This window comes from Chryseobacterium sp. BIGb0232 (assembly GCF_024810195.1).
GTDB lineage: Bacteria > Bacteroidota > Bacteroidia > Flavobacteriales > Weeksellaceae > Chryseobacterium > Chryseobacterium pennae.
In genome coordinates this window covers 1-115,343 of the sequence record NZ_JANUEH010000016.1, presented here as the reverse complement: position 1 = coordinate 115,343, position 115,343 = coordinate 1, and the positions used below count along the sequence as shown (strand labels likewise).

104 protein-coding genes and 1 riboswitch (1 of these 105 running past the window's edge) are annotated in these 115,343 nt (G+C 36.0%); of the genes, 55 read left to right on the top strand and 49 right to left on the bottom strand.

The features are described from left to right. The 6 genes from M2372_RS24475 to M2372_RS24450 form a co-directional block, all read left to right on the top strand. Nucleotides 1–471, top strand: the 3' portion of a protein-coding gene (locus M2372_RS24475) for a dihydrodipicolinate synthase family protein (protein ID WP_123321688.1). The gene continues 435 nt to the left of window position 1, outside the view; the window shows 471 of its 906 coding nt (coding positions 436–906); its start codon lies off the left edge, out of view; its stop codon occupies nucleotides 469–471. A 16-nt stretch (nucleotides 472–487) separates the two neighbouring features. Beyond that, entirely contained in the window at nucleotides 488–1,972 is a 1,485-nt protein-coding gene (locus tag M2372_RS24470; protein WP_123321687.1) for an aldehyde dehydrogenase (NADP(+)), read from the top strand. Next, complete coding sequence (locus M2372_RS24465; RefSeq protein WP_123321686.1) at nucleotides 1,969–2,967, top strand: 4-hydroxyproline epimerase; 999 nt, start codon at nucleotides 1,969–1,971, stop codon at nucleotides 2,965–2,967. Before M2372_RS24470 ends, M2372_RS24465 begins: the two co-directional genes overlap by 4 nt. Nucleotides 2,968–2,985: 18 nt before the next feature. Beyond that, nucleotides 2,986–4,251 carry an FAD-binding oxidoreductase gene (locus tag M2372_RS24460; protein ID WP_123321685.1) on the top strand — a complete coding sequence of 422 codons (1,266 nt, stop codon included), beginning with the start codon at nucleotides 2,986–2,988 and terminating at the stop codon, nucleotides 4,249–4,251. Nucleotides 4,252–4,333: 82 nt separating this feature from the next. Next, nucleotides 4,334–6,490 carry a M43 family zinc metalloprotease gene (locus tag M2372_RS24455; RefSeq protein WP_123321684.1) on the top strand — a complete coding sequence of 719 codons (2,157 nt, stop codon included), beginning with the start codon at nucleotides 4,334–4,336 and terminating at the stop codon, nucleotides 6,488–6,490. A gap of 182 nt (nucleotides 6,491–6,672) precedes the next feature. After that, nucleotides 6,673–7,173, top strand: coding sequence for a GNAT family N-acetyltransferase (locus M2372_RS24450; protein ID WP_123321683.1), 501 nt, complete (start codon nucleotides 6,673–6,675; stop codon nucleotides 7,171–7,173). A 65-nt stretch (nucleotides 7,174–7,238) separates the two neighbouring features. Here M2372_RS24450 and M2372_RS24445 read toward each other — a convergent pair whose 3' ends face one another. Together M2372_RS24445 and M2372_RS24440 are read right to left on the bottom strand one after the other, a co-directional pair. After that, nucleotides 7,239–7,625, bottom strand: a complete 387-nt coding sequence (locus M2372_RS24445; protein ID WP_123321682.1) for a DoxX family protein — start codon at nucleotides 7,623–7,625, stop codon at nucleotides 7,239–7,241. Between the two features lie 43 nt (nucleotides 7,626–7,668). Continuing rightward, a complete protein-coding gene (locus M2372_RS24440; protein ID WP_123321681.1) occupies nucleotides 7,669–8,646 on the bottom strand; it encodes a polysaccharide deacetylase family protein in 978 nt (325 codons plus the stop codon). Nucleotides 8,647–8,735: 89 nt separating this feature from the next. On the opposite strand from M2372_RS24440, the gene M2372_RS24435 reads away from it, so the two are divergent. The 12 genes from M2372_RS24435 (at nucleotide 8,736) to M2372_RS24380 (ending at nucleotide 23,975) form a co-directional block, all read left to right on the top strand. Then, entirely contained in the window at nucleotides 8,736–9,593 is an 858-nt protein-coding gene (locus tag M2372_RS24435; protein WP_123321680.1) for an AraC family transcriptional regulator, read from the top strand. A gap of 92 nt (nucleotides 9,594–9,685) precedes the next feature. Further along, complete coding sequence (locus tag M2372_RS24430; protein ID WP_115972914.1) at nucleotides 9,686–10,102, top strand: Rrf2 family transcriptional regulator; 417 nt, start codon at nucleotides 9,686–9,688, stop codon at nucleotides 10,100–10,102. 80 nt (nucleotides 10,103–10,182) lie between these two features. Further along, complete coding sequence (locus M2372_RS24425) at nucleotides 10,183–10,896, top strand: phosphoadenylyl-sulfate reductase (protein WP_123321705.1); 714 nt, start codon at nucleotides 10,183–10,185, stop codon at nucleotides 10,894–10,896. Between the two features lie 11 nt (nucleotides 10,897–10,907). After that, nucleotides 10,908–11,816 (top strand): sulfate adenylyltransferase subunit CysD, encoded by a 909-nt coding sequence (gene cysD, locus M2372_RS24420; protein ID WP_123321679.1) that lies wholly within the window; start codon nucleotides 10,908–10,910, stop codon nucleotides 11,814–11,816. Between the two features lie 86 nt (nucleotides 11,817–11,902). Beyond that, a complete protein-coding gene (locus M2372_RS24415) occupies nucleotides 11,903–13,141 on the top strand; it encodes a sulfate adenylyltransferase subunit 1 (protein ID WP_123321704.1) in 1,239 nt (412 codons plus the stop codon). Between the two features lie 4 nt (nucleotides 13,142–13,145). Beyond that, nucleotides 13,146–13,976, top strand: a complete 831-nt coding sequence (gene epsC / locus M2372_RS24410; protein WP_123321678.1) for a serine O-acetyltransferase EpsC — start codon at nucleotides 13,146–13,148, stop codon at nucleotides 13,974–13,976. A gap of 29 nt (nucleotides 13,977–14,005) precedes the next feature. Beyond that, nucleotides 14,006–14,917: a cysteine synthase A gene (gene cysK, locus M2372_RS24405; protein WP_123321677.1), complete on the top strand. Its 912-nt coding sequence runs from the start codon at nucleotides 14,006–14,008 to the stop codon at nucleotides 14,915–14,917. Between the two features lie 25 nt (nucleotides 14,918–14,942). Further along, the gene (cobA, locus tag M2372_RS24400) at nucleotides 14,943–15,788 is read left to right on the top strand and encodes a uroporphyrinogen-III C-methyltransferase (RefSeq protein ID WP_115972919.1); all 846 of its coding nucleotides are present in this window, start codon (nucleotides 14,943–14,945) and stop codon (nucleotides 15,786–15,788) included. Continuing rightward, entirely contained in the window at nucleotides 15,778–17,487 is a 1,710-nt protein-coding gene (locus M2372_RS24395) for a sulfite reductase flavoprotein subunit alpha (RefSeq protein ID WP_123321676.1), read from the top strand. Before cobA ends, M2372_RS24395 begins: the two co-directional genes overlap by 11 nt. Before the next feature lie 32 nt (nucleotides 17,488–17,519). Beyond that, nucleotides 17,520–19,193 (top strand): assimilatory sulfite reductase (NADPH) hemoprotein subunit, encoded by a 1,674-nt coding sequence (gene cysI / locus M2372_RS24390; RefSeq protein ID WP_123321675.1) that lies wholly within the window; start codon nucleotides 17,520–17,522, stop codon nucleotides 19,191–19,193. 385 nt (nucleotides 19,194–19,578) lie between these two features. Continuing rightward, a complete protein-coding gene (locus M2372_RS24385; RefSeq protein WP_123321674.1) occupies nucleotides 19,579–22,452 on the top strand; it encodes a TonB-dependent receptor domain-containing protein in 2,874 nt (957 codons plus the stop codon). A gap of 5 nt (nucleotides 22,453–22,457) precedes the next feature. Continuing rightward, nucleotides 22,458–23,975 carry a TSUP family transporter gene (locus tag M2372_RS24380; protein WP_123321673.1) on the top strand — a complete coding sequence of 506 codons (1,518 nt, stop codon included), beginning with the start codon at nucleotides 22,458–22,460 and terminating at the stop codon, nucleotides 23,973–23,975. 241 nt (nucleotides 23,976–24,216) lie between these two features. Here the strand turns inward: M2372_RS24380 and M2372_RS24375 are convergent, their stop codons facing one another. Continuing rightward, a complete protein-coding gene (locus M2372_RS24375; protein ID WP_123321672.1) occupies nucleotides 24,217–24,426 on the bottom strand; it encodes a hypothetical protein in 210 nt (69 codons plus the stop codon). 748 nt (nucleotides 24,427–25,174) lie between these two features. Between M2372_RS24375 and M2372_RS24370 the strand changes: the two genes are divergently transcribed. Further along, nucleotides 25,175–25,402 carry a hypothetical protein gene (locus M2372_RS24370; protein ID WP_123321671.1) on the top strand — a complete coding sequence of 76 codons (228 nt, stop codon included), beginning with the start codon at nucleotides 25,175–25,177 and terminating at the stop codon, nucleotides 25,400–25,402. Between the two features lie 194 nt (nucleotides 25,403–25,596). On the opposite strand, the gene M2372_RS24365 is transcribed toward M2372_RS24370, so the two are convergent. Beyond that, entirely contained in the window at nucleotides 25,597–26,100 is a 504-nt protein-coding gene (locus M2372_RS24365) for a hypothetical protein (RefSeq protein WP_123321670.1), read from the bottom strand. Between the two features lie 153 nt (nucleotides 26,101–26,253). Between M2372_RS24365 and M2372_RS24360 the strand changes: the two genes are divergently transcribed. Beyond that, nucleotides 26,254–26,757 carry a GNAT family N-acetyltransferase gene (locus M2372_RS24360; protein ID WP_123321669.1) on the top strand — a complete coding sequence of 168 codons (504 nt, stop codon included), beginning with the start codon at nucleotides 26,254–26,256 and terminating at the stop codon, nucleotides 26,755–26,757. An 8-nt stretch (nucleotides 26,758–26,765) separates the two neighbouring features. Here the strand turns inward: M2372_RS24360 and M2372_RS24355 are convergent, their stop codons facing one another. Further along, nucleotides 26,766–27,854, bottom strand: a complete 1,089-nt coding sequence (locus M2372_RS24355) for an alpha/beta fold hydrolase (protein WP_123321668.1) — start codon at nucleotides 27,852–27,854, stop codon at nucleotides 26,766–26,768. Between the two features lie 110 nt (nucleotides 27,855–27,964). Further along, nucleotides 27,965–28,963, bottom strand: coding sequence for a serine hydrolase (locus M2372_RS24350; protein WP_228455812.1), 999 nt, complete (start codon nucleotides 28,961–28,963; stop codon nucleotides 27,965–27,967). Between the two features lie 206 nt (nucleotides 28,964–29,169). On the opposite strand from M2372_RS24350, the gene M2372_RS24345 reads away from it, so the two are divergent. After that, on the top strand, nucleotides 29,170–29,652 hold the full coding sequence (locus M2372_RS24345) for a hypothetical protein (RefSeq protein ID WP_115972929.1): 483 nt from the start codon (nucleotides 29,170–29,172) through the stop codon (nucleotides 29,650–29,652). A 197-nt stretch (nucleotides 29,653–29,849) separates the two neighbouring features. On the opposite strand, the gene M2372_RS24340 is transcribed toward M2372_RS24345, so the two are convergent. Continuing rightward, entirely contained in the window at nucleotides 29,850–31,121 is a 1,272-nt protein-coding gene (locus M2372_RS24340) for a Xaa-Pro peptidase family protein (RefSeq protein WP_228455811.1), read from the bottom strand. A 146-nt stretch (nucleotides 31,122–31,267) separates the two neighbouring features. Between M2372_RS24340 and M2372_RS24335 the strand changes: the two genes are divergently transcribed. Then, on the top strand, nucleotides 31,268–32,143 hold the full coding sequence (locus tag M2372_RS24335) for an AraC family transcriptional regulator (RefSeq protein ID WP_123321666.1): 876 nt from the start codon (nucleotides 31,268–31,270) through the stop codon (nucleotides 32,141–32,143). Nucleotides 32,144–32,163: 20 nt separating this feature from the next. Here the strand turns inward: M2372_RS24335 and M2372_RS24330 are convergent, their stop codons facing one another. Then, the gene (locus M2372_RS24330) at nucleotides 32,164–32,556 is read right to left on the bottom strand and encodes a Fur family transcriptional regulator (protein WP_123321665.1); all 393 of its coding nucleotides are present in this window, start codon (nucleotides 32,554–32,556) and stop codon (nucleotides 32,164–32,166) included. A gap of 88 nt (nucleotides 32,557–32,644) precedes the next feature. Between M2372_RS24330 and M2372_RS24325 the strand changes: the two genes are divergently transcribed. The 3 genes from M2372_RS24325 (at nucleotide 32,645) to M2372_RS24315 (ending at nucleotide 35,661) form a co-directional block, all read left to right on the top strand. Beyond that, nucleotides 32,645–32,983, top strand: a complete 339-nt coding sequence (locus M2372_RS24325) for a MerC domain-containing protein (protein ID WP_115971541.1) — start codon at nucleotides 32,645–32,647, stop codon at nucleotides 32,981–32,983. A gap of 6 nt (nucleotides 32,984–32,989) precedes the next feature. Next, nucleotides 32,990–34,189: a GTP-binding protein gene (locus M2372_RS24320; protein ID WP_123321664.1), complete on the top strand. Its 1,200-nt coding sequence runs from the start codon at nucleotides 32,990–32,992 to the stop codon at nucleotides 34,187–34,189. Between the two features lie 77 nt (nucleotides 34,190–34,266). Further along, nucleotides 34,267–35,661, top strand: coding sequence for an alkaline phosphatase (locus M2372_RS24315; RefSeq protein ID WP_123321663.1), 1,395 nt, complete (start codon nucleotides 34,267–34,269; stop codon nucleotides 35,659–35,661). A gap of 104 nt (nucleotides 35,662–35,765) precedes the next feature. Here M2372_RS24315 and M2372_RS24310 read toward each other — a convergent pair whose 3' ends face one another. After that, nucleotides 35,766–36,557 (bottom strand): LexA family transcriptional regulator, encoded by a 792-nt coding sequence (locus M2372_RS24310; RefSeq protein WP_123321662.1) that lies wholly within the window; start codon nucleotides 36,555–36,557, stop codon nucleotides 35,766–35,768. Nucleotides 36,558–36,992: 435 nt separating this feature from the next. Between M2372_RS24310 and M2372_RS24305 the strand changes: the two genes are divergently transcribed. Continuing rightward, complete coding sequence (locus M2372_RS24305; protein ID WP_160137874.1) at nucleotides 36,993–37,277, top strand: bacteriocin-like protein; 285 nt, start codon at nucleotides 36,993–36,995, stop codon at nucleotides 37,275–37,277. A 149-nt stretch (nucleotides 37,278–37,426) separates the two neighbouring features. Here M2372_RS24305 and M2372_RS24300 read toward each other — a convergent pair whose 3' ends face one another. After that, the gene (locus M2372_RS24300) at nucleotides 37,427–37,888 is read right to left on the bottom strand and encodes an Lrp/AsnC family transcriptional regulator (RefSeq protein WP_123321661.1); all 462 of its coding nucleotides are present in this window, start codon (nucleotides 37,886–37,888) and stop codon (nucleotides 37,427–37,429) included. Nucleotides 37,889–38,077: 189 nt separating this feature from the next. After that, nucleotides 38,078–38,264: riboswitch (cobalamin riboswitch) on the top strand. 174 nt (nucleotides 38,265–38,438) lie between these two features. Here M2372_RS24300 and metE point away from each other — a divergent pair. After that, on the top strand, nucleotides 38,439–40,742 hold the full coding sequence (gene metE / locus M2372_RS24295; protein ID WP_123321660.1) for a 5-methyltetrahydropteroyltriglutamate--homocysteine S-methyltransferase: 2,304 nt from the start codon (nucleotides 38,439–38,441) through the stop codon (nucleotides 40,740–40,742). Between the two features lie 105 nt (nucleotides 40,743–40,847). Here the strand turns inward: metE and M2372_RS24290 are convergent, their stop codons facing one another. Next, the gene (locus tag M2372_RS24290) at nucleotides 40,848–41,672 is read right to left on the bottom strand and encodes an anti-sigma factor domain-containing protein (RefSeq protein WP_123321659.1); all 825 of its coding nucleotides are present in this window, start codon (nucleotides 41,670–41,672) and stop codon (nucleotides 40,848–40,850) included. 6 nt (nucleotides 41,673–41,678) lie between these two features. After that, complete coding sequence (locus tag M2372_RS24285; protein WP_228455810.1) at nucleotides 41,679–42,248, bottom strand: RNA polymerase sigma factor; 570 nt, start codon at nucleotides 42,246–42,248, stop codon at nucleotides 41,679–41,681. Nucleotides 42,249–42,338: 90 nt separating this feature from the next. On the opposite strand from M2372_RS24285, the gene msrB reads away from it, so the two are divergent. The 4 genes from msrB to M2372_RS24265 all read left to right on the top strand — a co-directional run bounded on the left by msrB (nucleotide 42,339) and on the right by M2372_RS24265 (nucleotide 45,176). After that, complete coding sequence (msrB, locus tag M2372_RS24280; RefSeq protein ID WP_123321658.1) at nucleotides 42,339–42,854, top strand: peptide-methionine (R)-S-oxide reductase MsrB; 516 nt, start codon at nucleotides 42,339–42,341, stop codon at nucleotides 42,852–42,854. Nucleotides 42,855–42,973: 119 nt separating this feature from the next. Beyond that, complete coding sequence (locus M2372_RS24275) at nucleotides 42,974–43,543, top strand: fasciclin domain-containing protein (protein WP_123321657.1); 570 nt, start codon at nucleotides 42,974–42,976, stop codon at nucleotides 43,541–43,543. 77 nt (nucleotides 43,544–43,620) lie between these two features. Then, entirely contained in the window at nucleotides 43,621–44,334 is a 714-nt protein-coding gene (locus M2372_RS24270; protein ID WP_123321656.1) for a ferritin-like domain-containing protein, read from the top strand. A gap of 26 nt (nucleotides 44,335–44,360) precedes the next feature. Continuing rightward, nucleotides 44,361–45,176: a ferritin-like domain-containing protein gene (locus M2372_RS24265; protein WP_123321655.1), complete on the top strand. Its 816-nt coding sequence runs from the start codon at nucleotides 44,361–44,363 to the stop codon at nucleotides 45,174–45,176. Nucleotides 45,177–45,246: 70 nt separating this feature from the next. Here M2372_RS24265 and M2372_RS24260 read toward each other — a convergent pair whose 3' ends face one another. Further along, entirely contained in the window at nucleotides 45,247–45,669 is a 423-nt protein-coding gene (locus M2372_RS24260; protein ID WP_123321654.1) for a GNAT family N-acetyltransferase, read from the bottom strand. Nucleotides 45,670–45,728: 59 nt separating this feature from the next. Then, on the bottom strand, nucleotides 45,729–46,307 hold the full coding sequence (locus M2372_RS24255) for a Crp/Fnr family transcriptional regulator (protein ID WP_123321653.1): 579 nt from the start codon (nucleotides 46,305–46,307) through the stop codon (nucleotides 45,729–45,731). Nucleotides 46,308–46,630: 323 nt separating this feature from the next. Between M2372_RS24255 and M2372_RS24250 the strand changes: the two genes are divergently transcribed. The 5 genes from M2372_RS24250 to M2372_RS24230 all read left to right on the top strand — a co-directional run bounded on the left by M2372_RS24250 (nucleotide 46,631) and on the right by M2372_RS24230 (nucleotide 53,344). Further along, complete coding sequence (locus M2372_RS24250; RefSeq protein WP_123321652.1) at nucleotides 46,631–48,124, top strand: BspA family leucine-rich repeat surface protein; 1,494 nt, start codon at nucleotides 46,631–46,633, stop codon at nucleotides 48,122–48,124. Between the two features lie 236 nt (nucleotides 48,125–48,360). After that, complete coding sequence (locus tag M2372_RS24245; protein ID WP_123321651.1) at nucleotides 48,361–50,418, top strand: leucine-rich repeat domain-containing protein; 2,058 nt, start codon at nucleotides 48,361–48,363, stop codon at nucleotides 50,416–50,418. A gap of 236 nt (nucleotides 50,419–50,654) precedes the next feature. Next, on the top strand, nucleotides 50,655–51,440 hold the full coding sequence (locus M2372_RS24240; RefSeq protein WP_228455809.1) for a hypothetical protein: 786 nt from the start codon (nucleotides 50,655–50,657) through the stop codon (nucleotides 51,438–51,440). 98 nt (nucleotides 51,441–51,538) lie between these two features. Beyond that, the gene (locus M2372_RS24235; RefSeq protein ID WP_123321650.1) at nucleotides 51,539–52,558 is read left to right on the top strand and encodes a phosphotransferase; all 1,020 of its coding nucleotides are present in this window, start codon (nucleotides 51,539–51,541) and stop codon (nucleotides 52,556–52,558) included. A 210-nt stretch (nucleotides 52,559–52,768) separates the two neighbouring features. Continuing rightward, nucleotides 52,769–53,344: a 3'-5' exonuclease gene (locus tag M2372_RS24230; RefSeq protein WP_123321649.1), complete on the top strand. Its 576-nt coding sequence runs from the start codon at nucleotides 52,769–52,771 to the stop codon at nucleotides 53,342–53,344. 888 nt (nucleotides 53,345–54,232) lie between these two features. On the opposite strand, the gene M2372_RS24225 is transcribed toward M2372_RS24230, so the two are convergent. Both M2372_RS24225 and M2372_RS24220 read right to left on the bottom strand, forming a co-directional pair. Continuing rightward, nucleotides 54,233–54,826 (bottom strand): hypothetical protein, encoded by a 594-nt coding sequence (locus M2372_RS24225; RefSeq protein WP_123321648.1) that lies wholly within the window; start codon nucleotides 54,824–54,826, stop codon nucleotides 54,233–54,235. Continuing rightward, the gene (locus tag M2372_RS24220) at nucleotides 54,823–55,368 is read right to left on the bottom strand and encodes a hypothetical protein (protein WP_123321647.1); all 546 of its coding nucleotides are present in this window, start codon (nucleotides 55,366–55,368) and stop codon (nucleotides 54,823–54,825) included. Before M2372_RS24220 ends, M2372_RS24225 begins: the two co-directional genes overlap by 4 nt. Before the next feature lie 155 nt (nucleotides 55,369–55,523). Here M2372_RS24220 and M2372_RS24215 point away from each other — a divergent pair, with 155 nt between their 5' ends. Then, nucleotides 55,524–55,919 (top strand): VOC family protein, encoded by a 396-nt coding sequence (locus M2372_RS24215; protein WP_123321646.1) that lies wholly within the window; start codon nucleotides 55,524–55,526, stop codon nucleotides 55,917–55,919. Nucleotides 55,920–56,348: 429 nt separating this feature from the next. Here M2372_RS24215 and M2372_RS24210 read toward each other — a convergent pair whose 3' ends face one another. Then, nucleotides 56,349–57,131 carry a YdcF family protein gene (locus M2372_RS24210; RefSeq protein WP_123321645.1) on the bottom strand — a complete coding sequence of 261 codons (783 nt, stop codon included), beginning with the start codon at nucleotides 57,129–57,131 and terminating at the stop codon, nucleotides 56,349–56,351. Nucleotides 57,132–57,280: 149 nt separating this feature from the next. On the opposite strand from M2372_RS24210, the gene M2372_RS24205 reads away from it, so the two are divergent. Both M2372_RS24205 and M2372_RS24200 read left to right on the top strand, forming a co-directional pair. Next, nucleotides 57,281–58,093 carry a helix-turn-helix domain-containing protein gene (locus M2372_RS24205; RefSeq protein ID WP_123321700.1) on the top strand — a complete coding sequence of 271 codons (813 nt, stop codon included), beginning with the start codon at nucleotides 57,281–57,283 and terminating at the stop codon, nucleotides 58,091–58,093. Nucleotides 58,094–58,159: 66 nt separating this feature from the next. Continuing rightward, entirely contained in the window at nucleotides 58,160–58,633 is a 474-nt protein-coding gene (locus tag M2372_RS24200) for a DUF6265 family protein (RefSeq protein WP_123321644.1), read from the top strand. A gap of 1,003 nt (nucleotides 58,634–59,636) precedes the next feature. On the opposite strand, the gene M2372_RS24195 is transcribed toward M2372_RS24200, so the two are convergent. Then, nucleotides 59,637–59,867, bottom strand: a complete 231-nt coding sequence (locus M2372_RS24195; RefSeq protein WP_164466519.1) for a SymE family type I addiction module toxin — start codon at nucleotides 59,865–59,867, stop codon at nucleotides 59,637–59,639. A gap of 148 nt (nucleotides 59,868–60,015) precedes the next feature. Here M2372_RS24195 and M2372_RS24190 point away from each other — a divergent pair, with 148 nt between their 5' ends. The 7 genes from M2372_RS24190 (at nucleotide 60,016) to M2372_RS24160 (ending at nucleotide 67,369) form a co-directional block, all read left to right on the top strand. Then, nucleotides 60,016–60,441 (top strand): helix-turn-helix transcriptional regulator, encoded by a 426-nt coding sequence (locus M2372_RS24190; protein ID WP_123321642.1) that lies wholly within the window; start codon nucleotides 60,016–60,018, stop codon nucleotides 60,439–60,441. A 93-nt stretch (nucleotides 60,442–60,534) separates the two neighbouring features. Next, nucleotides 60,535–64,191 (top strand): SIR2 family protein, encoded by a 3,657-nt coding sequence (locus M2372_RS24185; protein WP_123321641.1) that lies wholly within the window; start codon nucleotides 60,535–60,537, stop codon nucleotides 64,189–64,191. A gap of 141 nt (nucleotides 64,192–64,332) precedes the next feature. Beyond that, nucleotides 64,333–64,662: a helix-turn-helix transcriptional regulator gene (locus M2372_RS24180; RefSeq protein WP_123321640.1), complete on the top strand. Its 330-nt coding sequence runs from the start codon at nucleotides 64,333–64,335 to the stop codon at nucleotides 64,660–64,662. A gap of 226 nt (nucleotides 64,663–64,888) precedes the next feature. After that, nucleotides 64,889–65,353, top strand: a complete 465-nt coding sequence (locus M2372_RS24175) for an SRPBCC domain-containing protein (protein WP_123321639.1) — start codon at nucleotides 64,889–64,891, stop codon at nucleotides 65,351–65,353. 187 nt (nucleotides 65,354–65,540) lie between these two features. Beyond that, a complete protein-coding gene (locus M2372_RS24170) occupies nucleotides 65,541–66,119 on the top strand; it encodes a YdeI family protein (protein ID WP_123321638.1) in 579 nt (192 codons plus the stop codon). 18 nt (nucleotides 66,120–66,137) lie between these two features. Further along, nucleotides 66,138–66,539, top strand: a complete 402-nt coding sequence (locus tag M2372_RS24165) for a DoxX family protein (RefSeq protein ID WP_123321637.1) — start codon at nucleotides 66,138–66,140, stop codon at nucleotides 66,537–66,539. Nucleotides 66,540–66,811: 272 nt separating this feature from the next. Then, on the top strand, nucleotides 66,812–67,369 hold the full coding sequence (locus tag M2372_RS24160) for a DUF4256 domain-containing protein (RefSeq protein ID WP_123321636.1): 558 nt from the start codon (nucleotides 66,812–66,814) through the stop codon (nucleotides 67,367–67,369). A gap of 480 nt (nucleotides 67,370–67,849) precedes the next feature. Here the strand turns inward: M2372_RS24160 and M2372_RS24155 are convergent, their stop codons facing one another. Continuing rightward, a complete protein-coding gene (locus tag M2372_RS24155) occupies nucleotides 67,850–68,806 on the bottom strand; it encodes a hypothetical protein (protein WP_123321699.1) in 957 nt (318 codons plus the stop codon). Between the two features lie 145 nt (nucleotides 68,807–68,951). Here M2372_RS24155 and M2372_RS24150 point away from each other — a divergent pair, with 145 nt between their 5' ends. Further along, nucleotides 68,952–69,452 (top strand): hypothetical protein, encoded by a 501-nt coding sequence (locus tag M2372_RS24150; protein WP_123321635.1) that lies wholly within the window; start codon nucleotides 68,952–68,954, stop codon nucleotides 69,450–69,452. Nucleotides 69,453–69,602: 150 nt separating this feature from the next. On the opposite strand, the gene M2372_RS24145 is transcribed toward M2372_RS24150, so the two are convergent. The 8 genes from M2372_RS24145 to M2372_RS24110 all read right to left on the bottom strand — a co-directional run bounded on the left by M2372_RS24145 (nucleotide 69,603) and on the right by M2372_RS24110 (nucleotide 80,741). After that, nucleotides 69,603–70,754 carry an efflux RND transporter periplasmic adaptor subunit gene (locus tag M2372_RS24145; protein ID WP_123321634.1) on the bottom strand — a complete coding sequence of 384 codons (1,152 nt, stop codon included), beginning with the start codon at nucleotides 70,752–70,754 and terminating at the stop codon, nucleotides 69,603–69,605. A 7-nt stretch (nucleotides 70,755–70,761) separates the two neighbouring features. Further along, on the bottom strand, nucleotides 70,762–75,099 hold the full coding sequence (locus tag M2372_RS24140; RefSeq protein WP_123321633.1) for a CusA/CzcA family heavy metal efflux RND transporter: 4,338 nt from the start codon (nucleotides 75,097–75,099) through the stop codon (nucleotides 70,762–70,764). Between the two features lie 225 nt (nucleotides 75,100–75,324). Beyond that, nucleotides 75,325–75,687, bottom strand: coding sequence for a hypothetical protein (locus M2372_RS24135; RefSeq protein ID WP_123947355.1), 363 nt, complete (start codon nucleotides 75,685–75,687; stop codon nucleotides 75,325–75,327). 123 nt (nucleotides 75,688–75,810) lie between these two features. Further along, the gene (locus M2372_RS24130; RefSeq protein WP_115971551.1) at nucleotides 75,811–76,380 is read right to left on the bottom strand and encodes a Crp/Fnr family transcriptional regulator; all 570 of its coding nucleotides are present in this window, start codon (nucleotides 76,378–76,380) and stop codon (nucleotides 75,811–75,813) included. Nucleotides 76,381–76,424: 44 nt separating this feature from the next. After that, on the bottom strand, nucleotides 76,425–77,183 hold the full coding sequence (locus tag M2372_RS24125; RefSeq protein WP_123321632.1) for a siderophore-interacting protein: 759 nt from the start codon (nucleotides 77,181–77,183) through the stop codon (nucleotides 76,425–76,427). Between the two features lie 2 nt (nucleotides 77,184–77,185). Next, on the bottom strand, nucleotides 77,186–78,361 hold the full coding sequence (locus M2372_RS24120) for an MFS transporter (protein WP_123321631.1): 1,176 nt from the start codon (nucleotides 78,359–78,361) through the stop codon (nucleotides 77,186–77,188). Between the two features lie 83 nt (nucleotides 78,362–78,444). Continuing rightward, on the bottom strand, nucleotides 78,445–80,058 hold the full coding sequence (locus M2372_RS24115; protein ID WP_123321630.1) for a Na+/H+ antiporter: 1,614 nt from the start codon (nucleotides 80,056–80,058) through the stop codon (nucleotides 78,445–78,447). Nucleotides 80,059–80,135: 77 nt separating this feature from the next. Beyond that, nucleotides 80,136–80,741 carry a hypothetical protein gene (locus tag M2372_RS24110; RefSeq protein WP_123321629.1) on the bottom strand — a complete coding sequence of 202 codons (606 nt, stop codon included), beginning with the start codon at nucleotides 80,739–80,741 and terminating at the stop codon, nucleotides 80,136–80,138. 364 nt (nucleotides 80,742–81,105) lie between these two features. On the opposite strand from M2372_RS24110, the gene M2372_RS24105 reads away from it, so the two are divergent. Further along, nucleotides 81,106–82,455, top strand: a complete 1,350-nt coding sequence (locus M2372_RS24105) for an MATE family efflux transporter (protein WP_123321628.1) — start codon at nucleotides 81,106–81,108, stop codon at nucleotides 82,453–82,455. A 272-nt stretch (nucleotides 82,456–82,727) separates the two neighbouring features. Here M2372_RS24105 and M2372_RS24100 read toward each other — a convergent pair whose 3' ends face one another. After that, nucleotides 82,728–83,537, bottom strand: a complete 810-nt coding sequence (locus tag M2372_RS24100; RefSeq protein WP_123321627.1) for an AraC family transcriptional regulator — start codon at nucleotides 83,535–83,537, stop codon at nucleotides 82,728–82,730. A gap of 71 nt (nucleotides 83,538–83,608) precedes the next feature. Between M2372_RS24100 and M2372_RS24095 the strand changes: the two genes are divergently transcribed. Together M2372_RS24095 and M2372_RS24090 are read left to right on the top strand one after the other, a co-directional pair. After that, complete coding sequence (locus M2372_RS24095; protein ID WP_228455808.1) at nucleotides 83,609–84,814, top strand: MFS transporter; 1,206 nt, start codon at nucleotides 83,609–83,611, stop codon at nucleotides 84,812–84,814. Nucleotides 84,815–85,061: 247 nt separating this feature from the next. Further along, nucleotides 85,062–86,465 carry a T9SS type A sorting domain-containing protein gene (locus M2372_RS24090; RefSeq protein WP_123321625.1) on the top strand — a complete coding sequence of 468 codons (1,404 nt, stop codon included), beginning with the start codon at nucleotides 85,062–85,064 and terminating at the stop codon, nucleotides 86,463–86,465. A gap of 175 nt (nucleotides 86,466–86,640) precedes the next feature. Here M2372_RS24090 and bioA read toward each other — a convergent pair whose 3' ends face one another. The 5 genes from bioA to M2372_RS24065 all read right to left on the bottom strand — a co-directional run bounded on the left by bioA (nucleotide 86,641) and on the right by M2372_RS24065 (nucleotide 91,812). After that, entirely contained in the window at nucleotides 86,641–87,930 is a 1,290-nt protein-coding gene (bioA, locus tag M2372_RS24085) for an adenosylmethionine--8-amino-7-oxononanoate transaminase (RefSeq protein ID WP_123321624.1), read from the bottom strand. A 519-nt stretch (nucleotides 87,931–88,449) separates the two neighbouring features. Next, a complete protein-coding gene (gene bioB / locus M2372_RS24080) occupies nucleotides 88,450–89,436 on the bottom strand; it encodes a biotin synthase BioB (protein WP_123321623.1) in 987 nt (328 codons plus the stop codon). Next, the gene (bioD, locus tag M2372_RS24075) at nucleotides 89,433–90,068 is read right to left on the bottom strand and encodes a dethiobiotin synthase (RefSeq protein WP_228455807.1); all 636 of its coding nucleotides are present in this window, start codon (nucleotides 90,066–90,068) and stop codon (nucleotides 89,433–89,435) included. Before bioD ends, bioB begins: the two co-directional genes overlap by 4 nt. Before the next feature lie 18 nt (nucleotides 90,069–90,086). Then, the gene (locus tag M2372_RS24070; protein ID WP_123321622.1) at nucleotides 90,087–91,196 is read right to left on the bottom strand and encodes an aminotransferase class I/II-fold pyridoxal phosphate-dependent enzyme; all 1,110 of its coding nucleotides are present in this window, start codon (nucleotides 91,194–91,196) and stop codon (nucleotides 90,087–90,089) included. Further along, nucleotides 91,189–91,812, bottom strand: a complete 624-nt coding sequence (locus M2372_RS24065; RefSeq protein ID WP_123321621.1) for a hypothetical protein — start codon at nucleotides 91,810–91,812, stop codon at nucleotides 91,189–91,191. Before M2372_RS24065 ends, M2372_RS24070 begins: the two co-directional genes overlap by 8 nt. 66 nt (nucleotides 91,813–91,878) lie before the next feature. Here M2372_RS24065 and M2372_RS24060 point away from each other — a divergent pair, with 66 nt between their 5' ends. Beyond that, nucleotides 91,879–93,366 carry a PLP-dependent aminotransferase family protein gene (locus tag M2372_RS24060; RefSeq protein ID WP_123321620.1) on the top strand — a complete coding sequence of 496 codons (1,488 nt, stop codon included), beginning with the start codon at nucleotides 91,879–91,881 and terminating at the stop codon, nucleotides 93,364–93,366. 34 nt (nucleotides 93,367–93,400) lie between these two features. Here the strand turns inward: M2372_RS24060 and M2372_RS24055 are convergent, their stop codons facing one another. The 10 genes from M2372_RS24055 to M2372_RS24010 all read right to left on the bottom strand — a co-directional run bounded on the left by M2372_RS24055 (nucleotide 93,401) and on the right by M2372_RS24010 (nucleotide 104,419). Next, complete coding sequence (locus M2372_RS24055; RefSeq protein WP_123321619.1) at nucleotides 93,401–94,576, bottom strand: PepSY domain-containing protein; 1,176 nt, start codon at nucleotides 94,574–94,576, stop codon at nucleotides 93,401–93,403. A gap of 2 nt (nucleotides 94,577–94,578) precedes the next feature. Then, nucleotides 94,579–96,999 (bottom strand): TonB-dependent receptor, encoded by a 2,421-nt coding sequence (locus tag M2372_RS24050; protein ID WP_123321618.1) that lies wholly within the window; start codon nucleotides 96,997–96,999, stop codon nucleotides 94,579–94,581. Between the two features lie 494 nt (nucleotides 97,000–97,493). After that, entirely contained in the window at nucleotides 97,494–98,300 is an 807-nt protein-coding gene (locus M2372_RS24045) for an alpha/beta hydrolase family protein (protein ID WP_123321617.1), read from the bottom strand. Nucleotides 98,301–98,487: 187 nt separating this feature from the next. Further along, a complete protein-coding gene (locus M2372_RS24040) occupies nucleotides 98,488–99,462 on the bottom strand; it encodes a 3-oxoacyl-[acyl-carrier-protein] synthase III C-terminal domain-containing protein (RefSeq protein WP_123321616.1) in 975 nt (324 codons plus the stop codon). 154 nt (nucleotides 99,463–99,616) lie between these two features. Beyond that, nucleotides 99,617–100,195, bottom strand: coding sequence for a Crp/Fnr family transcriptional regulator (locus M2372_RS24035; RefSeq protein ID WP_123321615.1), 579 nt, complete (start codon nucleotides 100,193–100,195; stop codon nucleotides 99,617–99,619). Between the two features lie 82 nt (nucleotides 100,196–100,277). After that, nucleotides 100,278–100,799 carry a GNAT family N-acetyltransferase gene (locus M2372_RS24030; protein ID WP_123321614.1) on the bottom strand — a complete coding sequence of 174 codons (522 nt, stop codon included), beginning with the start codon at nucleotides 100,797–100,799 and terminating at the stop codon, nucleotides 100,278–100,280. A gap of 14 nt (nucleotides 100,800–100,813) precedes the next feature. After that, nucleotides 100,814–101,395: a nucleosidase gene (locus M2372_RS24025; protein WP_123321613.1), complete on the bottom strand. Its 582-nt coding sequence runs from the start codon at nucleotides 101,393–101,395 to the stop codon at nucleotides 100,814–100,816. 149 nt (nucleotides 101,396–101,544) lie between these two features. Further along, nucleotides 101,545–102,246, bottom strand: a complete 702-nt coding sequence (locus M2372_RS24020; RefSeq protein WP_123321612.1) for a DsbA family oxidoreductase — start codon at nucleotides 102,244–102,246, stop codon at nucleotides 101,545–101,547. Between the two features lie 61 nt (nucleotides 102,247–102,307). Then, complete coding sequence (locus M2372_RS24015; RefSeq protein WP_123321611.1) at nucleotides 102,308–103,480, bottom strand: MFS transporter; 1,173 nt, start codon at nucleotides 103,478–103,480, stop codon at nucleotides 102,308–102,310. 18 nt (nucleotides 103,481–103,498) lie between these two features. Continuing rightward, nucleotides 103,499–104,419: an alpha/beta hydrolase gene (locus M2372_RS24010; RefSeq protein WP_123321610.1), complete on the bottom strand. Its 921-nt coding sequence runs from the start codon at nucleotides 104,417–104,419 to the stop codon at nucleotides 103,499–103,501. A gap of 147 nt (nucleotides 104,420–104,566) precedes the next feature. Here M2372_RS24010 and M2372_RS24005 point away from each other — a divergent pair, with 147 nt between their 5' ends. Continuing rightward, nucleotides 104,567–104,944 carry a helix-turn-helix domain-containing protein gene (locus M2372_RS24005; RefSeq protein WP_115971476.1) on the top strand — a complete coding sequence of 126 codons (378 nt, stop codon included), beginning with the start codon at nucleotides 104,567–104,569 and terminating at the stop codon, nucleotides 104,942–104,944. 107 nt (nucleotides 104,945–105,051) lie between these two features. On the opposite strand, the gene M2372_RS24000 is transcribed toward M2372_RS24005, so the two are convergent. Continuing rightward, nucleotides 105,052–106,083 carry a low specificity L-threonine aldolase gene (locus tag M2372_RS24000; protein WP_123321609.1) on the bottom strand — a complete coding sequence of 344 codons (1,032 nt, stop codon included), beginning with the start codon at nucleotides 106,081–106,083 and terminating at the stop codon, nucleotides 105,052–105,054. Nucleotides 106,084–106,168: 85 nt separating this feature from the next. Between M2372_RS24000 and M2372_RS23995 the strand changes: the two genes are divergently transcribed. Next, the gene (locus M2372_RS23995) at nucleotides 106,169–106,822 is read left to right on the top strand and encodes a metal-dependent transcriptional regulator (protein ID WP_123321608.1); all 654 of its coding nucleotides are present in this window, start codon (nucleotides 106,169–106,171) and stop codon (nucleotides 106,820–106,822) included. Between the two features lie 398 nt (nucleotides 106,823–107,220). Further along, nucleotides 107,221–107,940, top strand: coding sequence for an IND family subclass B1 metallo-beta-lactamase (blaIND, locus tag M2372_RS23990; protein WP_123321607.1), 720 nt, complete (start codon nucleotides 107,221–107,223; stop codon nucleotides 107,938–107,940). 51 nt (nucleotides 107,941–107,991) lie between these two features. Here blaIND and M2372_RS23985 read toward each other — a convergent pair whose 3' ends face one another. The 5 genes from M2372_RS23985 to M2372_RS23965 all read right to left on the bottom strand — a co-directional run bounded on the left by M2372_RS23985 (nucleotide 107,992) and on the right by M2372_RS23965 (nucleotide 113,854). Then, nucleotides 107,992–109,674, bottom strand: coding sequence for a S41 family peptidase (locus M2372_RS23985; protein WP_123321606.1), 1,683 nt, complete (start codon nucleotides 109,672–109,674; stop codon nucleotides 107,992–107,994). A 32-nt stretch (nucleotides 109,675–109,706) separates the two neighbouring features. Continuing rightward, nucleotides 109,707–110,423 (bottom strand): outer membrane beta-barrel protein, encoded by a 717-nt coding sequence (locus M2372_RS23980; protein ID WP_123321605.1) that lies wholly within the window; start codon nucleotides 110,421–110,423, stop codon nucleotides 109,707–109,709. A gap of 391 nt (nucleotides 110,424–110,814) precedes the next feature. Continuing rightward, nucleotides 110,815–111,954 (bottom strand): hypothetical protein, encoded by a 1,140-nt coding sequence (locus M2372_RS23975; RefSeq protein ID WP_123321604.1) that lies wholly within the window; start codon nucleotides 111,952–111,954, stop codon nucleotides 110,815–110,817. A gap of 25 nt (nucleotides 111,955–111,979) precedes the next feature. Continuing rightward, nucleotides 111,980–112,882 (bottom strand): TssN family type VI secretion system protein, encoded by a 903-nt coding sequence (locus M2372_RS23970; protein ID WP_115971469.1) that lies wholly within the window; start codon nucleotides 112,880–112,882, stop codon nucleotides 111,980–111,982. Between the two features lie 54 nt (nucleotides 112,883–112,936). Next, entirely contained in the window at nucleotides 112,937–113,854 is a 918-nt protein-coding gene (locus M2372_RS23965; protein WP_228438717.1) for a type VI secretion system baseplate subunit TssG, read from the bottom strand. 464 nt (nucleotides 113,855–114,318) lie between these two features. Here M2372_RS23965 and M2372_RS23960 point away from each other — a divergent pair, with 464 nt between their 5' ends. Next, nucleotides 114,319–115,110 carry a S1/P1 nuclease gene (locus M2372_RS23960; RefSeq protein ID WP_123321603.1) on the top strand — a complete coding sequence of 264 codons (792 nt, stop codon included), beginning with the start codon at nucleotides 114,319–114,321 and terminating at the stop codon, nucleotides 115,108–115,110. Nucleotides 115,111–115,343: the final 233 nt, after the last annotated feature.

The following is a 115,343-nucleotide window of genomic DNA, read 5'->3' as shown; positions in this document are numbered from 1 at the left end:
ATTTATGTAACGCTTGAGATGTTTGATGAGCTTATAAAATATCCAACCATTCAAGCTGTTAAAGAATCCACAAGAGATCTGGCGAATGTAACCAGAATGATTAACCGTTTTGGAAACAGAATCAAAATTCTTGGCGGAGTAGATACCATTTGCCTTGAAACCTTACTACTTGGTGCCGATGGATTGGTAGCAGGACTTGTAGATGCTTTCCCTAATGAAACAATGGCCATGTATAACCATGTTAAAGCAGGTCAGTATGATAAAGCAGTAGCCATTTACAGATGGTTTATGCCATTATTGGAACTGGATATTCATCCTAAACTTATCCAATACATTAAACTGGCAGCCACCGCTGAAGGAATCAGTAATCCCTATGTAAGAGCTCCGCGTCTTGAAATTCAGGGCGAAGAAGCTGAAAGAATCCATAAGATTATTGAAGAGGGTAGAACCAACCGTCCAACATTAGACTAATTCCAAAACAAAAGCTATGATTGAAGAAACATCAAAAGAAAATATTGAGTTAAGAATTCAGATGGCTTCCGAAGCGTACCAATTCCTGAAGAATACAACGATAAAAGAAAGAGCTGCATTGATGAATGCTGTTGCTGATCGGATTGAGGCTTTAGGAGAAGAACTTTTAACCACCGCTCATACTGAGACTTCATTGCCTCTGGCAAGACTTACCGGTGAAAAAACCAGAACAGCAGGACAATGGAGAAGTTATGCAAAAGCAGTAGCTTCAGGAATATACACTGAACCAAGAATTGATCTCGCTCAGCCCGAGAAGCAGAAAGGAGACCTTAGAAAGTACAGTATAGGGTTAGGCCCCGTAGTTGTTTTCGGAGCCAGTAATTTCCCGTTTGCTTTTTCCACAGCAGGAGGTGATACGGCAAGTGCAATAGGAGCAGGCTGTCCCGTTATTGTAAAAGCTCATCCGGCTCATCCTCAAACCTCTAAAATAATGGCCGATGCAATCACAAATACCATAAAAGAATTTGGCTGGCCTGAAGGTATCTTTAGTCATATCACAGGAACTTCCTATGAAATCGGATCTTATTTAACTCAACATCAGGATATTCAGGCAGTAGCATTTACTGGTTCATTTACTGGCGGAAAAGCTTTGTTTGATATTGCCAATCGCCGTGAAAACCCTATTCCCGTATTTGCTGAAATGGGAAGCATCAACCCTGTATTTGCACTTAAAAACCTGATTGAAAATAAAGCAGAAACTTTAGCTAAAGAATATGTTAGTTCTTTAACATTAGGAGTAGGACAGTTTTGTACCAACCCGGGAGTATTTATCGCTGTTAAAGGAGAATCTCTGGACCGGTTTATCTCTGCTGTTAAAAATGAAATTCAGGAAATTATACCTGCGGATATGCTTCATAAGGGCATATATGAAAGCTTTGAAAAGCATAAATCAAACGCAATAGCCCAACCTGATATTGAAGTAATCGCTACCACAGCAATCGAAGAAGGAAAAGGAAATGCTGCTGTTATACAAACCAATGCTCAAAGTTTCATCAATAATCCTGTACTGAGTGAAGAAGTTTTCGGTCCATTTGGTATCATTGTCACTTGTGAAAACAAAGAAGAGCTTATACAAATCGCTAAAAAACTAAAAGGACAGCTAACCATTACTGTAGCAGCTACTTCAGATGATGTCCGTGAAAATGCGGAATTGATTCATCTTTTGAAAGATAAATGTGGAAGACTGTTATTCAACGGAATGCCTACCGGAGTAGAAGTTGTGTATGCTATGCAGCATGGAGGACCTTTCCCATCTACCACAGATGCGCGCTTTACTTCCGTAGGACCGGATGCTGTAAAACGATTTGTTCGCCCAATTTCTTTTCAGAACTGGCCGGATGAATTCTTACCGGATGAATTGAAAAATGAAAATCCATTGCAGATTAGCAGAATCGTAGATGGAGAAGTTCATTCAGAATCATTAAAATCAGAAGTACTATGAACAGAACATTTTTTTGCATAGACTCCCATACCTGTGGCTGTCCGGTACGTCTTGTTTCAGGCGGTGGACCGATCTTAAAAGGAAACTCCATGATGGAGCGCAGGCTTCACTTCATGAAAGAATATGACTGGATCCGAAAAGGTTTAATGTTTGAACCCCGTGGCCATGATATGATGAGTGGAAGCATTCTTTATCCACCTGTTGACGAAGAAAATGATATTGGCGTTTTATACATTGAAACCAGCGGCTGCCTTCCCATGTGTGGCCACGGAACCATTGGAACTGTTACCATTGCGATAGAAGAAGGTTTAATAGTCCCTAAAATCCCGGGAAAACTGCGCCTGGAAACACCAGCCGGACTTATTCTCATAGATTATGTACAGGAAGGGAAAAAAGTAAAATCGGTAAAGCTAACCAATGTAAAATCTTTTCTTTACGCTGAAGATCTTGAAGTGGAATGTCCAGATCTTGGATTGATAAAGGCTGATGTTGCTTATGGAGGAAACTTCTACGCCATCATTGACCCTCAGGAAAATTTCAGAGATATTTCCGATTTTACAGCAAGCCAGCTCATTCATTATGGGAAGATCATCAGAAGTTTGCTTAATGAAAAATATCAATTCATTCATCCTGAAAATGAACATATTTCCGGATTAAGCCATATTCAATGGACTGGAAATCCTACAGATCCAAAAGCCAGTGGACGAAATGCCGTATTAGTAGGTGAAAATGCTCTGGACCGTTCTCCTTGCGGAACAGGTACATCCGCAAGAATGGCTCAATGGTATGCAAAAGGAAAGTTAAAAGAAGGGGAAGAGTTTATCCATGAAAGCTATATTGGTTCCCAGTTTATCGGCAGAATTGAAGGAACTGCTACCGTTGATGGCAAACCTGCTATTGTTCCTTCAGTGGAAGGCTGGGCTAGAATTACCGGCTATAATCAGATTATTATTGATGATGAAGACCCGTATTGGTTGGGATTTCAGGTAATGTAAAGTTTGTAACGAATTTTTATGACACAGAATAAAGGCAAAGCACTTATCATAGGTGCAGGAATAGCAGGATTAAGCTCAGCCTATTATCTTTTACAGAAAGGCTGGCAGGTAGAGATCCTTGAACAGAATGATCTCAGCAACAATTGCTCTTACGGCAATGCAGGAATGATTGTACCCAGCCATTTTACCCCATTGGCTGCCCCCGGAGTTGTGGCACAGGGCATTCGTTGGATGTTTGACAGTAAAAGTCCGTTTTATGTAAAACCCTCACTCAGTACTCAATTATTATCCTGGGGTTTGAAATTTCTGAAATATTCCAATCAGAAACATGTAGACTATTCAGTTACAGCCATCAGGGATCTCAATTTGGCAAGCAGCAGTCTTTACAATGAAATTGCTCAAAATCCTGAATTTGATTTTGAACTGAATCAAAACGGAATTCTGATGCTGTATAAAACAGAAAAAGTAGCAGAAGAGGAGACCGAATTGGCTCATAAAGCCATTAGTTTAGGTTTAGCTGTTGATATCCTTGATAAAAAAGGGATTCAGGAGCTGGAGCCTAATGCTCAACTGGATGTCATCGGAGGAATCAATTACAAATGTGATGGTCACATGAATCCGGTAAAACTGATGAAGCAAATGATCTCTTATCTTAAAAATAAGGGGGTTATTTTCCACACACAACATAAAGTTACAGGATATGAAATTGCAGGGAACACCATAAATGCGATAATAGCAAATGGTAAAAAGTTTTCAGCAGACCGTTTTGTAATGACCGGAGGTTCATTTTTACCGGAACTTGCCCAAAAAGCAGGGATTAAAATTCAATTGATGCCCGGAAAGGGCTATTCTTTCATGCATACTCCTGAAAACCCAATCCATAGATTGGAGCATGCTGCTTTATTATTGGAAGCAAGAGTAGCTGTAACTCCTATGAACGGACAGATTCGTTTCGGAGGCACCATGGAGCTGGCTTCCCATCAGGATAAAATTAATATGAAAAGAGTAGAAGGAATTGTCCAATCTATCCCAAAATATTTGCCGGATTTTCAGGTTAAATTACCCAAAGAATCGGAAATCTGGTTTGGTTACAGACCCTGCGCACCAGATGGACTTCCTTATCTGGGACAATCTTCTAAACTAAAAAATCTAATTATTGCAGGTGGTGGTGGGATGATGGGATTAAGCTTAGGACCCATTTTTGGAAAAACAGTTTCTGAGCTTGCCAATGACCAAAAGCCAACGGTTGAGATAAAGATATTCAACCCTGAAAGATTTAATTAAAAAACATCACATAACACACAAAATTATGCCTAAAACAATTTGACTATTCAAATAATTTATTAACAAACAAATCCAAAAAATCATGAAAAAATTTAAATTACTACTACTTGTTTCCCTATTTCCAATAATAGGTTTTGCTCAAGAAAATAGACCTCATGAGTGTAAAGCAGATGAAATGATGAAAAAACATTTTGAACGGCACCCTGAATCTAAGGCTGAATATGAAAATTTTGAAAAATTCACCAAAGATTTTGTTAAAAAAATGGAATCAAACAAAACTCCATTGAATAAAAAGGTCAACGCTCCCACCTATATCATCCCTGTGGTTTTTCATGTGTATGGAGAATCTCAGAGTAATGTAAAAGTAAATTACCAAAAAGTAGTTGACTTACTGCAACAAATCAACTTAAATTTCAATGGAACTAATACCGATTCAAACACTATAGATCCATACTTCCAGCCTATTAGGAGCACATTAAGCATTGAATTCCGCTTAGCTAAAATTGACCCAACCGGAAAAGCAACAAGCGGAGTGGTATTTCACCCTTTCAAAAGTGGATATGGCAATGGAGGCGGATATGATGCACAAATTGGCGCAGATGCATGGGATAATACAAAGTATATGAATGTGTATATACAAAATGATCTGTATGCTAATAAAGATTTATATCAATCAGGAGTTGCCTGGTACCCGGATTCGTACATGTCTTCAGTAAATACAGCAAGAGTTGTTTATAATGGCCGTTATATATATGATGCTGCAGGAACTGTAGCTTCAAACGAGTTTTCTGATACATTCACTCACGAATTTGGGCATTGGCTAAATCTTCAACACACGTTCAATGTTCTTTGTTCGACTTCGAACCCTGGTAATGATGGTGACGGAGTTGCTGACACCCCTGTAGAAAATAATTCTTCCGGATTAGGATGTACAACTGGAAACAATTGTCTTGGACAAAAAGTGAACGTTGAAAATTATATGGGCTACAACGGTTCCGCTGGTTGTTATAAAATGTTTACCAATGGACAGGTTAACAGAATGTTAGCCGCATTAAACCACCCGTCAAGAATAAATTTATGGCAGCCTGCTAATTTAGCTGCAACCGGAGTTGCCAATACTCCGCCTAAATTAACGCTTAGCAACAGTACCTTTACAGAGAACTTAAATAATAATGGAGTTGTGTCATTAGATGGAACAGTAACATCTGCCCCTAAATCAACGATTACGCTAAACGGAGCAACATTTGCCGTACCAAATGGAACAACTCTTACTGTAGGAACACATTTCACCTCTTCATTACCAGCAGGACAAACAGCAACTATAGCAGTTACAAGCCCTACTACTGCTACACTTACCATAAATGGTGCGGCAACCAGCCATCTTAAAAGTCAGGTCCTGAATTCATCAATTACGTTTCTAAATCCGGCTATAACAGGAGGCGTAACTTCATTAGGATCAACTCCATCTTTGGCATTAACTTTTTCTTATAAAGATCCTTATAAAATAGTGACAGGAACTCCTCTGGAAAGTTATGCCAATCCAACACCAACAACAGTAACAACCAACTCCGGAGCACCTTGGAAATATTTTATCATTAACCCGGAGCTTAGTGATGATGCAGGGTATGGCGCTTGGTACTATGGAGCAAATCAATTAAAATTGGAAACCTATTGGAAAGGATTAGTATGTGGGGTAGGGACAAGAAATATTAGTTTAATTCCGTCTTGCACCACTATAAGTAATGCAAATAATATAGGTTATCCAACCGGTACTCCCGGACAGCTTGACGTGTACACCCCTACATACACTACCTGGTCTGGCCAAACAGCTTATGTTGGTTTTAGAAACCAATTCGAAGGCTACAATATTAACGGCTATTTCAAACTGAATGTTGGGGCCAATGGTTCAGGGTATTCTGTAACTGAGTTTGCATATAATACACAACCATATGGCAGTATTACAACGCCTTGTGCATTACCATTATCATCATTATCCACTTCAGACGTTGATACAACAAACTCAGAAACATCCATCTATCCGAATCCAGTTTCTGATGTATTGAATATTAAAACAAAAGGAGAAATTAAATCAATTTCTGTTTACGATAGGTCCGGAAGAAAAATGAATGCTAAAGTTATTGGGGATAAGGTTGATGTTAAACACTTCCTAGGCGGAACTTATTTAATTGATATTGAAACTTCTTTAGGAAAATATTCTCAAAAATTCATTAAAAAATAGGATAAAACATACATTTAATGAAATAATTTAGTATTGATATTTTAGCTATTCACTTGTTGAATAAAAGATGGGCTTAATTTTTTAAGCCCATTTTTGTTTTATGACGAATATTATCAGGCTTTATCAGCAATGGTAAGTTTATTTATGTAATTTTATTCATCTATTTAACTCAAATTATTCTTATGTACTATAAAAACAATACCATCATCATACGGGAGTTTACCTCTCAGGAACTGCATTTATTTTTAGATCTGTTTAAAAATGAAAACGTTACCCGTTATCTGCCGTACAAATCTCCTGAAGAATTTAAAAAAATGTTTGAAAAAGCTTTATCAGATTATGAAGAAGGACCATTTAGCAGATGGGGAATATTTAATGCTCAGAATGATGATTTTGTTGGAATGTGTCTCGCCAGAACTTTCCATCATAATTCCAGCCAGATAGAAATCGGGTATATACTTGGCGAAAACTACTGGGGAAAAGGAATCGGAACTCAAATATCTAAGGCATTGGTCAGCCATTGTCTTTCAACCGACGAAAAGAAAGATATAATTGCCGTAACAGATCTTGATAATATTGGTTCACAAAAAGTATTAATCAAAACTGGGTTTAACAGAATTGAAAATCTGGTAGAAGAAAACCGGGAACTGGCTTATTTTTTATATTCAAAAGGAGAAGGATAGACTAATAAAGCATGCTGAGAGTAAACATTTTTTGTCCTCTCAGCATGCTTAAATATTTGGTAATACTATTTTCTATCCGCACAAAGATAATTGTCATCCATTCTGGAAATCAGGATATAAAACAATCCGGCGTAGATCATTTGAATTCCCATAGCTTCCCAATTTTCAACCGTACTACTGCCGAATAGCAGTAAAATGATCAGTGAAGCTCCTGCCATAGAAGCAATCCTCATTTTAAAGCCTAAGATAAGAAGCAATCCGATGCTAAACTCCAAAAACGGAAGAGCTGTACTGAATGTTTGTACAAATAACTGAGGAAGCCAGCTTTTTTCAAAACCTTTTGCCATGCCGTCAGCAAAATCCTGAAGCTTGGTCAATCTCACCAATCCATGTCCTAGAAAATTGATTCCCATCGATAACCGAAGGAAAAGATAAGCGGTATTTTTATTCATAAAAGTATGTTTAAATTATTATTTCAACCTGATAAACAGTTTGTTAATTATTGAATTTCGCTTCACTATTATCAACCGGAGTATCCGGATCGTTCATTACCATTTTAGCGATATCATCTTTTCTCATAAAGACCACACCCTGTTTTTCTTTAGTGTATTTAATAAATTCTTCCATAGCATGCATCATTGCAGGAGTTCCGCCAATTCTGTCATGGAAACTGATACTCATCATTCTTCTTTTGGTTCCTCCTTCCTCATACAGTCTGTTAAATTCAAATGTAAGCTGAGCAAGAAACTGATCCGGACTCCAGTGTTTTCCTTCGATATTCACAATATCATTGTTACGAAGCGTATAAGGAATGACTACAAAGTTTTTCCCTTTTACCTTGGTGATGAAAGGTTCATCATGACTGAGATCATCAATATGATAAAGAAATCCAAGCTCTTGCAATACTTTCAGAGTATTGGGGCTTCTTCTCAGCCAGTTGCAATTGTAACCTACAGCTTTTTGACCTGTAATTTTCGCAACTGCATCTACACCTTGCTTTACAAACTGTAATTCTTCATCATAACTTTTATTCCACTGATTATCCCAGGAAATTCCGTGAGCAGCAATCTCATGTCCGCCTTCTGCAATCGCTTTTGCTATTTCAGGATATTTCTCCGCAGCCGTTCCCACAACGTGGGAAGTTACTTTGATATCATATTTTTTCCATAGATCCAGCATGCGGTAAATTCCTTCATTTCCTCCATAACGGTACCAGCTTTCTGCAGGAAGATCCGGCTGACCTTTGGGAAGTGGAGTATTACTGAAAGGACTTTCTGCTCCTTCAGGCTGACCACCCGTTTCAAACTGCATGGATACGGAAATCACCAATTGCGCTCCATTAGGCCAGTGTTTCTTTGCAATAAGTTTTTTTTCTTCGTGATTTCCTTTTCCATCACGGTCATTTGCCTTAAAACCGGGTACTAAAAATACTGTTGCAACAAGTACTGCTATTGATTGTCTTATATATTTCATTTTGCATGTATTTACACTGCAAAATTGCCTATTAATCCATTCTTTATTATTGTAAAAATTAATCTTAAATTTGTAAAAATCCATTATTCATGAAAAGAATAGTCAACTTCAATTCCTTTAACATTTTCAGAATCGAAAAAGAAATCTGGGATATTGAATACCATAATCATAACTTCTATGAGTTGATTATTATTGAGAGTGGAAAAGGCTCTCATCATCTCAACGGGGTTACCTTCCCATATCAAAAAGGAGATATTTTTCTTCTCAGACCCAGTGATGCGCATGAATTTACCATTCAGAATAAAACCAGGTTCATCTATATAAAATTTACGGAAGAGTATATTTGGGAAAACCTCCTGATGAATAAGAAAAATGAGCTTAAAAAAATTATCCAGCTCCTGATGGAAGACCGGTCTTTTGTGTATGAATCCTTCATTAAAAATAAGACAGACAGGGAACATCTTCTTCAGCTTTCCCGGATTCTTCTGCATGAATTCAGCCATAAAAGTTTATATCATAGAGAAGTTACAGCAGATCTCTTTTCAGGAATTTTCACTATTCTGATAAGAAACACAATGGGTAACATTACCAATCAAAAATGGGTTTCCAAAAACCTAAACAGAATCGACAGGATATTATACTACATCAATGTCAATTTTCTGGATGCAGATAAAATGAAAATAGAAAACCTGGCCAAAGAGTTTCTGCTTTCCCCTAATTATATCAGTATCTATATCAAAAAACAGACTGGTTTTTCCATCCAGCAGCATATTATTCAGTATAAAATAAAAACTGCTGAAAAGCTCTTGCATCAAAGTAATTATAACATCAATGAAATTGCGGATAAGCTTGGTTTTAACGACCTTAGCCATTTCAATAAAATATTTAAAAACTATAAAAATATGTCTCCGTCTGCCTTTAAAAAAGGGAATAAAGCCGGATTATAATTCCTATTGATATTCAATTCTGAAAATGAAAATATTTCCGGAATTACTAAACATTTCGATAATCAGATAATTTGTTATAACTTGCGTAGATTATGATGTCCAAACGTTGCAAATACGCACTGAAAGCAATGGTCAGATTAGCAAGAAATTACAATCAAGGCTATCTGCCCACTTCTATTATTGCACAGGATGAGAACATTCCCAAAAAATTTCTGGAACAGATCCTTCTTGAACTTAAAAGAGCCAAACTTGTGAACAGCAAGCAAGGTAAAGTAGGAGGATACTACCTGCTAAAATCTCCTGATGATGTATCTTTAGCGGATATCTACCGTATTTTTGACGGACCTATTGCTTTGACGCCTTGTGTATCTTTAAACTTCTACGAAGCATGTGATGATTGTGTAGATGAAGCAGAATGTTACCTTAGAAATGAATTAATCATCGTTCGTGAAAAAACCAGAAATAGTATGATGGAGGCCACTCTGACCAAGTTTATCAATAAAAAATAATTTTTTTTCATTTAAATTCTACTATTTTGATAGGAGTTATAGAATTTTATATATATTTGCATTAACAAATTGGAATGGAAATGGAAAACAGTCTGAAAAATAACTTTGAAAAATTGAGGGAAGAAGCCTTAGGGCAATCTGCCCAGCAGGATCTTTTACAATTGCTGACAGAAAGATTTCCGGATGGAGTAGTATTCTCAACCAGCTTCAGCTATGAAGACCAGGTCATCACTCACTTAGTGAAAAATCTGAATGTTGATATTTTCACACTGGATACAGGAAGGCTTTTTGAACAGACTTACGAAACCTGGGCTTCTACAAAAGCTTTCTTCAAAAAAGAGATCAAAGCCTATTACCCGGATACTGAGGAACTGAAAAAATTTGTATCAGAAAACGGACCCAACTCATTTTATCAGTCTGTTGATCAAAGGAAAGCATGCTGTACCATCAGAAAAGTTCATCCTTTGAAATCTGCTTTGAAAGGATATAAAGTATGGGTTACGGGTTTAAGATCTGAACATTCCCCAAACAGACAGAATATGCCAGTCTTAGAATGGGACGAAGATAATCAGATCATTAAGTTTCATCCGCTTCTCCACTGGAGCACTGAAGAGGTAACAGATTATGTCAAAAACCATCAGTTACCCTACAACTACCTTCACAAAAAAGGATTTGTAAGCATCGGATGTGAACCCTGTACAAGAGCCATCAGGGAAGGAGAAGATTTCAGAGCAGGCCGTTGGTGGTGGGAAGATGCCAACAAAAAAGAATGCGGTCTGCATATTCATCAATAAAAAAGAAAAACATGTCAATATATCATTTAGATTATCTGGATCAGTTGGAAGCTGAATCGATTTACATTTTAAGGGAAGTAGCAGGACAATTTGAACGCCCGGCACTTTTATTCAGCGGTGGAAAAGACAGTATTGTACTGGCTCATTTAGCATCAAAAGCATTTCGTTACGGAAAAATACCGTTCAAGTTTGTTCATGTTGATACTGGACACAACTTTCAGGAAGTATTGAGCTTTAGAGATCAGCTTGTTAATCAATTAGAAGTTGATTTAGTGGTGCGTAAAGTTGAAGATACCATCAAAAAGAAAGGTTTAACAGAGCCTAAAGGAAAATTCCCTAGCAGAAACTGGCTGCAGACCTTTACTTTACTGGATACTATTGAAGAATTTGAATTTGATGCCTGTATTGGGGGAGCCCGCAGGGATGAAGAAAAAGCCCGTGCCAAAGAAAGAATCTTCTCAGTTCGTGATGAATTCGGACAGTGGGACCCAAAATTACAGCGTCCTGAATTATGGAGCATCTTCAACGGAAAAATCCATAAAGGAGAAAATGTAAGAGTATTCCCAATCAGCAACTGGACAGAGCTGGACATTTGGAATTATATCCGAAGAGAAAAAATTGAACTTCCTTCCATTTACTTTTCGCATGACAGAGAAGTAGTAGATCTTAATGGACAATGGATTGCCAACTCCCATCACGCTTCTTTAGATACAGATGATGTAATCACGGTAAAAAAGATAAGATATAGAACCGTAGGAGATATGACCTGCACTGCAGCCGTAGAATCTAAAGCAATAACCATAGATGCTGTGATTGAAGAAATTGTAGCTACAAGAATTTCTGAACGCGGAGAAACCAGAATTGATGACCGTGTAACAGAAGCGGCAATGGAAGACCGTAAAAAAGGAGGCTATTTTTAATCATTGATAAGAGATAATTGATGAATGATGAGCCAAAGTTTTTTATCAATTATCAGCAATCACTTATCATTTATACTTACAAACAAATGGATATATTAAGATTTATAACAGCAGGAAGCGTAGATGACGGTAAAAGTACCCTTATCGGAAGACTGCTATACGATAGTAAAAGTATTTTACAGGATCAGTTAGAAGTACTGGAAAAACATTCTAAAAATAAAAATGATGACGGGGTAGACCTTGCTCTTCTTACAGACGGCTTACGTGCTGAAAGGGAGCAGGGGATAACCATCGATGTTGCATACAGATATTTTTCGACCTCAAAGAGAAAATTTATCATTGCTGATGCTCCCGGTCATGTACAATATACAAGGAATATGATTACCGGAGCTTCCAACTCTGATCTGATGGTGATTCTGATTGATGCCCGCCAGGGAGTAATTGAACAGACAAGAAGACATTCTATCATTGCTTCATTATTAAAACTGAAAAAAGTAGCTGTAGCCATTAATAAAATGGATATGGTAGATTATTCACAGGAAGTATTTGAAACCATCAAAGCAGATTATGCTAAAATTGCAGAAAGCCTTGGATTAAATGAGGTAAGCTATTTCCCGATTTCAGCATTGAAAGGAGATAACATTGTTTCAGAATCTACTCAAACAGATTGGTATCAGGGGCCTTCACTTTTAGAATATCTGGAACAGGTAACCCTGAATGAAGAATTAAATACCGGAAGCCGTTTTCAGGTTCAGTATGTCATTCGTCCTCAGACTGAGGAATTGCATGATTACAGAGGATATGCCGGGCAGATTTTAAGTGGAAAATTCAAGAAAGGAGATAAAATCCATATTCTTCCAGCTGGAATTACCACGGAAATTGCTAAGATTGAGATCAACGGAATTGAAAAAGAAGAAGCCTTTGAAGGACAACCCGCTGTCATTCATGTAACCGATGATGTGGACATCAGTAGAGGAGATCTTTTTGCCACGGAAGAACAACTTCCAGTCGTTGAAAAAGACCTTGAAGTTTTGTTATGCTGGCTTGACCAGAAATCATTACAACCCGGTAATAAATACCTGCTTCAGCAAAACAGTAAACTGGTGCGAGCTGTTGTCAAAGAGATTGATTATAAGATTGATGTGAATACCCTTACCCAGGAAAAAGCTGAAGGCGACATCAAACTGAATGAAGTGGTAAAAGTAACCATCCGAACGGCACAGCCTTTGGTCTATGATAGTTTTATCAATAACAAAAGAACAGGTTCTGCAATTTTGGTAGATGAAACTTCTAATTCCACGGTTGCAGCCTGCATAATTCAATAAGAAAATGTCAGTTACCAATCATTTCATTGAAAGAATTCATCAGAGCAAACAGAATAAAACCCATGGATTCTTTGACAGAGCCAGAGTAAAGGTTTTTGTAACAGAATTGTATAAAGTATTGTTTCTTCCACAGCCAATCAATACTCCCGATCATCTGAAACAAGATTTTACAAAGCTGAGTGCACATCTTTTCATCCTGATTAATACAGTAACAAAAGATGAAGACCTTACCGAAGTACAGGTGAATGCTTTTTTTGAGGCCTTGCCACAAATCTATAATCATCTCGTTCAGGATGCGCAATCCATCCTGGAATTTGATCCGGCAGCAGATTCTTTAGAAGAAATTTATCTTGCCTATCCCGGATATTTTGCAACCTATGTATACAGGATTTCGCATCAGCTATGGAATCAGGAAATACCGGTTTTACCCCGTGTTATTTCAGAATATGCACACAGCAAAACAGGAATTGATATTCATCCAGGAGCAGTAATCGGAGAATATTTTTTCATCGATCACGGAACCGGAATTGTCATTGGAGAAACAACCACTATTGGCAATCATGTCAAAATATATCAGGGAGTAACCCTGGGAGCGTTGAATGTCTCCAAAGAAAAAGCCAACCAGAAAAGGCATCCCAATATTGAAGATCATGTCATTATTTATTCGGGTGCAACCATTTTGGGCGGAAATACAACCATAGGCAGAGAAAGCATTATCGGAGGAAATGTATGGATTACTCAAAATGTCCCACCCAATTCTCTGGTCTATAACAAAAGCGAAATAAGAATAAAGGATAACAACCCCTTACCGGAATCATTAACCTTTGTAATATAAAAACAGAAAAAACAAAAAATTGTATTGATATGAAATTTCAGAACACACTAGAAACCATTGGAAATACACCAGTCGTAAAGATCAATAACTTATTCAATTCAGATCATGAAATCTGGATCAAACTAGAAAAAAGCAACCCCGGTGGAAGCATTAAAGACAGAATAGCTCTGGCAATGATTGAAGATGCAGAAGCTAAAGGATTATTGAATAAAGACAGCGTTATCATAGAGCCTACCAGTGGAAACACAGGAATAGGATTAGCATTGGTGGCTGCTGTAAAAGGATATAAACTGATTCTGGTAATGCCGGACAGTATGAGTATAGAACGCCGTAAGATTATGGAAGCCTATGGTGCTGAATTTGTGCTTACTCCAAGAGAAAAAGGAATGAAAGGGGCCATCGAAAAAGCTAACGAATTAGCAGAAGAAACCCCAAATTCATGGATCCCTAGACAGTTTGATAATCCTGCCAACGTAAAAGTACATGTGGAAACTACGGCTCAGGAAATTTTAAAAGACTTCCCAGATGGTCTGGATTATGTAATTACAGGAGTAGGAACCGGTGGACATATCACAGGGATTGCTCAGGCATTAAAACAACATTATCCTAACCTTAAAGTCATTGCAGTAGAACCGGAATTATCTCCTGTACTAAGTGGTGGAAGCCCTGCACCACATCCTTTACAAGGTTTAGGAGCCGGATTTGTACCATCTATTCTGGATATTACTCTTTTAGACGGAGTTATTACAGTAGGTAAGGATGAAGCGTATGAATATGCCATTAATGCTGCTAAAAAAGAAGGGCTTTTTGTGGGAATTTCCACAGGAGCTGCCTTAGCTGCTATTGCAAAACAATTACCGGAAATACAAACTGGAGCTAAAATTCTTACCATCAATTACGATACCGGAGAAAGGTATCTTTCCATTGAAGGACTCTTCTAAAATCCTTTAACTAACACCGATTTCAATGAATACAACAATAAAATCACCTAAGGTTTACCTTATCGGTGCAGGGCCTGGCAACCCTGATTTGATCACAGTAAAAGCAGTAAAAGCCATTGCTAAGGCAGACGTTGTTCTTGCCGACCGTCTGGTAAGTCCTGAAATTTTAGAAACTTACCTTAATAAAGATACAGAGCTTATCTATGTAGGTAAGGAATGCAGCAAAAATGCGTCTACCCCTCAATCACTTATCAATACTTTAATGGTAGACTATGCTTTACAGAACAAAACAGTAGTAAGGCTTAAAGGCGGAGATGTTTCCATTTTCTCCAATATTCTGGATGAATTACAAGCCTTGAAGGAACATCATATCCCATTTGAGATTATTCCCGGAATTACAGCTGCTTTAGGAGCTGCGGCCTATGCAGGAATGCCTTTAACGGCAAGAGGATATTCAACATCTGTTCGTTTTCTGACCTATTATAAGTCTGAAATTCTTACAGACGAATATTGGAAAGACCTTGCTGGTACTCAGGATACTCTTGTGTTCTATATGTCTAAAGGCAATCTTACCAGCCTTGTTGATAAATTCATTGAACTGAATGTTTCCCACGAAAAAAAGATCGCTGTGATAGAACAGGCTACTACGCCTTATCAAAAAGTGTATACTTCCACCTTTGAGAACTTTAGTGAAACATTGGGAGATAAATCATTTGCCTCACCATCATTGGTAGTGATTGGAAAGGTGGTAAATCTTCATGAAGAATTCTCCTGGCTGGAAAATGCAGAACAGGAAGGTCTTTATTTTAAATCGGTTGAAAACGGAAGCTTAGTCCCAAAAACTCAAAATTTCTTCGAATATGCTGTCTGAAACTAAATTAAATATTCTTAAACAGATCTCCAGCGATTTTTCAAGAGATGAATCCATCTGGGCAAGCGGATACCTAGCAGGATTAGCAGGAGCACCTCTTACTGGGGTACAGCCTCCTTTACAGGTAACCTTTCCGGAACAAAATACAGTAAAGAAGATCACGCTGGCTTATGGTACAGAAACCGGAAACAGTAAGAAGTTGGCAACAACCCTTGCAGGAATCATAAAAAAGAAAGGGGTTCAGGTTAAATTAGCTGATCTTTCCCAATACAAGCCCAAAGATCTTTCAAAAGAAGAGTTCTTCTTTGTGGTCATCAGTACGCAGGGAGAAGGAGATCCGCCAGTATTAGCCAAGAAATTCTATGATTATATTTATGAGAATGAGATCAATCTTAGCGCTCTGAAATTCGGAGTTCTGGCATTAGGAGATACCAGCTACCCATTGTTCTGCAAGACAGGTGAGGATGTAGATTCCCGATTTGAAATTCTTGGAGCACAGCGCATCATTCCATTAAAAAAATGTGATATCGATTACGAGCAGGATGCCCAAAACTGGATTGAACATGTTTTTGAAGCGGTGAACAAAACTTCTGCCAGCAGTGTTATAAATACACCCGTTCAGAAAGCTTCAACAGGAAGAAAAAAATATCTCGGAAAAGTATCTGCCATAATTAATCTGAATGATATTACTTCTGAAAAGGAAACCTATCATATTGAAATAGAAACAGAAGAAGCTTTAAGCTATCGGCCTGGTGCTGCTTTGGGAATTATTCCTTTCAATTCAAAATCTGTAGTGGATGAAATTATTGCTGTAACAGGAATTGATCCTAAAAAAAAGATAGAAACAACAAAAGTTACAGATAGTGTAGAAGAGCTTTTATACAAGCATCTTAATATTAGCTATTTGCTTAAATCCGTAGTGGCTCAATATGCCAAAATTACGGGACATTCTATTCCGGAAGTCCGTTTAAGCTTTCTGGATTTACTAAGGATTTATCCGGTGAAAAATGCAGAAGAATTTGAAGAAGTAATCCAGATTCTGACGGCTCAGGCACCACGTCTGTATTCCATATCGTCTTCTCCGGAAGCGCATGGCGAAAATGAGATTCATATTACCGTTGCCAGATCGGAATTCTTTATTGACCACCAGAAACATAACGGTCTGTGCAGCGGTTATCTCAGCGAGTTCAGTGAAGGCGGAGAGGTTGAATTCTATATTCAGGATGCCGGACATTTCAGATTACCAGAACCGGATAAAGATGTTATTATGATTGGACCGGGAACAGGAATTGCGCCTTTCAGATCATTCCTTTGGGAACGTGATGCCACTGGAGCAGAAGGAAAAAACTGGCTGTTCTTTGGGGACAGGAATTTTGTATCAGACTTTATTTATCAGGCTGAGCTTCAGGATTTCCTTAAAACAGGAAGCTTAACCCATCTGGATCTTGCTTTTTCAAGAGATACTGCAGAAAAAGTATATGTTCAGCACAAACTGGAACAAAAAGCACAGGAAGTCTTTTATTGGCTTGAAAACGGAGCCTCAGTCTATGTATGCGGAACCAAAGAACCTATGAGCCGTGATGTAGAAAACACCCTGCTCAATATTATTCAGCATCAGGGAAAACGCAGTCAGGAAGAGGCCGTTCACTATCTGGAGGAGATGGAACTCAATGGCCGATATGCTAAAGACGTTTATTAAAAAAGTACCTACACCCTTAAAAGAAAACAATTATGAGCCATAAAGACAATCTTTCCCCTGTAGAAAGAATTAAAACCCAAAGCAACGGACTCAGAGGAACATTAAACGAAAGCCTTGCAGATGATTTTACCGGAGCTATAAGAGAAGATGATCAGACCTTAATCAAGTTCCATGGAATGTACCAGCAGGATGACAGAGACAGAAGGGAAGAACGGGTTTCCAAAAAACTGGAATGGCTGTATTCTTACATGATAAGACTAAGGCTGCCTGGCGGATTTTTAACTTCAGATCAATGGATCGGAGTGAATGATATTGCCAGTGACCATTCTACGGGAACCATCAAAATAACTACCCGCCAGACCCTTCAGTTGCACGGTATTTTAAAATCTCACTTAAGACCAACCATTCAGAGTTTTAATCTGAATCATCTTGATTCTATTGCGGCTTGTGGTGACGTAAACAGAAATGTAACCTGTACAGCTAACCCATCAGAGTCTCCATTGCATCAACAGACGTATGAACTGGCAGGCAAAATCAGTGAAATGTGTCTTCCGAAAACAAAATCCTATTATGATATCTGGATTGATGATGAATTAATTGTAGACAGAAAAACAGAAGAAGATCCATTATATCAGGACAGATACCTTCCCAGAAAACTAAAGATCGGAATTGCCGTTCCACCCAATAATGATGTAGATGTATTTATTAATGATGTTGCCTTGATTGCTATTATTGAAAACAATGAGATCGTAGGATATAATATCGCAGCAGGTGGTGGATTGGGAGCAACGCATGGGAATGAAGCAACTTATGCACGCCTTGCCTCTGTTCTTGGTTTTGTAGACTCTGAGGAAAAAGCTTTACAAGCTGTTTATGAAATTATCACTGTACAGCGTGATTTCGGAAACAGAAGTGACAGAAAGCTTTCAAGGTTAAAATATACTATTGATAAGCTTGGTATCGATCAGTACAGAGCAGAGGTAGAAAAAAGAACCGGATTCAGTTTTGAACCTGCCAGAGCATTTAAGTTTGAACAAAGAAAAGACCGCTATGGCTGGACGCAAAATCATGAAGGAAAATGGTTTTACACCGTTTTCGTAGAACATGGAAGAGTCCTTGATATTGAAGGCTATCCTTTAAAATCCGGATTATTAAAAATCGCTCAAACAGCTAATGTCAATTTCAGATTTACCTGTAACCAAAACCTGATTATTGCCGATATTCAGGAAGAAGATAAAGCAAAAATAGAAAGCCTTTTACAAGAGTACGGAATTTCAGAAGTTACTGAAAAAGCGAGTGCCCTGCGTAAAAATTCTGTAGCATGCGTTGCCTTAAATACCTGTTCACTGGCTTTAGCAGAAGCACAGCGTTATTTACCATCTCTGGTTACCAAAATAGAACCTATTCTTGAAAAGCATGGCCTTTTAGAAGATGATATTACCATCAGAATGACCGGATGCCCTAACGGATGCGGACGTTCTCCCAATGCTGAAATCGGATTTGTAGGAACAGCATATGGGAAATACAACCTTCATATCGGCGGTGATCGATTGGGAATGCGTCTGAATACAAAATACAGAGAAAATATTGCAGAAGAAGAAATTCTAACCACTCTGGATGAACTTTTCAGAATCTATGTAAATGAAAAACATACAGAAGAAACATTTGGTGACTTTTCATACCGTTACTTACAAACCTTAAACTGAAAATATGACTAGCCTTTTTTATGATCAGAAAAAACTAAAAAAAAATCAACCATTTCTTCTAGGTGAACGAATGTGTATGTGTTGTTGATTTTTCAATAATAACAATATATACAGACTGTTTTAAATGCTATTGAAACCACAGAAGGTCTAAAATTACCATTTAAATAACCATTAAGAGAAGTTAAGGTTTTAAGATAAATCAAAGATAAGCACCACTTAAAACTAAGATCATCTTAATACTCTTATCAATTTTGGTTTATGTAGTTTTTATACGCAAAGCTTTTTACCTTAAAAACAATTTAAGTATCAAAACTTTTGTGCTTTTTGTGGTTAAAAATAAAAATTTCAAACAGCTCCATTCTTATCCATCTAAAATAGAAGAACAATGAAAAACAAAAGACAGGGATATTTTCTGCCTAAAACAGGAGTTATAGTATTTACATTTTTATTCTGTAACCTGGCAGAAGCACAGCAGCTTATAGAATTAAGCGGAATCATCAGAAATACTGGGACCCAGAAAGGAATTGATGCTGTAAAAGTACAGGTTGAAAATACGCAGGATACCGCATCAACCGATCAACTAGGAAATTTTAAAATAAGAACAAGGGTAACCATTCCTTTCCGGCTGACAATCAATAAAGATGGTTTTTCCAGTCAGACCGTAGAGATTCTTTCGCTTTCCAACAAACTTACCATCGGGCTCAATCCTCAGAATACCATTATTGATGATGTAGTAATTTCTGCATCCCGTATTCCGGAAAAAATACTAAGGTCTCCAATCGCGATTGAAAAGATTGATATTAAAACAATCCGCGAAAGTCCGGCAGCATCTTTTTATGAAACCCTGGAAAATGTAAAAGGTCTCCAGCTCTTAACCTCCAGCCTTACGTTGAAAATTCCTAATTCCAGAGGATTCAATTCTCCCAATAACTTCAGATTTATGCAGCTGGTAGATGGAGTAGATGTACAGTCTGCGACATTAGGAGTTCCGTTGGGAAATGCAATTGGTCCTACAGAATTGGATATACAATCCATGGAAGTCACTCCGGGAGCTGCTTCCGCATTGTACGGAATGAATGCCATCAATGGGCTGGCCAGTTTACAAACAAAGGATCCGTTTACCTCTGAAGGAGTAAGTGTGTATTTTCGTGGCGGAGTGAATCATGTAGATAATTTCAATCACAAAATAAGTTCTCTGGGGGAAAGTGCCATAAGATTTGCCAAAGTATTCCATAAAAACTTTGCCGTTAAAGTGAATGCTTCTTATTTTACCGGAACAGACTGGATTTCAAACAATCAAACCGATCAGAACCCTAATTCACTGATTACCGCCAATCCTAATTTTTCTTTACCGAATAATCCGGCAGAAGACCTTTGGAACAAATACGGTGATGAAAGAAACAACAGGGTAGCAGTAAAAGTAGATTATAACGGAAAACCCACCACATTCAATGTTTCCAGAACCGGATATCTGGAAAAAGACCTGGTAAGCCCGGAAGTAAAGAATATAAAATTTGATGCCGGACTATACTATCGTTTTGGTGATCAGTGGAAAGCATCTTACGTGTATCGTTACGGATTGCTTGACGGAATTTTTCAAAGAGGAAACAAAATCCGTTTACAAAATGCTACCGTTCAGAACCACAAAGTAGAACTTACCGGAAAAGAACTTACATTCAGAGCCTATGTATCCATAGAAAATACGGGAGATTCTTATAACCTGAAACCTTTGGCTGATAACCTTGATCTTACGAATCTGTCTAATAACAATTGGAAAAGTATCTTCCAGACTGCTCTTCAAAATAATCTCAATGCAGGAACCAACTTAAATGAAGCTCTTATTCTTGCCCGTCATGAGGCTGATAAAAATAGAGTCACTCCCGGAACAGCAGCCTTTGATCAGTTAAAAAATACCATCATCGGAATTAACAACTGGGATTCTGCCAATGCAGGAATTGCAGGAGCCCCTGCAACAGGGGGAGCCAAACTGGAACAGAAATCCAGATTTTACCAGGGTGAATTAACCTATGATTTCAGCAGATTTGTAAAGATTTTCAACCTTCTTGCAGGAATTGATTACCGTTTGTACAGCATAACGCCTGATGGAAACAACTTTGTAGATTTCGACAGAGCTGTTACAGAAAGAAATATCCCTTTATCCAATGGAACTTTCGGTAAGGATGTTGTCTATCAGAAATATGGAGCCTTCGCACAAATTACCAAGCTTTTCTTTGATGATAAATTAAAAATTAATGCTGCACTCCGCATCGACAGAAACCCTGAATTTGAAGCTAAGCTAAATCCAAGAATAAGTATTGTGTACTCTCCTGTTAAACAGCATAATTTCAGAGCATCTTTTCAAAACGGATACCGTTTTCCATCCTTATTTGAAGCTCTTTCTTTCGTGAATAACGGAAATGTAAGAAGAGTAGGCGGGCTTTCAAAGGTGAATGATGGTTTAGGTTATCTGGAAAACTCTTATACTCTGGCTTCTATAGATAGGTTTACTTCTGCTGTAAATGCCGATGTGGATGGTGGAAAAAGTCAAAGCCAGGCTGCACAGGATAATCAGCAGCTCTTAGCCGTTGCCAACCTGCAGAAATTACAACCGGAAAAGATCAATTCATTTGAAATAGGGTATAAATCGGTATTCTTTAATAACAAACTAGCTCTGGACTGGGATTTTTACTATAATATTTATGAAGGATTTCTTGGACAGGTAGAAGTAGCCGTTCCTAAAAGCAGCCAGGTAGGAAGCAATGCAGCCGTTTTGGCGATGCTTGACAGAAGCAAACAGGACCGATACAGAGTATACACCAATAGCAACAGTACTTACAAAAGCTATGGAACCTCCTTTGGGATCCGGTATAATGTGATTAAAAATTACAACGTCAATGCCAATGTATCTTATAACGACCTGGCTTCCAATAATACTTCGGACCTGTTTATTACAGCATTCAATACCCCCAAATGGATGGTGAATGTAAGTGTGGGAAACAGAGAGATTATCAGGAATATCGGATTTACGCTTGTAGCAAGATGGCAGACTGGTTTTGATTGGGAAAGTCCTTTAGCTTCAGGAAAAATTCCCGCTTACTATACCATCGATGCCCAGGCTACATGGAAGATTCCTGAAATTCATGCCAATGTAAAAATTGGAGCAACGAATTTACTGAACAGACGTTACTTCCAATATGCAGCAGGCCCTGAAATCGGAGGTTTATATTATCTCGCTTTTACGTATGACTTAAAACTGTAATCAAGATGAGCAATTCTTTATATCCCGTTTTTTTAAAACTTGAAACCTTATCGTTACTTATCATTGGTGGCGGAAAAATTGCCCTGGAAAAGCTGGAGTCAGTATTAGGTAATTCTCCTGAAACCTCTATAAGATTAGTAGCAAAGGAAATCTCCCCTGAAGTCAGAGCCTTACAGAATAAATTTTCCAATATAAAATTATACGAAAGGGCTTATACCAATGATGATTTTAATGATACTGATCTGGCGATTATTGCCGTTAATGATATTGAATTAGCAGCGCAGATCCGTGAAGATGCCCATCAGAAAAATGTATTGGTTAATATTGCAGACAAACCGGATCTATGTGATTTCTATTTAGGTTCTATTGTAAAAAAAGGAAGCCTTAAAATCGCAATTTCAACCAATGGAAAATCTCCCACCATCGCCAAAAGGCTCAGAGAGACATTCACAGAAACCATTCCTGACGAAATGGATCTTGTTCTTGATAATATGCAGAATATCCGTAATCAATTAAAAGGAGATTTTAACCATAAAGTCACCGAACTGAACAAGATTACCACCCAATATCTGTCTGATGGAAAGTTATCTCCTTCAAAACCTGATCTGGAAATTGAAAAGCTCATCAGCATTACTAAAATTGCCCAGAGAAAGGCCAATATCTATCTGGCGATCATAGGGGTTATGCTTCTTTTCGGAATCTTTGGTCTTGTGGTCTATCAGTTTGATCTTTCTGATGACATTCAGACGTTTCTCAGCAAAGATGGTCATATCTTTTACTGGATGCTGTTTGCCGGTTTTATGGCTGAAATTGTTGCCGGATCAATGGGAATGGGATATGGTGTTATCTGTACCACCATATTACTGCTATTGAACGTTCCGCCACCTGTTGTAAGCGCAAGTATTCATTCAGCAGAGTCTTTTACAACCGCAGCCGGAGGATTCAGCCATTACAAATTGGGAAATGTCAATAAAAAAATGGTTTGGGTGTTATTTCCTTTAGCTATAGTGGGATCTATCATCGGTGCATTAACTTTATCTCATTATGGAGAACATTATGCCCATATCGTTAAGCCGATCATTGCCTGCTACACCTTGTATTTAGGATCAAATATTTTGAGAAATGCCTTTAAAGACAAAAATAAAAATCGTGTTAAAGCCAAAAGAAGAACTAATCTCAGAGTATTAGGATTAGTGGGAGGCTTCATTGATTCCTTTGCAGGTGGCGGCTGGGGACCTTTAGTCACCGGAACATTAATTAAGGAAGGAAGAATTCCCCGTTATGTGGTGGGAAGTTCAACGGTTGCTAAATTTTTATTGACAGTTACGAGTGCTATCACCTTTATCTTCACCATTGGGATTCATCACTGGAATATTGTGTTGGGCCTTCTGTTGGGTGGTGTTTTTACCGCTCCGTTTTCCGCCATGCTTACGTCCAGACTTCCTACAAAGAAGATGTTTGCCGTGGTAGGAGTAGTCGTTATCCTGATGAGTCTGGTAACAATTGTCAAAACGTTTCTTTAAAAGAGGGAAGCCTGAAGATGGAAGAGGGAAGTTTTTAAAGCCCGAAATGCAATGATAGTCTTGTTTATTCTTTCTGTCATTATTTGTTTAGGATACTTTCAGAGGTAGTAAGTTGGATAGTAACTTCCAGCCTCCAGCTTCCATCTCCAAGCCATTCTTTAAAGTCAGGAAGCCTGAAGCTGGGAGAGGGAAGTTTTTAAAGCCCGAAATGCAATGATAGTCTTGTTTATTCTTTCTGTCATTATTTGTTTAGGATACAGTAAGTTGGATAGTAACTTCCAGCTTCCATCTCCAAGCCATTCTTTAAAGTCAGGAAGTCTGAAGCCGGAAGAGGGAAGTTTTTAAAGCCCGAAATGCAATGATAGTCTTGTTTATTCTTTCTGTCATTATTTGTTTGAGATACTTTCAGAGATAGTAAGTTGAATAGTAACTTCCAGCCTCCAGCTTCCATCTCCAAGCCATTCTTTAAAGTCAGGAAGCCTGAAGCTGGGAGAGGGAAGTTCTTAAAGCCCGAAATGCAATGATAGTCTTGTTTATTCTTTCTGTCATTATTTGTTTAGGATACTTTCAGAGGTAGTAAGTTGGATAGTAACTTCCAGCTTCCATCTCCAAGCCATTCTTTAAAGTCAGGAAGCCTGAAGCTGGGAGAGGGAAGTTCTTAAAGCCCGAAATGCAATGATAGTCTTGTTATATTCCTTCTGCAATTATTTGTTTGAGATACTTTCAGAGGTAGTAAGTTGGATAGTAACTTCCAACCTCCAGCTTCCATCTCCAAGCCATTCTTTAAAGTCAGGAAGTCTGAAGCCGGAAGAGGGAAGTTCTTAAAGCCCGAAATGCAATGATAGTCTTATTTATTCTTTCTGTCATTATTTGTTTAGGATACTTTCAGATATAGTAAGTTGGATAGTAACTTCCAGCCTCCAGCTTCCATCTCCAAGCTATTCTTTAAAGTCAGAAGCCTGAAGCTGGAAGAGGGAAGTTCTTAAAGCCCGAAATGCAATGATAGTCTTGTTCTATTCCTTCTGCAATTATTTGTTTGAGATACTTTCAGATATAGTAAGTTGGATAGTAACTTCCAGCCTCCAGCTTCCATCTCCAAGCCATTCAAATTCAGTAAAACTACGGTATGACTTCCCTGGAAGTATAATTACCTTTGATTGAGTTACAATTTCATCAAACAATAACTTTAAAGCTAAAACATGAAAAAATTAAACAGAAAAACGTTAAAAAACATTGCCGGGGAAATTGGTATTGAGATTAATTTACCTCTTCCGGTGGGAATCTGTATCGGAAACCTTATTAGTTTATGCCCACCCAATTCCCACTGCAGGGCAGATGAAAAATGTTATCCGGATATTGCAGGTCCTTGTATCAATGGGATGTGTCCATCAGGATATCAATGCCGTTCCGGTGAATGTGTAAGATAAAATAATTTAAGTAAAAAACCTTTATCAAGATTGGATAAAGGTTTTTTATAGCTGTGGCATTTTATCAATATGATAAATGTGGTTATTGAAAATAATTTGGAGTTAACTGATTTCCAGTCTTGAAATTATGAATATTTTTGTTTGACTCCGTCGAATCTTCGATTTCAAGAATAAGTATTAGTAAGAAAAATTATTTATTTTCTATCCTTTATTCCAATTACCTTCAATGCGTTAAAAGTCAAAAAGATGTCATCAAAAACAGTAAGTGATTCCACATCATTGAAACCTGCAGGGATCAAATCGTTTTTATTGAATGATAATTCGATGGAGGTATCATAAGAAGCCACAATTCTTACTTTAGAATATCCGTTATAATCTACTCTGAAGCCCTCGAACATACAGTTGCGTTCTGCTTTCTGATACTCACCGTACTCCTCAAAGCCTGCCATATCTGTTCTCTCATCATCATTGTCATTATGCTCCAGCGATTTCCATGAAGTGTAATTTTTAGGTTCCTTCAGTACATTTCCGTTGGGATCTATAGGAACAAACATTCCCAATGTAAGAGATTTCTTTAAAAAATTAGCATAATTATTCATCAAACTTAATGTCTGAAGGTCAGCATATCCTTCGTGGGCATAATATTCAAGCACGAAAGTAGTCATCGGAATCAGCTTATGAGAAGCATCAGTCGGCATATTTGTTTTTTTCTTTTGGGCCGATAAAAATAGTATTTTTATTTACGTTTCCCAACGTAACATTCGCAATCAAACGGTATTTATACCCATTCTGAATAACAATAAGGAAAGATTGCCATGCATTTTCCGTATCTTCGTCCCATAACAGGAATAATGATAGTGAATACTTCTTTGCAGGATATTGAAGCGGTCCTTGGTTTATACAAAATGGCTTCTGATTTTAAGAAAACTGTATCCGGTGTACAATGGCCGGAATTTGATCAGAACATGATCGAAACTGAAATCAGGGAAAACCGACATTTTAAAATTACAGTAGATGAACAGGTAGCCTGTGTCTGGAGTATTACTTTCGATGATCATCAGGTTTGGGAGGAGAAAAATGATGATCCTGCCATCTATATACACAGAATTGCCACCAATCCTAACTTTCGCGGACAGAAATTTGTAGAACAGATTGTGGAATGGGCAAAACAGTTTGCTCCCAAGCACAACAAATTATACGTAAGGATGGACACTACAGCAGGTAATCAGAGATTAACGGATTACTATGTAAAATGTGGATTCACCTATCTGGGGGACAAGAAAATGACTGATACAGAAGGCCGTCCGGATCATTATCATAATGCTACGATGGGGCTTTTCCAACTTGAAGTATAACCATTCTGTTATTTACAGACAGGCTGAACATCATTCAATAAAGTGACCAACATTTTTCCAGGTTCTTCAAAAGGAATCAGATGGGCTGAATTTTCAAACCATATTCCTTTTTTAAAAGGAGCTTTTACATTCTTAAGCCATTGAGCTGTAGGTTCTGATGGAGTGGTATAATCATGCCTGCCCATTAACATGAAAACCGGAATCGGAAATGTTTTAACACTCTTAAAATCTGTATCAAGAAACTCAGAAAGCACTTTTGAAAGGGTAAATAAACTTCCTTTTCCAATAGCTTCTGCATCATTATATGAATATTCCGGGGATAAGAGCGGAGCCTGAAAAAAATACCTGGAATTGTTTCTGTAGGCAGTTAAACCACCATAATATTGAGGCCATTTTCTTGCAATAATAATTCTCTGACGGGTAATTGGAGTATTTCCGGGATAAGGTGCTATTGAAGCAAGTTCCTTTAAAGCAGTGTCATTTTTCATTCGGGTGGCTTCTTTTACTGCAAAGTCTACACTCAAGCGTTCATTATCTCTGGTATTAATAATCTGCCCAATTCCTACATAGGCATAGAACAGATCCGGTCTCTTCAGTGCAGCCTTCATAGAGATTATTGTTCCCCAGCTATGCCCTATAAGAAGGACTTTTTTCTTTTTATACTTTTCTTTAATCAATTCAGCAAGTTCTATAGCATCATCTACATATTGATTAATATTAATTGTATTCTTCAGACTCAGCGTATCATTAGCATTATAGGTCTTACCGGATGCTCTCTGGTCATAATTCACCACCGTGAAATATTCTTCAACAGGTCTCTGAAACATCCACATCACCGGAGCCATAGGAGAGGCCGGACCACCGTGTACAAATAAAATCACAGGATTCTCTTTATTCTGTCCACGAACATACACCCATTGCTTGGCACCACCAATAGTAGCTTTATATCTTTCCTGAATTCCGTTCGGACTTACTATAGAATCAAGATCTTTGATGATTTCTCTTGCTTCACGATATTCATCCCCAGGTTTCTGATTCTGTCCGAACACTACAATTGAAAATAATAAAGCAATAATTGATATAATTGGATGTTTCATGAAGTGTGTCTAAATAAATTGATTATAAGCACTAAGTTAAAAATATCATTTAGATAATAGGCTGGAAAAAATAAAAGTTAGTTCATGAAATTGAAATAACAATACTTATTTTAGTTATCCATTTGCAATACTTTTTTTTCAGCATCCAGGAATTCATAAACCGGGAAAGCATCACCTTGATTAGTTAATGCAATAATACAAGAATTAGTTTTCAGATCTCTCCAGACTATGCATCTGAAACCATTCACACCACCTGTATGCATGGCCTGATGACCTGAAACAAACCAGCCAAAACCATATTCACTGGGTTTTCCATCTTTTAGAATGGGTAATTCATACATAAGCTTAGAATTTTCAAGGTTCAATAACTGACGCTTACTTAAAGCCCTGTCAAATTTGTATAGATCCGATGGAGTAGAATAGAGGCTGCCATCCCCTAGAGTGAGAAGAAAATAATCGTCAGGCTTTTTATTCATGTCATAACCCTTTGCCATTTTAGCATTGGGAATCGTTTCAGCATCATAAATAAACGAATTTTTCATCTTCAAAGGAGTAAGTATTTTATCTTGAATAAATTGGCCATAGGATTGTTTTGATATTGCAGCAATAATCTCTCCCAGTACAATATAACCACTATTACTGTATTCAAATTGGCTTCCTGAAGGAAACCGCAACTCTGGTTGTTTTTTCAGAAAGTTTAAGACATCCTGATTGGTGATTTTACCTTTATTTAAAATCAAAACATTTTCATAATCTGCCAAACCTGACGTATGATTCAGTAATTGTCGTATAGTTACATTCTGTGCATAGCCTGGGAGATCTTTACTATACAGACTGGCCTTATCATCATAAGACAATAAGTTTTCCTGCTGCAACAGCATAATCCCAACAGCAGTAAAAGATTTGGTAATGGAAGCTATATAGAATGGTGTATTTTTCGTTACCCTACTTTTGTCTTCAAATTGTTTATAGCCCAACGCTGTATCGCAAACAACCTTTCCTTCTTTAACAATAAGAACGGTCCCATTAAATTTTCCTTGTTTATAATAGTCAAGAACAATATCTTTTTCTGACTTTTCTTTACAGGAGAAAAAAACTAGGGTTATCAAACTATATATCAATGAAATCCTGAGCATAGAATTGAGCTTTAATATGCAATATGTCAGATATATACATTAAAAGTTACAAAAATTAAAATTGAAAAGTATCAATTGGCCATTTTCTGTTTCTACTATAATTCATTCATTTTCAATACTTAATTTTCAATTAATTTAAAAAAGCTTATCTTTACGCTAACCAAACAAATCACAATAATATGTCAGTAACACCAGAAGGAGCAAGGAAGGCTCAGCTATCTTTATCCGAAAGAGCCCCCGTCGCTCATGCTGTTCTTTCAGGAGCAGAAAACATTTCAAAATACAGTAATGGAGTATGCCACGATGTGGTTGCTTATGCCCTGTATATGAGAGGAGCCAGCATCAGTCCGGATCAGTTGGCAGGATCGGCAGGTCAGAAATGGCTAGAAACCTTCAACTATTCCGGAGGAAAAAAATGGGATGGATATTCACCTATAGCTAAAGGGAAGGCCATTGGTTTCTACAGACCTATTGATAAGACCTGGTTTCATTCAGCCATTACCACAGGAAACGGCAATGAAATCAGATCCGTTAATGGATTTTCATTAGGTTCTGCATGGTCTGTTCCGGTAGATATGAAATGGGTTCTTGGAAAGATCAATTCTGATGGAACTTTTAATTATGACGGAACTAAAATAGAAGTGTACATATCTCCTTTATAACAGATATCAACAAAAATAAAGCCTCTTTAAAACAACTTTAAAGAGGCTTTTTTATGTCCATATGAACACGATATTTTTTGCCACGAATGCACTAATTATTCTATTTGTACATTTGTGACCACTCTAATTGTATAGAAATAATCCTTCCAGCCGGAAGGACTATTTTTTAGAAAACGGTTTTCCTCTTACTGTTTTTATTAATATTCTGCCCTCATTAGATGAGTAGAGTTGGTATTGAGCTCAATCCCTCTGTCTCTCCCCACAATTACAGTTCCTCCAATATTCGCAAGATGATTTCCAAAAGCACAATTGGGTTCAAAAGCAAAGCACATTCCTTCCTGTAGGACTAAATCTCTGCCAGGATTGGGAAGTCTTCCCACATTTCCATATCGGGCAGCTTGTGGCAATATTTCTATCCCCGGAGCAGTCCCAAATCCAATCGGACCATAAGGATTTATACTATGAATCAAAGGATGTACATGCCATCCGCCAGCTTCTAAAAGTGGTTTTTCCATGACATCTACAACTTCTCCAAAAGTTTTTCCCGATTTCAAAACATCAACTCCTGCTTCATAACACGCACTGGCGACAAGGGCTGCACGCTCAAGATTTGGATGAATATCTCCAACTGCCACTGCTGCCTGATGCTGAGTTTCATACATCCCATACAGCGCAAAGATCTCAGATAAAACAATGTCTCCTTCTTTAATGATTCGAGGAGCCTGTGACCGATATTGCCAGGCAGGCGGCCCCCATCCAATATATTCAGGCCCTGATCCCATTAATATTTCAGCCGTAAACCCTCCCATTGAAATACAGGTTGAAGTAATAGCAGCTGCTACTTCAGCTTCACTTACTCCGGGTTTAACAGTCATCCGCATTGCTTCACTCATTGCTTCCCCAATGTGGGCAGCATATCTGATTAAAGCCAGTTCTTCATCACTTTTTGGAGCAGTCAGTTTGAAAAAATCCATATAAACGGGCTTTATTTCAGCATTTGGAAAGGCTTCCATGATACCTTTCCATGTACGATGGGGGAGCGCTCCGTCAAAATAGAAGGGTGGATAAGGCTCTAAACCGATTATTCCAATCTTAGGTGTATTTGAAAGTCCTTTTTCTTTAAGGATATTTCCAATACTGGCCCCAGTTTTACCAACATAGATTTGTTCAGGCTCAATCCATTGCTGATCTCCACGAAGGGAAGCCTGCATATGGTCAGCGACCATCATTGAAGCAAAAGTGACAACAATTGGCTTTTCTTCCTTGTGAAATATCACAACAGACCCAAGTCTGTCATTAGTAAAATAATGATCAATAGAAAACGGGGCAGGTGCCGCAGATTCTCTGTCTCCGTAAATAATCAGAGTGTCCAGTTCATTTTTTCTCATGATAATGCGTGCAATATCCCAACGACGATCACGCTCTTTCAATGATAAAGGCAATGGTATTTCCATTTTTGTTTTCTTCATAACTCAATCTTTATTAATTATTAAAGCTGATGCAAAGTAAGTGGATCGGTGATCGAAGCATATTATCCCGGAAGAAGAATAAATGTGCAATACGTTTGTTTTATTGGAAAATAAATATCTTCTTTACCTGAAATTTAATTTATAGCATGGAAAGCGTGAGAGATGTTGAAAGTTACAGTATATCTTATGTGTCTGAGAAAATAGGATTACAGAATGTAGAAGGAATTGTCGTAAACAGAGCAGAAGATTCTGTACGAAAGGGATTAACAAATTATCCGCATACTGTGAATGGTTTTATCTGCGCCATCTGTGTAAAAGGGAGGGCAGAACTGAAAATAAATTTTCAGAAAAGACTATTGGAACCCAATATGCTGATGGTTGTTCTTCCCGGTTCTATGATGGAACCGATAGAGATATCAGAAGATTTGCATATAGACACTATTTTTTTCGATCTGGATTTTATTTCCAAAGATTCTCTTTCGAGTAACTACCTGTTTTTTCACGAAGTAAGGCAAATACCATGTCTCAGGTTAAATAATGAAGGTTTTGAGATCTTTAGACAACATCATACGAGTATTTCTACGCATTATCATAGAGAAGAAAGCAGGAGTAAGACAGATATACTTCAATTCCTGTTGTTAGCTCTTTTGGCAGAAGTAAAAGATGTATATAATACTAATGGTGAACAGGGTCAAAGGTATACAAGAGCAACAGAGTTAACAGTTATTTTTTTTGATTTATTATACCGCCATCATAAAGAAGAAAGAAGTGTTTCCTTTTATGCACAGAAAATGCATCTCACCAGTAAATACCTGACTACAATAATACGTAAACAGACAGGGAAGTCTATCCTGGTCTGGATCAATGAAGCGGTTATAGCACAAGCCAAATCTTTATTGAAAACTACCAATCTGTCAGTAATGGAAATTACTGATATATTAAATTTTACTGAACCGTCACTATTTTGTCGGTTTTTCAAAAGATACACCAGCATAACCCCTTCTGCATACAGAAGAAATTAAAATCTGTATCTGGAATTTATTTATGCTTCCATCGTACATTTTGGACATACTCCACTGATGATAAAATTATATTCCTCAGCAATAAAATACTCCGGTAAGCTAATTTCCGGGATCGCGTTTTCAATACACGTCACAGAATGACATTTTTTACAGTTAAAATGTACATGGTTATGAAAATGCTGTTCATGAGTACACTTCCCAATGCATTTTGCAAAATTAACCACACCATCCACATTGACAATCCTGTGAATAGCACCTTCATTTTCAAGGCGTTCCAAAACCCTGTAAATCGTAACTCTATTACACAAATCACCTAGATGCTTTTGAATATCGGAATGGCTCAATGCCACCTCAGAAGCATTAATAAGGTTTAAGATTTCAGTTTTGGCATGCGTATTTCTGACTTGTTTCATATTTTAATGCAACAAAGTTGCGTTATTTAGGTTTTTATATTTACATTTGCAACAAAGTTACAATAACAAATTCAAATCCTAATCTTTTATGAAGTCTAAATTTCTTGATGCAGTAGGAATCTCAGCCGCAGTTTTATGCCTGATTCATTGTATTGTTTTCCCTTTATTGCTTATCATTCCTTTGGGAATATCACATAATCCGTATATCGACCTTACATTTCTTTTGATTGGAACCTTTGTGGTATACAGACAAACAAGGCATATGACCAATCATTGGCTGTCAATTTTATTCTGGGGTTCAATCGGGTTAATTGCTGTTTCAATATTAACTGATTTTATATTTGAAATTCATCTGCCATTGATCTATGCAGGAGCTGCGGGGCTGATTACAGCACATTTTATCAATTTAAAAAAACATAAACATTAGGAAAACATGAATAAAAAACTCCCTGTAACGGTTCTCAGTGGTTTTTTAGGCGCTGGAAAAACAACATTACTCAATCATATTTTGCATAATAAGCAAGGATTAAAAGTGGCAGTTATTGTCAATGATATGAGTGAGGTTAATATTGATGCCAGACTGGTTGAAAATCAAAACACTCTTTCAAGAACAGAAGAAAAGCTGGTAGAAATGAGTAATGGATGTATCTGCTGTACATTAAGAGAAGATCTTATGATAGAAGTGGAACGTCTAGCCTATGAAAACCGTTTCGATTATCTTTTGATTGAAAGTACAGGAATCAGTGAACCCATTCCGGTAGCCCAAACCTTTACCTATATTGATGAAGAAAGTGGAATTGATCTCTCCCGCTTCAGCTATGTAGACACTATGGTAACTGTAGTGGACGGTTTTAATTTCATGAAAGATTTTTCCTCTAATGAACGATTAATGGATCGCAGTCTTACTGATATTGATGGGGATTACCGTACGATTGTTAACCTTCTTACTGACCAGATAGAGTTTGCCAATGTTATTATTTTGAATAAAACAGACTTGATTTATCCGGATACTCTCGGATTCTTGAAATCTGCAATTAAAAAGCTAAATCCTGAAGCGGATATTCTGGAATCAGAATTCGGTCAAATTGATCCAAAACATATTTTGAATACAGGATTATTTGATTTTGATCAGGCACAATCCTCAGCAGGCTGGCAAAAAGAATTACAATCCGGCCACCACACTCCCGAAACGGAAGAATATGGAATAGGTTCTCTGGTATTTAGAGATAAAAGACCTTTTCATCCTGAGAGACTTTGGAAATATCTCAATCATTATCCTGAAGGCATATTAAGAGCTAAAGGACTTTTTTGGCTGGCATCCAGACCTGATGATGCACTGAATTTTTCTCAGGCAGGAGGCTCATTTCGCCTGGAGAAAGCAGGAGTTTGGTGGAGTAGCATGCCTTTGAACCACAGGGTGCAATATACTTCTTTTATAGAAAATCAAGCATTTATTGAAAGCAGATGGGATAAAAACTGGGGAGATAGAATGAATGAGTTGGTTTTCATTGGGCAAGATCTTAACAAAGAACAGATCTTGCAGGACCTCACGGATTGCCTGATCAATGATGATGAAAAAGATTTATTTGACCGGAAAGCAGATTTTGAAGATCCATTTCCTGAACAGATATAAAATTAACTTTTAATTAACGCAACTAAGTTTCATTAAATAAAAATATATCCTAATTTAGGGCTTTATTGATACAATATATGGATAGAAGAAAATTTCTAAAAGGTTCTGCACTGCTTTCAGGGTTATTATCCCTGTCACCCTCTGAACTTTGGAGTTCCAAAAGGAATACTGAACCATCCGGGACCGGAAAAGCAAAGAATATAATATTCATGATCAGTGATGGAATGAGCTTGGGAACTCTTTCTATGGCAGATTTGTATTCCAGAAATATTTTAGGCAAAGAAAGCCATTGGCTCAGTTTATATCGTGAGAAGAAAGTTTCAAGAGCCTTAATGGATACAGCCTCTGCCAATTCGATTGTAACAGATTCTGCTGCTGCAAGTTCAGCTTTTGGAGGAGGAATAAGAGTACAAAACGGGGTATTAAATATCGGTGCTAATGGAGAAAAACATATTCCCATATGGCAGAAATATAAAAAAGCAGGGAAAAAAGTTGGTTGCGTTACTACTGTTACAGTTACTCATGCTACTCCTGCGGGATTCTGTATCAATTCCGCCAAAAGAAATGCAGAACCTCAGATTGCCGAAATGTATGCAGAACTGGAAATAGATGTTCTGATGGGAGGAGGGGATGAGTTTTTCAATCCCTCAAAAAGAGAGGATCAGAAAGATCTTTATTCTGTCTATAAAAAAAAGAATTATCAGATTCTGAAAAATCATACAGATCTGAAAACAATAAAAAAAGAAGAGAAGATACTAGGAATCTTCAATACAGGAGCTTTACCCTACAGCATTGACAAAGCTAATCTTTCTGAATTTGGGAAAACTCCCAGTTTAGCAGAAATGACAGCAGCAGCAATTGATCAGATGAAAGAACATCCGGGAGGCTTTGTTCTTCAGATAGAAGGTGGGAAAGTAGACTGGGCTGCTCATGCCAATGATATAGCCGCATTGATTCATGATCAGCTGGCATTTGACGAAGCTGTGAAAACCGTGATGGATTTTGCTGAAAAAGATGGAAATACCTTAGTGATTATCACTACAGATCATGGGAATGCCAATCCCGGAACCATTTATGGCACTGATACCACTAAAAATTTCAATAGTATTTCAAACTATCAATATACCAATGAATACATTCTGAATAAAATTCATAAAGATCATTCTGCTAAAGATATCAAAGACTGGATATTTGAAGCTAATAAGCTTGTTTTAAGTAATGATGAAGCCAAACATTTGCAAAGTTTTTACAATGGGCTTGAAAAAGAAGAAGGGCTTTATAATTATAAAAAACTACCGTTCAAACTGTATTCAGAAATTCAGAAAAGTCGGAATTCTGTAGGCTGGATCAGTATGGACCACTCAGGAGACTATGTAGAAGTAGCGACCTTTGGACCTGGAAGCCAGCTTTTACAGCCTTACATTAAAAATACGGATCTGCATCATCTAATGCTGAACGCAGTTCCTTTATAAATTTAAAATTTTCATATCATATTTATATTTTTATTTGGTTTTAAAACAGGCTCTCCAAAATGATTTGAAGAGCCTGTTTATTTTGTACGAAATTATTACCCCGTTTATTGAGAAGACTTTCTGCGGCGTGTAGACACTTTTTTATCCAATTCTTTGATATCCTGTCTCAATTCCCTGAACATTTCCTTGAAATTATAGCTTTCATAATCTCCGGGCTCAAAATCTTCCGGAAAAATTCCTGAAGCATACTGCCAGATCTCTACAATATCTTCAAACGGAATATCGTATGGTTCATAGAAAGAGTTATCAGCAGTTACACAAATGGCATTTCCTTTATTCTCCTTAAAACGTTTATACGTAATCCCATCATTCTGGGTAATGAAAACATAAGTCTTACCAGGTTTAAGCTCATCGATTCCCTCTACATACTTTCCTACAATGTATGAACCACTTCTGAATGGAGGCATAGAATCTCCATCTGCCGGAAATGCTCTGTATTTTCCATTGTTTAAAAAGGGAAGGGCAATACGCTGAAGACTTTCAATATATCCCACATCACTATATCCCTCCAGATATCCCATAGAAGCTTTCTGAGGAATGATTTCTATGGTATCATTTCCAAGATCATCCACAGCTACAGGAAGAACAATTCTGTTATCCGGAAGCTTCAGCATATCTTCCGTTGAATATTTCTGAAGGTCTACGGACAGCAACAGATCTATACTGACATGAAAATATTTGGCTATCTTAATAAGAAGCTCCATAGGAGGTTCTGAAATTCCGTTTTCGTATTTAGAATATCTCACCCGGGAGATCGTAAGGTCATCAGCTACGTTTTGTTGAGAAAGCTTTCTCTTGGCTCTCAAAGAGCGTATATTATTTGAAAAAATTGACATTGATAGAAGTATGTCCACAAAAATACAAATTTTACGCCCTGTGGTCAATAATCAGAACAGCATTTACCATAAAATTTAGAGAATTTTATCACTTCTTAACTAAAGCAAGAAAAATCAGCTAATAAAACACCTGTTTTTTACAGTTGTAGCCTCTGTTTTTACCTTTAAAACCTCATTTTAACAAACATTAAATATTAACCATTAAAAAGTTAATTTACATTGAAAATATTAACTCCAACATTTAAAATTTGAAATATGTTTTTTAAAATTTAGTGAATCAATCAGATACAAACAAAAATGATATACACAATATTTTTCGTTTATATTAATAAAATATTAAATAATAAAATTGTTTAATTATTTTATTCAAAATAATATGAGTTTATTATTAATTATCATATATTTGTGATGTATTAATCATATAAAATTTTAATCATGAAAAATTTCAAAAAACTAGACAGAAACGAACTAAAATCAATTTCAGGAGAAGGATTACTTGATCCAATCGGAGGTTTACTAGGAGGTCTAGGAGGCGTTGTTGGTGGCGTTCTTGGAGGAGTAGGTACTATCGTAGGTGGCGTTGTTACCGGAGTAGGTTCTACAGTAGGTGGAGTTATCGGCGGTGTAGGTACTGTTGTAGGAAATGCTTTATGCCAAACACAGTGTGTAGTTAATGGTGTAATCCACATCAAATTATTAGAGTGTGGTTCTACTTGCTAATCAGCAACTCCATTAAAAATTAAAAAAGTATAGCCGCTCTAAAAATAGAGCGGCTTTTTTATTTTTTTATTCTGAGTATGATACTAAATATATTACACTCTGACAGGTTTTTAAAGCCTGTTAAGTTTTAGATAAATAAAACAGTCATTTTATAAAGTCAAGCCCTGATTATTTTTTACTTCAGCCATTACAAAGGTACTGTGTGTACTTCCTATAGAGTCTACAGAACCAAGCTTATTAAATACAAAATCCTGATAATGTTTCATATCGCGAACCTGAACTTTCAACAGGAAATCAAAATCTCCGGAAATATTGTAACATTCTGCCACTTCTTCAATTTCCAGGATTTCTTTTACAAAATCATAGCCCACAGAGCGGTCATGAATTTTCAATTTAATCTGGCAGAATACTGTAAATCCGCGGTTAAGCTTTTCTGCATCCAGAACTGCTGCATATCTTTTTACAAAGCCTTCCTGTTCCAGTCTTTTTACCCTCTCAAAAACAGGAGAAGGTGACAGATTAATTTCCTTAGCAAGTTCTTTAACGGTCAATTTTGCGTTGTTCTGAAGCAGTTTCAGCAGTTTTATGTCCTTATCATCAAGTTGTTCCACAGAATATTATTCTTTTATATTTTAAAATCACCCAAATGTACAGAATTATATTCTCTAAAAATACATTTAAAAAGCTTAATTTATCAAATATCAAATGCTTTATTGATTATTTATTCTGTATTATTAATTTTATACAAAATTAAAATCTTTTACCAAAGCTAATTTTGTTAAAAGATCAGTTCTTTACAATCTTCATCAAACAGGAAAGGTTTTACTTAAGGTAGATTAATAGGGAATCGTGTGAGAATCACGAGCTGTCGCGCAACTGTAAGTAACACATCAAAGGTTTCTGTCCTTAGATATCCACTGCCAAAAGCGGGAAGGATGACAGAAACTGTTACAAGTCAGGAGACCTGCCTTTACTGAATGGACAATGCTTTCGCGGTCTGAAGCTTTTGAGTCATACAGATGATCTATTGCAGTACGTTTTATCTCCGGGTGAAACTGTACCAACTGCTTATATCACCTGATTTCAAAAATTTCTATCCCGAACAGCATTCCGAAGCATTCAAAGAGCATTTAAAATAAGTTTAATTTAAAATTTGTAAAAATGCAAACTCACATTTTGGGCTATCCGCGTATTGGTAGCAAAAGAGAACTAAAAAAAGCCTGCGAACAGTATTGGTCAGGTAAAATCGTTTTGGAAGAACTTCTTACCGTAGGAAGAACCATCTGCAGTCAAAACTGGAACCTTCAGAAAGAAGCAGGAATCGATCTTATCCCTTGTAATGATTTTTCCTACTACGACCAGGTGCTGGACATGAGCCTTGTGGTAGGAGCTATTCCAATACGTTATCATGAGGTAGCTCTTAAAAAGAACAATTCGGAACTGGATCTTTACTTTGCCATGGCAAGAGGATATCAGAAAGACGGATTGGATATCACTGCGATGGAAATGACGAAGTGGTTTGATACCAATTATCATTATATAGTCCCTGAATTTTATAAAAATCAGCAGTTTAAACTTACCTCAGATAAGGTTTTCAATGAATTTGCCGGTGCAAAACAGGCAGGGATCAATGCAAAACCTGTAATTATCGGTTTGGTTTCTTATTTACTTTTAGGAAAGGAAAAAGAAGAAGGATTTGATAAGCTGGATCTTGCCCATAATCTTCTTCCAGTTTATATTGAGATCTTATCAAAGTTACAAAGCCAGGGTGCTGAATGGATTCAGTTTGATGAACCTTTCTTAGCCTTAGACCTTACTGAAAAGGCAAAAGAAGCCTATACTTTTGTGTATGCTGAGCTTAGAAGACAGTTTCCAAAACTTACATTCATTGTAACGACATATTTTGAAGGATTAAAAAACAATCTGTCTCTTGCAGCCTCACTTCCTGTGAATGTACTGCATATTGATCTGGTAAGAAACCCTGAGCAGCTTGAAGATGCACTTGATTCTATTCCAGAAAGCCTAAGCTTATCTCTTGGAGTGGTAGATGGCAGAAACATCTGGAAAAATGATTATGAAAAATCTTTATCTATCATCAAAAAAGCAGTTGAAAAATTAGGATCTGAAAGAGTTTTTATCGCTCCTTCATGTTCTCTGCTGCATTCACCATGTGATTTAGATTTTGAAACCGGTCTTCAATCTGAAATCAAAAACTGGCTGGCTTTTGCCAAACAAAAAGTAAAAGAAGTGGTAATCCTTAAAGAGCTGGCTTCGGAAACTTCTGATCATAATATTCTTCTGGATTTTGAAAACAATAAAAAAGCCGCTTCAGACAGAAAAACATCTTTACTGATTCATAATGAAAATGTAAAACTAAGAGCACATTCTGTTACAGAGGCAGATTCGCAAAGGAAAAATTCATTCAGTGTCCGTAAAGAGGCACAACAAAAGGCATTACAGCTTCCTTTATTTCCTACAACAACCATTGGGTCATTTCCACAGACTGCTGAAGTAAGAAGCTGGAGAGCAAAATTCAAAAAGGGAGAACTGACTGCCGAGCAATATGATACTTTATTAAAAGAGGAAACCCAAAGAACGATTCGTTGGCAGGAAAGCATCGGAATTGATGTTCTTGTTCATGGTGAGTATGAACGTAATGATATGGTGGAATATTTCGGAGAGCAATTACAGGGATTTACTTTTACTAAAAACGGTTGGGTACAGAGCTATGGAAGCCGTTGTGTAAAGCCACCAATCATTTTTGGAGATGTCTCCAGACCTGAACCTATGACCGTTTACTGGTCTCAATATGCTCAGTCTCAAACGGATCAATGGGTAAAAGGGATGCTGACAGGACCTGTAACCATCTTACAATGGTCATTTGTACGTGACGATCAGCCTCGTTCCGAAACCTGTAAACAGATTGCCCTGGCGATCCGTGATGAAGTTCAGGATCTGGAAAAGGCAGGGATCAGAATTATTCAGATTGATGAACCGGCTATCCGTGAAGGTCTTCCATTGAGAAAAACAGACTGGCAAAATTACCTGAAATGGGCTGTAGAAGCGTTTAAAATCTCAGCAAGTGGAGTAGAAGATGCTACCCAGATCCATACGCATATGTGCTATTCGGAATTTAATGATATCATTAAGAATATTGCAGATATGGATGCTGATGTGATTACAATAGAATGCTCAAGGTCTCAAATGGAACTTTTACACGCTTTTGCAGACTTCAAATATCCTAATGAAATTGGCCCTGGTGTGTATGATATTCATTCACCGAGAGTTCCTTCCAAGGAGGAAATGACTGAACTGCTGAAAAAAGCTCAGGATGTAATTCCTTCAAACCAGCTTTGGGTCAATCCGGACTGTGGTTTGAAAACCAGACATTGGGAAGAAACAGAAAAAGCCTTAATTGCTATGGTTGCAGCTGCTAAAGAGGCTTCTGTAGAATATGCATCTTAACTATTTTCAACCTTATATCAACCAAAAAGCATCCAAGTTGGATGCTTTTATTTTTTTAATTATTTTGAGACTGAAAACATTCACAATTTCAATCTATGATTACATTTAAATTCCTCCCATTACATACATGTTTTCCATAGTAGGAACGGGGCTTCCGCCTTGTTTTTCAAGAGTAATAGCAAACGCCTGCGCTTTTGAAATAGTAGCCAAAGCCGTTTTACTGTCTTTATCTTCAGTATACATTCCTGCATTTACCGGTTTCCCATCTTCAAGAGCCCAAAGCTGATACTGCATTCCTGTTGGAGCTTTAGGGAGATGCTCACCATTAAGGTATACTTTTTTTGTTATTCTATCCCAGAAAACCATTGCTTTGGCTTCCTGGTGCTTTTCCACTCCTTTTAACATCACCATCTGCATGTCCGGGTTGGAAAACATATCCAGTTTTCTATCCATCTTTTCCATGGCAGCATCCTGAGATTGTTTTTCTGCTGCCAGTTTTGTCATTTCCTGTTTTGTTGTAGACTGGTTATTCATCCAAACCAGATTCCCGGCTATACTTATAAGGAATAAAACAGATGCTGCAACAGCAAGAGCTTTCCAATTTCTTTTTCCCTGTATCTGTTCCGGATTTTTGATATCTCTGTCATCATTAATTTCCTGAATCTCTGTAGAAAGAGAAGGTTTCGCTTCCTCAACAGGAGACTGTTCCTTTTGAATTTTATTCCAGATTTTAGATTTCAGATCACTTGGAGGTGTTACAGCCTGAGCCGTAGCAAGATGTTCCAAAGTTATTTGTGCCTCTTCAAAAGCAGCCTTTACTTCAGCATTATTCTTCATCACACACTCCAAAATCCCTGCTTCCTCTGGAGAAGCATGGCCAAGAATATAAGATTCTATAATTCCGGATGATATGTATTCTTTTGTGTTCAATTTAATTTATTGATAATCTTTTAGCAAATCTTTTAATTTCATCAATGCATTCCGCATCTTCGTTTTTACCGTTCCCAGCGGTATCTTCAGTTTCTCGGATATTTCATGTTGGGTATATCCCTGATAATAAGCAAGATTAATAAGTTCTTGTTTGTCCACTTCCAGATTCTCAAGCACATTGTTAAATCCAATATAATCTGATGAGTTATTGGTCGTTGATAGCTCTGTAGTGTTATATACGAAATCGGGAAGTGATTGGTTTTTAAGCTCGTTCTGGAATCCTTTAGATTTTAAATAATCAATTGCTGTATTTCGGGCAATATTAATCATCCAGGTATAGAACCTTCCTTTAGAAGCATCATATTGATGAATAGAATTCCAAATTTTAACAAAAACATCCTGAATAACTTCTTCAGTGTATTCTTTAGACTGAACAATACGAAGAACAATTCCATACAACGCACCTGAATAGTGGTCATACAGATAATGAAAACCATTTTCGTTTTTTTCTTTTAATAAAACGATAAGTTCTTCCTCAGAATAGGTTGTTTTAATAGCAATTATTTTTCTATCCAAATGTAATAAAATAAAACAAATACCCAATAAAATCCGAAAGATCTTTTACGTCGTATATAGTTTCAAGAAAATATTTAAAAAATATTAAATATGAAGAGCTTAATATCAAAAACAGTATTGATCTGTTGTATTGCCCTATCAACAGAAACCTATAAGGCACAGGCAGATCATTTTAAAATCAAAAATCCTTATTACTCCCATACCGCCGTAAACCTGTTGAAAGTAAGTAATTCTGAATGGAAAAAGATTTTAAAACCCGAACTCTATGAGGTTGCCAGAGAAGGAGCTACAGAAACGGCATTTACAGGAAAATATTATGAGCTTGATGAAAAGGGAACTTATTATTGTGCCGTATGTGGAAATCCATTGTTTCTTTCCACTTCAAAGTTTGCGACCACTTGTGGCTGGCCTTCATTTTATCAGCCTATTCGTAAAAACAGTGTTATCTACAGAAAAGATACTTCTTACCATATGATTCGAACAGAAGTTCTGTGTGGAAGATGTGGTTCTCATTTGGGACATATCTTCGAGGATGGCCCAAAACCGACAGGAAAACGATTCTGCATGAACTCAATCTGTCTTGATTTTATTCCTATAAAAAAATAACACACTAATTTACAGTAAGTTAAATAAAATTTCATTTTTTTTCAATCTAAAATAAAACCAACCTCGTAAATGACATTAAAAGCACAAATTAACTATAATTAATTTAAAAAAATATTACAATGAACACACGAACAAAAATCACAGTTTTAGCAATGATAGCTTTATCATTTGCTTTCAGTGGAAAGGTAACTGCACAAATGACGAAAGAAAAAACAGTAATGGTAGGAGGAGCGCCGATGTACCCTTCCAAAAACATTATTGAAAATGCCGTAAATTCTAAAGATCATAAAACTTTAGTTGCAGCGGTAAAAGCTGCAGGATTGGTAGAAACACTTGAAGGAAAAGGGCCTTTTACTGTATTGGCTCCTACTGATGCAGCATTTGCAAAACTTCCGAAAGGAACAGTAGAAACTCTTGTAAAGCCTGAAAATAAGGCAATGCTTACAAGTATATTGACATATCATGTGTTACCAGGAAGATACAACGCTAAAGAAATCTGGGCTGCTGTAAAAGCAGGAAACGGCAAAAGCATGATGAAAACAGTACAGGGCGAAGAACTTACTTTCTGGACAAAAGGAAAAGATCTTTATATAAAAGATGCGAAAGGAAACAATGCCAAAGTGACCATTGCAGATGTAAATCAGTCTAATGGGGTTATTCATGTTATAGATACGGTTTTGATGCCGTAAAAATGTAGAATCTAAACAGCATATTAGTGTGCTGTTTTTTCTTTTTACCATTATCAAACACTTCAAAAATTAATATTATGAAAAAAACGATTCATGTTTCTAATCAAGGGGTAACTCTGGATACAGGCAGAAGAAACTTTTTAAAACTGAGTGGTGTAGGTCTGGCACTTGCAGGGCTCACTATGATTGGCTGTAATGATGATGATGATTTTCAAATGATGGATAACAGCCCGGTTTTTGATTTAGGAGCCGGAGATGTAGGCGTATTAAATTATGCTTATGCTCTTGAGCAGCTTGAGGCTGACTTTTATACCAAAGTGGTGAATAACTTTTACACTGGGATTTCCAGTATTGAAAAAGAGATTTTCACAGATCTTTACCATCATGAGGTAATCCATAGGGATTTTTTTAAAGCAGCTATCACTGGTGTCACTCAAAACGTACTTCCGAAACTTGATTTTCAATATCCCAATGTAAATTTTAATGACAGGAATTCTGTACTGGCAACTGCAAAAGCACTGGAAGATACTGGCGTGGCAGCCTATAATGGTGCCGGGAAATATATTACCAATGCGGCTTATCTTGTTATTGCAGGAAAAATAGTTTCCGTAGAAGCCAGACATGCCTCTGCTATCAGAAACCTTATCAATCCGGGATCTGCTGACTTTTCAGGGGATGATGTGATAGATGCTAATGGTCTTGATCTTGCTAAAGAGCCGAAGGATATCGTAGCCGCAGCAGGAGGATTTATCAAAAACCGCTTTACATGGAAAGAAAGAGGTATTAATTAAATTATTCATCTTCAAAAACTTGTATTATGAACATTCTTAGACTATTAGACAAGCTTTCTAATGATAAATTTTTCACAACGGAAGCTTCCCGGTTAGAAACCATTACAAATCTATCCCTATTTGGAAAAAAAGCAGCTGTAGCAGCTGTTCCCTTTGGACTTGGTGCACTAATGACTACTCCTGCAAAAGCAGAAACAACCCATACAGCAATGACAGGGACCGCCCTTAAAAGTACTTTAACAGATGCTTTACAACTCGCTTTGGTTCTTGAATACCTGGAAAATGAATATTATGCTTTAGGGCTTTCCACAGCAGGTCTGATTCCGAACTCTGACAGACCGGTTTTTATGCAGATTTCCAAACATGAATCAGCTCATGTTACCTTTTTGAAGAGTACGCTTACTTCTTTGGGAACAACTCCGGGTGCAAAACCAACCTTTGATTTTACAGCAAGTGGAAACTTTTCCCCTTTTACCGATTACAACCAATTTCTCATTCTGGCACAGGCTTTTGAGGATACAGGAGTAAGAGCCTATAAAGGGCAGGCTGGAAATGTTATGTCAAATAAGGCTGTCCTTCAGGCTGCATTACAGATTCATTCTGTGGAAGCCAGGCATGCCTCACAGGTAAGAAGAATGAGAGCCAATAAAGGCTGGATTGAGCTTGCCAATGGAGGAAATATGCCTTCAGCAACTGATCCTGTATATGCAGGAGAAGATAATGTAAATCAGGCAGGATACAATACGGGAACTCTATTTGGAGCCCCTGCCGGATCTGCAGCCTATGATGAAATTTTGAGTGGAAGTGATGCGCAGGCTATTGCATCATTATTTATTGTATAGTAATACGCAGAAAAACAAAGTATTTGTATCATAAAAAGCATCCAATCGGATGCTTTTTAGCTATATAAAGTTATAATCCCATGTGTAAAATAGGATATTCTTTACCCTGACTATCTAATTCGGACCTTTCCAGCACCTGGAATCCTATATGTTGATAGAAACCAACAGCCTGTTCATTTTGTTCATTGACATCTACTTTGGTCACTTTTAAATGATCAATTCCGTACTGAATCAGTTTTTTACCAATTCCTTTCCCTCGGTAATCGTTATGAATGAACAGCATTTCAAGATTTCCATTAGCAATTCCCATAAACCCGGTTAAAGTACCACCTTCTTCAAAACCTAGCAAGGTAACATGTTCAAAATAGCCGGGAATTTCTTTTTTATAATAATTAAAATCCTCTTCTTTCAGAAAATCGTGGGTATTGAGTACGGAACTTTTCCATATTTTCATTAACTGAGGATAATCAGTCTTGCTTATTTCTCTAATCATAATTGTAAATTTTGAGTAGCAAAAATCGTATTTTCTATATTTGAAACACTGAACCTGGGTTAAAAAATCCGTTTCCGTATTCTGCTGAGCGCCTGAGGGGTAATTCCCAGATACGATGCAATATCCTTTAATGGAATAGAATTGAAAGTATTGCCATATTCTGCCATCATTTGTAAATAATACTGTTCCGGAGAGAATTTAATCAGGTTGATATTCCGGATTAAAAGTCTGTTCAGCAATCTGGCAGTCAGATCATCAAAAACTTCTTTCAACCCAGGAATTGCTTCGTATAGTTTGACTGCCTGATCCTGATCTATTCTGTACATTTCACAGTCTGCTAGGGCCTGGACATTAAAAGTTGACTTTTCCTGTAGGGTAAAGGAGATATTGGATAAAGAGAATGAACCTTCCTTGCAAAACCAGAAAGTCTGCTCTTCCCCTTTATGATTTAAAGTCCAGCAACGGGCTATTCCACTGAAAATGAAATAACTGTATTTCTCCAATTCGCCTTCTTTGATAAGGAATGTGTTCTTTTTAACCAAAATTCTTTCAAAATATTGGTCAAATCGTTTAGAATCAGCTGAATTGAATGTATTGACATCTACATTAAATTCCTTGAATAATTTTTCTAACAGCATAATCTATAATACAGAAATAAGAATAGGAGAGTACAATATACATTTTATCAGGGATATCTTAAACTTGGACGAAACTGTATGAAAATTGACATTTTTTTTGTTTAATTATAACAACAATATTTAAAACCCACACTATGCTGATTATCAATTAAATAAAATGTATTTTTTTATTAAAAAAGTAAAAAAAAATGTATTATAAAATTTAATACGACAAGTTCTGTCGCTATGAATCTATATCTTTGTATTAGAGATAAGATCAAGAACCCCGGGAAGTCATCATCTTATTAAATCAAACTATTAACCTAAAATTATTATTTTAAATTATGTTCAAAAAACAACTAGTAATCATTTTTCTTTTTCTATTTTTCATTTCTTATGCACAGAATGAATTTATTACGGTGTGGAAACCTAATATCACTGGTACCATCGATAATGCAATCTCTTTTGGCGGGACAGGAACCAACTACACGATTAGCTGGGAAGAAGTAGGATATCCTCAGCATAATGGAATTCTTTCTGTAACCTCTAATACCAGTACTTTTACGACTATTTCTTTTGGTACTTCTTTACATACCAATCCAATCCAGGCAACCTACAAAGTGAAAGTATCCAACGGTAATGGATTATTTTATGGATTTAAAGGCAGTGCTTATATGAATACCACCGGAAATCCGGAACTCTTTGAAGTGAGTCAATGGGGAGATATACTTTGGCTTCAGCAATTTACTCAGGGCTTTGCATATTGTCAGAATCTTAACGTAACGGCTACAGATACACCTAATTTAAGCCAAATAAACAATGTATCACAAATGTTCTCTAATTGTCCTTCTCTGATTGGAAATGATTCATTTTCTAACTGGAACACAAGCACCATTACGAATATGAATGGTATGTTTAACAAGGCCAAATTGTTTAACCAGAATATTGGAACCTGGAATACAGCGAAAGTAACCGATTTTCGGGATATGTTTTCTTCAGCTTCAGCTTTTAATCAAAATATTTCTGCCTGGAATACCTCGTCCGGAACCAATTTCATTTCAATGTTCCAGGATGCGGTAGCGTTCAACCAGCCATTAAATTCATGGAATACAAGCAATGCGACGAATTTCCGTTATATGTTCTCTAATGCTAAATCCTTTAATCAGCCTCTTAATAATTGGAACACCAGTAAAGTAGTAAATTTTGACCAGATGTTTACCGATGCTTCGTCATTTAATCAGCCTATTGGAAACTGGGATGTTAGTAAAGTTGGAGGTGCTTATGGTTTTATGATGTTTAATGGTGCTACGCTTTTTAATCAGGATATTTCTGCCTGGAATATCAGCTTTCAAAATGTTCCTTCAGCCTATGTATATTTCGGATTTAATAATTCTGGTTTATCATGTATTAATTATAATAAATTTCTAATTGCTCTCAGCAATAATCCTACATTATCAAACTTAGGATCCGCAATTGGAGTTATAGAAGCAGCAGGATTAACTTATTCTACACCACAAGCCATTATGGCAAGAGCTCAATTGGTAAACAAAGGTTTTAATATTAATGGAGATGCTTATAATGCCAGCTGCAATTCAACCTTAGCAACTGCTGAAACAGTAAAACAAGCTAAGACCCCAGCTTATCCAAATCCAACAACAGGAGTGATCACTGTGGAGTCTGCAGCTAACGAAAATGTTTATTTATATGACATCACAGGTAAGCTCATTAAAAATATGACTTTAAGTAAAGGAAGTAACCGTGTCGACCTAACAGAATATCCATCAGGAAATTATCTACTAAAAGGCAATACAGTTTTCACTAAAATAGTTAAGAAATAGACTATTTTCTTTTACGATAAGTTTGTCCAATACCTAATTTTATAGATTAAGCCCCAGAATCATAGATTTTGGGGCTTAATTGTTATGATAGGTTTTCTTTATCAAATTCACTTATCTGATACTCGGTTTAATATGTTGAAAATTCTTTAACTCTTTTCAATAAGAACTTGTTATTATTATATATTTAATTATTTTTAACAAAACTATAAAAACCAACGTTAGCTTTAATTAAAAAAATGAGTGATATTACTACTATTGTCAGTCAATTAGAGAATGCTCTCAATATCAAATTAGAAAAATCGGAGAGAAATACTGAGATGAGTGGAAACTCTCATTCTTCTGGTATGAATAAATTATGTCTTTCAAACCTGCATTTTGAAAATTTCTCAGTTCTCGAACCTATCTTTGAAACACTTAAATACCTGACATTAATAGAATGTTCGATTGATGACATACAGGATTTACACAAAATAAAACTATATTCTCTTACCCTGAATAAATGTACAGTTCCCAGTGAAGGAACTTTTAATCCTGAAGCAGCAAAGGTTGAGGAAACACGTTATAATTTTCAATTCTTGAACCTGGAAAATATGACTGTTCCGCATCCCGGATTTTTCTTACCTATTTCTAACCATCTTGAATACGTTAAGTTTATTAACTGTACCGTCCACAATATAAGTGAATTAAATCTTTTTCCAGATTTATATTATCTCACCATTGATAATTCCAACATTATTGAACAGGAAAATGATATTCAGTATCATGGAAAAATAGATAAAAGAGGGACTGTGATACATTTTAAAAATATGTACATAAAGGATTTTGATCCCTTTCTGCCCATTTCTAACAGCTTAGATTCTATAAAGTTAAACAATTGCGAAGTAGAAAGTTTAAAAAATATTCACCAATTTTCCTCTCTGGAAAGGCTCTATGTACATCCTCCTTTACAAGTTAATGACCTCAGTATACCGGATTATGATGGGAAACAATTTGAATTAGAATTTGTGATGATAGCACCAGAACATATGATGGATTATTGGGCGAATAAAAATTGGATAACCCCTGATTTTAATACAGAAATGCTGGTATCAATCGCTCCATTTGTACGAGACCTTTTGGTAAATGGTTATCATCTTATGAATACCCATATTTTAAAGGACTTTCCGATATTAGATCATTTAGATTTTAATAAATGTTCAATAGATCTGAAAGATTATGTGTTAGTAGCTCCAAAAATTCAAGAGGTTAACTTTAGCAGCACAAAAGTTAAAAATCAGAAAGCATTCAAATATTTTACGAAACTGGAAGAAATCACATTATCAGCCGATTACAACGAACCAAAATATATACATCTTAAAAAACTTCTGCCACTGAAAGGGCATTTAAAAAAAATTAATATTTATGAAAAAGAGATCATCCTAAACCTGGATCAGTTGAAGCATTTTAATGCGTTGGAAAAGCTTTGGATTGATGTAGATTCTATTGAGCTCGCACAGGACATCCTTTCTATTGAATCCCTCAAAGATCTGTATCTGAATATTTTTGGACTAAAGCAGAAAATTAAAAGACCAATAATACTGGACTTACAGCAATTAAAAAATGTGGAAAAATTGCACCTCGATTCAAATGATGATATCTATTTTAAAGGAATAAGCCATCTGAAATCTTTAAAAATGCTTGAGTTGGATAATGATGGTGATCTGCAAGAATTGACCACTTTACCTTTACTTGAGAAATTGGTAGTAAAAGAAGAAATTATCAATAAATTCCCTAAACTGGAGCAAGTAAAGATATTGGACTTGCATGTTCCAGAAAATTACGAAGTATCTTCACTGGAAAAATTTCCAAACCTTGAAAAGCTTGAACTCAATCTATGGTCTAATCAAAAAATAGCCATTAACGGATTAGAAAAGTTAAAAACTATTGTATTTGATTATATTAATTTTGACGACATTGTTTCTTTTGAAAATCTGCCAAGTCTTGAAGAATTAGATCTTACTGAGTGTGGTGTTTCTGATTTCTCCAAATTGAAAAATCTTACCAGTTTAAAAAAACTTAATCTGGAAAATAATGGCATTAAAAGTCTCGAAGGTATAGAAAATCTTAAGAATCTGGAACAATTAGCATTCTATCTAGGTGACATTTCGAACCTCAGACCCCTTAATAAACTACCCAAACTTCGGGAAGTTTTCATTCAGGATTATCATAAGGAAAAAGAGAATATTATAGCCCAGCTTGATAAACCCGAAATACTAATTAGGAATGATGATACTTTTGAAATAAGTATTGATTAGAAATACAAAACCAAAAGTGGGATAATCCGGATGATAGAGTGGTGTAAGCAGGACCAATACGCGTTAGATGGAAACAGCAGTAATCTGAGTGGAGCAGAGAAACAATTGCTTCTTAAAGAGATACAGAATAAAAATAGGAGGGAACCACTTATACCATAATAGAAAGTTTTATAAAACTGTAAAAATTATTTATATTCGTTAATAAATAAATGATCCTACTGGAACAACATAAAACCATGAAAAGAGTAGTCATATTTCTTGCCTTTACTTTTGCGTTACAATCCTGTAAAAATGAAAAGCAAAAATCAGTAGAAACCCAAAGTACAGAAGTTCAAAAAGAACAACAGAATAACATTACTGTAGATCATTCCTCTCAAAATACTGAAGGAAAGAAAAATCCAAATGACTTTATACCAAAAGGATATGTCATCAACAAATATGAAGGCGGAATTTCTGCTGAAGGCTGGAACGAAATAAAAGGAGATCTGAACAAAGACGGGTTAGAAGACATCGTACTCATCATCAAAGGCACAGACAAAAGTAGAGTTATAAAGGATGAAAACCGTGGTGAATTAGACCGAAACCGAAGAGGGATTATTGTACTCTTGAATAAAGGTAATTACTATGAGTTAGCCTCCAAAAACTACAATTGCTTTTCATCTGAAAATGAGGATGGTGGTGTATATTTTGCCCCTGAACTGAGTGTAAGCATAGAAAAAGGAAACCTGCATATCGATTATGGGCATGGCAGATATGGGAGTTGGGGGTACACTTTTAGGTATCAGAATGGAGATATGGAACTCATTGGCTATGATTCATATTCAAGCAGAGGTCCGGTACCTCAATATGAAGTGAGTATTAATTTTCTGACAAAAAAGAAACTTACAAAAGACAACTTAAATAAAGAGGATGATGGAGATCATTATGAAGTCAAGTACAAAGATACCTGGGAACCTATCAAGGTTGAACAGCTTATCAAATTATCTGAAATAAAGGATTTTGACGAGCTGGAGTTTAATTAATAAAATAAATCAATAATAATATTAATAGGAGAGTACACTATATATTTTATAGTGAATATCTTTGGTTGATCCATTATTTAATAACGAACTAAGAATTAATGACAGAGAGATTTCCTACCATAAACAGTACACTTTCACCAAATGAACTTGGTAAATTTATTCAACAGAAGTATGCACTAACCGATAAAACACAATGCAGCATATTTCGACTTGCTATGAATCATTTATACATTGTTCATGATGACGAAAACAAATACGTTTTTAGAGTTTACACCCATAACTGGCGCACTAAATTAGAAATCGAAGAAGAATTAAGGCTTTTAATTCTTCTAAAGGATGAAGACCGACAAGTTGCTTTTCCAATAGCTGATAAATCAGGCCAATTCATTCAAGAGATTGAAGCACCTGAAGGTATTAGGTTTGGCGTTTTGTTTTCGTACGCAAAAGGTATAAAAACAGCAATTTTTTCAGGACAGACAAGCTTTCTGATTGGTCAGGCACTAGCAAAAGTCCATCAATCAACAGAAAATCTCGAACTGATGAGAATATCTTACAATGCTCACAACCTGCTTGATAACCCTGTTGCAAGAACAAAAGAATTCTATAGTAAAAATACTAATGAAATCGAATTTTTAGAAACCCTTTCTGCTTTCTTAACGCTAAAAATGGAAAATATTGACAAACAGAAAATGAGGTATGGAACTGTTCATCTTGATGTTTGGTTTGATAATTTGCATATTGACAATGAAAAAGAAATAACATTTTTTGACTTTGATTTTTGTGGTAATGGCTATTTATGCTTTGACATTTCTTATTTTCTATTTCAGTTATTTACAACCAATCTGAACGAAGAAGAATATCAGGCAAAAGCAGATAGCTTTATAAAAGGTTACGAGACTGTAACTGAAATTAGTAATGAAGAAAAAAAGTTTTTACCTTATGCATGTTTAGCAATTATGACCTATTATATAAGTGTTCAGTGCGACAGATTTGATTATTGGACAAATATCTTCCTGAATGAAGATCATTTAAAAAGAATGGTCAGGAACTTAAAACGATGGACTGATTACAATAAAATTGAGATTAATAGTAAACAAAAAGAAAGGAATAATTCGTAAGGCATTTAATGAAACATAAGAATGGCTTTCAACAGCAACAGCAAAACCTAAATTAAAATAGATAGATTTAGTTTTCACACAACTCTTAATTTTTTTTTGATTATAAAATGAATCAACAATAAATCTCAGAAAACGATAATATATGCCAATAGATTGCGCAGTGAGAATATACCTTTGAGAAATTGTTAATAAATACTACACAACATTTATATGAAATTTTCAAGTGATTTAGTCATTTATGATTTAGAAGGGAGCTGTAAAACTTTTGGAAAAAATGAAATAAATGAAACGAATATAATAGAAATAGGGGCTGTAAAATTAGACAAGAAGACTTTTGAAATAAAAAGTGAATTTTCAATTTTAATAAAACCAAAACATTTTCCAATTCTACCTGAAATTACGGAGATTACAAACATTACCAATGAAATGGTTGAAAATGAAAAGTATTTTGATGAAGCCATTCTCCAGTTTTTAGATTGGTACGGAGAAAAAAATAAATCAACGTTAGCCGGTTGGGGCTTGTACTATGATTTACCACTTTTGCGGAAAGAATTTACAGAATTTGGATTAGATTATAATCAATATTTTGTTGGTGGAGGTTTTGATATCAGAGCATTAGGGGTTTATTGGCTGGCCAAAAAAAACATCTCTACATCCGGAATTTCATTAGAAAGAGTTTTAGAAAAAATGAATATAAAAGAAGATTTTAAATTTCATAGAGCATTAGACGATGCTAAGGCAACAGCTTTAATATTACAACAAATTCTTAATGGGAAATCTATATAAACTATTATTGCTTGAAAAATTCGATGAGATAACTTCGAGAATAAAATAGCAAAGATCGGACATGGGTTATAGTTGTGTAATATCAAAGAAATGGTGTTCAAGATGAGAAGATTTTAAATCCTGAAATATATACAATTTAACATAATATAAATTATAGGAAAAATATAATATTACGGAAAAGAGTATTGCTATCTCTTTTATAAGGGTCTCCAGCACATAATTCAGAGATTCCTCAAACTGAACCTGACTATCAGATATTATACCATCCCTGTCATTCTCATGATGCCAATATCTCTCTACAAATTCTTAAGTTGAAATAATAAAATTCTGGCCGTTTGTCAGCAAATATATATTTTCCTATAAATCATTCATTCTTATCTTAGCTCAATTATTTTTATAATGCCTACAGTTCTGAATAATCCGCTTACATAATTTTTAAATTCCGTAGAATTGATTCCTGAGGATTTATTCAAATATTCTTTACGGATATCACTGTATCAGACAAGCACATTTCAAATTGTGAAAATGACTTTGATAATAAATATTTTAAAAGCTCATCACCAAGCCCAGAATTTCTGTCACCATTGTCTCTGATGTCAATGATAAGACACTGAATACCTTTAGCTTTTAACTCTGAAAACATTTGCTGTAAAAACGTACTGCTTTTCTCTTTTAGAACCTCAATATATTATATTTTAGCAACTTACAAAGAATAGACAATAAATCCACCCATTATATTATGTTAAATTGATTACCCGTTAAGGTTCTTAAAAATTATCATTTTCTGTAATGGTTTAAAAAGCATTTTTTAACCTAAAAAAAAGATAAGTACCTAATTATCAATTCAATTACTTTCATCTTCCAGCATCTGGTCCAGTTAAAAACCCTCTATTTCCCAAGCTTCTCTTCCAAATAACCCTTAACAACTTCCCGGAACTCATCTTTCGTCATAAACTGATCCAGAAAATCATCAAGATTGCCTTTATTGTCAAGCTCACCAAAATAAACTTCATGATCAGTACTGTAAACCGTTGGATTCGATTGGTCAGGATCTTCCGTACAGATAAAATAATGATCCGGATATCCATAGGAATACAATATGCAAAGAAATTCAGGTTTAGAAATCCCTACAACACCTTGTACATAGTCTTCATCAATCAAATCATCGAATTCTTCCTGATCTTCCGAGCCTTCCTTAAAAGGTATAAACATCCAATCTTTCACAAAATATTGTCCATACGCTGAATCATGAGCTGAAAAATAATGTGCCAGCAGGTTCTCGTAGAACTTCTCCTGCTGATTCTGATACAGTTCCTTATTCGCTTCATAAAACTGGTCAATTCCATAAACATCCCAATCTTTATCATACAAATAGTGAGTAAACTTTATCTGTTTCCAATTCTCTGCAAAGCTTTTATCAATATCTACAGCCTCTGCGTTTCCACCTAAAGCTTTGATTTTATTGATTATAGTATCATTCATTTTTTATTTTTTACATGGTTATTAAGTCCGTTATTCCATAATATATCTACTATTTCTTCCTGACTGTATTCAAAGTAATTTCCATCTTTATCTTTATGAGCCTGAAAAAATTTAATATGATAATCTTTGAAATTAAGTTTTAAAAAATCAGGATAATAATCACTTCCAAAGCATATATAATTGTAAAACATTCCTTTAAAAGACTGATCATCCGGATCGGGAATTTCAAAAGTATTCATTCTTCTTACAATTTCGGTCAATTCATCCTTTGTTATATCCTCTACAATTTGAGGATCAGGTAGACCTATATCAAAAGAAAGATGCTCTGCTCCATCACCTTCCCACCATTCCCAAAGATTAAACTGAGACATTTCTTTACCAGTCATTGCCTGAAGCTTGTCTTCCAGCTTTTTATATTCACTATTGTTTTCATCGCCATGTTCCTCACACCAGTCTGCATAATCTAAAACCAATTTTAAAACTTCCGGATACCGTTTTTCAGCAGTTTCAAAATCCGGTTCTATTTCATTTCTTAATTCCATTATTTCTTTTACCTTCAAATATATTATGTTAAATCAACCAACAATAAACCTCTCTCCTGTTACTTTTTCTCAATAAAAATACAAAATCTTGCCACATGACAATCTTTATCTTTTTAAAAGGAGTTAATTTTACTCTAACCAAAAAATAGAATTGTATGAAACCTAAAATGATCTGGGCCAATCTGGCAGTTGCCGATCTGGAACGCACCCAAAAGTTTTATGAAGCCATGGGATGTACCCCAAACAATCCACATACATCTAATGAATTAGTAAGCTTCTTTTTCGGAGAAAATAATTTCGTCATCCACTTCTTTCTGAAAAACATCCTCGAAGCCAATGTAAAAGGTGTCCCATTTGGTGATTCCCAAACCTCCAATGAAATTATATTTACCCTTTCAGCAGAAACCAATGAGCAGGTAGACCAATGGGCTGAAGAAGTTAAAAAAGCTGGCGGAACTATTGTTTCTGAGCCTGAAAGTTTTGGGAACAATTATTATGGTTTTGTCTTTGCAGACCCTGATGGCCATAAATTTAATGTCTTCAAAATGTAAAAACTCAAAAATTTTAGCCTAAAATGAAATTTGCCCATAAATCACCTGTAATTTCAGTCAGATAGCATAGGTACTGGATTAGAAACAGGGCATATTTGGGCTTCCTATTGCATTGCTATATTTTAGGGTTTTTTGTGAGATTTTGCGGGAATTTTTAAAGAAAATACTGTCTTTATGATTTAATATTTTTTAACGCAAAGTTTTATGATGCTTCTTAGATATTTCTAAGGAGGCAAAGATGAAATCAATCAAATTGATTCCTACTAAGCGAACGCATATCCATACAGCTTCTTCAACGACAAAGTCGCTCCTTTTGCTCACTTAAAATAAAACAGTTCAATAAATTTTCTTTGCGTTAAAAAAAATTGGGACTATATTTCTTCAGATTATTACATAGCCTAAATTAATTCCTTATCCTTTAAAAGAATATTATTTATTCACCCCCAAGCTGTTATATAACTGCACCTGCCAGATCCCCACAACCTCTTTCAGCATAACAAAGGTAAATGCTGCATTATAACTGTTAGGAAATACAGTGATCTCAGTATTTATAAAATCTGATGCCTGCGGAACAGGTTTTAATCCAAAAGTCTGAAACAAAGCAAGAGATCTTGTCATGTGAAAACCAGAAGTGACCAGATATAGATTGGAAATTCCCATCTTTTTCAATATCTCGCTGGAAAATTTTGCATTCTGATAGGTATTCATGCTTTGATCTTCCTTAATAATATCAGAATCCGGAACGCCCATTTTTTTAAAATTCTCACTGAATAATTCTGCTTCGCTGGTATGCCCTCTTCCCTTTCCGGAAATTAGTATTTTACAGGGCTGGTTATTTTTTTGATATTCATGATACAACTGATAAGCGGATACCATTCTGGAATAAGACATGGTATGCAGTTTCTCAGTATGGTCAATATCTACAACTCCGCCGCCCAACACTACAATAATGGGATTCTGTACAGTTGCAGCCTTCATTTCAGGAGTATGGAGGTAACTTTTCTGTAGATATCCGGAAATTAATTTGCCCAGAAACCCATTTCCTATAAAGATAATCATCAATACGGTTGTTATAAGAATTCCAATTCTCCATTTTTTACTCTTATTCTTCCTTCTCAGCAAAGCAATAATGACTACCGCAAGAAATACTAAAAAATAAGGTTCTGTAAAAAGCTGTAAAACACGGAATAAAAGGTCTAATAAAAATTTCATTGATGATAGTATTGATAAATGCTCAGAAAACATTGAGTTTTCAAAGGTAAGGTTATTTCATGACTAGTCCTTTTCTCACTGCATTTCAATGGTTTATTGAAAGTCATTTTATTTTTAATAATTTTAGCAGAACAGAATTATTAAGTACAATGGATTATCAAACATTCCAGCCCCATCCGGAACTGGCTTCAATTATCAAATGTTACTGGACGCTGGACAGTCCCAAAGAAGACATTCCCCAAACCCAAACCATTGTTCCTGATGGCTGCATGGAAATGATCTTCCATTATGGAGATCTGTATAAACAGTATATTGATGGAGAAGCCGTTGTACAGCCAAGATACTGCGTTTTCGGACAGCTTACTGAACCTTTAAGAATTGAGTCTACAGGCATTACCGGAATATTTTCGGTTCGTTTTCACCATGACGGCTTTCTGCCTTTTGCAACGATTCCTATTAAACAAATGGATGATAAAGCCGTTCCATTAGATGATCTGTTTGGAACAGCCGGAACTGAATTGGGAGAAAAGGTATTCCAATCCAACACCATACAGGAAAAAATAGACCTTGTAGAATCCTTTCTGCGTGAAAGGCTGAATACCGAAACTATTGATAGAATTGTACAATCTACCATCGATATTCTTTTGCAGGTTAACGGACAAATATCCGTCAATGAACTTTCCCAGCAAACCAATATCAACCGCAGACAATTGGAACGCAGGTTCTCTTCAGCGATTGGTATGAGTCCCAAACAGCTTTCAAAAACCATAAGGCTGCAATCAATACTGAAGCATCTTCTCCATAAAGAATATGTGAATCTTACCACTCTAGCTTACGATGCAGAATATTATGACCAGGCCCATTTTATCAAAGATTTTAAAGAATTTACAGGACTTACTCCAAAGGAATTTTATGGTGATAATCTGCAAATGACCTCTCTTTTTTATGGAAAAGATTCCTGATGTCGCATTTTTACAATTTTGAGACTTTGCTTATCCAGAACTTTGCTGGAATAAAATAATAAGGCAATGAAAATAAAATTAATCATCATCCTAATCGGCAGCCTGCTTATAGGCAGTTGGACTCAAAAACAAGGCGGGATCAAAAAACTGGAATGGCTGCTTGGTACCTGGGAAACCAAAACGCCCAAAGGAAGCCTTTATGAAACCTGGACTCAGAAAAGCAGTACAGAACTTCAGGGAAAAAGTTATTATCTGAAAAATAAAGACACCCTTTTATTCGAGTCTGTCCGATTGATAGAAAAAGATAAAAAGCTGCATTATATTGTTTCTGTAAAAGGTCAGCATGATGAACAGCCTGTCGATTTTATTTCAACTCCTGACTCAAATCCCACCTCACTGATGTTTGAAAACAGGCAGAATGACTTTCCCCAAACAATTACCTATAAAAAAATCCGTAAAGATTCTTTATTTGCTGAGATCTCAGGTCTTATGAATGGGAAAATGGCCAAACAGGCATTCCCGATGAAGAAGGTGAAATAGGTTTATTTCTGTACCATAAAATGATGTTACTATTTTTTGAACCATTAAAAACAGAGTAAGTTGTTAAGATAATTAAGGAAAATATCTGAGGATATTTGTAAAGTAAGCTCATTAAATATTTAGCTTAAATAAAGGGTTTCGGCGGCCTCCGGCCGCCGAAACTATATCCATCCACCTTCATCAGGCAAGTTCACTTGCCCACCCTTAACTCCCTAAAAATATCCATCCATTATCTTAAGCTTTGCGTTAAAAAAGCTCACGCAGATCAAGCAGATATCGCAGATTATAATCCCCAATCATCTGCATAATCTCCGAAATCTGCGAGAGATCTCAAAAGCCTTCGAATCACTAGCCATACCTTCATCTGGCAAGTTCACTTGCCCATCCTTAGCTTCTTAAAAGTATCCATCCACTATCATAAAGCTTTGCGTTAAAAAAGCTCACGCAGATCAAGCAGATATCGCAGATTCTAATCCCCAATCATCTGCTTAATCTCTGAAATCTGCGAGAGATCTAAATAACCTTCGAATCACTATCCACACCTTCATCAGGCAAGTTCACGTACCCATTCTTAGCTTCCTAAAAGTATCCATCCACTATCATAAAGCTTTGCGTTAAAAAAGCTCACGCAGATCAAGCAGATATTGCAGATTCTAATCCCCAATCATCTGCTTAATCTCCGAAATCTGCGAGAGATCTAAATAACCTTCGAATCACTATCCACACCTTCATCAGGCAAGTTCACTTGCCCACTCTTAGCTCCCTAAAAATATAACAGCTACCTCTATAAAACTTTGCGTCTAAAAAACTCTCCCATAGATCACACAGATTACGCAGATTTTTTTTGCCACGAATGCACTAATAAAAAAGATTTCGTTCATTTTAAAGCCTATACAATGATATCTTATAAAGTTTATAAAAAAGGGGTCTTTATTTACCATAACGAAATATCCTATTCGTGCATTAGTGGCAAATAATATTTTTAGTAGATAAAATGTTTTGCTTACACTTCTTCATAGTTCATCTCCTTTTCTAAAGTAATCTGATTTCTCCGAACCGTCACCACCACATGATCTCCCGGTTCAAAACCGCACTCCAGCAACCACTTCCCTGCCAGCCGGATTTCCGGGAAGAAAACCAGTCTTCTATAGGCTCTTTCAAATGATTTATGCGAAACCGTAAGGTTACGAATGGAGACAATCTTATATTTGCCTCGAATAATTACTTTTCTCATATCGTTGTTTTTCAACAAAGCAAGAAATATCATGACAGCTATACCAGTTAAAAATGAATATTTTAGGCCGTAGAATGGATATTTTAGAAGATAATTTATTTTGAACAGGGGCTTTATTTTTACCTTTTAAAGCTTTATATTTGTTATTATGATTGACACAGATATGCAAAATAAAAAAATACATCAGGGTAGAAATATAAAACGTTTCCGTGAAATGCTGGGCATCAAGCAGGAAGCCTTAGCTTTTGAATTAGGAGACGACTGGAACCAGAAGAAAGTCTCTCTTTTAGAACAAAAAGAAACCGTAGAATCTGATATTCTGGCGCAGGTAGCAAAGATTTTGAAAGTTCCAGCGGAGGCGATTGAGAATTTTGATGAGGAATCAGCTATCAATATTATAGCAAACACTTTCAATAATCACGATCATTCTTCACCACAATTTGCTACTGTAATTAATAATTCGCCAAATTTTCATCCCCTTGATAAGATGGTTGAGCTTTATGAGCGTATGCTACAACAGCAGAAAGAGATGATTGAGAAGTTGGAAAAGTTAATTGAAAGAAAAGTTACATAAGTTAGTTATTAATACAAAAAGCTTCACATATTTTATTGTACAATTTTTTTCATTTTAATTCAGAAAATATAATATAACAAATACTAAAAAGGTATGATAGACAATTTACCTTCTGATATTCAGTCATATTTTGATGAGATAGCTGAACGTTTATGGACTGGACATGCATCTATTATGGTTGGTGCCGGTTTTAGTAAAAATGCAATTAATACAATAAACCCTTTAAAACAGCCACCTGGTTGGTGGGAGTTAGGAGATACTTTTTATGAAAAAATTCATGGTAATAAGCCTTCAAATGATGTAAAATACGCAAGTTTATTAAAATTAGCAGAAGAGTATGAAGCTGCATTCGGTAGATCTGCTTTAGAACATTTCATCGCAAAAATAATTGCTGATAGTGAATATGAACCATCTGATTTACATAAAATACTAATGGAATTACCATGGACTGATGTACTAACCACCAATTATGATACGCTTCTTGAACGAAGCTGTAAAGATGTCATATCAAGAAGATATGATATTGTTGTTAATAAAAATGATTTAGCTCATTCAAATAAGCCCAGAATAATTAAATTACATGGAAGTTTACCTTCTGAAAGACCTTTTATAATAACAGAAGAAGATTATCGAAGCTATCCAAGAAAATTTGCTCCTTTTGTAAATACAGTCCAGCAATCACTTCTAGAAAACACTTTATGTCTAATTGGTTTTTCTGGTGATGATCCAAATTTTCTACAATGGATAGGATGGATTAATGATAATATTGGAAAAGACAATGCTTCAAAAATTTATTTAATAGGCATTTTAAATCTATCAGAATCACAAAAAAAACTTTTAAATAATAAAAATATAATTTCAGTTGATTTATCTGGATATAAAGATTTAAAAGGAAATCACCAAAAAGGATTAAAAGTATTTATTAATTATTTAGCTTGCCAAAAATATAAACGTGAAAATTTAAATTGGCCACTGCAATCTGATTTGAAGACTCCAAATTCAACTGACAAAATAGATTTTATCACGTTGATTCAAGAATGGAGAAACTGTAGAAAAAAATATCCAAACTGGTTAATATTACCTCAAACACAAAGAGAAAAATTATGGATGTTTACAGAATTGCATAGTAAAAACACTGGTGTATTTGACAATCTAAAAAAATTTGATGATTTAGAATATATTTATGAATTAAACTGGAGATTAGAAAAATGTCTGTTCCCTATATGGAATAATATGTCATCTTATTTTCAAAAAATTTTAGATAGATACAATTTTTTCCCTGAAAATATATCAGAAAATAGAGAGATCAATATTCTAAATACAAAACTAAATCATGCTGATCGAGATAAATATAAAAATTTCTGGATACAACTATCACTATCATTACTAAGATTTTATCGAGAAGAAAATTTTGTTGAAAAATGGGAAACAACCTATAGATTACTTAATTCTATTAAACAACATTTATCTTCTGATCAATTATCGCTTTTTTATTATGAACAAATTCTTGAAGCGATTTTTAAACTAAAACTTAATGAAGCTAAAAAAATATTAGATGAGTGGCCTCAGAATAACATTTCTGTATTTTGGAATATAAAAAGAGCTATGCTATTATCCGAATTTGGCCAATCCAAAGAAGCTGTAAAACTATTAGAAGCAAATCTACTTGAGATAAGAAGAAAACTCAATTTATCACCAATAGAAGATGATTACACATGGGTTTCATTGGAGTCTTATGTTATGTATCAACTTAAATTTTTACAAGGAAATATTCAACTTGAAGAAAATGAAGTTAATTCAAAAGCCAAAAGCGAAGATTACAATGAGCGTTGGAATGATTTACGACAATATAATTGTGATCCCTGGGGAGAGCAAAAGTATTTTGACCTAATGTTGCAAAAACCATATTATCCAGAAAATAGTACTTCTATTAATAGCAATTTTGAAATAGGCCAAGCTACTCGTTCGTATACTTTTGGAACAACATCTGAAGATTTCATAATCGCATATACTTTTCTCCGTTTTATTGAAGAATTGGCTATCCCATTAAGTTTATCTCGTTTAAACTTTAGTGATAAAACAATTAATGGTGTTTTAAAAAGAATTAAGCTTATATCTCCACAATGGGGAATTGCTATATTAAACAGAAGTAGAGATGAAAAAGTTGTAGATACGGTTTTTGATCGTGTACAAATGCTTAAATTTTCGTCTTCAATTATAGATGCATATACGAATGAATGCATCAGGCGTTTTCATGAGTTACTACCAGAGGAAGAGTCAAATCCAATAGCTCGAGCATTCATTCGTAAAGTACCTTATTTACTATCAAGACTTTGTACAAAATGTAATGATTCAATAAAATTAGATATATATAAACTCTGCTATAAATTATATACACAAGAGCTTGATCTACCTAAAACAGATAATTTAATTAAGAATTTAATTAATTCTAGTAGTAAAGACCTTTTGAATAAAGCTATAGGAATTTTATTAGAGTTCCCTTTATTAAACTCTGAATCAGTAATATCATATACATTAATAGAACCATTCAATTTTATTAAAACATCTAATATTTCATCAACTAAAGTAAAATTAAAAAAAGAAGTTTTTAATTTTTTAATTGAAAATACTAAAAAAGAAAAATGTAGGAAAGATGCAATAAAACGGTTAATATTTTTATACAATTCTGAACAATTAAATAAGGTACAATCTCAAAAGTTATTTAATACAATTTGGAGTGAAACAGATGAACTATCTGGTTTTCCTAAAAATACAACATTTTATAATTTTGCTTTTATAAATTTTCTACAACCAAAAGGTATTGATGCTGAAATTATATATAAAAAATATATTAATGAAAATAATTTTAATGTCCAAGGACTTCAAACAAAAGCAGGAATTGGAATCTCTAAAGGAGAAGATAGATATTTTGAAGAACTAATTTATGGATCTCGAACAATTAATAAAAATAGTGGTGTAATTTGGTCTATCGAAGAATTAGAAAAAATTCTTTCCAAATGTGAAATATGGTGGAAATTTGACAAATATTATATTCTCGACGAGAAATATAAAGAAGAAGGATTTGGCACCAGTATTCAAGCAGAATTTACATCCCGATTTGATAATCTGATTAATATTATTTCTAGAGTTTTAGGATTCTATAGAAATGATCTGAGTGAAGATATGCTTCATAGGATAAAAAAAATATCTTATGATCTAGAAAAGAGTAACATGTCAGTTTTAACGCTAAAGATTGTATTTGGTTTTTTTAATACTTATGAAGAATATTTCGTAGAACTTCAAAAAGGATTACTTTCAAACAATAGAAAAACTTTATTAGATGCTTTAAACTCCGTAATATTGGCTATTCATAGTAGTTCATATGCAAGTGATACTATTTTCATAAATCGTTTATTAGATATTTTATTAGTCCCTTTACAATGGAGAATGTTAGATCTAATGGGGGATATTTTTGATGTTTTTAATGATTATATTAATCATACTACAATAGTTTCGGATTCTGTTAAAAAAGAATTATATGATTCTTTACAGTATATTTTAGACCTTTCAATTGATGATAAAATAAATATTGATGACTTTTTATTATTGAAGCAAAAATCAATTGTGTTAGCGAGTAGTATATATAAAAAAAAACTTGAGAATAACGTTACTATACCTCCAATAATATCTGCTTGGAAAGATGTTTCTGAAAATAAAGAAGAATTTGCAGATATTAGGAATAAATGGTAATTAAATAAACTTATTTTCTCCTTTCAATGGTTTGTTGAAAGGAGATTTTTTTATCTGCTTAACTTTTTCTATAAAAGAATTTCTTAAAAAACTTGCGTAGCTAAATAACTACACATATATTTGTAGTCAAATAACTACATAATGAATTTAAGAAGAGATGTATTCCAGGCGATTGCAGACCCTACCAGAAGATCTATATTGATGCTGGTGGCTGCTCAATCTATGACTGCAGGGGCCATTGCTTCCAATTTCGATACCGCAAGGCCTACCGTTTCCAAACATCTTCAGATCCTTACAGAATGTGAGCTGCTGAGATCAGAACAGAACGGCCGTGAAATTATATATCACCTCAATCCTAATAAAATGAAAGAAATAGCCGATTTTATAGAGCCGTTCCGCCAAATGTGGGATGAGAAATTCAATAAGCTGGAAAGTGTGATGAAGGCGTACCAGAATTTGAAAAATGAATAATAATAGGTAAAGACAGATAGATAATAGACGATGAGATGAGAGACGATGAGGGCAAAGTTTAACTTGTGGATTGTATATAGTTAATTTTGCTTCGCAAGTGAATCGTTAATCATCAGGGAAGGGACACCAACCTTAAACGCTCCCACTCTAATACTCTAATACTCTAATACTCTAATACTCTAATACTCTAAAACACCCAAAACCCTCAAACCCTCAAACTCAAAATATGGAACTAAAAACAAAAATCCAGGCAGAAGATGGAAAGCAGGAAATCTTCATTATCAGAGAATTTGATCTTCCTGTAGAATTGCTTTTCAAGGCCTATACAGAAGCTGAACTTTTCGAACAATGGATGGGAACCAAAGTGACCAAGTTTGAAAACCAACCCCACGGAAGTTACCGTTTTGAAACTTCTAATCCGCAGGGAGAAGTAATGTTTAGTGCCAACGGAACCATTCATGATATTGTTCAGAATGAAAAAATTATCAGAACGTTCCAGATGGAAAACACTCCTTTTCCGGTTCAGATTGAGTTTTTAGAATTTGAAAAGCTAACAGACAAAACGAGTAAAATCACCATCCAGACGATATACAAATCCGTAGACTTCAGAGATCAGCACCTGAAAATGCCGTTTGCTCAGGGAATTAATAGGGCACATGATCGTTTGCAGGAGATCTTTAGAGACCAATAGATAATAGACGAAGAGATGAGAGACAATGATGTCAGAGTTTAACTTGTGGATACCAATCTTCAATTTTGTTTCGCAAGTGAATCCTCAATTATTAGTGAAAGGATAACAACCTTGAACTTTAAGCATCAAACTCTAATACTCTAATACTCTAATACCCTCAAACCCTACAACCCTCAAACCCAAAAACATGAATCCAAAAGTTAATTTTTTCTTCGAAAATGCCACACAATGGAAAGAAGAATTTGAAGCATTAAGAACAATTGCCCTAAGTACTGAATTGGTAGAAGATTTAAAATGGGGCTGTCCCTGTTATACTTATGAAGGGAAAAATATTTTCTTAATTCACGGGTTTAAAGAATATTGTGCCCTACTCTTTTTCAAAGGCGCTTTGATGAAAGATCCTGACCAGATTCTTATTCAGCAGTCTGAAAATGTGCAGGCAGCGAGACAAATCCGTTTTACAGAGATACAACAGATCCATGATTTGGAAAATGAACTTCGGGCATATATGTTTGAAGCTGTGGAAATTGAAGAATCCGGAGTGAAGGTTGAAATGAAGAAAACCAAAGACTTTGAAATGGTTGAAGAGTTTCAAAACAGACTGGATCAGGATGCTGTATTAAAAGAAGCTTTTGAAGCCTTAACCCCAGGCCGACAAAGAGCTTATCTACTCCACTTTTCTTCTGCCAAACAATCCAAAACCCGGGAAGCAAGAATAGAAAAATGCATCCCTCAAATCCTCGAAGGAAAAGGCCTTACCGACTAATCACAAAACATAATCAATATGGAAACATCAAACCGATCAGAAAAAAGAACAAAGATCATCTATTGGATCTTTACACTATGGATGGCATTAGGCATGGTTTCTACCGCCATTGTTCAGCTTATGAAAAACAAAGATGAACTTGCCAACTTTACCAACCTTGGATATCCGGCTTATCTTATGACCATCATCGGAGTATGGAAACTATTGGGCGTTATTGCCATTCTCATTCCGAAACGTTTATTACTCAAAGAATCGGCTTACGCAGGATTTTTCTTCGTCATGTCCGGAGCAGTTATTTCGCATCTTATTGTGGGAGATACCACTAGCAGAACTTTCCCAGCTGTTTTACTGTTTGTGCTGGTTATGATTTCATGGTATTTCAGACCTGCAAACCGAAAAATCTCTCTCAACAACAACTAACTCACAATTAAAAACTTTATGCAGATAACATTGATTTTGTTGGAATATCGCAAAGACACTAAGGATTAAAACCTAATGCTGTTTTTAAGGCGCAAGAAAATCTATGATTTTCACCAAATATGAGATGAAAGTATGTAGCATTCAATTTTATCGGAGATAAAATCCTTGCGCCTTAAAAATATTCTCAGCCTCAAAACCTATTGCGCCTTTGCGAGTTCCAACAACATCAATCAATTGATTCAAAAAGAACAAACCGTAAAACAAAATTTAACATGAAAAAGAAATCATTAACTCCCGAACAAAACGAAACTCTTCTAAAAGTACTGAAAACCCGTTTTGAAAAAAATATGCCCCGCCACAAAGGCCTGAAATGGGAAAACATCCAGTCCAAACTGGAAGCCAGCCCCGAAAAACTCTGGTCTTTAAACGAAATGGAAGAAACAGAAGGCGAACCTGATGTGGTGGATTACAATCAAAAAACAGACGAATATATCTTCTTCGACTGCGCTCCGGAAAGCCCAAAACGCAGAAGCCTTTGCTACGATTACCCAGCATGGGAATCAAGAAAAGCCAACAAACCTGAAAGCAACGCCATTGATAAAGCTTCAGAAATGGGTATTGAAATTTTAACCGAAGAACAATACCGCCACCTTCAGGAATTAGGAAAGTTTGATCAGAAAACATCCAGCTGGATCCAAACACCTGCTTCAATTAGAGAACTTGGAGGCGCTGTTTTCTGCGACAGACGTTACAATATGGTTTTCTATTATCATAACGGTGCAGATTCTTATTATGCAGCGAGAGGGTTCAGGGGGAGTTTGAGAGTTTGAGTGTGCTAGAGTATTAGAGTGAAAATGAAAAATCAACGATTTTTAAAACTTATGTGAACTTCTAATACGCAAAGCTTGACAACTTAAAAAACTAAAGTGTTCAAAAACTTTTATGACTTTTGTGGTTAAATAATAAAGATTGGATTCCTACCGAATGACAAAGTGTATGTAACAAGAAAATCAAAGATTTTTTCAAAACTTATGTGAACTTCTAATACGCAAAGCTTGATAACTTAAAAAACTAAAGTGTTCAAAAACTTTTATGACTTTTGTGGTTAAATAATAAAGATTGGATTCCTACGGAATGACAAAATATATGTAACAAGAAAATCAAAGATTGTTCAAAACTTATGTGAACTTCTAATACACAAAGCTTGACAACTTAAAAAACTAAAGTGTTCAAAAACTTTTATGACTTTTGTGGTTAAACAATAATTTTAAACCATTAAGATATTACTTAATGGTTTAAAAAAATGTTCATTAATTTAGCAGCCAGGGAGATTCCACGCTCCAGAATATAATATTAACCCCAAGAAAATTCTGTGCATAATTCACAAATTCTTCTTTTGTAAAGGGCTTTTTTGTTTTTGGATTTATATAAGTTAAAGTGGGCTCCTGGACTGCCATAGCGACCAGTGGCAATTTTCCTTTATATTGATTAAAAAACGGATAAGAGTTTTTCATCTGAGCCTTTTTATCAGGAACAATGTCCGGCCCGCCTAACCCTATCTTATTTTTATCGGCAAAATCAAATAATCTGGACATATACTGATGGTCATTTTCCCATTCGCACGGAAAAAAATTGACATATTGTAATACATAAGATTCTTTGAATGCTTGCCTTGCAAATTTTAAATTATCCAACTCTGCCTGAAAATATTTATCACAGCTAAAGCCGGTTTTATCTTTTTTCATTTCAATATCTATTGAGGTCTCAGGAAGATTAATTCCCTGAATTTTCCCATCAAACTTTTTCCCCAGCTCTCCTATCAGCTTTTGATATCTTTCTCTAACGGCAGGATTCCATTGCTGGGTTACCCAACCACTTCCAACAGGTTTATTCTCTCCCGGATTATCATATTGAGCCACCAGCCCTCCGGTATACTCCTTTTCCTTCAAAATATAATCAGGAACATATCTTGCCTGAGGCTCAAAAAATCTGTCCTGGAGCTGGATAAACAGTTTTTTATCTAAAGAAGTCAAATACTCTAAATCTTTTTCAATGCCTGAAAAATTATAAACATCTTTTGAAGTCTCTAAAGCTCTCCAGTTATAGACAATCTGCACTCCTCCAATATCTTTTCGTACAATCATCTTTTCAATATTCTTCAGGTCTCCCGATGAAGTATAAATATAGTTTTGAGGTGTTTGCCCCATCAAAGAATGCAACCCTAAAAATAATAATCCTAATCCCAGCATTCTGACAGTCTTTTTCATAATAATAAATTTAAAAATAGAATAATATGAATCATTTTCCGTGCCCAAATGAATGATATTTTTAAACTTTAGAAAAATATTCATTAATATATAAATAGTATCACTAATTTAGCGCTTCAAAATTTGATTTTAAATAACTAAGGATATGAAGAAATTAATTTTAATAGTTGCTGTTTCAGCAGTAATGATCAATTGTAATAAAAAAACTGAAGCTCCTGCTCCTAATGTGAATACTGATACTATTGCAGTAGAAGAACCTGTGATAGATACACTAGGGCCAAAATCGTTCTGCTATGTAGGAGTAACTGGAAAAGACAGTGTTTTTGCTTCTATTGACGACAACCTGGGAACGATTACCGGAAAACTATCGTATAAAAACAGTGAAAAAGACAGTTCAAAAGGAGACGTAACAGGATTTAAATCTGGAGATACTCTGAAACTTACCTACGAATTTTCTTCTGAAGGTAAAAAGAGCAAAAGAGATATTTACTTCTTACAGAAAGACAATGCTTTAACAGAAGGAATTGGAGATCATAAAGAGGAAGACGGACAATCTAAGTATGCCGATGAAAAAAAGATCAGCTACAAAGACGGACAAAAATTAAGCACTGCTGACTGTAAAATAGTGAACAAAGCTGTAAAATAAACAATCTCTATTGAAATCAAACAAAAATGCTCTTCTCAGCTTCTGGGAACAGTATTTTTTATTTGTCATTATTTACTGGCATTCTACAAAAGAAAAGGTTTCATTTACCATTGGTAAACAAAACCTTTTTTTTACATGTATATAAAGCGATTATTCCGCCTTATTCTTCAACATCATCAGAAGACTGTAAGCTCCTTTCTGTACAATCTTTTTATCTTTTAAAAAATCTGCTTTTACAATTTCTGTAAACTGATCATCTGAAATACCAATGACCACGGGAATCATCTTATAATTTGATTTTCCAAGGTCTTCAAAAACATAGTTTCTGCTTTCAAAAGAAACTACAGCATCATTCGGAAGTCCCTGGGTGTATCGGTTGCTGATATTCACTTCAGCATTGATGTACATCCCTTTTACAAATTCTGAATGGGCAGATGATAATTTGGCTACTGCCGTTGCAGAACCTCCGTTTTCAATACTTGGAACTACACTTACAATTCTGGCATTGGACTTCACATCAGGTTTTTGATTGTTATATACCAGGATTTTCTGCCCTGTTTTTATATCATTAACGTCATTTTCAAAAATTTTTAATTCTAAAAGTAATCCGGCCGGATTAATCAGTTCAAATAAAGTATCTGCAGGATTGATATATTGACCGTTATTCACCAGTATTTTGCTCACAAAACCACTGAATGGTGCATAAACATTAATTCTGCTTCTTATATTTCCGGTGTTTAGCCCTTTAGCATTGATTCCGATGATTCGCAGCTTTTCTTCAAGACCTCTCAGGGTAGCATTTAAAGTTGAATAATCTGCCTGTGCAGTTTGCATGGTTTTATCGCTACTTGCTTTGCTTGTATTAAGGTCCTTCTGACGGTTCAAGTTCAGTCTTGCTGCCTCAAGCTGCGCTTTGGTTACCAGATAATCCTGCTGAAGCTGTATGAATTGTGGATCTTCCACCACTGCCAGTACCTGACCTTTAGTGAAGTGGCTTCCATTAATTATGTTGATTGATTTGATATGTCCACCCATAATGCTTGAAACAGAACTGATATGAGAAGGCGCAATCTCTGCTTTTCCATTCAGGCGAACCAGTTTCTCCATATTTCTGTTCTGAATGGTTGTAGTCGTAATTCCTACTGACTGAATTTGCTGTGAGGTAAGATGAACGGTATTTTCAGTCCCTTTTGCAAATTTTGTGTTTTCATAAACTGCTTTTTCCTCTTCTTTCTTGCCTGAACATGATGACAAGGCAAATACTAGGGCCAGACTGTATATTGATATTATTTTGAATTGCATGATGCTGTTATTTTGAAATTAAGAAATTGAGTTCTGCTCCGATCTGATTCAGTCTTTCCAGGCTATCAATGTAATCTGCCTTGGTCTTTACAGCCTGATTCACCAGGATTACCCAGTTCAGGTAATCAATTTCTCCTGCATCCATCTGCTTTTGAGCGGTTTTTAAGATCGTTTCAGATTTGGGGAGCTGTTTCTGCTCATAGTTTTCAATGATTCTCTGCTGATTCATATAGTTGTTCAACTGTTGTCCCAACCTGTTTTTAAGTTCAATTTCTTTTCTTTGATATTGATTTTCAGAGATGGCAATTTTGGCTTCAGCAGCTTTGGCTAATGCTCTTTGCCCTTTAGTAAACAATGGAATTCCTACTCCCACCTGAACTGAATTAAAACGGTTATTATTGATGTTTTTCATGCTCTGATTGGTATAGCCGATAAGAAGGTCAGGAAGCAATCTGCTTTTTTCAAGCTGTACTTCAGCCTCTCCTACTTTAATCTGTTGTTGCAGATACTGAAGCTCAGGATGCTGTTTTACCATTTCCTCTGAGATCTGAAGTCCTACGTTCATTGTTGGCCTCTCTGCAATAGGTTGGTAAGGAGTATCAGACTGAAGAAGTAACTGAAGCTGTAGTTTTGCAATACTCAGATCATTTTCAAGAGAATTCAGCTGTACTTTCATCTGTTCCTTTTGAATTTCTGCAGTAGCTTCCTCTAAAATGTTTGCTTCTCCTTTTTTTAATCTTAAACCGGCTTTATCAGCAAAGTTGCTGTACAGTTGGCTAATGTATTCCAATACTTTTTTCTTTTCCTGAAGGACTAATATTCTATAGAAAACATCCGTAACTTCTTTGGTAAGCTGTGTTTTTGTAAGGTTTTGACTGATAACACTTGCCGTCCATTCTGCATCCAGCATCTGTTTTCTTTTTGAATACACCGTTGGAAAACTGAATCTTTGGGAAATTGCGAATGAATTATCAGTTTCTTCACCCTGAATCTGTCCGAATGCTCCCGTAACTTCCAGTTGGGGAAGATCAAGATAGCTGGCTTTTAGCTTTTCCTGATAATCAGCAATTAATTTTGAACTTTTAAGCATTCCGTTTTGTTGGTAAGCCTTTTCCAAAGCCTGTTCAAAAGTGATATTTTCCTGTGCCTGAATGCTTCCGAAAGAAATCAACAGCAAGAAAACAGACAGTTTTTTATAGTTTATTTTTTTAGAGAATTTCATTTTATCTTTATTAATATGTTCAAATAAGACGTAGAGAATAGGAAGCACAAATAAGGTTAAGAAAGTGGCAAGCATCAACCCTCCTATTACTACGGTTGCCAAAGGTCTCTGTACTTCAGCTCCTGCACCATTACTTATCGCCATAGGAAGAAAACCTAATGAAGCAACAAAAGCCGTCATCAGAACCGGACGAAGCCTGATTCTTGTTCCCATCAGTACAATTCTGCTGGTATTGGTTATTCCGTTCTTTTTTAAGCGGTTAAACTCTGAGATCAAAACAATTCCATTAAGTACAGCAACTCCAAATAAAGCAATGAATCCAACTCCGGCACTGATGCTGAAAGGCATTCCCCTTAAAGCAAGGAAGTATACCCCTCCGATTGCTGATAACGGAATGGCAGTGTAGATTAATAAACTGTGTTTTACAGAACCAAATGCAAAGAATAACAGCAGGAAAATCATTACCAGAGAAATAGGAACAGCAAGCCCCAATCTTGCTTTAGCTTCGTTTAAGTTTTCAAAAGTTCCGCCATAAGAAATGGTATAGCCTGGTGTAAATTTCAGCCCTTTAGCTGCTTTTTGCTGCAACTCTTCCACAATACTCTGAACATCTCTGCCCCTTGCATTAAAACCTACAATAATTCTTCTTTTGGTATCTTCTCTCTGAATCTGGTTAGGACTGTTTTTAAGCTCTACTTTTGCCAGCTGAGATAAGGGAACCTGCTCTCCTGAAGCGGTAGGAACCAGTAAATTCTGAATGCTGGCAATATCTTTTTTATAATCATTATCCATGCGGACAACAATGTCAAACTTTTTTTCTCCTTCATATAATGCTCCAGCAGTTTGGCCTGCAAAAGCCATATTGATGACCCTGTTGATTTCAGCAACAGAAATATTGTACCTTGATAATTCGGATCGGTTGTAGTCTATAACTACCTGTGGGGCTCCTTCAACAGGTTCTATATAAAGATCCTGGGCTCCTTTTACTGTATTGATGATGCTTCCCAACTTTTTAGCATAGGTAGTAAGGCTGTCAAGATCTTCTCCATAAATTTTACAGACTATATCCTGTCTGGCTCCGGTCATCAGCTCATTAAAGCGCATTTGCACCGGAAACTGGAAGCTTGTTGTCAATCCTGGAATAACACTTAATGCTTTACTCATCTTTTCAGAAAGCTCAGGAAATGAAGAAGCTGATGTCCATTCTTTTTTAGGTTTTAAAACAATAATCATATCTCCTGCATCCATCGGCATTGGTTCTGTTGGAATCTCAGCACTTCCGATCTTGACAACGATCTTCTGTACTTCAGGAAACTGTTTTAAAAGAATGTCGGAAGCTTGAGTAGTGACTTTTTTAGTCTCATTAATATTACTTCCCTGAAGAATTCTCATCTCAACTGCAAAATCTCCTTCTTCCAACGATGGAATAAATTCACCACCCATTCTGGAAAGGGTGAAAACAGCGCCGGCAAAAAGAACAACAACAGCCAAAATAATTGTTTTTCGGTACTTTAAAGCTTTCATCAGGTACTTTTGATGTCCTATTTCCACTTTAGTCATTACCCTGTCTGAAATATTGTCTTTTTCCTTTTTCTTTCTGCTTAATACCAATGAACTCATCATAGGAATGTAGGTAAGGGAAAGAATAAATGCCCCAATCAGCGCAAAAGCAACAGTTTGTGCCATCGGTTTGAACATTTTTCCTTCAATTCCCTGTAGAGTAAAGATCGGAAGGTAAACAATAAGAATAATGATCTGTCCGAAAACAGCACTATTTACCATTTTGGTGGCGGAACCTGAAACCTGGTCATCCATTTCCTTTTTGCTCAGCATATTATCTTTACCAAAGTGTTTTTTATGCGCCAGCTGATGAAGAACGGCCTCTACAATAATCACTGCACCATCCACAATAAGACCGAAGTCTAATGCTCCGAGGCTCATCAGGTTTCCTCCAACACCAAAGATATTCATCATAATAATGGCAAACAGCATGGCTAAAGGAATAACAGAAGCTACTAACAATCCAGCTCTGAAGTTTCCAAGGAATAAAACAAGAATGAAAACTACGATCAAAGCCCCCTCCATCAGATTCGTTTTTACTGTACTGATGGTATTGTTCACCATTTTAGCACGGTCAAGAAAAGGTTCAATTACAACACCTTCAGGCAAAGATTCCTGAATTTTTTCAAGTCTTTGTTTAATATTGCCAATCACAACGTTGGCATTTTCTCCTTTAAGCATCAATACAATGGCTCCGGATACTTCTCCAGTATCATTATAAGTCATGGCACCATACCTTGTCGCATATCCGATCTTTACAGAAGCTACGTCTTTGATATGAACCGGTATCCCATCTTTGGTTTCTGCCACCTGAATACTTCCGATATCTTCTGTGGTACCCAAAAGCCCTTCACTTCGGATAAAAAGGACGGTTTCTTTCTTTTCAATATAAGCTCCTCCGGTATTCTGGTTGTTTTTTTCCAACGCAGCAAAGACATTATTGATATTGATATTAAAAGCCTGAAGTTTATTAGGATTAATGGCAATCTCATATTGTTTCAGCTTTCCTCCGAAACTGCTTACATCCGCTACTCCTTTGGTTCCCAGCAATTGTCGTCTGACAACCCAGTCCTGAATAGTTCTCAGCTCTGTTTCGTCATATACATTTTCATAGCCTTTTTTGGCTCTTACTACATACTGGAAAATCTCTCCCAATCCTGTAGAAATAGGCCCCAGCTCCGGTTTACCAATTCCCTCAGGAATATTGTCCTGAACGAGCTGTAAGCGTTCCTGAACCTGCTGGCGGGCCCAATATACATCGGTATCATCATCGAAAACTACGGTTACTAATGACAATCCGAATCTGGAAAGACTTCGGAGTTCAGTGATTCCACTGATATTACTCGTTGCCTGCTCAATAGGAAATGTTACAAGACGCTCAATATCTGCAGCTCCGTAGGATGGTGCGGTAGTGATAATCTGTACCTGGTTATTGGTGATATCAGGCTGTGCATCAATGGGAAGTTTGGTGGTTTCATATACTCCGAAAAGGACTAATCCTATGGTGAACAGAGCAATGATGAGTTTATTCTTTACAGAAAACTCAATAATTTTGTTTAACATGAAAAATGATTAATTAGATGAATCGCAGAATTTTACCAACTTACTGTATTTTAATACGTTAACAATAAAACTATCAACTTATTTAAGGTCAAAATAAATATTGAAAAGAATTTTTTAATGTAAAATACAAGTAGAATGATAACAAACTACATAGTTGATTGATAGATAATAAGAATCCAATACTTCAAGTAAATCTTAAAGTATTGATTTTTAAATTTTAATCAATTAAGAATGCCGCGGAGGCTGGAAAATATTGGAAAGATAAAGGTTTGAAAAGTCCTTTTCCTGATAAATGCTATTTTTCTGAGGAATTCTGATTTCCTTAGGTTTTTTGATCTCAAAGGTATAATCAGGAAGCTGGGCATGTACGGTGAGTACAATAGGTGGATTGATAAAAGGAAGTTTTTGATCCAGATCCCAGTCAGCATCTTTTTTGTGATTATCATAGTGTTCCATGACAAATTCTGAAAGATTTCCATGATATTCCATAAAATGCTCTACAAACATAGGCACCTTCACTACTTCCCCCATATTGGTGGTAGCCAGCACATACATCATTGAACATAATATGGAGAACCATTTTAACATGAGTGCAAATATAAGGTTTAAATTTTTCTTAAAAAGGCTCCAGTATTAATTTTTTGAGAATTTTATTCCGTTAAAAAATGGTTTAAAACTCTTCGTAATAATGTTAGATTTATCAAATAAAAATTAAAGCCTTGATTTCAATCTGCTTAAAGTTTCCTGTGAAATATTTAGATAGGAAGCCACCATTTTATTAGAAAGTCGCCTTACCACAACAGGATTTTCATTCAGCAGCTGACGGTACTTTTCAAGCGCATCCTGAACAAGGAAAGACATCAGCCTCTTCGTATTACTCACATAAGCTGTTTCCAGATATATTCTGTAAAATTTTTCCCATTGCGGAATAATATCCAGGAGATGGTAAAAACTTTCATGACTAATGTAATATACTTCTGAATCCTCCACAGCCTGAATAAATTCGTCGGAGGGCTCAGAAGTAATAAAACTGGTTAATGCTGTTGCAAACTGATTTTCAAATGCAAAATATCGTGTGGAATCCTGCCCCTCTTCATTAATAAAAAATATACGAAGACAACCGTTTACGACAAAAAATGTCCGTTGGCTGTGCTGTCCGTTGGTAAGGAGTGTCTCATTCTTTTTTAATTGAACACATTTGAAATAAGAAAGAATGGTATTCAATTCTTCATCCGTTACTGATATTCTATTTTTAATATATGAAGCTAAAAGTTCCTGCATGTAAGCAAAAGTAGTGATAAAAAGGTTTTGCTTACTGTTTTTATCTAAACTGTCCGGATATTTTCTGCCTGTCCGGCTTTCCAGTATGAGCATATATATAAACCATGAGGATCCCATTGCAGGGTTGTTTTAAAATAATTACGAAGTTCATGCACCGTTGTGTATTCTGCAGCGATATACACATATTCTTTCAAAACTCCGGGCGGAAACTGGACAGATTTCACAGCTTCTGCAAGTTTGCTTCCTTCTTCCGGATGAGGATTGTGAAGCCATTCAACTGATACATCTGCTGCAGAACACAGGATAAGCTCATCTTCTTTGTCTGCCACCTCCAATAGTATTTTTGCTGATACATAAGAAGGAAACTGCTCAGCAATAGCACAAATGACAGGCAATGCTGTTGCATCTCCCACCAGCAGATAAAAATCAGCATCGGGAGCTAAAGGTCTTGTACTTTCTTTCATCCCTATTTCCAAAGAATCACCGGGATTCGCTTGTAATGCCCATGCAGATGCAGGCCCGTTATCACCATGGGCAACAAAATCTATAGTTAATTCCCGGTTTTCAAGATCAATTTTTCTGTTAGTATATGTTCTTATTACAGGAATACTTCCTTCTTCAACAGGAATAAATATTTTATTATTAGAACCAGAGTGCACATTGGTTAACAGACCAATCTGATCTTCATTGATTTCAAACACCACACGGATAAGATGTGGAGTGAGATACTGTTTATTTTTAATGATAAATGCAGAACGTATTTTTTTCGTTTTTTCTGCCTGAGTGATGATAGAATTTTCCATTTTTATTTTTTATTACCTAGTAGAATAATCATAGATACAATACAGCTGATACCCCCGAAAAGATACACTGCCTGATAATCAAACCAGCCTGCAATCAGTCCGGCAATTGGTCCTGCTAATCCTAATGAAAGATCAACAAAAGCAACGTACGCTCCCAATGCTGTTCCTCTCATTTGTGGTTTTACTTTTTGAATGGCAAGAACTCCCAAAGCCGGAAAGACCAATGAAAATCCAACCCCGGTCAGCCCACATCCGATAATAGCTAATGTTTTGGAAGCAGACGTCCATATCAGCAGCTGTCCTGCCACTTCGATGATCAAAGAGATGAAAGCAATCTTAAAACCTCCATATTTATCAGGAAATGAAGCAAATAATATTCGGGTAAGAACGTAACATATTCCAAAAATTATAAAAGCAAGTGAAGCATCCCCCCAATTCTTTTGTGAGAAAAATAAAGCAATAAAAGAAGCAATACATCCAAAAGCCATTGATGAAAAAGCAAGGCTCAGGCCCTGACCTGATATCGCACCGATCACCTTGTAAAAAGGCGTTCGCACATGATCTTTATCTACAGGAATAGAAGGAAGTTTTGCAGTAGAAAGCCAACTTATAAGGGGAAGCAAGGCTATAAGGATAAAAGCAGGCAGCATATTGAATTCTTTGCTCATCCAGATGCTGACAGGAGCTCCGATTGCAATTTCTGCATACATAGCAATCCCGTTCCAGGTCATCACTTTTCCAGAATTAGAGTGTCCTACCAGCCCTATTCCCCACGTTAATGCTCCGGTAACCAGAAAGCTTTCGCCAACACCATGAATGATTCTTGCTGCTAACAGAAAGATAAGTGCCATCAGCGGATGAGCCTGAAATAGTACTGCAAGTACATAAACAACCCCGGCAATAACAGCTAATACCACACCAGACATTTTACTTTTCTTGGCTCCTCTGGTATCTGTAATTTTTCCGGAATATGCGCGGGTCAAAAGTGTTGACAATGATTGGAGACCAATAACAAGTCCTACAATAATGCTGTCAAAACCTAATGTGTTCTGGACAAATCCGGGAAGTACTCCCAGTGCAATTCCTATCGTAAGGTAAACTCCGAATACCGAAATGATAATGGGAGCAGTCGCCTGGTAGAAATTAATAGTCTGTCCTTTTTCTAATGTTATACTCATAAATTTTGTTTAAAATATTCGGGTGCAAATGTCACTGAACAGTCAACACGAAACTTTGATTTAGATCAAAAAAGGAAAAAAGGCTACTCTTTTGATTCGGAATAATGTTGTAACGTTTTGAGTTCCTGATGCACGGTTGCTGTCCAGAAATCCAGTTCCCACTCTTTTTTGCGGACGGTTTCAAGAGAAAAGATACCTTTATGATAATTTTTCATCAGTTCTTTTCTTTGATAATCTGCAAGTTCAAGTTCTAAATGGAAATATTTTTTTTTCCATTCGGTATTGCCAGAATTTGAAAATGTTTGGGCAGCATGGAGCAGCTGGTCTTCTTCTTTTTCCAGTTTTTCAGACATAATTTTTATGGCCTCCCCAACCATACTGTTATCGCGGTTCAAACTTTTTAAAAAAATATTTGATTGTTTCAACAGAAGTATGTTCAGGTCTTTTTCTTCCTGTTTGCCGGGAGCAGAAGGTTTTATCATACGAATAAGCCTGGGAAGTGTAAGTCCCTGAATAACCAATGTAAAAATGATTACCACAAATGAAACAAATAACAGAGTATTTCTTTGTTCTATAACAATTCCCAGATTGTCCCGAACCGGTAAAGCCAAAGCCGCCGCCAGGGATACTACTCCACGCATTCCGGACCATGATAAAATAATATACTCCTTTTTGGATTGGGTCATAAAGCAACTTCCTTTTTTAGGAGCCTGCTGGAAAAAAGCAGGAAATAAAGCAAGTACAGCCAGTCTTACGATGACCAGAATAGTAAAAAGAAGAAAGCCATAGACAACAAGGATAAGCAGCTCGTCTTTAGGTATATTTGAAATAATTATCGGCAGTTGCATTCCCAGAATTAAAAATACCAATCCGTTCAGAATAAAAATAATAACATCCCAGAAATGACTCATCTGTATCCTGCTGCCCGCACTGAATAAAGAAAATGAATTCCAGGAAAGAAACATTCCCAATACTACGACTGCCAAAACACCGGAACATCCCAGATGCTCTGCAAAACTGTATGCAGCAAAAGGAAGCAGGATAACAGCAAAGGTTTCTGCACTGCTGTCTCCGTTAAAATACCTGTGTAATTTTAAGAATATAAAACCTATCACAAGTCCAATGAATATTCCACCAATACTGATCCCAACAAACTGGAGTCCTGCATTCCAGAAAGAAAATACTCCACTGGTAACAGCGATAACGGCACATTTGTAGGCAATCAGCGCTGATGCATCATTTAAAAGACTTTCTCCTTCAAGGATGGTAGTTAATTTTGGAGGCAGCGGAAGGTTCTTTGTAATGCTTGTGGCTGCAACAGCATCGGGTGGCGAGATGACAGCTCCCAGTACAAAAGATAACGGCCAGGTGAAACCGGGAATAATACTGTGAACAGTTACGGCAATAATGGTGGTGGTAAGAAACACCAAACCTACAGCCATCAGTGAAATTGTAGGAAATTCTCTTTTGAAATCAGGGATGGATGTATTCCAGGCTGCATCAAACAATATAGGAGGAAGTACAGCGTAGAAAATCATTTCCGGGCTCATATCAATAGATGGAACGACCTTAGTAAGGCTCAATATAAGCCCTGCCAATACCAGTACAATAGGAAGCTCAAGTTTTATTTTGTCCTTTACCGAAATCAGGATCATTAAAATGATGGATATCCAGATTATTTTTTCAAGTTCTGCCATAGCTTAATAATAAGCAGCGAAATTAAAGAGCCTTTACAGGCAGAACTATGATCTAGATCAAAAAGCGTATTGTAGATTTACACAAAATCCAATAATCCGTCAGTAAGCTGTCTCCACTGAATTTTGGCGATTCCTACCATTCCTCCTATAGCTACCATTAGATTACGGACAATATCAATAAAGCTGGCATTAAAGTTAGGGGACTCATTTCTTCCATATACAGCCGCTTTTAAATAGGTAGAGTCCCTCTGAATCATAAAAGTAGACGTTGCTTTTGAACTGTAAAAATGAGCAATATGTTTGCTTTTATCTGTTGGATTGCGGGAGGGTCTGCAGGTCATCGTAATACTTTCCGAATGAGCATCTTCATAATAACAAATATCTGTAATTTCTACCCAGTCATATCCTTTAGCTTCTGTTTCCTCCGGTCCGGGAATATTGATTCTGACAAAGTCTCCTTTCTGTGGATCCCGGTCAGCAGGCTGGCCATTGGAAGTATAGAGCTTAAAGGCTGCATAGGCTTCTCCACAATAACTCTTCCATTGACTAACAGAGAAGAATCTCTTTTTTAATATTCCATATTTTAATGGAAGCAGAGACGGGTCATATTTCACATAGGTTTCTGTGTCATGGAATCCACCTGATTGCTGATCGGGAACTCCTCTAATCTGTTTTGGTTTCATACTTCTTTTTATTCAAATTAAAACAAATTATCCATTTTATTTTATGAGCAGAGTCACATTGAGATCATCAATTTTGCTTCAGTAAGCATATCCTATTATGATTGAACAATCAGTTATTCCTTTTCGCGGACTATTTATTCCTTTTTGAGGACCCTGATTCAGGATTAGGACCAGTAAGTTTGTTTTACAATATTATTAATGTTAAAGTGAGTGTTCATAGGAAGCCGGCAGAAATAAATCGGAAATTATTTTTGTAGGTAATGAGTAATGTAGATTTAATTGATCGTTAAGATCTTAATAGTTTTCTTTTATTGGCTCCGGTTTCCTTTATTACTACCCTTTTTCACACAGATTACAATATACAATGGAACAACAGAGACAGCTAATTTTAAATGGAAACATGCAGAAAGTAATGTGGCAGATGTCCTGGCCGGCAGTGGTCGCAATGGTACTGTACGGACTGAATAATTTCCTTGACGGAATTTTTGTAGGACATTTAATAAGCAATACAGCTCTTGCTGCCGTGGGAGTAGCCTATCCTCTGGCACAGTTTGCCCAGGGATTTGGAACATTAATAGGTACCGGTGTAGGATCTGCAGTAAGTATCTGGATTGGAGCAGGTGATAAAGATAAGCTGAACAGAGCGATGGGAACCGTTAATTTTCTTACACTGCTTTTTTCTGTTGCAATTACAGTTCCCTGCTACATTTTCGCCAGAGATCTGGTGTATATGATGGGCGGAAGAGGTGAAATTTTGACCCTGGGAGTGGAATATTTCAGAGCTACCATTCTAGGCAGTTTTTTTTGGATTCATGGGCTGGCACTGAATATGCTCATCCGTGCAGAAGGACGTATGAAAACTGCAGCCTGGATGATTGCCGTAGGTTTGATTGTAGATGTAGCATTAAAACCATTGTTCATTGATTCCTTTGGTGGCGGAGTAAGCGGTGCGGCATGGGCTACCAATGTTTCTATGATAATTTATATGGTACTGGGAGTCTGGTATTATGCATCCGGAAAGGCATCTTTTGTCACTCATTTTTGGACCTTAAAGTACGACAAGGCTATAATCAGGGAAGCTCTTTCTCTGGGAATGCCCGGCTTTATTATGATGGTGATGATTGTAGTTCAGAATATTGTGGTCTTCAATGTGATTGCCAAATATGGTAAAGATTCAGATGTCACTTTTTTTACAGCAGTTAACCGATTTTATATTTTATTAAATACTCCGCTTTGGGGCCTCATGAGAGCTTTACAGCCGGTATCAGGAATGAATTTTGGTGCTGAAAAATATGAAAGAACCATCAGGGCATACCGGCTTTTCTCCTTTACAGGACTTATGATTCTGATCCCTTTCTGGCTTTTTGTCATGTTTTATCCGGCAGAGGTTTTATCTGTAATGATTCCCAATGTATCTTTCCAGGCAAGCCAGCTAGCTGATTTCAGAATTTATATGAGTGTTTTACCGGCTTTACCGTTTATTTTTATGGCAATGGTTTGGTTTCCTTCTGTAGAAAATGCCCGTCCGGCTACCGTGATCAGTATTTTAAGACAGCTCGTATTGTATATTCCTGCCCTTCTTATTATTCCTATGCTGTATGGAATTCACAGTATTTACATTGTAAGTGCAATAATAGAATGGATCGTGTTTGGTGGAGTAATTTATATGATAGGGTTAAATTTCAAAATGTTAAGAAAAAGTAAAATATATTAACGAATGACTATTTTTAATTGAAATAAATAATATTTAAAAAAAATACACATATAATGTGTTGCATAATATAATTTTTGCTTATATTTGTGAATCGAAATAATTTTTTTTCATCATTTGTGTTTTTTTAAGGTCTCCTCTCTGGAGGCCTTTTTGCTTTAATCAAATATATAATTGATATTTTTTTATTTATATGATAAATAGACAAAAAGAGAGTTATCTATAGAATTTGGGGACGTAAATGCTTTTATATTAATATTTATAAAAATTATAATTTATGAATAAATCCCTTTTTCTAACCCTAAGTTAATATTTTTCATAAAATCTGTTGGTTTCGATTGCATTACAGTCTGAAAACTTCTGCTATAAGCCTGTACACTTTTATATCCTACTTCATAAGCAGTTTCTGAAATTGTTAAATTTCCTGAACTCAAAAGTTCAAGGCTTTTAATAATGCGGAGCATTTGCTGATATTTACTCAGCGTAAGGCCGGTTTCCTTTTTGAATATACGTTCCAGGCTTCGGGAAGAAAGCAATGCCAGCTCTCCCAGCCCTTCTATTTTGATCTCAGTATTGTAATAATGATGAAGATGTTCCATGACTTTTTCTAAGCGTTTATCTTTGGGAAGACAAAGGTGAAGCTTCAGGGATTGTTCCACAAAATGAGGAAGTTCATTAAAAAGAGCTTTTAAAAAAATGGTTTCACCAGCATCCTTTTTCATCAGCTTAGACCATTTTTCTGCATACTTTATCATTTCCCTCAATACAGGAGGAACGGAAAATACATTGATCTCATCATAGAAAGCATTCTTCTGATCCGTGTCTGCAAACATAATCATCAGTTTGATCTTTTCTGAATGGGAATTGGTTTTATGAATAGTATTAGATGGTATCCAGGCTGCGTGATTCTGCGGAAGAAGATAAATACGTTCTTCAATCGTGATATACTGAAATCCACTTTCCACATATACCAATTGCCCCTTTTTATGGTGATGGAGAACGTTATCATGAACCCAGTTATCTTCAAACCATACAAAATAAGGCTGCTTAAGTTCATCTATCCTGATATTGTCGTTAGCATTCATGTCGTTTTAGGTTAAAACTTTGGCAAAATTAAACAAAATTACTATGCTAATTTTGTACAAAAGTTTTTAATATGATGAAGAACGAAGTAAGAAAGAACGCTTCTTATGTTTTAATGATTTTAAATGTATTGGTGGTTATATTGATTTCCAGTAATCTTAGGTCTCCCATTGTTGCCGTATCTCCGGTACTTGGTGATGTAAGAGATGCTCTGAAGCTGGATAATTTTCAGGTAAGCCTTCTTACCTCTATTCCACTTTTTATGTTTGCGGTCTGCTCCGTTTTGGTAAGCCGGTTTTCGAATAAGCTTGGAATCAGCAAACTGTTGATGTATTCATTGATTATTTTAAGTTTTGGACTGTTTCTCAGAATTTCAGGTTCTCTTTGGTTATTATTTATCGGTTCGGTATTTATCGGCTTAGGAATCTGTATCGGAAATGTGGTGACTCCCGGCTATGTAAAGAATAATTTTCCGAAACAGATCGGACTGATGACAGGAATCTTTGCGGTTTCTATGAATCTTACAGCTGCTTTAGCATCGGGGTTCAGTGTGAGAATCGGAGAATGGACAGGTTTCGGATGGCGTGGTTCTCTGGGGATATGGCTGGTGATCGCTGCTTTGGGATTTCTGGTATTGATCCTGGAAATGATATTTAACAAAAAAAATCCTAACCAGCCTAAAACAGCTTTAGGAACTTCTGATTTTAATATGTTTAAATCTTCTCAGGCCTGGAATATCAGTATTTTTATGGGGTTGCAGTCTTTATTTTATTACTGTATGGTTGCCTGGCTGCCTTCATTCCTCACTGATTATAATATGCCTGGTGAAAGCTCAGGATGGGTTCTTTTTGTTATTCAGATCACTATGATTCCCATAACATTCTGCTGCCCGATTATTGCCAGTAAAATGAAGGATCAAAGAATCATGATCCTGTTTATATGTGCGCTGATGTTTGCAAGCACCATGATGTTTGTATTCCTGAAATCTCAATGGATCTATGTGAATGCCGTAATTATTGGGATTTCCAATGGGTTGTCTTTCAGCTTATCAATTCTGTTTTTCTCTACAAGAACAAAAAGCAGTATCAATGCAGTGAAGATTTCCGGAATGGCACAATCTGTAGGCTATCTGATTGCAGCATTTGGACCACCGGTATTTGGAAAACTGCATGATTGGGATATTTCCTGGAACACTTCATTCTATTTTCTGAGTGCTGCAGTATTGATCATGCTTTTCTTTGGTTTGAAGGCTGCAAGAAATAAATATGTGGAAGATTAATGAATGATAATTAGTTTTAATTTTAAATAAAGATGAGGCTTTTCCTGTTTGGAAGGCCTCATTTTATTGAGGAAATTATTTAAATCAAAAGATAAATATATTTCTTCTCCATCGTTTGGAATAAAAACAGAACCCTAGCATTTTCTTATTTTTTCAAAATTTTATCATACATTTGGGAACAAACCTAAAACATTTTTATATAGGGGGTTGCATAATATAACTTCAAATTTTTATAAAAAAACAAACAATGAAAAAAAAATTATTACTTGTGTTCATTCTTGTAACGCAAATTTCTTTTGCACAAATTATCTCCAAAGATCCTACGTTTGCTTCAAACGGAATTTACAGCCTCCCAGCAGGAAGCTCTTATTTAGGAGAATTAACAGAAACAAACAATACCGTATTTTATCAATCTTTTGACTCCAACACTAATCAGGTAATTGTTTCTAAAATGACAAGCTATAATGGCTCTTTGGACTCTACTTTTGGAACCAATGGTAAGGTTGCATTGAACTACGGATCAGGCACTCTGGTTGGATTTGTAAGACATTCCAATGATCAATTGACTTTATTATTAAGGAGACATGACAATATAAATAACATTCATTATTTAGATGTAGTCCGGTTACTTTCCAATGGACAATTAGACCCTTCATTTTCCAATGGCGGAATAAAGGCATTAGCCAATTTTTCTCAAGACAATTTCGATATAAAAAGCAACCTCATAGAACAAGGAAATAAAATGATTGTTTCAGGAACAGGTATAGATTCTATAGGCTTTTTTGATGGATACACACATACATTCAGATTAAATTCTGATGGCACATCAGATAACAGCTTTGGAAATAATGGAAAACTGTCAACATATGGGATTCCCCGCTTCATGTTAGATAACCAGTCCAATATTTTTTGCTGGGGACAAAATTCAATAAAAAAATATTCTCCTGACGGGCAGCCTATAACCGGTTTTGGTAACAATGGTGAAGCTTCATTAAATGAGGTAAATGTTACTGTTGTAAAAGTAGATTCGGGGAATAGAATTATATTCGCAAGATTTGGAGTATTAGAACCTCCTACCATAAAAAGACTGAATGCTGACGGTACGCAGGATACCACATTCAGTTATAATGGCGTTTCTGGCATTGAATTTTGGGATATCTACGAAAAAAACGGCTCTTATTATATCGGAGGGGTTGCTGATTTTAATAATGTACCTAGTTATTATATCTCTAAACTTAATCAAAATGGAACTGTTGATACTATATTTGGAGAATATATAGAAAACGATTCTAATTTATTATATCATAATGTTAGTAGACTTAAGGTTTTTGATAACAGTATAATTGTTTACGGAAATGGAACCACAACAGAAATTGTTAAATATCTTTTAGCTGCTCCAGTTACATTATCAACAACTGAAACTTCAAAAAATGCTCCTAAAATTGTTTTTGAAACCCCTGTAAAACAAAATTTAATTTATCAATCGAAAGAAAAAATCGGTAAAATAGAGATCCATTCTGTTGATGGAAGGTTATTAAAAACCGTAAAAGAAAACAATTCTAATGTTTCTGAACTTTCTAATGGAATTTATTTTGTGAAAACAATTTTTGAAAATGGAAAAATTGTCACAAAAAAACTTATTAAGAAGTAAGAAATCTATATTTAAAAAAATACCAGTTTTTACAAATAAAAAGAATCATTATTTTGATTTCCTATGAATGATTGCTCAAACGAGCTTAAAAGACATCAATTAAATGAACATAAATACCTTATAGGCTCCTAAAACCTATAAGGTATATTAAAAAAATATTGTTTGAAGGAATTGTTTATCCGATAAACTCATCCAAAACTTCCAGAATATTCCGGTATACAAAATCCAATTCTTCGGATGTAGCACAATACGGAGGAACCAAATACATTACATTTCCCAATGGCCTCATAATGATTCCCCTTTTTAAAAATTCATTGTAAAGCTGTTTTCCTATCTCATTGAAATAAGAAGTTCCATGTCCGGTTTTAAAATCAAAAGCCAGAATAGTTCCGATCTGACGGGCATTTTCAACTTGCGGATGAGCAGCCAGCACTTTGATAAACGCTGAGTGCTGTTGAGAAATACGTTTAATATTCATTTGGGTTTCTTCCTTAAGTAATAATTCCATGCTTGCCAAAGCTGCAGTGCAGGCTAAAGGATTAGCTGTAAAAGAATGGCCATGGAAAAGTGTTTTATATTTGTCATCAGACCAGAATGCTTCATAAATTGCTTTAGAGCAGGTTGTAATTCCCATGGGCATTGTTCCGCCTGTTAACCCTTTTGAAAAGCACATGATGTCCGGCTGTTCTGTAAGGTAATTGGCAGCAAAGAGTCTTCCCGTTCTTCCAAATCCTGTAAAAACCTCATCCTGAATCATCAGGATTTCCTGCTCTCTGCAGAATTTCATCAGGCTATCCAGATCTTCAGCGTTATACATCAGCATTCCTGCTGCACCCTGAACTAATGGCTCATAAATAAAACAAGCTACCTCATCGGCAATATCTTTAATCTGCGATTGTAAGTTTTGTAGATTATCAGCATTGGGGATATCAATAAATACGACTTCAAACAGCCTGCTTTCAAAAGGTTTGGTCCAATAGCTTTTTCCGCTTACAGACATCGCTCCAAAAGTATCACCATGGTATGCATTTTTAAAAGCAAGAATCTTTGTTTTTTCTTTTCCCTGATTGTGTGCATACTGAATACACATTTTCAAAGCTACTTCTACCGCTGTAGATCCATTGTCAGAATAGAAAACCTTTTCCTGATCAGCAGGTAAAAGTTTCAATAGATTTTCTGAAAGCTGAGTAGCAGGTTCATGGGTAAATCCCGCAAATATAACCTGCTCCAAAGTGTTAAGCTGCTCAAATATGCGTTGGGCAATATAAGGATGAGAATGTCCATGCAGGGTTACCCACCATGAAGAAACCACATCCATATATTTTTTACCTTCATTGTCAAAAAGGTAAAGACCTTTCCCTTTTACAATGGGAATGATATTATCGGCGGTTTTCATCTGGGTATAAGGATGCCAGTTAACGGCTTTATCTCTTTCCTGAAGACTAGTTGGTGTAATTGTATCCATATTTGATATAAAATGTATTGATGGCAATAATATTTTCTGTTTTTAACGCAATGTTCGCTAAGGTTTTATAATCATGCAGTATGATTTCTAAGATCGCAAGGGCGTTTCACTCAGCTAAGACTGATCATTTGCTTACTAGAGCAAAAGTTTACTGTCTCTGCTGAATACAATGCCTTTGCGAACAAAAAATATGCAGCTCTATTATGCATTCTTGCGGCCTTAGCGTTTAAATTATAATAAATAAGCATTTCTGCTTTTAACGCAATGCTCGCTAAGGTTTTATAATCATGCAGTATGATTTTTAAGATCGCAAGGGCGTTTCACTCAGCTAAGACTGATCATTTGCTTACTAGAGCAGAAGTTTACTGTCTCTGCTGAATGCAATGCCTTTGCGAACAAAAAATATGCAGTTCTATTATGCATTCTTGCGGCCTTAGCGTTTAAATTGTATCAATCATCTAAAATTAACGCGAAGACCGCTAAATATTAAAATCCAGAAACTCATCATTTATAATTGTCTTAACAGCAGGTTTCTTTTTTCATCATCGGCTTTAATCCAAGAGTTTCCAGCATTTGCATATCTTCAGAAACACCCGGATTAGGAGTTACCAGTAATGTTTCTCTTTCCCCTGTGAAGATAGAGTTAGCACCTGCCATAAAACACCATGCCTGTTCCGTTTCTGTCATTTCTATACGCCCTGCACTTAACCTTACCATGGAAGAAGGCATCACGATTCTTGCAGTGGCAATCATTCTTATCATTTCCCAGGTATCTACTTTCTCGTTATCTTCCAATGGAGTTCCTTCCACTCTAGCTAAAGCATTGATAGGAACAGACTCCGGATGTTTAGGCATAGTAGCTAATGTCAACAGCATAGAAATTCTGTCTCTGTGTGTTTCCCCTAAGCCGATAATTCCACCTGAACACACCGTGATTCCCGCTTTTCGGACATTGTTAATTGTATTGATTCTATTATCAAAGGTTCTGGTAGAAATGATTTCTTCATAATACTGTTCAGAAGTATCAAGATTATGGTTATAAGCATATAATCCTGCTTCCTGAAGCCTTACAGCCTGCTTTTCGGTAAGCATTCCCAGAGTACAGCATACTTCCAGCCCCAATTCATTCACCCCTTTTACCATATCAATAACCCTGTCGAAATCACGGTTATTACGCACTTCACGCCATGCCGCCGCCATACAGAAACGGGATGAACCACTGTCTTTGGCTTTTTGAGCATGAGCAATTACGGTTTCAGTTGGTAACAAAGCCTGTACTTTGATATTGGTATGATAACGTGCTGCCTGTCCGCAGTATGAACAGTCTTCCGGACAGCCTCCGGTTTTGATGGATAATAAAGTTGAGATCTGTACCTCAGAAGGGTCATGCCACTCACGGTGTACGGTTGCAGCCTTATAAATCAACTCCATAAGGGGTAAATGATATATTTCTTCTATTTCTTCTTTGGTCCAGTTGTTTCTGATTGTTGTTCTGTCCATTATCATAATTTTGTTATTTTTAATTGTTTTGCAGTCGTTTTAACATGTTCCCTATTCGTACTTTCTATTTCCGGAATTTTGATAATTTTTGTTTCAACCGTAATAAAGTTTGAAATCACTCTTTCTGTATCTACAGGAAAGTCTCCGTTAAGAATCAGATATTCCAATGTGATGTTTCTTTGCTTCAGGGCCATTATAGAGAGTAAAGTATGATTGATGCAACCCAAATAATTTCTCACTACAAGAGCTGCAGGAAGCCTCAGCTTTTCAATCAGATCAATCATAAAAATATCATCCGAAAGCGGAACCATAAGTCCGCCGGCACCTTCTACAATCAGAGAATTTTGAGTTTCCGGTAGTTGGAAATCTTCAAGCTTTATCCGTATATTTTCTGCTCCTGCAGATTGATGTGGAGATGCAGCCAATTGAAAGCGGTAAGTTTCCGGATAGCATAATGTATCATCTGTCCATGTCTCAATTTTATGACTGTCTGTATTATGCAGGTCTCCAGATTGTACAGGCTTCCAGTAATCTGCTTTAAAATATTGTACTAAAATGGCGGAACAGACTGTTTTTCCAATTTCAGTTCCTATTCCTGTTATAAATAATTTCATTCGGGTTCTTAAGTTGTATTTCATGGATTTGGTTTTCCTTATTTAAATGAAATCTCTAATAATTTCTGTAAGCCTGATAATCTCCGGCTCAGTATTAAAATGATGGAGACAGATCCGCAGCCTTTCAGTTCCTTCTTTTACGGTTGGACTGTAAATAGCATAGGTTAAAAATCCTTCGCCTGATAATGCTTTCTGTAAGGATTTCAACTTTTCATTATCAGCAATGATTATAGCCTGAATCGGACTTGTTTCCGAAGATGGAGATTCTACCCTTTGGTTTCTGAATATTTTTATGTTTTCCTGAAGCTGAGGGGGTAAATCCTGATGATTTTCTAAGAAATTGTAACCTTCTTTTATCCTCATCCATTGGAAGTCCTGTGCAGAAGTGGTATAAATAAATGGAGATGCAAAATTCACCAGATAAGATTTGATACTGTCATGACAAAGTATTACTGCACCATGAGCTCCCAATGCTTTACCATAAGTGATTACATTAGCTGTAACCTGATCTTCCAAACCATATTTATTCACCAGGCCATGTCCGAAGACGCCGAATGCATGGGCTTCATCAACAATTAAACTGGCTTCATACTTCTTTGCCAGTTCAGTAATCTCTTTGAGAGGAGCAAGATCTCCCTCCATAGAGTAAAGGCTTTCTACCGCGATATAGCAATGTCCTTCCTGCTTTTTTAAAATCCTTTCCAAATGCCCAGGATCATTATGCCTGAATTTCAATTTTCTGGCATTTGACATTTTACAGGCATCATGTACGGAACGATGTATCTGTTCATCCACGATAATCGTATCATGGCGGGCTGGGAGCGTTGAAAATAAAGCCAGATTAGCAGTATAACCCGACGGAAAAAGTAATGCAGCCCGAAACCTATGCTTTTCAGCGATAAAAATCTCTGCAGATTCGGCCACTCTGCTGTTTCCGCTAATGAGCCTGGAACCTGTGCTTCCCGAAAGCAGCTGAGGACTCTCATGGATCTTCTCCAGCATAATCCTTTGAAGGTCTTTACTTTGAGCTAATCCCAGATAATCATTGGAATAGAAATCTATCCCTTCAGCTTTTGGTTTTAGCGTTCTTAATATCCCCTCCTGCTTTCTTTTGTGAAGCGCCTCCTCAAACCGGTTGATGTTTTTAAGCATAATCCAATTGAGCCACTTCTTCCGTAATAGCATTGATCCATTGCTGATGCAGGTCTTTTTCTATTTCCAGAATATGATCTGCATGCAGCTGCCAGTTTTCAGAAAATTCATTAAGCTGATTAATCATCTCTTCCAGATGTCCTTCTTCTTCCAGAATAATAGATTTTACCATGATTTTAGAAGATTCTTCTGTAAGGATTTCCTGATACACTGGATAAAGTTCATCAGCACGAACCTCAATAGCATAAGTAACAAAGAGATAAGCAGCATATTTCAGCTCTTCTTTAGTCAGCTGAAAAACATCCTGAAGGTACCTGCAGGCTTTAATATCCAATGAATGGAGATATTGCCGGGTTGCTATAGGAGCCAGTAATTCTTTGTTTTCATAAGTTTTGCAAAGTTCCGGATCTATTTTTCCAATCTGTTTTTTAAGATAGTAGGCGTGGCGATGTTCCTCAGCCGCATGTTTAAGCTGAATGAGCGTAACCATTACCGGATGTTCACATTTTGATATTTTCCTTGCGCCGGCATTTTCCATAAAAGAAAGAGTGTTTAGCCATTTAGCATGGGTGTTGCCATCCTGTACTATTCTTTTAAGCAGATGATGAAATTCCATAGATTTTTATTTTGATGTCAAAAGTAGTATATTGCCGGATGGTTACATGGTGCCAGTTTTTATATTATGGATAGTCCGGTTAAGATTCCTTATGAAAGTTTTATTAAAATAGATAGAAAATCAGAGACTTCTATCTATTTACAAATCGCTAATCAATTGGTGAATGCCATCCAAAGAGGTTTCTTACCATTTGGAACCAAACTTCCGGGAACCAGAGCCTTCAGTGAGATACTGGATGTACACAGAAATACAGCTGTGGCGGTATATGATGAACTGTCTGCACAAGGTTGGGTAGAAAGTTTTCCGAACAAAGGAACGTTTGTGATTGGAAAAGATCAGGAAAAGCCCATAAAAGTAAAGGACTTCGAAGAAAACAACCTTCAAAATTATCCTAAGAGCACAGGATTTACTTTTAAAACCTCCAATATTCTGGATAATCCCTTTGAGCATTCGGACTGTGAATATGTTTTTAATGATGGGGTTCCCGATATCAGGCTTACCCAGATCGGGCAGCATTCCCGGTTTTACAGTTCTATTCTTAAGCGGAAATCCAATCAGAAAGTTTTTGGTCATTATAATCATGATGGAAGTGAATTTTTCAAGGAACATCTGTCTCAATACCTTAATCTTTCCCGCGGCTTACCTATTTCAAAGAACAATCTTCTGATTACCCGAAGTACAGAAATGAGTATTTATATTGTTTCCGAAATCCTTTTGTCTTCAGGTGATACCGTTTTGGTAGGTGACTTGAGTTATTTTTCAGTGAATATGATCTTTCAAAAAGCAGGAGTAAATATTGTAACCCTTCCGATTGATGAAGACGGAATAATTGTAGAAAGTGTCAGAGAAGCCTGTCAGAAAAATAAAATAAGAATGCTCTATCTTACCCCGCACCATCATTATCCTACAACAGTGGCTTTAAGTGCACAGCGGAGACTGGAGTTACTTGAGCTGGCCAATGAATACGGATTTGTTATTCTAGAAGACGATTATGATTACGAATTCCATTATGATAAAAGCCCGATTCTGCCTTTAGCGAGTGCAGATACCAACGGAATGGTGATCTATATCGGATCTTTCGGGAAATCATTGGCTCCGGGGTTCAGGACCGGATTTATTGTTGCTCCTGAAAATCTGATGGTAGAAATGCGGAAACACCTTGGAATTATAGACCGACAGGGCGATATCCTGATGGAAAGAACATTGGGGGAAATGATTGAAGAAGGAGAAATCAATCGTTATCTGAAAAAATCCTTAAAGGTATATCAGGAAAGGCGGGATCATTTCAGTGCCTTGCTCAAAGAAAATCTTGGAGAGGTGATCACTTTTGAAAAGCCTTCCGGAGGCCTTGCGATCTGGACGGAATGGAAAATCCCTGTTAATCTGATGCAGCTGAGCCGGAAATGTGCCCAGGATAATCTCTTTATCCCCAAAACCCTGCTTTATCAGAATAAAAATCTTACTGCAATGAGATTAGGCTTTGGAGACCTGAGCTTTGATGAAATGGAAAGAAGTATTGAAATTCTTTCGCAGAACACCCAATATTTCAGATAAAAAAAGCCTCTACAATGATAGAGACTGATGGTATTTACTTGTTCCTGATTTGAAGTTTCTTCTTTGGTTTCTTCTTTTTTCTGTTTACATAAATGATGAATCCGGTAATAGGAAGCGAAGTAGCAATCATTCCGGCTAAAAGATACATAATTCGTCCGGTGACTCCGAAGATACTTCCTGTATGCAGGTCATAATTTCTTTCTCGTAAGGCAGTACCATACCCTATTTTTTCATCTTTATAAGCCTGATGTTTTAATATTTTTCCGGAATACTGGTCAAAATTATATTGTTCATTCTGATATTGCTTATTTCCGTAGGTTAATTCAGCATAATAAGTCCCTTCATCTGTTCTTGGGAAGTTAATCAGTGCTGATTTTTTATTAATCAGATCTTTTTCTACTTTTTCGCCAATGCTGTTCAAAATAAATTCCCGGTTTGTAAACTCTTCTGAAGGAATGCTGCTCTTTGCCTTTTGTTCAGTTGGTACGTTTCCATTCAAAGTATTTTTTACCCATTTATCTACGTTTTCAAAATTCCAGATGAGTGCGGAATAAGAGATGAGAATCAAAGGAATTATAGCATAAAACCCCAGGACATTGTGAAGATCATAATTCACTCTTTTCCAGCTTGCTGAAGTTTTAATGAAAAACATGCCCTTAAGCATATTTTTACTCATCTTTTTAGGATACCATATGATGAGCCCGGAAAAAAGAATAATAGCTAACATGAGTGTAGAATATCCTGTAATGGTTTTTCCTATTTTTTCGCCTAACAGCAGTCTTCTGTGAAGGTCCAGTACTATTTCAAAAAAATCATGTTTAGCATCTTCCACTTCATGAACTTTTCCCGTATAGGGATCGATATAAACCCGGTAGTAATAAAGATAAGTCCCCCAATAGGTCAATGCATCATTGTCCATTTTAAGAGTCCGGAACACATAAGTTCTTGATGGATCAGAAGAAATCTGAACTCTTTTGATTTTGAGTCCGTCAGGAAGTGCTTTTTCAGCTTTTAATGAAAGTTCGGAAAGAGATAATTTTTTGTCTCCAACAGTTTTTATAAAATACCTATCTGGATGTACGAGATGTTTTAATTCCTCTTCAAAAGCAAGAATACATCCGGTAGCCGCCATTATTACAACTACAAGCCCGGATGTTAATCCGAGCCATAGATGTAATTGAAGGGCTGCTTTTCTCAATGTAAGTTTCATGATTAAAATTTAAGACTTACCTCAGCAACAAAATTTCGAGGCATCTGGGCAACAATAACTCCCTGTCCTGCAAAATACTGAACATTCCCAATATTATTCATTTTAAAACCAATTCTATATCTTTCTTTTTCAAGAGAAACAGAAGCGTTCACAAGAGTATAAGCCGGGAAGGTAAACTTTCCTGTGTCTGTTTTATTCTCACTGAGCTGATGCCCTACACGATTAACTCCAAAGCCTAAGCCAAGCCCTTGTAAACTGCCGGATTGAAGAGTATAACTTACCCAGGAATTAAATACGTTAGCTGGTCCTGCAGAACCTGGACGTCTTCCGTTTACTGTTGCTTCAGCTTTAACGAATTTGCTGTCATTGTATGCATATCCAGTCATGATATTAAGCCCCTGAATAGGATTGGCAATGATCTCTACTTCGATTCCTTTACTTCTTTGCTCCCCATCCTGAATGGTAGCACCGAAGCTTTTTCCATTTCTAATGACTTCAATTACTCTCTGTATATTGTCAACCTGTATATCATAATATCCTACTGTAAAATTCAAACGGTTTTTCCAAAGATTTCCTTTGAATCCTATTTCCCATTGATTGGCTTTTTGGGGTTTCATAACTCCACTATAATCAGTAAGTTCCTGGTTAACAGGGGGTGTATAACTGAAACCATTCATATAGTTCCCATATACTGATAAACGATCCTTAAAGATTTGGTAAACAACTCCTACTTTAGGTGATAATGCTGTTTGTGTAAAATCTCCGGAACGGGTATTTTTATTCAGATCCAGTTGTCCCTTGCTTTCATAATGGTCCACACGTAAACTCAACAACGTAATTAATCGGTCTGTGATATAAATAGCATCAGAAAGATAAGCTCCATAGACATTACTTGAGGTTGTAGTTCTGGTAAGTGCGGCTTTTGACCCCTGTATTTTCTGCAAAGCAAGATCTCTGGAGATAAAACCGTACTTAATTCCGGGATTTTGTCCGTTAATTGTATCATATTTAATGATGGGTGAATGGTTATTGTTCAGAGATTGGTTTAAATAATCTAGGCCAATAAGAACCTTATTCTTTATTTTTCCAATGTTGAACTGCCCGTTGAAATTCTGTTGAACACTTGTAGAGGCTGCTTCAGAATTCTGCCATTGTACATTGCGTTCAAGCTGGGTATCATTATCTTTTCCTCTGATAAACTGATACTGATATAAACCTTCAGTTTTTCTGTAGTTTCTTGAAACAAGAGTCTGTGAGGTCCAGTTATTTGAAATTTTATAGTTAATCTCAGCTTTTACATTGGTAGATGGAGCCTTCAAAGTCATATCATTATTAGAATACGATCTTTTCCAGTCAAATCCAAGCTCATCGGGAGTATGTGCTAGAAATGCACGCCCTCTTGGAAGGAAAATAATGGGAGTATTTGTTCCTTCGTAATTATAAATCTGAGCTCCCAGGCTGAATTTCAGCCTGTCATTTACCTGATAGCTCAACGTTGGTGAAACAAAAAAAGACTTTCTGAATTCAGAATCTCTGAAACCGTTTTGGTATTGATAAGCAGCATTCAAACGGAATAATGTCTTCCTGGATTCTGTGATCGGTCCGTAAACATCAACAGTTGCACGATTCAGGTTGTAACTTCCAAGCATATAAGAAATTTCACCACCGAAATAATCTTTTGGCTTTTTGGTTACAAGATTGATAAGCCCTCCAAATGAAGTAACAGCACCTCCGTACAATGTTCCGGATGGACCTTTAATCACTTCAATACGTTCAATATCCGAAGGATCTATTTCTCCATTGGTAGTTGCCGGAACTCCGTCCACCATTGATATTTTTGTAGGAAAACCTCTAAGGCTGTAGTAAAAGCTTCCGTCTCCGGAACCTCTTCCCGGACTTCCCTGCATTTTTACCATACCGGGAACATTTTTTACCACTTCCGAAACATCATAGGTAAGCTGCTCCTTCAGAATTTGTTGATTGATACTTGTATAAGCCTGTGGATTTTCCAGATTTTTCAAAGGCATTTTTGAAACGGAGATACTGTCTTTAGTCAGGAATTTGTTTCGGCTGAAGGCATATACTGTAATTCCTTCAATCTCATTGCTTTGTGTAGGAGCGAAAATGGTAGGTATTTCATAAATATCCTTTTCAATCCGGATTTTTTCCTGCATAAGCTCAATATCATTTAAGACTACCTGAAGCGTATATTCACCAGGAGCTACATTCTCAAAGTAATAATCACCTTGATGATTGGTTTTTGCCTGATAAGAGGTATTAACAAGTCTTAAAATAGCATTTTTTATAGGTAATTTTTCAGAAACCAGAACTTTCCCATGGATGCGCTCACTTTGCTGGGCAGATAAAGCAGGGGGAAATAGAGTAAGAGTTAACAGTAATATAGAGGTTTTAAGTATTTTCATGTTATTGTTTTTGTAGAAGTATATTGTTTTTCATGTGTTTGAATTGTAATTTCATAAAGTTCTTCAGTAGCATTTAAGTTCTAAAATTTTCCATGTATCATTTCTTAAGATTATTAAAAATTGAGTTACATAAAACAGGGGCATCATCCTACCTGCTGTTTGATGTGGAAGAATAAAGGAGTTATTCATATAGGTTTTATAAGTGTTTTAAAACGAATAAGTGGAGTTATCACTTGTCTTTATTGAGTTTATATTGAAGGAAATCAATAGGTTGAAGCAAGGCTTTGCAAGAAAATGTTTCATTAGTTTTTTAATTTATTCTTATTTGGAATAATTAAAAACAAAGATAGAAATAAATCACAATAACTCTAACTTTTTAATTGATAATCTAAAGAGTAATGAATTTTGGATAATCTAAGCTCGTTAACAACGAAAAAATCCTTTTTAAGGCAATGCTTAAAAAGGATCTTATGGTAAAATTTTAATGACCTGTTCTATTTGAAATATTTGTCAAACAGAGTGAGCTGCTCAGAAAGTGAACGGCTCCAATATTGAGTATCATGAGCACCTAAGGATTCTGTATAAAGATGCTGGATTTTCTGTTCCGTAAGCTTGGTATGAAATTTTCTGTTTTGCCCGATCATCTGAACATCCTCAGTTCCACAGTCGAAAATATAACGTTGTCCGGCTGTTTCCATTAATTTGATTTTGCTGTCTGTAAGGAAGTTGGGATTTATTGATTCTAAAGGACCAAGTACTTTATTCACCATATATTTATTATACCCTTCCCCGAATACATTAAAGTCTAAAGCTCCACATGAACTTCCCACAATTCCAAATGTTTTGTTATAGGTAACACCAATATTTGTGGCACCATAGCCACCCATACTCCATCCCAGGATTCCTCTGAACTTTTTCTCCTTTTTTACCGGATAGTTCTTATCAATAAATTCAACAAGTTCTTTTCCAATAAAGGTTTGGTATTGGGAATCTTTAACAACCGGGCTGTCTACATACCATGAACTGTAATTCCCATCAGGCAAAACGTAAATGGTTTTATACTCCTGAGCTTTCTTAACGATATCCGGAATATCCTCTTTAATGATCCTGTCCGGATTTCCGCTGAAACCATGAAGAATATATACGGATGGATACGTTGTATTGGGTTGTAAATTCGGAGTAATAATAATGGTTTTGATCTTTTTATTCATTTTAGGACTGAAAACTTCCTCATGAATGACCTTCTGTGCTGAAAACTGTGCAAAAACACTTAAAACAACAATGCTGATTAACTTTTTCATACTTTTTAAATTTAATTAATGATGAGCAGATCATGAAAATACATCGTATATAAATTTAAGATCTTTTACTTAAATAATCAATGGTTCCATAATCTTATGACATAGCAAAGTTGCACCGGAAAAAAAGGAAAAGCGTCAACATTTGTTGACGCTTTTGTTAATTTATTTCTTTAAGCATTTATGAGCATTAGTATTTCCAAAGCATTAAGCCTGCCTGATAGCCTGCCCCAAGTGTCCAGATGAGAATATTTTCCCCCTTTTGCAGCTTTCTTACATTCTTCCGGTATTGATGCAGTGCCAGAAAAGGACTTGAAGAACCGGTATATCCTACTTCTCTTGAATAGAAAGGAACCTTTTCAGGGGGTAAATTGAAATGATCACTAATAATATTAATATTTTTTAATGAAAATTGAGAAAATAAAAACAAGTCGATTTTTTCAATGCTCAGATGGTTGCGTTCTAAAAAACTGTTCATATCATTCAGTGCAAAGTTGACACTCCCACTTCCATCGAAGCTCTTATCCCATAAAGTGACATCATTAGGGTGGTAACAAGAATATCCGTTAGGAGGAAACAGTACCGTATTGCAGATACTACTGTCTGTATGGTAGAGAACATCCATTAACCCTGAAGAAGAGTCATCTTTTTCTACAATAAAGGCAAAAGAAGAATCCGAAAAGCAAAATGCCGTTACAGGATTTTCAGAATCCACAATACCAGATAATTTTTCAGAACATATTATCAATGCTTTTTGGGCAGTATCGGATATGGATAGATATTTTGTAATTTGGTCCAAAGCCACAAAGGCTCCAATACAATTGGCATTGATGTCATAACACAGTGTATTGGCCTTGCCTTGTAATGCATGATGAATCTTGATAGCATCACAAGGAATGAGATGTTCTGAAGTGCTGGTTACAAATACAATCATATCAATATCCAAAACGGAAGTATTACTTTCTCTGAGTACTCCTTTTGCTGCATGTATTGCCATAGACAATGTTGTCTCTTCAGAGTCTTCAGTTACAATATACCGATTGCTTCGCCCCAATGCATTCTGAATCTTTTGCATAGATACATTTTGCTGTTCAAATTGCTTGATAACAAACTCATTGGTTTCAGCATATTCCGGATGATAAAAATAAGTATGACCTAATTTCATGGTTTTGGTTTTATTAATTTAATTATTTCCCTATAAAGGGATTTAATGTAAAAATAATAAAATATACCATGCAAAAAATTGTATTACGAAAAATTATTTTACAAATAAATAGTTTTGTTTAAAATATAAACATGGAATTCGGAAAACGATAATATTATCTGTTGATTTCCTTTTTTATACGGCTGAGCTGAGTTGGGGTAATCCCTAAATATGATGCTATATGATGCTGTTTAAGCCTGTTGTACAGGGATTTATTTTCGAGCAATAATAAATACCGTTGTTTTGCGGTTTCAAATTTTAAAGAAACTTCAAGGGGCTCCTTTTTTACCACCCAGTTTTTCTCCAGATACCTGATATGAAAAAGGGCAAGATCATGATATTGTTCCAATAATTCCCGATACATTTTAACCGGATATTTAATGACTGAGCAATCTTCAAGAGCAATGATACTGAAATCACTGGGTACGTTTTTGATGATGGCAGCGGTAGAAGCTACAAAACTGTTTTCTTCAAAAAAGATCTTATAAATAGAACTTCCTGCTTCATCAGTCATATAATATCCTATTAAACCGGATTTTATAAAGTAATAATATCTGGCCATATTTCCGGATTCCAGAAGAAGTTCGTTTTTTTGAAAATGTTCTTCACTGCAGATATCCATCAGAGCTGCTGTAGTTTTCTCTGATAGAGGATAATAGGTATTAATTTCTTTTAAGAATTCTGAATTGTTCATCATATCAAAGAAATAACTTTTGAATTATACCTGGATGGAAAGTGTTTAATAATATTGATACAAATTTAAAGTGCAGGAAAATTTAATCCAATATTTTCTTCATCATCAGATCGGTCTGCTCCTCGTCACCAAGCCTGAAGGTATGCTTATCAAATTCAACAAACCCGTTCTTCCTGTAAAAGTTTAAAGCTCTCAGGTTTTCTTCCCAAACACCTAGCCACAGATATGATTTATTGAGGTGCTGAGCAGTTTTCAATGCCTGATCATAAAGAAGCTGACCTACTTTTTTACCATGGTGGCTTTTCTTTACATAGATTCTTTCAATTTCAAGACCGGTTTCATCCTGTAATTCAGTCTGTGCTTTACTGCAATTGACTTTCAGATAGCCAACCGAATTGTCTTCTTCCCAGGCAATATAGAAATGGGAGTCCGGATTGTTCAGTTCAGATCTTACCTTTTCTGTATTAAAGCTTTCTCTTAGGTATTTTTCCATGGCTTCTTCGGTATTGTCTTCAGCAAAGGTTTCAGTAAAAGTCTGAATTCCCAGCTTCTGTATACAATCTGTATCTTCGGCAGAAGCTTTGTTGATGATTATTGATGTCATTTTTTGAATAGATTTTATGAAAATAATATTTTTTTAAATGCTTCAGAAGCCAAATGAACCTGTACGCTCCAGTCATCAGCAGCATCACTGCCCGCATCATCAGAAATGTATTTTAAGCATAGAAACGGAATATTCTCTTTTTGTGCGATTAATGCTAAAGGATAGGCCTCCATATCTACAATATTATAATCAGTTTCAGAATGATTCATCTCAAAACTGTCACCACTACCACAGATTCCTTCCTTCAAACTATCCATCTTCAGGCCGTACTCTAACACAGGCGGAACTCCTGATAATGGAGTTTCATACATTTTAAATCCAAGACCTCTTACATCCATATCCCTCTGGATAAATTTTGTACAGCAAACCACCTCCCCTTTATGAAATCCTTTGCTTCCGGCAGAACCCAGATTTACAATTAATTTAGGCTTTCTGGTTTGAATTTCTTTGGTAAGCTCTATAGCTGCATTTACCTTTCCTATTCCAGTTATTAATTTATTTTTCCCGTCAAATACTGTTCCTGCTTCAGAATCCAGTGCAAAAACAAAAAGTGTGTCTGCGATGGGATAATGAATTTCATTATTAATTTTTATCATTAAAGAATATAGATTTATACTGTTTTACAAAGATACGAGAGTTTTACCGGATTTTAGAAATGTTGGTTATTTTAATACTTATTCTGATGTTTTTGAAATAGTATGATTAAAATAAAACCCCAAGCTAATAACCTGGGGTTTTTAAAATATTAAATGCTACATCCATCAGCATCACAGGAAGCTCCGCTGTCTCCGGAGAGATCTTTGAAAGGACTTACTGTTTCTTTATAAGTCTGTTGCAATGCATTTTCAAACACTTCTACAGGTTGTGCTCCTGAAACTGCATATTTTCCGTTCAGAACAAAGAAAGGAACTCCTGAAACGCCATTGTTTCTTGCTTCCATAATATCCTGATTTACCTCGTAATCCAATTGATCGGTAGTAACTGCTTCTCTGGCTTCTTCTTTATCAATCCCTAAGTTTTCAGCAAGCGAAATCAGAACTTCCGGATCACCTACATTTTTAGCTTCAGTAAAATGAGCGATAAACAATGCTTCTTCCATTTCATTGGATTTGTTGTACTTCTTAGCTAAATGAAGAAGCCTGTGTGCGCTGAAAGTATTGATGATTAAAGTCTTTCCAAAATCAAAATTGATCCCTGCTCCTTTTCCCATTTGAGCCACCTGAGCCAGCATCTGTGTAGCCTGAGCTTCAGCAACTCCTTTTTTCTCTCTGAAATACTGGATGGTATCCTGAGTTTTATGAGCATCTAAGGTTGGATCTAGCTGAAAGCTTTTCCACTCTACTTCTACTTCATCTTTAAATGGCAATTTTTCCAGTGCCTGTTCAAAATTATTTTTCCCGATATAGCAAAACGGACACATAACATCCGACCAGATTTCTATTTTCATTGTATTTAATTTAAATTTGATAGATCAAAGATACGGAATTATTTTAATGTAACAAAAATTGTTACATTTGTTTTACAGACCCTGAAAAAAACTTTTCCCTTTTTTCAAATATATTTCTCATTATCATCATAAGGAATGCAAGAATTCCGAAAACAAAGCCTATCCATGGTGTATATTCTACTCCCTGAGTGATAATAATCCAACCTCCAATAGTAGTTCCCAAAGTAACCCCCAGATTACCGAATGAAGTAGCCAGGCTGTTCGCAAATTCCAATGAGTCAGGCGCTGCAGAGATCATATAGGTAGAAGCATTCAGGAAGCTTGGTGAATAAAGAAATCCCCAGATTCCTATAACAATGACCGTAGCTAATGCATTCTCATCGGAAACAGAAAGTAATATGGGAATCAATACCGTTCCGGAAAGAAAGAATGCTAATGTAGCAGTTACATTTTTATTAAGCATTTTACCGGCTACTCTATTCGCTATAATTCCAACAGCTCCAAATAAAAAAAGCATATAACTTACCATTGCAGTATCCATTCCTTTCGCTTTACCCAGATAATCTGCAAAATAGCTATAAGTGGAAAACCAGGCTGTAATCATAAAGAAATTGGTAAGAGTACTCAGGATAAACGGTGGCTGTTTCAATATACTGACTTGGCTTCCAAATGATTTTTTCTCACTCACAGGCATAGGTGGCAGAAAAAAATGAATGATAAGCAAAGCGATCAAGCTTATTGCAGCCTGGATCATAAACGAATACTCCCACGAATAAAGTCCGGAAACCCATGTTGCAAAAGGAACAGTAGTAACCATTGCAATGGCTACCCCACTGAAAACAATACTCATCAGCTCATTCTTATTGGTGCTGTCACTTCCGGATACTGCTACAGACAATGCTGTTGCAATATAGACCGGCTGTAAAAATGCAGGAAAAATTCTTACTATCAGCAGCAGCCAGAAAGGTGGTGAAAAGGAAGAGACAATCCCTGTGAACAGGAACATAAGGATAGCAGCAGTCATTATTTTTTTCCGGTCAATACCCGAAGTAAACAAAGTCATAAAAGGACCTGTAAGAGCAATGACCAGAGCAAAAGCACTTAAAAGATAACCTGCCTCATCTATGCTGATTTTATAATACTCTGCAACCTGCGGAAGAATTCCAATGATTCCAAATTCTGTAGTAATAACTGCAATAAACCCTAAGGATCCAATATAAGCATACTTTTTCATGGTTCTTTATTGAAAGGTTTATCCCAAATATTGTCGAGCAAAGTCCGCCATTTCACCAATGGCTGATTGTGTTTCATCCAAAACCTCTCCCATATGCATAAATCCATGAACCATATCTTTATAAAAAATTGATTTAACAGACATTCCGGCATTCTCCATATTCATCGTAAGATGTTTTGCATCGTCTGCCAAAGGATCATGTTCAGCGATGATAATAAGAGTTGGAGGTGTATTTTTAAAGTCTTTAATTAAAATAGGAACAGCAAACGGGTTATGGGCTTCCTCTTTGGGAAGATACCAGTTCCAGGCATCTATTCCTCCCTGTTTATTCAGTACCGGTCCGTTTTCATAGGTTTCCCAGGTTTTGGTATTAAGTTGATTATCCACTGCCGGATAGATCAGTACCTGAAACTTAAAAAGTTCTCCTATTTGGGTAGAAATAGCTGTGGATAAGCCTCCGCCGGCACTGTCCCCTATGATTCCTATTTGATCCCGATCAATTCCTAATGATTCTGCATTTTCTATAACCCATTGTACAGCGTCAAGGCAATCATTCAGGCCTGCAGGAAACGGATGTTCCGGAGCAAGACGATAATCGATGAAAATCACAACAGATTCTGTTTTATTAGCTAGTTTACGCACAACTGCATCATGTGTTTCATAGCCACCGGCAATAAACCATCCACCATGTATATAAATTATTGCAGAGGATTTTTGAACGGCTTTCCCTTTAGGACGATATATTCTAACCGGAATCTGATGATCAGCCATCGGAATATCAAGCTCTTCAATCATAGCCACAGCTTCTTTTTTCCCGCTGAGCTGCAGAGTCATTGCTTCAAGATATTTTCGGGTATCGTCTAATGGGTTTTGAGGATTAAAAGACTGTATTTTTTCCAAATGATTTAAAATCTGATTGATTTTAGGTGTCAACTGCATTTTGTTGTAATTTTAAATTAATATTATTTTGCAGTGAACATTAGCGCTATTGTTATTTATCTGCTTTTATATGGGCAAAATTAGTTTTCATATCTTACATTTGCACTATACGGATATCATTGTATGGTACTAACAAATTTGTAAGTAATGGGAAAGATAAAAGAAAGTTCAACGAATAATATCAACAAGCAATATATTCAGGAATGTGATTTGAGTTATGCCGTATGTAAGATTGGCGGAAGATGGAAACTATTTATTCTGAGTAAATTAAAAGATGAAAAGCTGCGTTTCAGCGAACTTAAAAGGTCTATTTCAGGAATTACAGAGAGAATGCTTACCCTCCAGTTAAGGGAACTTGAAAAAGAAGGTCTGGTAAAAAGAACAGTATATGCAGAAGTCCCGCCAAGAGTAGATTATGAACTTACAGAAATTGCCAGAGAACTGATTCCTATATGGGATGCCTTAAATGAATGGGGTGGAAAACACCGGAAGTTTGTTGAGGAACAGGAAGAATGTATTGAATAATAGTAGGTATGATAAAGACTATGTGCCTATCATAAAAATCATTTTTTTTATCATACAGGCACATAGAATATTGTAATGAGATCAGTTTTATGTATAAAGTAATAAAACTATAGCTCTTCTTTAATAATTTCAATGAAACGGTTAACAGCCTCGTCTCCTGTATTCCAGGAAGTAATCAGACGAATAGCAGAAAACTCTTCATCTATTTTTTTCCACACAAAGAATTCAAAGTTCTCTGATAAAACCTGAATAAGGCCGTTGCTTAGAATCGGGAAAATCTGATTGGTATAGGTATCGGAAAGGAATTGTACTCCTTTTTCCTGCAATGCATTTTTTATTTTCATAGCCTGTTGGTTGGCGTGTTTGGCCAGATCAAAATACAGGTCATCCTTCATCAGTTCCAGAAACTGAATGCCTAATAATCTGCCTTTTGCCAGCAATGCTCCTTTCTGTTTAATATTGAATGCAAAATCCTCCTGAAGTGCCGGATTATTAATAACAATCGCCTCTCCAATTAAAGCCCCGTTTTTAGTTCCTCCCAAATAGAAAATATCCGTCAGTTCCGCTACTTTTTCCAGGGTAAGATCACTGATTTCAGAAGTTAGCCCATGTCCCAGCCTGGCTCCATCCATGAACAGATAAAGGTGGTTTTGCTTACAGAATTCTGAAAGTTCTTTCAATTCATTAGCCTGATAAATGGTTCCCAGCTCTGTAGAATTGGAAATATAAATCAACTTTGGCATTACCTGATGCGGTATATTCCTATGATTTTCCAACACCGGAATAATATCTGATGGTCTTAATTTTCCATCTTCGGTTTCAATACTTAATATTTTGTGTCCTGTTGCTTCAATCGCTCCCGTTTCATTGTTCAGAATATGTCCTGTAGACGCTGAAATGGCACATTGATAAGGTCTTAAAACAGAGGAAATCACAATTAGATTTGCCTGTGTTCCTCCGGAAACAAGGTAAACATCAGAATTATCTTTTCCTATTCTTTTCTTAATCAATTCCTTAGCTTTTAAGGAGTATTCATCTTCGCCATATCCGGCTTGCTGTTCAAGATTATATTGCAGAAGTGCATGTAGAATATTCGGGTGACATCCCTCAGAATAATCGTTTTTAAATGAAAATTTCATAGAGTAAAATTAAAAAAAGTTAAAATAACAAGAGTAATCTTTTAAGAATATTTTGTTAGATTTGTAGTGAAAATCATCTAACATTTTGAAAACAACCCTAACAGAAGAAAATTACCTGAAAGCTTTGTTTCATTTAGTTGACAATGAAGGAAAGGTGACGATTAACGAACTCAGCAAATTTTTGAATGTAAAAATGCCGAGTGTTAACAATATGATGAAAAAATTTGCCGAAAAGAAATGGGTCATTTATGAGACCTACAAACCTCTGATCGTTACAGAAAACGGAAAGCGTGAAGCTGCTCTGGTGGTACGCAAACACCGGCTTACCGAAATGTTCCTGGTTAAAAAAATGAATTTCGGCTGGGAAAATGTCCATGAAATTGCAGAGCAGCTGGAACACGTGCATTCCAAGATCTTTTTTGATAAAATGGATGAAATTCTGGATCATCCTAAATTCGATCCACATGGAGAACCTATTCCTGATAAAGATGGGAACATTATTGCTCAGGACCTTCAGAAATTAAGCCATTGTCAAGAAGGAGAAACTGTTGTTTTTGCTTCTGTTACTCTTTCAGATGATGCTTTTTTAAGCTATTTAAATGATCGGAAACTTCTCCTGAATACCAAGGTGAAAGTTATTAAAATTGAAAATTTTGATAAATCGATGACCATTGAGATTGGTGATAAGAAAGAAATCCTCAGTAAGAAGGCCACTGAAAAAATATTGGTAAAAAAATAATCTACTATAAACTGCTTCAAAAATGAAGCAGTTTATTTTTATGCCTCGAATACATTAAAACTGAGATAAATAAGAATTGGATTAGCAAATAAGCCTTAAAATTTGTGTATTAGTGCCCATTATAAAACCATATTTTAGTCGGACCTAATTTATTGTAGATAAAATTTTCGTACCTTAACAATACACAACTTGCTCATAACTAAGGTTTTATTATTTCACAATAATAGCTCCAAAAATACAAATCATTGGGTATTCTCCTCTTCCGCAACTGTTAAAAAACGGTTAAACTTCTTTTCATAAAAAACTTAGAGAATTAATTTTACTAGGTTTGCAAAATATTCCATTGAGATCCATCTTTCTCATAAGTACCAAAATTTTAACTATCACCTTAAAGATTTATGAAAAAAAGCATTCAGTTTTTTATTGTTTCGATGCTGTTGAGCCCTTTTGCAAGTGCCCAGGTAAAAGATTTTGTAATCGAACCGCCAATTAAAAACAACTTATATATTTACAAGACTTTCGGCGTATTCGGAGGTAAAGAATATTCTGCCAACTCAGTATATCTTACCACTAAAAAAGGGGTGGTCTTATTTGATGTTCCATGGGAAAAAGTACAATACCAAAGCCTGATGGATACCATCAAAAAACGTCATAACTTACCTGTTGTTGCCGTATTTGCCACGCATTCTCATGATGACCGTGCAGGAGATCTTAGTTTTTTCAACAACAAAGGGATTAAAACATATGCTACTACCAAGACCAATGAATTCCTGAAAAAAGATGGAAAAGCAACCTCCACTGAGATTATCAAAACCGGAAAGCCTTACAAAATAGGTGGTGAAGAGTTTGTAGTAGATTTTCTTGGAGAAGGACATACTGCCGACAATGTAGTGGTATGGTTTCCAAAATATAAAGTTCTGGACGGTGGCTGCCTTGTAAAGAGTACTTCCGCCACTGATTTAGGAAATATCAAAGAAGCCAATGTAGAACAATGGCCTAAGACTATGAATAAACTGAAAACAAAATATTCAAAAGCTACACTGATTATTCCGGGGCATGATGAATGGAAAGGCGGCGGACATGTAGAGCATACTTTGGAGCTTCTGAACAAAAAATAAAATCATCTCAATCTAAAAGACCCGGCTTCTGCCGGGTCTTTTTAGGTCATATTATTTTGTCAAAAGATATTTAATAGCTTCTTCCATTACCCTGTCTACAAATGTTTTAGGGCTGCTTGTCATTTGTGCAACTTCAGCATTCGAAGGAGGGGTTACATAGATATCCGGTTTCACACCAATCCCCTCAATGACTTCATTATTGAGGGTTTTAGTCGCCATCAATGGCATATAAAACTCCAGAATACCATCGGCAACCTTATCCCGGGTACCTCCATTAAAATCATCTGATCCTCCCAGACCTGCAGTAGCTCCCGAGCTGTAATCTCCTATTGAGATAGCATGAGATCCCTGGCTTTTGAGCATCAATGTAGACATTTCCGACATACTCGCACTTCCTTTATCCGTTAAAACAGCAACCGGAATATTCCCGGGAATTCCAAACATATGAGACTGTGTCTGTACCGGAACCCACGGAGTATAATTAAATTGTCCGTTTCCTTCTTTTGTTCTCTGATAAAATGCAACAGTGCTTTTAGTAATAAACCTGTCTGTGAAAAAACGGGCATCAACAATATTACCACCACCGTTACCTCTTAAATCAATAATCACTTTCTTAATATCTCCTTTGTGCAAAGGATTCAGAAACTTTTTATAAAAAGGGGCATTTGTTACTATTTTGTTTGCTGCACTCTGAAACTGGCTCAAATTATACCCAAATTTTACATGATTATCCATCTGTTGGATAAACCATTGGATATATGGAAGAGTTTCACTGTTTGACACTGATGAATAAGTAGCTGTACTGTTATATTTTACAAGGTTATTAGACTTCGTGAGTAACTGTTGGGTCAAATCTAAAAACGAATCTGATAAAACTTCTGTACTTTTAAACGCTCCAATCTGGCTATTGAAAGATTTCATTTCAGTTGAATTCGGAAATGAATTCCACTGGTTTAATATATTCAGAGTGAAATTTTTAACTTCATTTCTCTTGTTAACATCACTAATGGCATTGAGCTGTGTACTGTTTTCAATAGCTGCAGGGGTAAGAACAAGCGAATTTCCCGGACCTGGGCTTAAATATTTATCAGCAAGATCAATTTTAAGAGACCTTGCCAGTAAAAAACTACTATATGAAAAATAGTAAATGTCAGGATTAGACTTTAGGCTTCCCATAAGATATGTCATACTTCCACCATCTGAATAGTTATAAGTCCGAGACTCTACATCATCCAGTCTATCTTTCATATATCCGTACTTTGCACCAAACGGATAAATATTAGCTCTAGCTTCTTTCATCCCACCATAAAATGTATACGTATTGTTTATACCGGAATTTGAAAAAGGCACATTTATCTTAACATAAAAATGTCTGTCTATAATTGGATTTACGATTTCGGTAAAATATATACTTGCTTTTTCAGCATCCGCTTGCAATTCAGCATCGCTTACTCCAATTCTATTATAGGATTTTAAAGCAGCAAATTTCGGATAATATTCTTTATAGATGGCATTCCAATCCATCCCATCTTTTCCTTTCTGTTCGTAAAAATAATTATACCGCTGATCCATTACCGTCCAGAATACTTTAAAAAGATCGGCATAGGATTTTATATCATTGCTTGTATATCTTGTTGGTTCCGTGACAGAGGAATCATTATCCTGCATACAGGAATTGAATGTCGCAGATGCTGAAAGCAGTACGAACCCTAAATAAATAATATTTTTTTTCATTTTATAGATTTTAATTGATAGGAAAAACTTTGTTATTTGAACTTATAGGCAACACCTAAAGAAATCATATATGACCGAATGGTTGATTTACGGTCTTTATCATCATTCGCCATATTGATATCCGAAAGCCCATACTGGTAATTATAGGATGCATATACATCAAACTTCTTAAGAGAATACCCTAACTGAGCTTGACCTACCAATCCATATCCCCATCTGTTAAGCTGATTTTCATTCTTTTTGAAATCATATTTATCCGATACCTGTGTATAATTGAAAGTTCCGTTTTCCTGTAATTCATTAAATACCGGATATCTACCCTCTCTTCCCATACGAAGCCAGTAGTCTGTATACATTCCACCCGCAATTTTGATCCACACACCAGTAGTTTCATGTGGATTGTTCAAGATATAGCCCCCTACCATTAAAGGAAGGGTTAAAAAATTGTTATTATATTCTGTATACCATCCTTCCCGGTTTCCCGTTCTCTCAAACTTATAATTCTTTTGCTGGAAGGAAGCTCCGGTAGAAACAAAGAGTGATTTCCAGACCATATATTCCCCGGACAAATTGACCCCGAAACCATACCGCCCCGTGTATCTTGAATCAACAAGATTTGAAAGATCTGAATTTAAAGCACCATACGTATACCCTGCATCCAGACTTACCTTGATTTTATTTTGCCCCATCACTACTGTTCCGGCAGAAAAAAGACAAAGGCAAAAGATTTTAGACAATTTTTTTTTCATAGATATTTTTTTGAGTTTATTTCATTTATAGTAACCTTAGTGTATCAATCATTAATGATTCAGTAAACAAACATCATAATAATTTATAGATTCCTGCAAAACTATATCATAAATCAAAAAAGCTGTTAAAAACAGCATACTACATACGTACTTTATTAATACAACTAATTAATAATCAAGAAATTACACACTACCCGCCATAATATTCACCTTAGGTATATAGGACCTAAAAAGAATATGGTGTAGGGTCTATGTAGGGTAAATAATATAATATTTAGAAAATTAAAATGCAGGAAGTAAATATCCGTGATAATTTTACGATGATGCAGAGTCAATAAAAAAATCCCGAATGAACAATCATTCGGGATTTTATATTTAAAAGCTGATGCTATTAGTCTAATACACTCCAGCCTCTCTTCGGGTTGGTATTGGTAGAAACCTCCTGTTCATTAACAATGATGTTTTCTTTTCTCTGACCGATGTAATCCAGTTCGCTCAGTTTAGAGAAAATTGTCTCCAGACTTCTTAACATCTGTTGGATGTAAAGTAAAGGCTCTCCGCAATTATGGTGATCGTAATTTGTTTCAGCGACGATAGACAATTGATTCAATAAAGTATGAGGCGCAATCTCACTCCATTCTAAACTATAGTTCAGCATTTCTTCCAATTCTGCAGGAACAAGTAGCTGTGTTGAGTTGTACAGGTGAAGCGCCAGCTTTGCAAAAGATTCAATTAAAAATACCGGCGGTTGGTAAGGCGTAATATTTCTGAATTGGAAATACATATCTCCAAAGGTAGTCACCATCGTATTACAAACGAACTTCACATTTTGAGCTAAAGCTGTATTCTGGTTCTTATGAGAAGCTTTCTGAATAATTTTAAAAGCATACTGCTGCAGGTTTCCAATAGATTTCGCAAAGCTGCTGTAATAATCTACTAATGCCGGATGACTCTGAACAGAAGTACAGGGCGGAATAAAATTAGAATCTACCTGTGCAATATTGGCTTTTAAATCTACCTTTCCGATAATCAGATAATTTCCTCCTGAGTAGCTACTGTTCAATGAAGTTACAGGAAGAAGTTCAATATGGTGATTCGGTTGTGCACTTGGGTGACGTGGTGGAATTTCTTCCGGATCAATATCGCCGAAAGGAACTTTATCAAACGGATTTACAGAGATCAAAATATAATATTCTCCATCAGCCTGCTCTTCACTCATTGATTTTGCCAGAGATTTTACACTGATTCTTCTGTCGCTTAATTCAATACGGTACCCTGCCATGGTAACAGCACTGCATCTTTTGATAACCAGCTGCACATCGTTAGTGGCAGTATTGTGAACATCAAAAATAGTACGGTCTGTATACTCAGTAGAAATAGGCAAAAGCCCATAGTTATATGTAGTAATCCCAAGCGAATTGGAATCTCTGATGGTATCAATTAAGAAATTATCCTGATCATTAAGGTGTCTTTGGGAAACTTTCATTCCATCCACCCAGTTGATTGCAAAATGTTTAATAGGCTGTATCATGTTTAATACTTTTTAATTTTTTGTGTTATGATTTTCTTGCGACTCCCTCCTCTTCATGCTGAATGACTCTTTTACAAATCACCACTTCATTTTCAGAAATGCTGTTTGCAGTAATGTCCTGGTCGAAATCTATATATTTTCTAAAGCTGAAAAACGATTTTTTAGTATAAAAGATCCAGTAATAAGGTTCTTTTACCTCATCTGAAAGGTGAATGATAGATCCAGGGTTCTTGTGGTTATAATCATCCACTACTCTGTAAAACCAGTCTCCAAAAGTGATTCCTGTCGGAAGAGTTTTCGCCTTAATTCTGAATCGGTTTGAATCTTCAAGATTTTTACTTAATTCTACATTCAAAACCATCAGACGGTCAAAATCTGCCCCTTCAAAATCAGGAAGCTTTTGATCCGGAGAATATCTCCATGTTTTATAAATATCAAAAGGAATACTGATAAACTGAATATAGCAATAGTAAAATACCATAGGAACTACAAAGATCAGCATACTTGTAGCTGCCATCACTGCATATCCGGTTCCTTTACTCATCCAGTTGAATAACAGGGTAAATAAATATCCACCCAAAGCAATACAAGTCAATGAAAGAATAGATTCAAACAGGATGCTCATCGCCAGAGAATCAATATGCTTTTTGAAATATTTATGCAGTAAGTTAACGTGGATAATCCCAAAAACAAGATAAACAACCTGTGCAATGAGATACCAGTACGGATTAAAAAGATTTCCGGCAAATCCGAAAAAACCAGGCAGTGCCAGGCATAAACTGCACAGAAGAACGTATACAATAATTACTTTAATTTTGATCGCAGGTTTGTTTCTCCTGATAATTCCCAGGATAAACATCATGATAATTGCGATTAAAGGCATTAGAATATACCTTAAAAAAATACCTTTTACTGAAGAAATTTCCATTTGTTTCTTTTCGAATTTATACTTTGTTGGTAGTTGTAAATATAATAAAATAATTTAGAGGAAGGTAGAGTATCCAAGGCGGCTGGCATTTCTTTCATCATCCTCCAGACTGAACGAGTATTCCAGCTTTTCTGTCACAAAATTCTCTTCAATATCCACTGTTATAGGAAGAAAATAATCATACAGGGTCTGAAGAACTTTTCTGAACGGGCTTCCCGGGATATACTTTTTCATATCTTCATAAGGAATCGGGCCGATATTCACTACCCAGTTCCGTTGTCCATCCATATGTCTGCCACTCGGAATATAGGTTACCCCCAATCTTGAATTTCCCAAAAGCATTGAATCATCATTTTTCTCTATTCCATCAATAACATTGGGAGAAAAGGTTACTTTAACAGAAACCTGTAAAAAAGCGGTCAGGCATCTTTCAAACCATCTCTTATCCCCACGGATCTGATGAAAGAAAGGAAGAATGTGTATAAATATATAAGCACTCTGCTTATCCAGCATATCAACCAGCGGCCAAAGTTCACTTACCGTTTCCAGTAATGCATCTGTATTGCTTGTAATATCAAATTCAGACTCTTTAAGAAGGGCACTAATCTCCGTAAAAAAGACTTCCAGCTCAAAAGGGCGGAAAAATTTACGGGCATCATCTTCTATTCTTTTCTGCTTTCTGATCTCTCTTACTACCGTATCTACATTTTTTCTGGAAGCTCCGAGAGAAGGTGGGTGAAATAACCCTTCAGGAAGGTAATCGTAAATGCCCTCCCTATAACTTTCTATCGTGAATACTTCTTCATCAAAACCTAAATAACTGCTCGAAATGCTTTTAATATCCTTAAGATAAGCACGATCGTTCACCCCAACTCTTTCAATAAAAATATTGCTTACCGTCCGGTGATATTTCAAAAGATTGACAGCTACAGCCTCTGCTTTAAAGTCTGTCTGCAGCTTATTGTAATTCATGTCTACAATATTATTCTCATGCATAGTGTTTCCTGTGATTATGACTTGTAAAGATAATATATCTCGTAAGTTTGAAAAAATATTTTACCAATAATTTTATTTTAAAAATACTAATTTATTGACATTAAAAGGAATAATTTTAAGTAAATTCCGTAAAAATACGGTAATCAGGGATTTTTTATAAAGTTTAAGATTCCAGGTTCAGAGTTCAGAATCAGGGGCTTATGGTTTAAAGTTCAGGATCAGAAGTTTAAATGGTATATTCCTGTTCTTTATTATATCTATTAAATATCTTATATCCTTCCTCTCACATTCCCCCCAAAATTCGTCTTCAAACCTAGTACAATTCCTTATTTTATTCAGATTAAATTTTATTAATATCATCCATTGGAATAAATTCGGGATAATTTGTGGTCATTCGGAAAGGGGGCCGTATCTTTGCAGACTGAAAATTGTTATTTAAAATGAAAAGTATTTATTCTAAAATTCTGATTTTAGCATTCATTTCCTCTTCACTTTATTCTTATGCGTGGGGATTAACGGGGCACAGAGTAATTGCAGATATTGCAGAGAATCACCTTTCCAGAAAGGCAAAAAGGGAAATCAAAAAAATAATGGGCAAGGAACGTCTTGCGTATTGGGCAAACTGGCCGGACTTTATCAAGTCTGATACTACAGGAGTTTGGAAGCAGGCTTCATCATGGCATTATGTAAATATTGATCCGCAAACTGATTTGAAAGCTTTTGACCAAAACCTAAAAATGCAGGCAGGACCAAGTCTTTACACACAGGTAAATACCCTATCCAGCCAGATTAAGGACGAAAAAACCTCAGCAAAAGACAGAAAAATTGCTTTGATCTTCCTTATTCATATTATGGGTGACCTTGCTCAGCCCCTACACGTAGGAAGAGCTGATGATTTGGGAGGAAACAAAATCAATGTTACGTATTTCGGGGATAAAACCAATTTACACTCTGTTTGGGATGGGAAATTAGTGGATTCTCAAAAATACAGCTACACAGAATATTCTAAACTTCTGGATATTAAATCTAAGGAAGAAGTAGCACAGATTCAATCCGGAACTTTGGAAGACTGGTTGTATGATTCTCACAAAATCGCCAACAAGATCTATGCACAGACTCCTGACGGATCAAAATTATCTTATGACTACCAATACAAGTTCAATGATACTCTTGAAAGACAGTTATTGTACGGAGGATTGAGATTGGCTAAACTATTGAATGAACTCTTCTAATTGGAAATAAAATTCTAATAGATATAGATAAAAACGGGACTTGGGTTCCGTTTTTTTTGTTTAAAGTTTAATATTGTGTGTTCTATGGATGTTGTACTATTTTAAACCACCCCGTCAAAAATTCTTTGAACTTTGACACCCCTCCAGAGGCTCATCTTGTAGTGGTTTTGAAATAAGATTAAATTTGTACTGTGAAAGATTTTGAAAATATCAAGGGCCTACGTCCTCAGAAA

What these genes read in the sequence shown, in the direction of transcription:
- M2372_RS24470 (WP_123321687.1), top strand. Translation starts at nt 488, where the DNA reads ATGATTGAAGAAACATCAAAAGAAAATATTGAGTTAAGAATTCAGATG.
- M2372_RS24465 (WP_123321686.1), top strand. Translation starts at nt 1,969, where the DNA reads ATGAACAGAACATTTTTTTGCATAGACTCCCATACCTGTGGCTGTCCG.
- M2372_RS24460 (WP_123321685.1), top strand. Translation starts at nt 2,986, where the DNA reads ATGACACAGAATAAAGGCAAAGCACTTATCATAGGTGCAGGAATAGCA.
- M2372_RS24455 (WP_123321684.1), top strand. Translation starts at nt 4,334, where the DNA reads ATGAAAAAATTTAAATTACTACTACTTGTTTCCCTATTTCCAATAATA.
- M2372_RS24450 (WP_123321683.1), top strand. Translation starts at nt 6,673, where the DNA reads ATGTACTATAAAAACAATACCATCATCATACGGGAGTTTACCTCTCAG.
- M2372_RS24445 (WP_123321682.1), bottom strand. Translation starts at nt 7,625, where the DNA reads ATGAATAAAAATACCGCTTATCTTTTCCTTCGGTTATCGATGGGAATC.
- M2372_RS24440 (WP_123321681.1), bottom strand. Translation starts at nt 8,646, where the DNA reads ATGAAATATATAAGACAATCAATAGCAGTACTTGTTGCAACAGTATTT.
- M2372_RS24435 (WP_123321680.1), top strand. Translation starts at nt 8,736, where the DNA reads ATGAAAAGAATAGTCAACTTCAATTCCTTTAACATTTTCAGAATCGAA.
- M2372_RS24430 (WP_115972914.1), top strand. Translation starts at nt 9,686, where the DNA reads ATGATGTCCAAACGTTGCAAATACGCACTGAAAGCAATGGTCAGATTA.
- M2372_RS24425 (WP_123321705.1), top strand. Translation starts at nt 10,183, where the DNA reads ATGGAAAACAGTCTGAAAAATAACTTTGAAAAATTGAGGGAAGAAGCC.
- cysD (WP_123321679.1), top strand. Translation starts at nt 10,908, where the DNA reads ATGTCAATATATCATTTAGATTATCTGGATCAGTTGGAAGCTGAATCG.
- M2372_RS24415 (WP_123321704.1), top strand. Translation starts at nt 11,903, where the DNA reads ATGGATATATTAAGATTTATAACAGCAGGAAGCGTAGATGACGGTAAA.
- epsC (WP_123321678.1), top strand. Translation starts at nt 13,146, where the DNA reads ATGTCAGTTACCAATCATTTCATTGAAAGAATTCATCAGAGCAAACAG.
- cysK (WP_123321677.1), top strand. Translation starts at nt 14,006, where the DNA reads ATGAAATTTCAGAACACACTAGAAACCATTGGAAATACACCAGTCGTA.
- cobA (WP_115972919.1), top strand. Translation starts at nt 14,943, where the DNA reads ATGAATACAACAATAAAATCACCTAAGGTTTACCTTATCGGTGCAGGG.
- M2372_RS24395 (WP_123321676.1), top strand. Translation starts at nt 15,778, where the DNA reads ATGCTGTCTGAAACTAAATTAAATATTCTTAAACAGATCTCCAGCGAT.
- cysI (WP_123321675.1), top strand. Translation starts at nt 17,520, where the DNA reads ATGAGCCATAAAGACAATCTTTCCCCTGTAGAAAGAATTAAAACCCAA.
- M2372_RS24385 (WP_123321674.1), top strand. Translation starts at nt 19,579, where the DNA reads ATGAAAAACAAAAGACAGGGATATTTTCTGCCTAAAACAGGAGTTATA.
- M2372_RS24380 (WP_123321673.1), top strand. Translation starts at nt 22,458, where the DNA reads ATGAGCAATTCTTTATATCCCGTTTTTTTAAAACTTGAAACCTTATCG.
- M2372_RS24375 (WP_123321672.1), bottom strand. Translation starts at nt 24,426, where the DNA reads ATGGAAGCTGGAGGCTGGAAGTTACTATTCAACTTACTATCTCTGAAA.
- M2372_RS24370 (WP_123321671.1), top strand. Translation starts at nt 25,175, where the DNA reads ATGAAAAAATTAAACAGAAAAACGTTAAAAAACATTGCCGGGGAAATT.
- M2372_RS24365 (WP_123321670.1), bottom strand. Translation starts at nt 26,100, where the DNA reads ATGCCGACTGATGCTTCTCATAAGCTGATTCCGATGACTACTTTCGTG.
- M2372_RS24360 (WP_123321669.1), top strand. Translation starts at nt 26,254, where the DNA reads ATGATAGTGAATACTTCTTTGCAGGATATTGAAGCGGTCCTTGGTTTA.
- M2372_RS24355 (WP_123321668.1), bottom strand. Translation starts at nt 27,854, where the DNA reads ATGAAACATCCAATTATATCAATTATTGCTTTATTATTTTCAATTGTA.
- M2372_RS24345 (WP_115972929.1), top strand. Translation starts at nt 29,170, where the DNA reads ATGTCAGTAACACCAGAAGGAGCAAGGAAGGCTCAGCTATCTTTATCC.
- M2372_RS24340 (WP_228455811.1), bottom strand. Translation starts at nt 31,121, where the DNA reads ATGAAGAAAACAAAAATGGAAATACCATTGCCTTTATCATTGAAAGAG.
- M2372_RS24335 (WP_123321666.1), top strand. Translation starts at nt 31,268, where the DNA reads ATGGAAAGCGTGAGAGATGTTGAAAGTTACAGTATATCTTATGTGTCT.
- M2372_RS24330 (WP_123321665.1), bottom strand. Translation starts at nt 32,556, where the DNA reads ATGAAACAAGTCAGAAATACGCATGCCAAAACTGAAATCTTAAACCTT.
- M2372_RS24325 (WP_115971541.1), top strand. Translation starts at nt 32,645, where the DNA reads ATGAAGTCTAAATTTCTTGATGCAGTAGGAATCTCAGCCGCAGTTTTA.
- M2372_RS24320 (WP_123321664.1), top strand. Translation starts at nt 32,990, where the DNA reads ATGAATAAAAAACTCCCTGTAACGGTTCTCAGTGGTTTTTTAGGCGCT.
- M2372_RS24315 (WP_123321663.1), top strand. Translation starts at nt 34,267, where the DNA reads ATGGATAGAAGAAAATTTCTAAAAGGTTCTGCACTGCTTTCAGGGTTA.
- M2372_RS24310 (WP_123321662.1), bottom strand. Translation starts at nt 36,557, where the DNA reads ATGTCAATTTTTTCAAATAATATACGCTCTTTGAGAGCCAAGAGAAAG.
- M2372_RS24305 (WP_160137874.1), top strand. Translation starts at nt 36,993, where the DNA reads ATGAAAAATTTCAAAAAACTAGACAGAAACGAACTAAAATCAATTTCA.
- metE (WP_123321660.1), top strand. Translation starts at nt 38,439, where the DNA reads ATGCAAACTCACATTTTGGGCTATCCGCGTATTGGTAGCAAAAGAGAA.
- msrB (WP_123321658.1), top strand. Translation starts at nt 42,339, where the DNA reads ATGAAGAGCTTAATATCAAAAACAGTATTGATCTGTTGTATTGCCCTA.
- M2372_RS24275 (WP_123321657.1), top strand. Translation starts at nt 42,974, where the DNA reads ATGAACACACGAACAAAAATCACAGTTTTAGCAATGATAGCTTTATCA.
- M2372_RS24270 (WP_123321656.1), top strand. Translation starts at nt 43,621, where the DNA reads ATGAAAAAAACGATTCATGTTTCTAATCAAGGGGTAACTCTGGATACA.
- M2372_RS24265 (WP_123321655.1), top strand. Translation starts at nt 44,361, where the DNA reads ATGAACATTCTTAGACTATTAGACAAGCTTTCTAATGATAAATTTTTC.
- M2372_RS24260 (WP_123321654.1), bottom strand. Translation starts at nt 45,669, where the DNA reads ATGATTAGAGAAATAAGCAAGACTGATTATCCTCAGTTAATGAAAATA.
- M2372_RS24255 (WP_123321653.1), bottom strand. Translation starts at nt 46,307, where the DNA reads ATGCTGTTAGAAAAATTATTCAAGGAATTTAATGTAGATGTCAATACA.
- M2372_RS24250 (WP_123321652.1), top strand. Translation starts at nt 46,631, where the DNA reads ATGTTCAAAAAACAACTAGTAATCATTTTTCTTTTTCTATTTTTCATT.
- M2372_RS24245 (WP_123321651.1), top strand. Translation starts at nt 48,361, where the DNA reads ATGAGTGATATTACTACTATTGTCAGTCAATTAGAGAATGCTCTCAAT.
- M2372_RS24240 (WP_228455809.1), top strand. Translation starts at nt 50,655, where the DNA reads ATGAAAAGAGTAGTCATATTTCTTGCCTTTACTTTTGCGTTACAATCC.
- M2372_RS24235 (WP_123321650.1), top strand. Translation starts at nt 51,539, where the DNA reads ATGACAGAGAGATTTCCTACCATAAACAGTACACTTTCACCAAATGAA.
- M2372_RS24230 (WP_123321649.1), top strand. Translation starts at nt 52,769, where the DNA reads ATGAAATTTTCAAGTGATTTAGTCATTTATGATTTAGAAGGGAGCTGT.
- M2372_RS24225 (WP_123321648.1), bottom strand. Translation starts at nt 54,826, where the DNA reads ATGAATGATACTATAATCAATAAAATCAAAGCTTTAGGTGGAAACGCA.
- M2372_RS24220 (WP_123321647.1), bottom strand. Translation starts at nt 55,368, where the DNA reads ATGGAATTAAGAAATGAAATAGAACCGGATTTTGAAACTGCTGAAAAA.
- M2372_RS24215 (WP_123321646.1), top strand. Translation starts at nt 55,524, where the DNA reads ATGAAACCTAAAATGATCTGGGCCAATCTGGCAGTTGCCGATCTGGAA.
- M2372_RS24210 (WP_123321645.1), bottom strand. Translation starts at nt 57,131, where the DNA reads ATGAAATTTTTATTAGACCTTTTATTCCGTGTTTTACAGCTTTTTACA.
- M2372_RS24205 (WP_123321700.1), top strand. Translation starts at nt 57,281, where the DNA reads ATGGATTATCAAACATTCCAGCCCCATCCGGAACTGGCTTCAATTATC.
- M2372_RS24200 (WP_123321644.1), top strand. Translation starts at nt 58,160, where the DNA reads ATGAAAATAAAATTAATCATCATCCTAATCGGCAGCCTGCTTATAGGC.
- M2372_RS24195 (WP_164466519.1), bottom strand. Translation starts at nt 59,867, where the DNA reads ATGAGAAAAGTAATTATTCGAGGCAAATATAAGATTGTCTCCATTCGT.
- M2372_RS24190 (WP_123321642.1), top strand. Translation starts at nt 60,016, where the DNA reads ATGATTGACACAGATATGCAAAATAAAAAAATACATCAGGGTAGAAAT.
- M2372_RS24185 (WP_123321641.1), top strand. Translation starts at nt 60,535, where the DNA reads ATGATAGACAATTTACCTTCTGATATTCAGTCATATTTTGATGAGATA.
- M2372_RS24180 (WP_123321640.1), top strand. Translation starts at nt 64,333, where the DNA reads ATGAATTTAAGAAGAGATGTATTCCAGGCGATTGCAGACCCTACCAGA.
- M2372_RS24175 (WP_123321639.1), top strand. Translation starts at nt 64,889, where the DNA reads ATGGAACTAAAAACAAAAATCCAGGCAGAAGATGGAAAGCAGGAAATC.
- M2372_RS24170 (WP_123321638.1), top strand. Translation starts at nt 65,541, where the DNA reads ATGAATCCAAAAGTTAATTTTTTCTTCGAAAATGCCACACAATGGAAA.
- M2372_RS24165 (WP_123321637.1), top strand. Translation starts at nt 66,138, where the DNA reads ATGGAAACATCAAACCGATCAGAAAAAAGAACAAAGATCATCTATTGG.
- M2372_RS24160 (WP_123321636.1), top strand. Translation starts at nt 66,812, where the DNA reads ATGAAAAAGAAATCATTAACTCCCGAACAAAACGAAACTCTTCTAAAA.
- M2372_RS24155 (WP_123321699.1), bottom strand. Translation starts at nt 68,806, where the DNA reads ATGAAAAAGACTGTCAGAATGCTGGGATTAGGATTATTATTTTTAGGG.
- M2372_RS24150 (WP_123321635.1), top strand. Translation starts at nt 68,952, where the DNA reads ATGAAGAAATTAATTTTAATAGTTGCTGTTTCAGCAGTAATGATCAAT.
- M2372_RS24145 (WP_123321634.1), bottom strand. Translation starts at nt 70,754, where the DNA reads ATGCAATTCAAAATAATATCAATATACAGTCTGGCCCTAGTATTTGCC.
- M2372_RS24140 (WP_123321633.1), bottom strand. Translation starts at nt 75,099, where the DNA reads ATGTTAAACAAAATTATTGAGTTTTCTGTAAAGAATAAACTCATCATT.
- M2372_RS24135 (WP_123947355.1), bottom strand. Translation starts at nt 75,687, where the DNA reads ATGTTAAAATGGTTCTCCATATTATGTTCAATGATGTATGTGCTGGCT.
- M2372_RS24130 (WP_115971551.1), bottom strand. Translation starts at nt 76,380, where the DNA reads ATGCAGGAACTTTTAGCTTCATATATTAAAAATAGAATATCAGTAACG.
- M2372_RS24125 (WP_123321632.1), bottom strand. Translation starts at nt 77,183, where the DNA reads ATGGAAAATTCTATCATCACTCAGGCAGAAAAAACGAAAAAAATACGT.
- M2372_RS24120 (WP_123321631.1), bottom strand. Translation starts at nt 78,361, where the DNA reads ATGAGTATAACATTAGAAAAAGGACAGACTATTAATTTCTACCAGGCG.
- M2372_RS24115 (WP_123321630.1), bottom strand. Translation starts at nt 80,058, where the DNA reads ATGGCAGAACTTGAAAAAATAATCTGGATATCCATCATTTTAATGATC.
- M2372_RS24110 (WP_123321629.1), bottom strand. Translation starts at nt 80,741, where the DNA reads ATGAAACCAAAACAGATTAGAGGAGTTCCCGATCAGCAATCAGGTGGA.
- M2372_RS24105 (WP_123321628.1), top strand. Translation starts at nt 81,106, where the DNA reads ATGGAACAACAGAGACAGCTAATTTTAAATGGAAACATGCAGAAAGTA.
- M2372_RS24100 (WP_123321627.1), bottom strand. Translation starts at nt 83,537, where the DNA reads ATGAATGCTAACGACAATATCAGGATAGATGAACTTAAGCAGCCTTAT.
- M2372_RS24095 (WP_228455808.1), top strand. Translation starts at nt 83,609, where the DNA reads ATGATGAAGAACGAAGTAAGAAAGAACGCTTCTTATGTTTTAATGATT.
- M2372_RS24090 (WP_123321625.1), top strand. Translation starts at nt 85,062, where the DNA reads ATGAAAAAAAAATTATTACTTGTGTTCATTCTTGTAACGCAAATTTCT.
- bioA (WP_123321624.1), bottom strand. Translation starts at nt 87,930, where the DNA reads ATGGATACAATTACACCAACTAGTCTTCAGGAAAGAGATAAAGCCGTT.
- bioB (WP_123321623.1), bottom strand. Translation starts at nt 89,436, where the DNA reads ATGATAATGGACAGAACAACAATCAGAAACAACTGGACCAAAGAAGAA.
- bioD (WP_228455807.1), bottom strand. Translation starts at nt 90,068, where the DNA reads ATGAAATACAACTTAAGAACCCGAATGAAATTATTTATAACAGGAATA.
- M2372_RS24070 (WP_123321622.1), bottom strand. Translation starts at nt 91,196, where the DNA reads ATGCTTAAAAACATCAACCGGTTTGAGGAGGCGCTTCACAAAAGAAAG.
- M2372_RS24065 (WP_123321621.1), bottom strand. Translation starts at nt 91,812, where the DNA reads ATGGAATTTCATCATCTGCTTAAAAGAATAGTACAGGATGGCAACACC.
- M2372_RS24060 (WP_123321620.1), top strand. Translation starts at nt 91,879, where the DNA reads ATGGATAGTCCGGTTAAGATTCCTTATGAAAGTTTTATTAAAATAGAT.
- M2372_RS24055 (WP_123321619.1), bottom strand. Translation starts at nt 94,576, where the DNA reads ATGAAACTTACATTGAGAAAAGCAGCCCTTCAATTACATCTATGGCTC.
- M2372_RS24050 (WP_123321618.1), bottom strand. Translation starts at nt 96,999, where the DNA reads ATGAAAATACTTAAAACCTCTATATTACTGTTAACTCTTACTCTATTT.
- M2372_RS24045 (WP_123321617.1), bottom strand. Translation starts at nt 98,300, where the DNA reads ATGAAAAAGTTAATCAGCATTGTTGTTTTAAGTGTTTTTGCACAGTTT.
- M2372_RS24040 (WP_123321616.1), bottom strand. Translation starts at nt 99,462, where the DNA reads ATGAAATTAGGTCATACTTATTTTTATCATCCGGAATATGCTGAAACC.
- M2372_RS24035 (WP_123321615.1), bottom strand. Translation starts at nt 100,195, where the DNA reads ATGAACAATTCAGAATTCTTAAAAGAAATTAATACCTATTATCCTCTA.
- M2372_RS24030 (WP_123321614.1), bottom strand. Translation starts at nt 100,799, where the DNA reads ATGACATCAATAATCATCAACAAAGCTTCTGCCGAAGATACAGATTGT.
- M2372_RS24025 (WP_123321613.1), bottom strand. Translation starts at nt 101,395, where the DNA reads ATGATAAAAATTAATAATGAAATTCATTATCCCATCGCAGACACACTT.
- M2372_RS24020 (WP_123321612.1), bottom strand. Translation starts at nt 102,246, where the DNA reads ATGAAAATAGAAATCTGGTCGGATGTTATGTGTCCGTTTTGCTATATC.
- M2372_RS24015 (WP_123321611.1), bottom strand. Translation starts at nt 103,480, where the DNA reads ATGAAAAAGTATGCTTATATTGGATCCTTAGGGTTTATTGCAGTTATT.
- M2372_RS24010 (WP_123321610.1), bottom strand. Translation starts at nt 104,419, where the DNA reads ATGCAGTTGACACCTAAAATCAATCAGATTTTAAATCATTTGGAAAAA.
- M2372_RS24005 (WP_115971476.1), top strand. Translation starts at nt 104,567, where the DNA reads ATGGGAAAGATAAAAGAAAGTTCAACGAATAATATCAACAAGCAATAT.
- M2372_RS24000 (WP_123321609.1), bottom strand. Translation starts at nt 106,083, where the DNA reads ATGAAATTTTCATTTAAAAACGATTATTCTGAGGGATGTCACCCGAAT.
- blaIND (WP_123321607.1), top strand. Translation starts at nt 107,221, where the DNA reads ATGAAAAAAAGCATTCAGTTTTTTATTGTTTCGATGCTGTTGAGCCCT.
- M2372_RS23985 (WP_123321606.1), bottom strand. Translation starts at nt 109,674, where the DNA reads ATGAAAAAAAATATTATTTATTTAGGGTTCGTACTGCTTTCAGCATCT.
- M2372_RS23980 (WP_123321605.1), bottom strand. Translation starts at nt 110,423, where the DNA reads ATGAAAAAAAAATTGTCTAAAATCTTTTGCCTTTGTCTTTTTTCTGCC.
- M2372_RS23975 (WP_123321604.1), bottom strand. Translation starts at nt 111,954, where the DNA reads ATGATACAGCCTATTAAACATTTTGCAATCAACTGGGTGGATGGAATG.
- M2372_RS23970 (WP_115971469.1), bottom strand. Translation starts at nt 112,882, where the DNA reads ATGGAAATTTCTTCAGTAAAAGGTATTTTTTTAAGGTATATTCTAATG.
- M2372_RS23965 (WP_228438717.1), bottom strand. Translation starts at nt 113,854, where the DNA reads ATGAATTACAATAAGCTGCAGACAGACTTTAAAGCAGAGGCTGTAGCT.
- M2372_RS23960 (WP_123321603.1), top strand. Translation starts at nt 114,319, where the DNA reads ATGAAAAGTATTTATTCTAAAATTCTGATTTTAGCATTCATTTCCTCT.